The organism is Faecalicatena orotica, assembly GCF_003149245.1.
GTDB classification, from domain to species: Bacteria; Bacillota; Clostridia; order Lachnospirales; family Lachnospiraceae; genus Faecalicatena_A; species Faecalicatena_A orotica.
This window is the reverse complement of sequence record NZ_QGDL01000015.1, coordinates 1-115,343: the sequence shown is the minus strand read 5'-3', so window position 1 is coordinate 115,343 and position 115,343 is coordinate 1. Positions and strand designations below refer to the sequence as shown.

Annotated in this window: 108 protein-coding genes and 2 pseudogenes (1 of these 110 running past the window's edge); 32 read left to right on the top strand and 78 right to left on the bottom strand. The window is 45.4% G+C overall.

The window, feature by feature from the left end; translation table 11 throughout:
- The 4 genes from A8806_RS21160 to glyA form a co-directional block, all read right to left on the bottom strand.
- Nucleotides 1-403, bottom strand: the start of a protein-coding gene (locus tag A8806_RS21160) for an MFS transporter (RefSeq protein ID WP_109733164.1). It extends 971 nt beyond the left edge of the window; only the first 403 of its 1,374 coding nucleotides appear in the window; its start codon is at nt 401-403; the stop codon falls past the left edge of the window.
- A gap of 51 nt (nt 404-454) precedes the next feature.
- Nucleotides 455-1,138, bottom strand: a complete 684-nt coding sequence (locus A8806_RS21155; protein ID WP_109733163.1) for a beta/alpha barrel domain-containing protein — start codon at nt 1,136-1,138, stop codon at nt 455-457.
- Nucleotides 1,139-1,149: 11 nt separating this feature from the next.
- Nucleotides 1,150-2,223 (bottom strand): zinc-binding dehydrogenase, encoded by a 1,074-nt coding sequence (locus A8806_RS21150; RefSeq protein ID WP_109733162.1) that lies wholly within the window; start codon nt 2,221-2,223, stop codon nt 1,150-1,152.
- 387 nt (nt 2,224-2,610) lie between these two features.
- Nucleotides 2,611-3,846 (bottom strand): serine hydroxymethyltransferase, encoded by a 1,236-nt coding sequence (glyA, locus tag A8806_RS21145; RefSeq protein WP_109733161.1) that lies wholly within the window; start codon nt 3,844-3,846, stop codon nt 2,611-2,613.
- 219 nt (nt 3,847-4,065) lie between these two features.
- Here glyA and A8806_RS21140 point away from each other — a divergent pair, with 219 nt between their 5' ends.
- The 4 genes from A8806_RS21140 to A8806_RS21125 are packed head-to-tail and all read left to right on the top strand — an operon-like array spanning nt 4,066 to nt 6,257.
- Entirely contained in the window at nt 4,066-4,995 is a 930-nt protein-coding gene (locus A8806_RS21140; RefSeq protein WP_109733160.1) for a CobW family GTP-binding protein, read from the top strand.
- A 10-nt stretch (nt 4,996-5,005) separates the two neighbouring features.
- On the top strand, nt 5,006-5,251 hold the full coding sequence (locus A8806_RS21135; protein ID WP_109733159.1) for a thioredoxin family protein: 246 nt from the start codon (nt 5,006-5,008) through the stop codon (nt 5,249-5,251).
- A 37-nt stretch (nt 5,252-5,288) separates the two neighbouring features.
- Complete coding sequence (locus A8806_RS21130; RefSeq protein ID WP_109733158.1) at nt 5,289-5,561, top strand: ArsR/SmtB family transcription factor; 273 nt, start codon at nt 5,289-5,291, stop codon at nt 5,559-5,561.
- Nucleotides 5,562-5,585: 24 nt separating this feature from the next.
- The gene (locus A8806_RS21125) at nt 5,586-6,257 is read left to right on the top strand and encodes a SanA/YdcF family protein (protein ID WP_109733157.1); all 672 of its coding nucleotides are present in this window, start codon (nt 5,586-5,588) and stop codon (nt 6,255-6,257) included.
- Between the two features lie 147 nt (nt 6,258-6,404).
- On the opposite strand, the gene A8806_RS21120 is transcribed toward A8806_RS21125, so the two are convergent.
- From A8806_RS21120 to A8806_RS21110, 3 genes are all read right to left on the bottom strand, one after another.
- Nucleotides 6,405-10,901, bottom strand: a complete 4,497-nt coding sequence (locus tag A8806_RS21120) for a PolC-type DNA polymerase III (RefSeq protein WP_109733156.1) — start codon at nt 10,899-10,901, stop codon at nt 6,405-6,407.
- Nucleotides 10,889-11,950, bottom strand: a complete 1,062-nt coding sequence (gene ispG, locus A8806_RS21115; protein ID WP_109733155.1) for a flavodoxin-dependent (E)-4-hydroxy-3-methylbut-2-enyl-diphosphate synthase — start codon at nt 11,948-11,950, stop codon at nt 10,889-10,891. The genes A8806_RS21120 and ispG overlap by 13 nt, the downstream gene beginning before the upstream one ends.
- A gap of 67 nt (nt 11,951-12,017) precedes the next feature.
- Nucleotides 12,018-12,476, bottom strand: a complete 459-nt coding sequence (locus A8806_RS21110; protein ID WP_109733154.1) for a hypothetical protein — start codon at nt 12,474-12,476, stop codon at nt 12,018-12,020.
- 243 nt (nt 12,477-12,719) lie between these two features.
- Between A8806_RS21110 and A8806_RS21105 the strand changes: the two genes are divergently transcribed.
- Nucleotides 12,720-13,049 (top strand): helix-turn-helix domain-containing protein, encoded by a 330-nt coding sequence (locus A8806_RS21105; protein ID WP_242996217.1) that lies wholly within the window; start codon nt 12,720-12,722, stop codon nt 13,047-13,049.
- Nucleotides 13,050-13,110: 61 nt separating this feature from the next.
- On the opposite strand, the gene A8806_RS21100 is transcribed toward A8806_RS21105, so the two are convergent.
- From A8806_RS21100 to A8806_RS21080, 5 genes are all read right to left on the bottom strand, one after another.
- Complete coding sequence (locus A8806_RS21100) at nt 13,111-13,620, bottom strand: COG2426 family protein (RefSeq protein WP_109733152.1); 510 nt, start codon at nt 13,618-13,620, stop codon at nt 13,111-13,113.
- A 13-nt stretch (nt 13,621-13,633) separates the two neighbouring features.
- The gene (gene hisC, locus A8806_RS21095) at nt 13,634-14,692 is read right to left on the bottom strand and encodes a histidinol-phosphate transaminase (RefSeq protein WP_109733151.1); all 1,059 of its coding nucleotides are present in this window, start codon (nt 14,690-14,692) and stop codon (nt 13,634-13,636) included.
- Nucleotides 14,693-14,702: 10 nt separating this feature from the next.
- A complete protein-coding gene (locus A8806_RS21090; protein ID WP_109733150.1) occupies nt 14,703-15,890 on the bottom strand; it encodes a pyridoxal phosphate-dependent aminotransferase in 1,188 nt (395 codons plus the stop codon).
- 33 nt (nt 15,891-15,923) lie between these two features.
- A complete protein-coding gene (locus A8806_RS21085) occupies nt 15,924-16,823 on the bottom strand; it encodes a DUF2156 domain-containing protein (RefSeq protein WP_109733149.1) in 900 nt (299 codons plus the stop codon).
- A 181-nt stretch (nt 16,824-17,004) separates the two neighbouring features.
- Nucleotides 17,005-18,747: an ABC transporter ATP-binding protein gene (locus tag A8806_RS21080; RefSeq protein ID WP_109733148.1), complete on the bottom strand. Its 1,743-nt coding sequence runs from the start codon at nt 18,745-18,747 to the stop codon at nt 17,005-17,007.
- 169 nt (nt 18,748-18,916) lie between these two features.
- On the opposite strand from A8806_RS21080, the gene A8806_RS21075 reads away from it, so the two are divergent.
- The gene (locus A8806_RS21075; protein WP_109733147.1) at nt 18,917-19,459 is read left to right on the top strand and encodes a Uma2 family endonuclease; all 543 of its coding nucleotides are present in this window, start codon (nt 18,917-18,919) and stop codon (nt 19,457-19,459) included.
- Nucleotides 19,460-19,691: 232 nt separating this feature from the next.
- On the top strand, nt 19,692-20,309 hold the full coding sequence (locus A8806_RS21070; RefSeq protein ID WP_109733146.1) for a VanZ family protein: 618 nt from the start codon (nt 19,692-19,694) through the stop codon (nt 20,307-20,309).
- 146 nt (nt 20,310-20,455) lie between these two features.
- Here the strand turns inward: A8806_RS21070 and prfA are convergent, their stop codons facing one another.
- The 4 genes from prfA to rpmE form a co-directional block, all read right to left on the bottom strand.
- Nucleotides 20,456-21,529 carry a peptide chain release factor 1 gene (prfA, locus tag A8806_RS21065; RefSeq protein WP_109733145.1) on the bottom strand — a complete coding sequence of 358 codons (1,074 nt, stop codon included), beginning with the start codon at nt 21,527-21,529 and terminating at the stop codon, nt 20,456-20,458.
- A 31-nt stretch (nt 21,530-21,560) separates the two neighbouring features.
- Entirely contained in the window at nt 21,561-22,469 is a 909-nt protein-coding gene (gene prmC, locus A8806_RS21060; RefSeq protein WP_109733144.1) for a peptide chain release factor N(5)-glutamine methyltransferase, read from the bottom strand.
- Nucleotides 22,466-23,398, bottom strand: a complete 933-nt coding sequence (locus tag A8806_RS21055) for a DUF1385 domain-containing protein (protein ID WP_109733143.1) — start codon at nt 23,396-23,398, stop codon at nt 22,466-22,468. Before A8806_RS21055 ends, prmC begins: the two co-directional genes overlap by 4 nt.
- Nucleotides 23,399-23,533: 135 nt before the next feature.
- Nucleotides 23,534-23,734 (bottom strand): 50S ribosomal protein L31, encoded by a 201-nt coding sequence (gene rpmE, locus A8806_RS21050; protein ID WP_109733142.1) that lies wholly within the window; start codon nt 23,732-23,734, stop codon nt 23,534-23,536.
- Nucleotides 23,735-23,969: 235 nt separating this feature from the next.
- On the opposite strand from rpmE, the gene A8806_RS21045 reads away from it, so the two are divergent.
- Nucleotides 23,970-24,731 carry a sulfite exporter TauE/SafE family protein gene (locus A8806_RS21045; protein WP_109733141.1) on the top strand — a complete coding sequence of 254 codons (762 nt, stop codon included), beginning with the start codon at nt 23,970-23,972 and terminating at the stop codon, nt 24,729-24,731.
- A gap of 12 nt (nt 24,732-24,743) precedes the next feature.
- Here the strand turns inward: A8806_RS21045 and rho are convergent, their stop codons facing one another.
- Nucleotides 24,744-26,093: a transcription termination factor Rho gene (gene rho, locus A8806_RS21040; protein WP_109733140.1), complete on the bottom strand. Its 1,350-nt coding sequence runs from the start codon at nt 26,091-26,093 to the stop codon at nt 24,744-24,746.
- Between the two features lie 303 nt (nt 26,094-26,396).
- Here rho and A8806_RS21035 point away from each other — a divergent pair, with 303 nt between their 5' ends.
- From A8806_RS21035 to A8806_RS21025, 3 genes are read left to right on the top strand one after another with little or no spacing between them, the layout of a single operon-like run.
- A complete protein-coding gene (locus tag A8806_RS21035) occupies nt 26,397-27,545 on the top strand; it encodes an NAD(P)-dependent malic enzyme (protein WP_109733214.1) in 1,149 nt (382 codons plus the stop codon).
- Complete coding sequence (gene mnmL, locus A8806_RS21030; protein ID WP_109733139.1) at nt 27,546-28,472, top strand: tRNA modification radical SAM protein MnmL/YtqA; 927 nt, start codon at nt 27,546-27,548, stop codon at nt 28,470-28,472.
- Nucleotides 28,465-28,977, top strand: coding sequence for a DUF4364 family protein (locus tag A8806_RS21025; protein ID WP_109733138.1), 513 nt, complete (start codon nt 28,465-28,467; stop codon nt 28,975-28,977). The genes mnmL and A8806_RS21025 overlap by 8 nt, the downstream gene beginning before the upstream one ends.
- Here A8806_RS21025 and A8806_RS21020 read toward each other — a convergent pair.
- On the bottom strand, nt 28,954-30,270 hold the full coding sequence (locus A8806_RS21020; protein ID WP_109733137.1) for a replication-associated recombination protein A: 1,317 nt from the start codon (nt 30,268-30,270) through the stop codon (nt 28,954-28,956). The genes A8806_RS21025 and A8806_RS21020 overlap by 24 nt on opposite strands.
- Nucleotides 30,271-30,555: 285 nt before the next feature.
- Here A8806_RS21020 and A8806_RS21015 point away from each other — a divergent pair, with 285 nt between their 5' ends.
- On the top strand, nt 30,556-32,154 hold the full coding sequence (locus A8806_RS21015; protein WP_109733136.1) for a pentapeptide repeat-containing protein: 1,599 nt from the start codon (nt 30,556-30,558) through the stop codon (nt 32,152-32,154).
- An 11-nt stretch (nt 32,155-32,165) separates the two neighbouring features.
- On the opposite strand, the gene A8806_RS21010 is transcribed toward A8806_RS21015, so the two are convergent.
- The 3 genes from A8806_RS21010 to A8806_RS21000 all read right to left on the bottom strand — a co-directional run bounded on the left by A8806_RS21010 (nt 32,166) and on the right by A8806_RS21000 (nt 36,601).
- The gene (locus A8806_RS21010; RefSeq protein ID WP_181368816.1) at nt 32,166-34,418 is read right to left on the bottom strand and encodes a radical SAM protein; all 2,253 of its coding nucleotides are present in this window, start codon (nt 34,416-34,418) and stop codon (nt 32,166-32,168) included.
- Between the two features lie 331 nt (nt 34,419-34,749).
- Nucleotides 34,750-35,667 (bottom strand): tyrosine-type recombinase/integrase, encoded by a 918-nt coding sequence (locus A8806_RS21005; protein WP_109733134.1) that lies wholly within the window; start codon nt 35,665-35,667, stop codon nt 34,750-34,752.
- A gap of 121 nt (nt 35,668-35,788) precedes the next feature.
- On the bottom strand, nt 35,789-36,601 hold the full coding sequence (locus A8806_RS21000) for a MerR family transcriptional regulator (protein WP_109733133.1): 813 nt from the start codon (nt 36,599-36,601) through the stop codon (nt 35,789-35,791).
- Between the two features lie 91 nt (nt 36,602-36,692).
- On the opposite strand from A8806_RS21000, the gene A8806_RS20995 reads away from it, so the two are divergent.
- Entirely contained in the window at nt 36,693-37,316 is a 624-nt protein-coding gene (locus A8806_RS20995) for a GNAT family N-acetyltransferase (protein WP_109733132.1), read from the top strand.
- Between the two features lie 104 nt (nt 37,317-37,420).
- On the opposite strand, the gene A8806_RS20990 is transcribed toward A8806_RS20995, so the two are convergent.
- From A8806_RS20990 to A8806_RS20975, 4 genes are all read right to left on the bottom strand, one after another.
- Nucleotides 37,421-38,209, bottom strand: a complete 789-nt coding sequence (locus tag A8806_RS20990; protein ID WP_109733131.1) for a MarR family winged helix-turn-helix transcriptional regulator — start codon at nt 38,207-38,209, stop codon at nt 37,421-37,423.
- Nucleotides 38,210-38,434: 225 nt separating this feature from the next.
- A complete protein-coding gene (locus tag A8806_RS20985; protein WP_109733130.1) occupies nt 38,435-39,286 on the bottom strand; it encodes a YitT family protein in 852 nt (283 codons plus the stop codon).
- 92 nt (nt 39,287-39,378) lie between these two features.
- The gene (locus A8806_RS20980; RefSeq protein ID WP_109733129.1) at nt 39,379-40,101 is read right to left on the bottom strand and encodes a tRNA threonylcarbamoyladenosine dehydratase; all 723 of its coding nucleotides are present in this window, start codon (nt 40,099-40,101) and stop codon (nt 39,379-39,381) included.
- Nucleotides 40,102-40,129: 28 nt separating this feature from the next.
- Nucleotides 40,130-40,825 (bottom strand): polysaccharide deacetylase family protein, encoded by a 696-nt coding sequence (locus A8806_RS20975; RefSeq protein WP_242996216.1) that lies wholly within the window; start codon nt 40,823-40,825, stop codon nt 40,130-40,132.
- Nucleotides 40,826-40,960: 135 nt separating this feature from the next.
- Between A8806_RS20975 and A8806_RS20970 the strand changes: the two genes are divergently transcribed.
- Nucleotides 40,961-42,340 (top strand): MATE family efflux transporter, encoded by a 1,380-nt coding sequence (locus tag A8806_RS20970; RefSeq protein WP_109733128.1) that lies wholly within the window; start codon nt 40,961-40,963, stop codon nt 42,338-42,340.
- Between the two features lie 64 nt (nt 42,341-42,404).
- Nucleotides 42,405-45,002, top strand: a complete 2,598-nt coding sequence (locus tag A8806_RS20965) for an FtsX-like permease family protein (protein WP_181368815.1) — start codon at nt 42,405-42,407, stop codon at nt 45,000-45,002.
- Between the two features lie 15 nt (nt 45,003-45,017).
- On the opposite strand, the gene A8806_RS20960 is transcribed toward A8806_RS20965, so the two are convergent.
- Nucleotides 45,018-45,845, bottom strand: coding sequence for an AraC family transcriptional regulator (locus A8806_RS20960; RefSeq protein WP_109733126.1), 828 nt, complete (start codon nt 45,843-45,845; stop codon nt 45,018-45,020).
- Between the two features lie 176 nt (nt 45,846-46,021).
- Here A8806_RS20960 and A8806_RS20955 point away from each other — a divergent pair, with 176 nt between their 5' ends.
- The 3 genes from A8806_RS20955 to galT are packed head-to-tail and all read left to right on the top strand — an operon-like array spanning nt 46,022 to nt 49,723.
- Nucleotides 46,022-47,191, top strand: a complete 1,170-nt coding sequence (locus tag A8806_RS20955) for a galactokinase (protein WP_109733125.1) — start codon at nt 46,022-46,024, stop codon at nt 47,189-47,191.
- 38 nt (nt 47,192-47,229) lie between these two features.
- Nucleotides 47,230-48,228, top strand: a complete 999-nt coding sequence (gene galE, locus A8806_RS20950) for a UDP-glucose 4-epimerase GalE (protein ID WP_109733124.1) — start codon at nt 47,230-47,232, stop codon at nt 48,226-48,228.
- 4 nt (nt 48,229-48,232) lie between these two features.
- Nucleotides 48,233-49,723: a UDP-glucose--hexose-1-phosphate uridylyltransferase gene (gene galT, locus A8806_RS20945; RefSeq protein WP_109733123.1), complete on the top strand. Its 1,491-nt coding sequence runs from the start codon at nt 48,233-48,235 to the stop codon at nt 49,721-49,723.
- Nucleotides 49,724-49,813: 90 nt separating this feature from the next.
- On the opposite strand, the gene A8806_RS20940 is transcribed toward galT, so the two are convergent.
- Both A8806_RS20940 and A8806_RS20935 read right to left on the bottom strand, forming a co-directional pair.
- Nucleotides 49,814-50,389 carry a flavin reductase family protein gene (locus A8806_RS20940; protein WP_109733122.1) on the bottom strand — a complete coding sequence of 192 codons (576 nt, stop codon included), beginning with the start codon at nt 50,387-50,389 and terminating at the stop codon, nt 49,814-49,816.
- An 81-nt stretch (nt 50,390-50,470) separates the two neighbouring features.
- Nucleotides 50,471-52,123, bottom strand: coding sequence for a putative manganese-dependent inorganic diphosphatase (locus tag A8806_RS20935; RefSeq protein WP_109733121.1), 1,653 nt, complete (start codon nt 52,121-52,123; stop codon nt 50,471-50,473).
- 337 nt (nt 52,124-52,460) lie between these two features.
- On the opposite strand from A8806_RS20935, the gene A8806_RS20930 reads away from it, so the two are divergent.
- The gene (locus A8806_RS20930) at nt 52,461-53,156 is read left to right on the top strand and encodes a S1 RNA-binding domain-containing protein (protein WP_109733120.1); all 696 of its coding nucleotides are present in this window, start codon (nt 52,461-52,463) and stop codon (nt 53,154-53,156) included.
- A 129-nt stretch (nt 53,157-53,285) separates the two neighbouring features.
- Here the strand turns inward: A8806_RS20930 and A8806_RS20925 are convergent, their stop codons facing one another.
- From A8806_RS20925 to A8806_RS20900, 6 genes are all read right to left on the bottom strand, one after another.
- Nucleotides 53,286-54,113: an Mrp/NBP35 family ATP-binding protein gene (locus A8806_RS20925; RefSeq protein ID WP_109733119.1), complete on the bottom strand. Its 828-nt coding sequence runs from the start codon at nt 54,111-54,113 to the stop codon at nt 53,286-53,288.
- Between the two features lie 225 nt (nt 54,114-54,338).
- Nucleotides 54,339-54,968 carry a CatB-related O-acetyltransferase gene (locus A8806_RS20920; protein WP_109733118.1) on the bottom strand — a complete coding sequence of 210 codons (630 nt, stop codon included), beginning with the start codon at nt 54,966-54,968 and terminating at the stop codon, nt 54,339-54,341.
- Nucleotides 54,969-55,123: 155 nt separating this feature from the next.
- Nucleotides 55,124-56,518, bottom strand: coding sequence for an MATE family efflux transporter (locus tag A8806_RS20915; RefSeq protein WP_109733117.1), 1,395 nt, complete (start codon nt 56,516-56,518; stop codon nt 55,124-55,126).
- Between the two features lie 213 nt (nt 56,519-56,731).
- The gene (locus tag A8806_RS20910) at nt 56,732-57,883 is read right to left on the bottom strand and encodes an ABC transporter permease (RefSeq protein ID WP_109733116.1); all 1,152 of its coding nucleotides are present in this window, start codon (nt 57,881-57,883) and stop codon (nt 56,732-56,734) included.
- A complete protein-coding gene (locus A8806_RS20905) occupies nt 57,870-59,000 on the bottom strand; it encodes an ABC transporter permease (RefSeq protein WP_109733115.1) in 1,131 nt (376 codons plus the stop codon). The genes A8806_RS20910 and A8806_RS20905 overlap by 14 nt, the downstream gene beginning before the upstream one ends.
- 10 nt (nt 59,001-59,010) lie before the next feature.
- Nucleotides 59,011-59,940 carry an ABC transporter ATP-binding protein gene (locus A8806_RS20900; RefSeq protein ID WP_109733114.1) on the bottom strand — a complete coding sequence of 310 codons (930 nt, stop codon included), beginning with the start codon at nt 59,938-59,940 and terminating at the stop codon, nt 59,011-59,013.
- Nucleotides 59,941-60,284: 344 nt separating this feature from the next.
- On the opposite strand from A8806_RS20900, the gene A8806_RS20895 reads away from it, so the two are divergent.
- From A8806_RS20895 to glgX, 3 genes are read left to right on the top strand one after another with little or no spacing between them, the layout of a single operon-like run.
- A complete protein-coding gene (locus A8806_RS20895) occupies nt 60,285-61,355 on the top strand; it encodes a sensor histidine kinase (protein ID WP_109733113.1) in 1,071 nt (356 codons plus the stop codon).
- Nucleotides 61,355-61,978: a response regulator gene (locus A8806_RS20890; RefSeq protein ID WP_109733112.1), complete on the top strand. Its 624-nt coding sequence runs from the start codon at nt 61,355-61,357 to the stop codon at nt 61,976-61,978. Before A8806_RS20895 ends, A8806_RS20890 begins: the two co-directional genes overlap by 1 nt.
- Before the next feature lie 39 nt (nt 61,979-62,017).
- Nucleotides 62,018-64,123, top strand: a complete 2,106-nt coding sequence (gene glgX / locus A8806_RS20885) for a glycogen debranching protein GlgX (protein WP_109733111.1) — start codon at nt 62,018-62,020, stop codon at nt 64,121-64,123.
- A 306-nt stretch (nt 64,124-64,429) separates the two neighbouring features.
- On the opposite strand, the gene dnaJ is transcribed toward glgX, so the two are convergent.
- The 8 genes from dnaJ to A8806_RS20845 all read right to left on the bottom strand — a co-directional run bounded on the left by dnaJ (nt 64,430) and on the right by A8806_RS20845 (nt 74,933).
- Complete coding sequence (dnaJ, locus tag A8806_RS20880) at nt 64,430-65,623, bottom strand: molecular chaperone DnaJ (protein WP_109733110.1); 1,194 nt, start codon at nt 65,621-65,623, stop codon at nt 64,430-64,432.
- A gap of 130 nt (nt 65,624-65,753) precedes the next feature.
- Entirely contained in the window at nt 65,754-67,622 is a 1,869-nt protein-coding gene (dnaK, locus tag A8806_RS20875) for a molecular chaperone DnaK (RefSeq protein WP_109733109.1), read from the bottom strand.
- A 29-nt stretch (nt 67,623-67,651) separates the two neighbouring features.
- Nucleotides 67,652-68,359: a nucleotide exchange factor GrpE gene (grpE, locus tag A8806_RS20870; RefSeq protein WP_109733212.1), complete on the bottom strand. Its 708-nt coding sequence runs from the start codon at nt 68,357-68,359 to the stop codon at nt 67,652-67,654.
- Nucleotides 68,360-68,386: 27 nt separating this feature from the next.
- Nucleotides 68,387-69,436: a heat-inducible transcriptional repressor HrcA gene (hrcA, locus tag A8806_RS20865; RefSeq protein WP_109733108.1), complete on the bottom strand. Its 1,050-nt coding sequence runs from the start codon at nt 69,434-69,436 to the stop codon at nt 68,387-68,389.
- Nucleotides 69,437-69,767: 331 nt separating this feature from the next.
- A complete protein-coding gene (gene hemW / locus A8806_RS20860) occupies nt 69,768-70,967 on the bottom strand; it encodes a radical SAM family heme chaperone HemW (RefSeq protein WP_109733211.1) in 1,200 nt (399 codons plus the stop codon).
- Between the two features lie 2 nt (nt 70,968-70,969).
- Entirely contained in the window at nt 70,970-72,784 is a 1,815-nt protein-coding gene (gene lepA / locus A8806_RS20855) for a translation elongation factor 4 (protein WP_109733107.1), read from the bottom strand.
- Nucleotides 72,785-72,806: 22 nt separating this feature from the next.
- On the bottom strand, nt 72,807-73,793 hold the full coding sequence (gene holA, locus A8806_RS20850) for a DNA polymerase III subunit delta (protein ID WP_109733106.1): 987 nt from the start codon (nt 73,791-73,793) through the stop codon (nt 72,807-72,809).
- Nucleotides 73,794-73,901: 108 nt separating this feature from the next.
- Nucleotides 73,902-74,933 carry an NAD-dependent epimerase/dehydratase family protein gene (locus A8806_RS20845; protein ID WP_109733105.1) on the bottom strand — a complete coding sequence of 344 codons (1,032 nt, stop codon included), beginning with the start codon at nt 74,931-74,933 and terminating at the stop codon, nt 73,902-73,904.
- A 213-nt stretch (nt 74,934-75,146) separates the two neighbouring features.
- Between A8806_RS20845 and A8806_RS20840 the strand changes: the two genes are divergently transcribed.
- The 3 genes from A8806_RS20840 to A8806_RS20830 are packed head-to-tail and all read left to right on the top strand — an operon-like array spanning nt 75,147 to nt 77,111.
- A complete protein-coding gene (locus tag A8806_RS20840; RefSeq protein ID WP_181368814.1) occupies nt 75,147-75,323 on the top strand; it encodes a hypothetical protein in 177 nt (58 codons plus the stop codon).
- A 29-nt stretch (nt 75,324-75,352) separates the two neighbouring features.
- Nucleotides 75,353-76,393, top strand: coding sequence for a HAMP domain-containing sensor histidine kinase (locus A8806_RS20835; RefSeq protein ID WP_109733104.1), 1,041 nt, complete (start codon nt 75,353-75,355; stop codon nt 76,391-76,393).
- Between the two features lie 28 nt (nt 76,394-76,421).
- Nucleotides 76,422-77,111, top strand: a complete 690-nt coding sequence (locus tag A8806_RS20830) for a response regulator transcription factor (protein ID WP_109733103.1) — start codon at nt 76,422-76,424, stop codon at nt 77,109-77,111.
- Here the strand turns inward: A8806_RS20830 and A8806_RS20825 are convergent.
- From A8806_RS20825 to A8806_RS20690, 29 genes and pseudogenes are all read right to left on the bottom strand, one after another.
- Nucleotides 77,083-79,335 carry a DNA internalization-related competence protein ComEC/Rec2 gene (locus tag A8806_RS20825; RefSeq protein ID WP_109733102.1) on the bottom strand — a complete coding sequence of 751 codons (2,253 nt, stop codon included), beginning with the start codon at nt 79,333-79,335 and terminating at the stop codon, nt 77,083-77,085. The two genes, A8806_RS20830 and A8806_RS20825, sit on opposite strands and share 29 nt — an antisense overlap.
- Nucleotides 79,332-80,270: a GerMN domain-containing protein gene (locus A8806_RS20820; RefSeq protein WP_109733101.1), complete on the bottom strand. Its 939-nt coding sequence runs from the start codon at nt 80,268-80,270 to the stop codon at nt 79,332-79,334. Before A8806_RS20820 ends, A8806_RS20825 begins: the two co-directional genes overlap by 4 nt.
- Nucleotides 80,271-80,284: 14 nt before the next feature.
- Complete coding sequence (locus A8806_RS20815; RefSeq protein WP_109733100.1) at nt 80,285-81,757, bottom strand: sensor histidine kinase; 1,473 nt, start codon at nt 81,755-81,757, stop codon at nt 80,285-80,287.
- A complete protein-coding gene (locus A8806_RS20810; protein WP_109733099.1) occupies nt 81,714-82,403 on the bottom strand; it encodes a response regulator transcription factor in 690 nt (229 codons plus the stop codon). Before A8806_RS20810 ends, A8806_RS20815 begins: the two co-directional genes overlap by 44 nt.
- 92 nt (nt 82,404-82,495) lie before the next feature.
- The gene (locus A8806_RS20805) at nt 82,496-83,149 is read right to left on the bottom strand and encodes a helix-hairpin-helix domain-containing protein (protein WP_109733098.1); all 654 of its coding nucleotides are present in this window, start codon (nt 83,147-83,149) and stop codon (nt 82,496-82,498) included.
- A gap of 130 nt (nt 83,150-83,279) precedes the next feature.
- On the bottom strand, nt 83,280-83,711 hold the full coding sequence (locus A8806_RS20800) for a DMT family transporter (protein ID WP_109733097.1): 432 nt from the start codon (nt 83,709-83,711) through the stop codon (nt 83,280-83,282).
- Nucleotides 83,712-83,801: 90 nt separating this feature from the next.
- Nucleotides 83,802-84,986, bottom strand: coding sequence for an aspartate aminotransferase family protein (locus tag A8806_RS20795; RefSeq protein ID WP_181368813.1), 1,185 nt, complete (start codon nt 84,984-84,986; stop codon nt 83,802-83,804).
- Nucleotides 84,976-85,875, bottom strand: a complete 900-nt coding sequence (gene argB, locus A8806_RS20790; protein WP_109733096.1) for an acetylglutamate kinase — start codon at nt 85,873-85,875, stop codon at nt 84,976-84,978. The genes A8806_RS20795 and argB overlap by 11 nt, the downstream gene beginning before the upstream one ends.
- 98 nt (nt 85,876-85,973) lie before the next feature.
- Complete coding sequence (gene argJ / locus A8806_RS20785; RefSeq protein WP_109733095.1) at nt 85,974-87,197, bottom strand: bifunctional glutamate N-acetyltransferase/amino-acid acetyltransferase ArgJ; 1,224 nt, start codon at nt 87,195-87,197, stop codon at nt 85,974-85,976.
- A gap of 69 nt (nt 87,198-87,266) precedes the next feature.
- Entirely contained in the window at nt 87,267-87,716 is a 450-nt protein-coding gene (locus tag A8806_RS20780) for a GNAT family N-acetyltransferase (protein WP_109733209.1), read from the bottom strand.
- Between the two features lie 125 nt (nt 87,717-87,841).
- A complete protein-coding gene (gene argC, locus A8806_RS20775) occupies nt 87,842-88,882 on the bottom strand; it encodes an N-acetyl-gamma-glutamyl-phosphate reductase (protein WP_109733094.1) in 1,041 nt (346 codons plus the stop codon).
- A gap of 273 nt (nt 88,883-89,155) precedes the next feature.
- Complete coding sequence (locus A8806_RS20770) at nt 89,156-90,406, bottom strand: glutamate-5-semialdehyde dehydrogenase (protein WP_109733093.1); 1,251 nt, start codon at nt 90,404-90,406, stop codon at nt 89,156-89,158.
- A gap of 154 nt (nt 90,407-90,560) precedes the next feature.
- Nucleotides 90,561-91,442, bottom strand: a pseudogene (gene proB / locus A8806_RS20765) (glutamate 5-kinase); the annotation flags it as partial.
- A 243-nt stretch (nt 91,443-91,685) separates the two neighbouring features.
- Nucleotides 91,686-91,820, bottom strand: a complete 135-nt coding sequence (locus tag A8806_RS26790; RefSeq protein ID WP_278321136.1) for a hypothetical protein — start codon at nt 91,818-91,820, stop codon at nt 91,686-91,688.
- 260 nt (nt 91,821-92,080) lie between these two features.
- Nucleotides 92,081-92,422, bottom strand: coding sequence for a TfoX/Sxy family protein (locus tag A8806_RS20760; protein ID WP_109733091.1), 342 nt, complete (start codon nt 92,420-92,422; stop codon nt 92,081-92,083).
- Between the two features lie 58 nt (nt 92,423-92,480).
- On the bottom strand, nt 92,481-92,933 hold the full coding sequence (locus tag A8806_RS20755) for a GyrI-like domain-containing protein (protein WP_109733090.1): 453 nt from the start codon (nt 92,931-92,933) through the stop codon (nt 92,481-92,483).
- Between the two features lie 70 nt (nt 92,934-93,003).
- Nucleotides 93,004-93,918, bottom strand: coding sequence for a helix-turn-helix transcriptional regulator (locus tag A8806_RS20750; protein ID WP_109733089.1), 915 nt, complete (start codon nt 93,916-93,918; stop codon nt 93,004-93,006).
- Nucleotides 93,919-93,921: 3 nt separating this feature from the next.
- Nucleotides 93,922-94,998: a helix-turn-helix domain-containing protein gene (locus A8806_RS20745; RefSeq protein WP_109733088.1), complete on the bottom strand. Its 1,077-nt coding sequence runs from the start codon at nt 94,996-94,998 to the stop codon at nt 93,922-93,924.
- A gap of 154 nt (nt 94,999-95,152) precedes the next feature.
- Entirely contained in the window at nt 95,153-95,755 is a 603-nt protein-coding gene (locus A8806_RS20740) for a pentapeptide repeat-containing protein (RefSeq protein WP_109733087.1), read from the bottom strand.
- Between the two features lie 3 nt (nt 95,756-95,758).
- Nucleotides 95,759-95,992, bottom strand: coding sequence for a DUF6019 family protein (locus A8806_RS20735; RefSeq protein ID WP_109733086.1), 234 nt, complete (start codon nt 95,990-95,992; stop codon nt 95,759-95,761).
- 22 nt (nt 95,993-96,014) lie between these two features.
- Nucleotides 96,015-97,196 (bottom strand): iron-containing alcohol dehydrogenase, encoded by a 1,182-nt coding sequence (locus A8806_RS20730; protein WP_109733085.1) that lies wholly within the window; start codon nt 97,194-97,196, stop codon nt 96,015-96,017.
- 51 nt (nt 97,197-97,247) lie between these two features.
- Nucleotides 97,248-97,772 carry a cysteine hydrolase family protein gene (locus tag A8806_RS20725; protein ID WP_109733084.1) on the bottom strand — a complete coding sequence of 175 codons (525 nt, stop codon included), beginning with the start codon at nt 97,770-97,772 and terminating at the stop codon, nt 97,248-97,250.
- 16 nt (nt 97,773-97,788) lie between these two features.
- Complete coding sequence (locus A8806_RS20720; RefSeq protein WP_109733083.1) at nt 97,789-98,826, bottom strand: hypothetical protein; 1,038 nt, start codon at nt 98,824-98,826, stop codon at nt 97,789-97,791.
- A gap of 31 nt (nt 98,827-98,857) precedes the next feature.
- Nucleotides 98,858-99,391, bottom strand: coding sequence for a signal peptidase I (gene lepB / locus A8806_RS20715; RefSeq protein WP_109733082.1), 534 nt, complete (start codon nt 99,389-99,391; stop codon nt 98,858-98,860).
- Nucleotides 99,392-99,398: 7 nt separating this feature from the next.
- Entirely contained in the window at nt 99,399-100,430 is a 1,032-nt protein-coding gene (locus A8806_RS20710; RefSeq protein ID WP_109733081.1) for a threonine aldolase family protein, read from the bottom strand.
- Between the two features lie 181 nt (nt 100,431-100,611).
- Nucleotides 100,612-101,379, bottom strand: coding sequence for an ABC transporter permease (locus A8806_RS20705; RefSeq protein WP_109733080.1), 768 nt, complete (start codon nt 101,377-101,379; stop codon nt 100,612-100,614).
- Nucleotides 101,376-102,293, bottom strand: a complete 918-nt coding sequence (locus tag A8806_RS20700) for an ABC transporter ATP-binding protein (protein WP_109733079.1) — start codon at nt 102,291-102,293, stop codon at nt 101,376-101,378. The genes A8806_RS20705 and A8806_RS20700 overlap by 4 nt, the downstream gene beginning before the upstream one ends.
- A complete protein-coding gene (locus tag A8806_RS20695) occupies nt 102,290-102,493 on the bottom strand; it encodes a PLDc N-terminal domain-containing protein (protein ID WP_109733078.1) in 204 nt (67 codons plus the stop codon). The genes A8806_RS20700 and A8806_RS20695 overlap by 4 nt, the downstream gene beginning before the upstream one ends.
- A 74-nt stretch (nt 102,494-102,567) precedes the next feature.
- Nucleotides 102,568-103,668, bottom strand: a complete 1,101-nt coding sequence (locus tag A8806_RS20690; RefSeq protein ID WP_181368812.1) for a helix-turn-helix domain-containing protein — start codon at nt 103,666-103,668, stop codon at nt 102,568-102,570.
- Between the two features lie 344 nt (nt 103,669-104,012).
- On the opposite strand from A8806_RS20690, the gene A8806_RS20685 reads away from it, so the two are divergent.
- Both A8806_RS20685 and A8806_RS20680 read left to right on the top strand, forming a co-directional pair.
- The gene (locus tag A8806_RS20685) at nt 104,013-104,339 is read left to right on the top strand and encodes a hypothetical protein (protein WP_109733076.1); all 327 of its coding nucleotides are present in this window, start codon (nt 104,013-104,015) and stop codon (nt 104,337-104,339) included.
- A gap of 485 nt (nt 104,340-104,824) precedes the next feature.
- Entirely contained in the window at nt 104,825-106,048 is a 1,224-nt protein-coding gene (locus tag A8806_RS20680) for an argininosuccinate synthase (protein WP_109733075.1), read from the top strand.
- A gap of 85 nt (nt 106,049-106,133) precedes the next feature.
- Here A8806_RS20680 and uraA read toward each other — a convergent pair whose 3' ends face one another.
- The gene (gene uraA / locus A8806_RS20675) at nt 106,134-107,390 is read right to left on the bottom strand and encodes a uracil permease (protein WP_109733074.1); all 1,257 of its coding nucleotides are present in this window, start codon (nt 107,388-107,390) and stop codon (nt 106,134-106,136) included.
- A gap of 94 nt (nt 107,391-107,484) precedes the next feature.
- Nucleotides 107,485-108,501, bottom strand: coding sequence for a dipeptidase (locus A8806_RS20670; RefSeq protein WP_109733073.1), 1,017 nt, complete (start codon nt 108,499-108,501; stop codon nt 107,485-107,487).
- 134 nt (nt 108,502-108,635) lie between these two features.
- Between A8806_RS20670 and A8806_RS20665 the strand changes: the two genes are divergently transcribed.
- The 3 genes from A8806_RS20665 to A8806_RS20655 all read left to right on the top strand — a co-directional run bounded on the left by A8806_RS20665 (nt 108,636) and on the right by A8806_RS20655 (nt 109,916).
- Nucleotides 108,636-109,361: a gamma-glutamyl-gamma-aminobutyrate hydrolase family protein gene (locus A8806_RS20665; RefSeq protein WP_109733072.1), complete on the top strand. Its 726-nt coding sequence runs from the start codon at nt 108,636-108,638 to the stop codon at nt 109,359-109,361.
- Between the two features lie 102 nt (nt 109,362-109,463).
- Nucleotides 109,464-109,646: a hypothetical protein gene (locus A8806_RS20660; RefSeq protein ID WP_109733071.1), complete on the top strand. Its 183-nt coding sequence runs from the start codon at nt 109,464-109,466 to the stop codon at nt 109,644-109,646.
- 12 nt (nt 109,647-109,658) lie between these two features.
- Nucleotides 109,659-109,916 carry a spore coat protein gene (locus A8806_RS20655; RefSeq protein WP_109733070.1) on the top strand — a complete coding sequence of 86 codons (258 nt, stop codon included), beginning with the start codon at nt 109,659-109,661 and terminating at the stop codon, nt 109,914-109,916.
- Between the two features lie 103 nt (nt 109,917-110,019).
- Here the strand turns inward: A8806_RS20655 and A8806_RS20650 are convergent, their stop codons facing one another.
- A complete protein-coding gene (locus tag A8806_RS20650; RefSeq protein ID WP_109733069.1) occupies nt 110,020-111,375 on the bottom strand; it encodes a radical SAM/SPASM domain-containing protein in 1,356 nt (451 codons plus the stop codon).
- A 42-nt stretch (nt 111,376-111,417) separates the two neighbouring features.
- A complete protein-coding gene (locus tag A8806_RS20645; RefSeq protein WP_109733068.1) occupies nt 111,418-111,993 on the bottom strand; it encodes a manganese efflux pump MntP in 576 nt (191 codons plus the stop codon).
- A gap of 394 nt (nt 111,994-112,387) precedes the next feature.
- Between A8806_RS20645 and A8806_RS20640 the strand changes: the two genes are divergently transcribed.
- On the top strand, nt 112,388-112,963 hold the full coding sequence (locus A8806_RS20640; protein WP_109733067.1) for a TetR/AcrR family transcriptional regulator C-terminal domain-containing protein: 576 nt from the start codon (nt 112,388-112,390) through the stop codon (nt 112,961-112,963).
- 12 nt (nt 112,964-112,975) lie between these two features.
- On the opposite strand, the gene A8806_RS20635 is transcribed toward A8806_RS20640, so the two are convergent.
- From A8806_RS20635 to A8806_RS20625, 3 genes are all read right to left on the bottom strand, one after another.
- The gene (locus tag A8806_RS20635; RefSeq protein WP_109733066.1) at nt 112,976-113,782 is read right to left on the bottom strand and encodes a DUF6179 domain-containing protein; all 807 of its coding nucleotides are present in this window, start codon (nt 113,780-113,782) and stop codon (nt 112,976-112,978) included.
- A gap of 39 nt (nt 113,783-113,821) precedes the next feature.
- Complete coding sequence (locus A8806_RS20630; RefSeq protein WP_109733208.1) at nt 113,822-114,364, bottom strand: DUF6323 family protein; 543 nt, start codon at nt 114,362-114,364, stop codon at nt 113,822-113,824.
- A gap of 191 nt (nt 114,365-114,555) precedes the next feature.
- Nucleotides 114,556-114,798 (bottom strand): putative signal transducing protein, encoded by a 243-nt coding sequence (locus A8806_RS20625; protein WP_109733065.1) that lies wholly within the window; start codon nt 114,796-114,798, stop codon nt 114,556-114,558.
- A gap of 331 nt (nt 114,799-115,129) precedes the next feature.
- Between A8806_RS20625 and A8806_RS20620 the strand changes: the two are divergent.
- Nucleotides 115,130-115,343: pseudogene (locus tag A8806_RS20620) on the top strand (IS4 family transposase); the annotation flags it as partial.

Genomic DNA, 115,343 nt, shown 5'->3' with positions numbered 1-115,343 from the left:
GAACGACTAAAAGTGCCCCGAGTCCGAGTCCCTGTATCAGTCTGAATACATAAAGTACATAGATATTCGGTGAAACCGCACCGCCGATCATGGCGATGATATGTATTACTTCATATAAAAGAATACTTTTCTTACGGCCGATCTTATCGCCGATCGGTCCCCCGATCAAAGCTCCGAACAGCTGCCCTGCGGTATACGTGGTACTCCACATAGCCAGCAGTTTAGACCCCGGCTCCAGCCAGTGGATCTCATTGAGCAGAATGTTCTGCACCGCACCGCCGATACCATTAGACCAGCAGACTAAAAGCGCGAAGGCCGTAACAAGCCACATTTTGATGTGCCATGAAGAGTTTGGCAGGCGGTCAAGCCTTGCGCCAATGTTTACATTTCGTTTTTTATCCATTTTCACACCCTCCTGATATCTCCTTCGATACCATTTCTCATTTTTGTTGTCTTATATCTTCTTCTCTACTTTGATCTCCGCTTCCATAATCTCCCATGCTTTCCGGATATCTTTACTCTTGTTCCATAATGCCGGAGGCCCTAACACAACAACGTCCGCGCCTGCATCATATAGTAACTGGTATACGTCCCAGTTCATAGACCCGTCTGCTTCAATCAGGAACTTCAGTCCCATCTCCTCACGCCACTTAACAAGGGTGCGGATCTTATCATACATTTGTTCAATCACCTTCTGGCCCGCATATCCGGCATCCACGATCATAATTGTCACCTTACTAAGAAGCGGCAGATAATAACGGATGGCTTCCAGCGGAGCCGCCGGATTCAAAGCGATTCCGGCTTTGCACCCCAAGGACCTGATCTTGTTGATTGTCACAAATGCGTCGCTTTCGATACAGTCTGTGTGAGGTGTAATGTAGGCTGCCCCTGCCTCTGCACAAGCCTCAATATAATCCTGCGGGTGCTTTACCATAAGGTGTGCATCCATCGGCGTCTTCACATGCGGTTTCAAATATGCCATAAAGTCCGGTCCGATTCCAAATGTCTTAACATAATTCCCGTCTTTGATATCCATATGTAAAAAGTCAGCCCTTGAATCGATGAACTTTACCTGCTCCTCCATACGGAACAGGTCACAGCACCCCATCGATGGCGCAACTAAAAGTCTATCTCTCATCGTGTCCTCCATTAGTCAAAATCATATGTCATGATTACCTTGATTGCTTCTTTAGATACCATTGCATCGAATCCTTTTTCCCATTCGGAAAGTCCGATGCGGTGTGTGATCATCGGCTGAACCTTGATCTCACCTTTCTGAAGCAGGCGGATTGCATTTCTCCATGATGTGGAGTCATAAGCCATATGTCCGATGATGCTCTTGTTCCATGATGTAATATCGTTGATGGAAAATTCCAGAGGCTTGAATCCCATTCCGACGCGGACGATCTCTGCATTAGGCCTTGTCATTTCAAGTGCCTGTTTCAATGCAATGTTTGCTCCTGAGCACTCGATTACCAGTCCGAGATTGTCTCTTCCGCAGATCTCCTGGCATCTTGCAACAACATCTTCCGTTGACCCGTTCACACAATGGGTTGCCCCTAGTTCTTCTGCTACTTTAAAGCGTACTTTTGTATCATCCTGAAGACCAACCATTACGATGTTAACCGCTCCCATGATACGTGCCATCTGTACGGAGAATAAACCAAGCGGGCCTGTTCCAAATACCACTACATCCTGTCCCGGAAGCAGATGGGCCTGCTGCGCGATTGCTTTATAGGCATTACAGATTGGATCAAGGACAGCCGCTTCTTCGTATTTAATCCCCTCCGGGATTTCCCAGATTGCATGTTTATGGATTCTCAGGATCTCTCCCGGTATCTTGCAGTACTTCGTGAATCCGCCGCCCCAGCGGTTATTGTCCAGACCAAGGTTTACCTTTTCTTCACAGCAGAGGAAATCTCCCTGTTCACATGCCGGGCAGACGCCGCATACATGCCCGCTGTTGTCTGATACGATTCTTTGTCCGACCTTCCAGTCAGTAACCTTTTCACCAACCTTGACAATCTCTCCTGCAAATTCATGACCACGTACTGAGTTGAACTCATCTGACCCGTTGTCAACTTTATAGTGCTTCATGTCTGCCCCGCAGATTGCAGCGGCCTTCACTTCGATAATAATATCTTCCGGTCCGCATTCCGGCTCTGGAACATCAATCATTCTGTAACCGCCAAATTCTTTTCCATATCTTGCTAATGCTTTCATTCTAATGCCTCCATACTTTCATAGGTTTTTGGTTTATAGGTTTTACATTTCGGCCGAAATGTTAAGTGATTTGTTCACTTGTTTTATGAGTACATATTACATCAATATTTTTTGTAAGTCAAACATTTTATGTTGTTTTCACAGATTTTTATTACTGTTTCACAAATATAAAGTCTTCTTTTTGTCTATATTCACCATTAATATTTCTGTTTTACAGATTTTATCTTGTTTTTACACTTTTATTGCTTTGTTTTCCAAGAAATCAAAAGACGCAGGATAAATTGCATCCTGCGTCTTCTGATTTCTTCTTTATTATATTTTTCGAACATTTAAAATCTGCCGCTTATATCTCTGTAACATAATTGCGGGCGTATTTCCCCTATTTGGTTAAATAAGCGGGTACTTAGCTGTAAGTTCGGCCACCATTGATTTTGCTTTTTCAACATTCGCTTCGTCAGCGATTACCATTGCAACGATCTCGGCAATCTTATCCATGTCTTCTTCTTTCATTCCGCGGGTTGTTACAGCGGGTGTACCAAGTCTGACGCCACTTGTTACAAAAGGAGATCTTGGATCATTCGGGATCGTGTTCTTGTTACAGGTTACATGCGCCTCGTCCAGACGTTTTTCCAGTTCTTTTCCACTGACATTGTTCTCTGTCAAATCCACGAGCATCAGATGGTTATCTGTTCCGCCTGAAACAATCTTGATTCCGCGGCTCTGAAGTCCTTTACACAATGCCTGGGCATTTTTCACGATCTGCTCCTGATATGTCTTGAATTCCGGCTGGAGTGCTTCTTTGAAACAGATCGCTTTTGCCGCGATCACGTGCATCAGAGGGCCTCCCTGCGTTCCCGGGAATACTGCCTTATTGAAGTTAAACTTCTCGTTCATCTCGTTGCTGGAGAGGATCATTCCGCCCCGCGGTCCTCTTAAAGTCTTGTGTGTAGTCGTTGTCGTAACATGGGCATAAGGGATTGGACTCGGATGTACGCCTGCTGCCACCAGCCCGGCGATATGTGCCATATCTACCATCAGATATGCGCCGACCTCATCCGCGATCTCACGGAATCTCTTGAAATCAATGGTTCTTGCATAGGCGCTCGCTCCTGCGATGATCAGCTTTGGCTTGTGTTCCTTTGCGACTTCGAGCACTTTGTCATAATCTATCACGCCTTCATCATTTACGCCATAAGCTGCAAAATCAAAGTATTTTCCTGAGATGTTGACCGGTGAACCGTGGGTCAGGTGTCCGCCGTGATCCAGATTCATGCCAAGGATCTTGTCTCCCGGCTCCACCATTGCAAACATCGCTGCAAGATTCGCCTGGGCCCCGGAGTGCGGCTGTACGTTTGCATACTCACAATCGAAAAGCTTTTCCGCCCTCTCTCTTGCAAGGTTCTCAACCACGTCAACGCACTGGCATCCGCCGTAGTATCTTCTTCCCGGATAACCCTCTGCATATTTATTCGTCATCGGGCTTCCCATAGCTGCCATGACAGCTTTGCTGACCCAGTTCTCAGAAGCAATCAGCTCGATGTGTGAATTCTGTCTTTCCATCTCTGCCTGTATTGCATTTGCAACTTCAACATCTTCATTCTTGATTTCCTCGAAATCGTACATAGTCCTTTCCCTCCATGAATCAATTAGCATTTTCCCGGCAGTATAAGCCGCCGGATAAGTCATTGGGGACATTATAGCACAGAGACCGGCAGAAATCCATATGTAATTAAAGGAGGCGGGATTTTCATATTGATATTTTTCGATTTAAGAAATATAATAAGGAAAAGAAATAAGCCTGAACGACTGCAAAAATACATTTCTGAACGGAGGTTTCATATTATGACACAAAAAAAATTATATGTCCTTACAGGTTTTTTGGGGGCCGGAAAAACTTCACTTCTGCTGCACTTACTAAATAATATCTCTAATGAAAAAATCGGCATTATTCAAAATGAGTTTGGGAAGCTGGGAATCGATGGTGAGATTATTCATCGCAATGGAATTGAAATGACCGAAATAAACAGAGGTTCCATTTTTTGCTCCTGTCTTAAGCTCTCTTTTGTACAGGCTCTGGCGGAAATGGGGAAGCTTGATTTAGATACTGTGTTTGTTGAAAGTTCGGGACTTGCCGATCCTTCAAATATCGAAGAAATTCTTGAAGCCACACGTTTGCTTGCAGGTGATGTCTATCGCTTTCAAGGAGTTGTATGTCTTATCGACAGTGTTAATTTTCTTGGCCAGATGGATGATATTGAAACAGTTGACCGGCAGCTGGCTCACTGTAATATGGCAGTAATTAACAAGGTTGACTTAGTTGACGCAACACAGCTGGAAAAAGTAATAACTGCTGTTCGTAAAGTGAACCCTATTTGCAGAATAACCACCTGTAAGAATGGAATGATCGACTTGTCACTATTAGAAGAAGATTTAACTTCTCTCCAGTGGGCTTCGTGTGAAGATTCTTTAAATTCAGAAGAAAACAAACCAAAAACCATTTCTTTAGAATGTAATGAAACGATTAATCAAGAGGTTTTTACAACATTTTTGCAGCGCGTTTTGCCCGACTGTTATCGGATCAAGGGCTTTTTTAAACTAGACAGCGGCTGGAATCAGGTGGACGTCGTCGAAAAACTCATTGACTATAAGACTTGTTCTCCGCATGAGTTCTCACAGATTGTCTTCCTGTCTAAAATAGGTCCAAAAGTAATTAGAAGTATCGATAATGCCTGGAAAGAGATTGTCTCTCTCCCAATGAAGCTAAAGAATTGAGGTCGTAATTATGGAAATTAAAGTAATCGGAACAGGATGCGAAAAATGCAACAGACTATATCAAAATGTTCAGCAGGCAGTTAATGAACTTGGAATAACAGCTAATATCGAAAAAGTAGAAGAGTTAATGGACATCGTCAGGTTAGGCGTGATGTTAACTCCGGCATTGATGGTAGACGGGAAGATTGTTATCACCGGACGGGTTCCTGATGTCAAAAGCCTTTTAAGCATACTTAGCGGAAACACTGACAAATGAGAACTTTTATATTGCTATCTTGAAAGGGGGGTCCGCATTGACAGAAAACGAAAAAAGGGCAAGGGTATTTAAGGCCTTCTGCGACGCAAACCGGCTTACTATTTTAGGACTGCTTCAAAATGGCGAGAAGTGTGCCTGCAAATTGTTGGAGGAATTGAATATAGGCCAGTCCACTCTATCACACCACATGAAGATATTATGCGATTCCGGAATTGTAACAGGCCGCAGAGAGGGAAAGTGGACACATTACTCGATAAGCCCGGACGGGGTCGAATACGCAAAAACACTGTTAAACCAAATTAAGATATAAAGCTTTTCGTACGGAGGTATTTGAATGAAGAGATGGAGTATGAGTATACTGAAGATTCTTGTAGTAATTTTTTTAGTTGGTACGGCTATTATGCTGGGAATTAATTTTTATGTTGTGAGGTCTGCAAAGGACAGGCTGGTTACGAAGGGACATACGGATTCCACGATTCATGCCGACTGTATTTTAGTTCTAGGAGCGGGTATCCGTGCTGACGGTTCGCCCACGCCTATGCTCAAAGACCGTCTTGATACCGCAATTGAAGTCTATAAATCAGGAGCGGCCCCCAAGCTTTTAATGAGCGGGGACCACAGCCGCGAAGACTACGATGAAGTACAGACCATGAAGGACTATGCCATTGACAAAGGAGTTCCCTCGGAAGACATCTTCATGGACCACGCCGGCTTCTCGACTTACGAGAGCCTTTACCGCGCCCGTGACATCTTTCAGGCCCAAAACATCGTAATCGTCACCCAGAAGTACCACCTTTACAGGGCGCTCTACACAGCCGAAGCACTCAGCCTCCAGGCCCTGGGAGTCCCCGCCGACACAAAAACCTACGGCGGCCAGACCTACCGTGACCTCCGCGAAATCCTCGCCCGCAACAAAGACTTCCTAACCTCCATCTACAAACCCAAACCAACCTACCTGGGCGACACTATCCCCGTAAACGGAAACGGCAACATAACAAATGATTAAAAACAGACGGATTATACGGTAAATGCGTTCGGTGCCCTATAATCCGCCTGTTTTTCTCTTACGGCTGCTTAGCGAAGCGCCCTGTATCCGCAGCAGCATGTACCGTCCAACGGCCGCCGCGGTGTTCAGTACGCGAAGCGCCCCCATCTACCCGAAATCAAACAGCGATAATTGATTGCTCTGCGGCAGGTCCCCGAATAATCCGAGGTCAGCCATGAGGTCGATAACCGTTTTACTGACTTTTGTCCTCTGCCGGAAGTCATCCAGTGACAGGTATGGTCCGTCCTTTGCTGCGTCTTCCACGGCCTCGGCCGCTTTATCTCCCATCCCTTCTATACTGGACAGCGGCGGCATCAGCTTACCGTCCACAATCTGGAACTTCGTTGCCTTCGCCTTGTAAATATCCAGAGGAGTAAATTCATACCCTCTTGCATACATTTCCTGCACGATCTTCATATCCTTGAGAACATCCTGTTCCTTATTGGTTAGGGAATCGATCCTCTTTTTATAATCCTTCATGTAATAATTCAGCTTTTCTTTCCCCTGACACATGATTTCATAAGAAAACGCATTTGCGCGGATGCCGAAATACGCCCCGTAATATGCAAGCGGGTAGTTGATCTTACAGTAGGCAATCCGGTATGCCATCATGACATATGCGGCAGCATGTGCCTTCGGAAACATGTAGCTGATCTTCTTACAGGACCATGCATACCAGTCATGGACGTTTTTCTCCGCCATTGCCTCTTCCCATTCCGGCTTCAGGCCCTTTCCTTTACGCACACTTTCCATAATTGTAAAGGAAAGCGCACTGTCCACGCCCTGGTTGATCAAATAGATCATAATATCATCACGGGTACAGATACAGGTTGAAATCGTCGCCTTTCCGGACTTTACAAGTTCCTGTGCATTGCCGAGCCATACATTCGTCCCGTGGGACAGACCGGAAATCCGGATCAGGTCGGAAAGGGACTGTGGTTTTGCATCCTGAACCATCTGGATTACGAAGTCCGTACCGAACTCCGGTATTCCAAGACAGCCAAGCTTACAGTCATCAATATCCTCTGGCTTTATCCCGAGCGCACTCGTATCGTGGAACAGAGAAAGCACCTTCTTATCATCCAGTGGAATATTCGTTGCAACAAATGGGTGTTCCTCATTGTATTCATTCTCCATTGCATCGGATGTAATATACTCCTCCAGCGTCTTAATCATGGTCGGATCATCATGGCCGAGAATATCGAGCTTCAGCAGGTTATGGTCAATAGAATGGTAGTCAAAGTGTGTCGTAATAATGTCCGTTGTCATATCATTGGCCGGGTGCTGGACCGGTGTAAACTCATTGATGTCATGACCATGAGGCAGTACGACGATACCGCCGGGATGCTGTCCCGTACTTCGCCGGATTCCAGTGCACCCGACTGAAATCCTCTCAATCTCGCACCGGCGTTTCCTCATCTCGCGCTCTTCGTAGTAGTTCTTGACATAACCATAGGCTGTCTTATCGGCCAGTGTTCCGATCGTTCCTGCCTTGAAGGTATGCCCCTCCCCAAAGATAACCTCTGTATACTTATGAGCCTTCGACTGATAGTCTCCCGAGAAATTCAGGTCAATATCAGGCTCCTTATCTCCCTTGAATCCAAGGAATGTTTCGAAAGGAATATCAAAACCATCCTTATGCAGCTTTTCCCCGCAGTTCGGACAGTTTTTATCCGGCATGTCGAAGCCGCAGCCTCCCGCATAGGCCCTTACTTCTTCTGATTCAAAATCGCTGTAATGGCAGTTAGAACAGTAATAGTGCGGACTCAGCGGATTTACTTCCGTGATTCCTGACATTGTTGCTACGAATGAAGACCCTACTGATCCACGGGAACCTACCAGATATCCATCGGCATTGGACTTCCATACCAGTTTCTGCGCAATGATATACATAACGGAATATCCATTGGATATGATGGAGTTCAGCTCTTTCTCCAAACGGGACGATACCTGTACCGGCAGGTCCTCCCCGTAAATCTCATGTGCCTTGTTATAGCAGATATCCCTCAGGTCCTGCTCCGAGTTCGGAATAACAGGCGGGCATTTGCTCGGATTAACCGGGGATATCTTTTCAATCATATCGCAGATCTTATTCGGGTTGTCGATGACGATTTCTCTTGCCTTGGCCGACCCCAGATATTCAAACTCACTCAGCATTTCTTCCGTCGTTCTCAGGTAGAGCGGTGCCTGGTTATCTGCATCGCTGAAGCCTTTGCCCGCCATGATGATACGGCGGTACACTTCATCCGCCGGGTCCAGGAAATGTACGTCACAGGTTCCTACCACCGGCTTTTTAAATTTCTCACCCAGTTCTACGATCTCCCTGTTGATCTCCTGTAGGTCCACGATAGTTTCAATGTCCGGATATTTCTCGCTCTCCACCATGAACTGGTTGTTTCCAAGGGGCTGGATTTCATAGTAATCATAGAAATCAGCCAGCCTTGCAATCGACTCGGAAGACTTTTTATTCAAAATCGCCTGATACAGCTCTCCCGCCTCACAGGCACTCCCGATAATCAGGCCTTCTCTGTGCTGGTTTAAGACACTCTTCGGAATTCTGGGGCGTCTCGCATAATAAACAAGATGCGAATCTGATATCAGTTTATACAGATTATAACGTCCGATATCATTTTCAATCAGTATGATGATATGATAGGTCGGCATCTTGCGGATCGCATTTGGATTCATGTCTCCGAATTGGTTCATTTCCTTTAAGGTGGTGATATTCTGTTCCTTAAGCATCTCCACGAATTTCACGAAAATCTCCGCCGTTGCCGCTGCATCATCCACGGCCCTGTGGTGGTTCTCCAGTGATATTCCCAGAGCCTTCGCTACCACATTCAGTTTATACTTGGACAGTGTCGGCAAAAGCACACGCGCCAGAGCCACTGTATCCACATATGTAAAATCAAACTCGATATCCTGATACCGGCAGTTTTGTTCGATAAAACCGACATCAAATCCGGCATTGTGGGCAACGAGCACGCCGCCTTTTGCAAACGCGAGAAATTCCGGCAGGATTGTTTCAATATCCGGGCTGCCAATGACCATCTCATCTGTAATACTTGTCAGCTGTGTGATTTCAAAAGGGATCGGTCTCTTTGGATTGACAAATGTGCTGAAACGGTCCACGATCTCACCGCCGGTCACTTTCACTGCACCGATCTCGATAATCTTGTCTTTGATGGCGCTAAACCCGGTCGTCTCAATATCAAACACGATATACGTGTCATCCAGTCTTTCGTCTCCCGCTCCCACGGCAATCTCCGTCAGGTCATCCACAACATACCCTTCCACGCCGTAGATCACTTTAAATGGATCATCTTTGGGCAGTGTCTCGATAAAATGATTCGCATCCGGGAAAGACTGTACAATTCCGTGGTCGGTAATCGCAATGGCCGGGTGCCCCCAGTCATGCGCCCTTTTTACAATATCCTTAACCTCAGAAACGCCGTCCATGTCGCTCATCTTTGTATGGCAGTGCAGTTCCACTCTTTTCTGCGGGCTTAAGTCCTGTCTGGAAACAGTAAAGTCACCGCTCTTCTTGATCCCTGTCACAGAACCGATTGTCAGCTCCCCGTCAAACTTATCGATCGTGGTGACTCCCTTGATCTTGACAAAAACCCCCTTCTTCAGATCTCCGAGCAGATCCGGCAGCTGGTCATTCCTCGTAAACATCTTGACCATAATCGTATCGGTAAAATCTGTGACTGCAAACATGAGAATCGTCTTTTCATTTCTGATCTCACGGGTATCAAAGTTGATAATCTTGCCGTGGATCGTGATCTCACCCATCTCTGTCACTACCTGATCCAGGGTAATCGGCTCGTCATCAAAATTCTTACCGTAAATCAGGCTCGGGTCATCCCCCTGCTTCAGCGGCCTGTAGAAGTCTTTCTTCTTGAAATCCTTCTTGAAATCCCCCTTCTTCTCATTGGAGCTGTCCTGCTTCTTCTCCTGCTTCTCTTTGGATTTCCCGTCATCTGCAGGCTCCTCGCCTTTTTGCTTCGCACGCCGTTCAAAGATAGCATTGATCTCCTGCTGGATCCGCTGTTCGTCATACTTACGGGTGTCATCTCCCTTTTCTGCCTTGCAGTATGTAACCCTGATATCTGCTTTTATATGGAACCGGTTGTCATAAATATCGTGGAGCAGGTCAACGATATAGTCCTTCCTGCCTTCTGAGACGATCGTATCCAGCATTTCCAGATACATGATCTCCCGGCCTTCAAAACTCATCTTTGCCTGCTCAAACATATTCGAAGCGAGTACACTCTGCTGCTTTAATTCCTGTACAATACTATCCCTGTACTCTATCATCAGCGTTTTCACCGTATACTGTTCTGACAAGGAATACTTCTCTGCAATTCCAATTTTGATTTTAGTATCTCCAAAGAGCTGTTCCTTGATCTTCTGCTCCATCTGCCAGATGTGTTTCTTCTGGATCAGATGGCGGCTGAAAATGTGGACGCGAAGAAAATCACGCTTCGAATTCGTCGTAATCTTCTCTACCTCCACATCTTCAAACAGCAGCTGGATGTCCTCTTCCACCTTCAGTGTAGGGAACACTACAAAGAAACTCTTTGCATTTCCTATCTTTTCCAATTTAACAACTCCTGTCGTAATGTTTCCAAAAGTTCTTCTTCCTTCACTTTTTTGACGATCTCACCCTTTTTAATCAGGAGACCTTCTCCCTGACCGCCGGCAATCCCAATATCCGCTTCCTTTGCTTCTCCGGGCCCGTTCACGACACAGCCCATAACCGCAACTTTGATATCCAGCGGGATATCTGCAACCATCGTTTCTACCTGATTGGCAAGCCCGATCAGATCAATCTTTGTTCTGCCGCAGGTCGGACAGGATACGACTTCAATGCCGCCCTTTCTCAGCCCCAGAGTCTTCAGAATCAGCTTCGCTGTCTTGACCTCCTCCAGAGGATCCCCGGTAAGGGATACACGGATCGTATTGCCGATGCCTTCATACAGTATAATTCCCAGCCCTGCCGAAGACTTTACATTTCCCGAATATACGGTTCCCGCCTCTGTAATACCGACATGCAGAGGATACGGACATTCTTTTGCAATCAGTTCATGTGCCTTGACACACATCATGACATCGGAAGACTTGATGCTCACAACCAGATTGTCATACCCCATATCCTCAATCATTCTGACCTTATCCAGGGCACTTTCTACAATCCCTTCTGCCGTAACACCGCCATACTTTTCAAGCAGCGGTTTTTCCAGAGAACCGCTGTTAACGCCGACACGGATCGGGATATTACGTTCTTTTGCCTTATCAACCACTGCCCGTAAGCGCTCTTCACTCCCGATATTCCCCGGATTAATACGGATCTTGTCCGCACCGTTTTCAATGGCTGCAATAGCCAGCCTGTAATCAAAATGTATATCTGCGACCAGAGGGATGTGGATCTGCTTTTTGATCTCCTTTAACGCCTCTGCGGCCTCCATCGTAGGAACTGCACAACGGATAATCTCACATCCGGCTGCCTCCAGTTTTAAGATCTGTGCCACTGTTGAAGCCGCGTCCTCTGTCTTCGTATTCGTCATGGACTGAATCGCGACTGGATGTATGCCTCCGATTATGACATCACCAATTCTGACTTCTTTTGTCTTCTTTCTTAATTCCTCCATACGCCTGCTCCTTTTCTCATGGAAACTAATAACATAATAAACAGGGAATACATTCCCTGTTTATCTGCTATTCCTTATCAAATACCATCGGATTCCCATATTCCCTGTCCGTCAGGGTCAGTTCCTTATTCTCAATATTATAATCATAGGTGGCCTCCAGTGTATTCACTGCTGAACTCAGGCCCTCTGCCGTCACAGCGCCGTCTGAAGCATCTGCCGCTTTCTGTATGGCTTCATCTGTTACACGTAAGGTGAAGGTCTTGGTTTCTTTATCAATGCTGTACTCCATATTGACTGCCACGCCCGCTCCTTCGAATTCACCCGGCCATGCGGCAACGGCTGTTCCGCCGCTCTTCACAGTCAGCACAAGACTGCTGTCCTGATGGCTCCATTTACCTTCGAGTGGATTCGCTGTAAACAGCTTCACTACAAAAAAAGCTGCAATAATGATAATCAGCACTGTAGAAACCGCCATTATAGCCCTCCAGATTTGATTTCTCTTCTCTTCGTTATTCTTTGCAATCATGCATTATCTTCCCTTCTATTTCCTCTATTTCATTATACGAATTTTCAGGAGCCATGTCAACGGGTATCACTTACACAGCAATGTGTGTTACCGTCCCTGGAAAACCTGTAAACAGTATTCAATATGTGGCGATCTGACACATAAATGTTTATTTTGTTGATTTTCAACACAAAACGTCAATTAATTATAACTAACTGGTAAAATATTCCAAAATCAGGGAGGTGCCATATGAGGTTCGCAGCCATGTTAAAAAAATTAAGAGAAGAAAAAGCTATCACACAGGAAGCTCTGGCCAAAGAGCTTGGTGTAACACGTTCCACGATAGCAGGATATGAAACCAAGGGGAAGCAGCCCGATTATGAGCGCTTATTGCAGATCGCCGGTTTCTTCCACGTTTCTGTGGATTACCTGCTGACCGGTTCGGAATTCAGCGGGGATCCCTTGCAGTATATACCTACGGAATCAGAAAAAAGGCTTTTAACAAGTTACTCCCGGCTCTCTCCGGATCTCAGGAAATTCTGTTGTGATTCTCTGGAACATCTGGTGTCCATTTTTGTAAATGATGAAGCATAAAAAGGCACTGTACATCGGGTGTGATGTACAATGCCTTTCGCAATACCAGTCAAAATACCATCTAGCCCAGAATTCCACCGATTACCGTATAGGACAGTATCGTCATGATAAATGCCGCTATCAGCACGCCAAGTACAATAGCCGGGAAAGCTTTCCGGAAACGGATTCCCAGAAGTGCCGCTATCAGCGAACCTGTCCATGCCCCGGTGCCCGGGAGCGGGATTCCCACGAAGAGCACGAGTCCCCAGAATTCATACTTCTCAATCCTGCCACTTTTGCTCATAGCTTTTGCTTCCAGTTTTTCTACCATAGGCCGCAGCTTCTTCGTGCCTTTCATCCAGTCAAAAATCTTCGTAATTAACAGCAGTATGAATGGAATCGGAATCAGGTTTCCTATGATACATATCGGTATTGCCTGCCATTTTGCAACATCCAATATAGCCGGTCCGGCTGCCAGCAAGCCTCCGCGGAGTTCCAGAATCGGAACCATAGAAATGAGGAATACAATAAATTCTTTGCTTACTTTTCCCCCCAGATTCACTACAAACCAATCAATTAAAGCTTCTTTCATATATTATACTCTCCTATTTATATCTTTTCAAAAAGCTGAAAAGCTCTTCCATTTCTTCTCTTGTGCCTATCGTGATACGCAGGTATTGTTCTATCCTCCTGCTGCCCCAGTATCTGACATAGATATTTTCTTTCTTCAGGGCTTCAAACAGCTCTTTCGCATCATATTCGGGGTGGGTCGCAAAGATAAAGTTCGCTTTTGCATCCGGGAATACAAATCCCAGTTCTTTGAGTTCTTTCTTGGCCCACTCTCTTGTCTCAATAATTCTGCCCACTGTCTCTTCAAAATATGCCTTATCCTTCACGGCTTCCACACCATAGACAAGCGACGGCTGGTTCATGGTGTAAGAATTGAATGAATATTTCACATCATTCAGGTATTTGATCAATTCCGGCGCACCAATCGCATAGCCGATGCGCATCCCGGCCATAGACCTTGCCTTGGAAAATGTCTGTACGACCAGAAGGTTCTTGTATTTGTCCAGAAGCTCCAGTGCAGACCTGCCCGCAAAATCAATATATGCCTCATCTACAATGACAATGACATCCTGATTGCGGCTGACGATATCCTCCACAAAATCTAGTTCCTCATAAATCGCTGTAGGTGCATTCGGGTTCGGGAAAATGATCCCCCCGTTCTCCCTGTAATAATCCTCTCTCCTGATGCGAAATCCCTCATCTACTTCAGGGCATACATAAGGAATCCTGTATAATTCCGCCCAGACCTTGTAGAAAGAGTATGTAATATCCGGAAACAGGACCGGTTTATCTGAGTTAAAGAAGGTCAGGAAGCACATAGACAGTACGTCGTCAGAACCTACTCCGACAAACACCTGGTCTTCTCCTACTCCATAGTACTCAGAGAGTGCATTCACGAGAGAAGAGGCAGTCGGGTCGGGATACAGCCTAAAGCGGTCCACATCCATATTCCTTACTGCTTCAACGACTCCGGGCGCCGGTGGATACGGGTTTTCATTGGTATTTAATTTGATGACTCTGTTCTGCGGCTGTTCTCCGGGAACATATGGCTCGACTTTGCGGATATTTTCTAAAATCTTTGGGTTTAATTCCATTTTCTGACTCCTATTTATACTCCGCTGCCAGTTCTGCAAACTTCGGCAGAGAGTTTACAATCGTTTCGTAAGATACACAGTATGCAAGCCGCACATATCCAGGGCACGCAAAGGAGCTTCCCGGTACAATCAGAATATTGTATTTTTTCGCTGCCGCACAGAATTCCTTTTCGTCAGCTACCGGTGATTTTACGAATAAGTAAAAAGCGCCTTCCGGCTTGATGCATTCAAATCCAAGGTCTTTCAGGCCATTGTAAAGTGTCTCACGGTTTCTGTTATAATAAGAAATATCAGTCTTCTCTCCCAGACACTTCTTTACGACCTTCTGCTGAAGGGTCGGGGCATTTACAAAACCAAGAATCCTGGTTGCTACATTTGCTGCGCTGATAAGCTTCTCACTGTCAGCGGCCTCATCCGGGATAACAAGGTATCCGATCCGTTCTCCCGGGAGGGAAAGTGACTTGCTGTAAGAATAGCCAACTATCGTATTCGCATAATATTTCGTCAGATACGGAACCTCCACGCCGTCATAAGCCAGTTCTCTGTAAGGCTCATCAGAGATCAGATAGATTTCTGTGCCAAACTCCTTCTGCTTTGCTTCCATAATGGCTGCCATCCTTTTGATTGTTTCCTCAGAATAGACAACACCTGTCGGATTGTTCGGTGTATTCACAATAACTGCCTTTGTTTTCGCTGTGATCTTTTCTTCGAACTCCTCCAGCTTTGGCTGGAATGTCCCGGTATTTGGGGAAATCTCCACAAGCACTCCGTCATAATTGTTTGTGTAGCTTCTGTATTCGCCGAAATATGGTGCAAAAGCGATCACTTCGTCCCCGGGATTCAGCAGTGATTTCAGAATCACATTCAGCCCGCCTGCCGCACCGACTGTCATCGTAATATTTTTGGAACCAAAATTCGTTCCAAATTTTTCGTTTACAGAATCTGCAACAGCCTGCCTCACATCCTCATACCCTGCATTGCTGTTTGTATATCCGTGTAGTACAACCGGGTTCTCTTCATCCAGAAGTTCTCTGATTGCAGTCTTCACAGCCTCAGGTGCCGGTACGTTCGGATTGCCGAGACTAAAATCATATACATTCTCTGCACCATAAATCCCTGCCAGGCGGTTGCCTTCTTCGAACATTGCACGGATTGCTGAACTGTTTGCGACCATATTTTCCATTTTTTTTGAAATCATTGCTTTCTCTCCGTTTCTTAATTTATTTTGCTTTTACTGTTTCCTTGTTACAATGCCTTTTTCCACCATAAACGCCGGTTTATAAGACAGCTTTGCCTTTCTCAGGCCTTCTGACCCGGCATCGTCTTCCCGGTTCACATACTTGTAGTCCATACACTCATGCAGCACAAACTGCTGGTTAATCATCGTATAAGCGCCGTCGATCTCAGGAAATGCCTTCTCAATGTGTACGACAAAGGTATCGTCACAGATCGGTTCACCGATTGCAAATGCGGCAATTTTTCCGTCTATCCTGATAATGCCCCCCGTCTGCCCTAATTCCTTATATAATCTGATGGAATTAAGCGTCACGCACATCTCTGCATTTTTATCGGGATCATCATTACATCCGTTCTGATTTCTCCATTTCAATGCCATCTGGAAACATTCTTCCTGATTTTCATCTGTCAGCTTTTCATAGCTCCAGTTTGGGTAGATTGACTTAAACTTATTGATATGGTTCCTCTTACTATGCAGCTTCTTGCCTGCCAGCGTCGCCAGCTTCTCAGATTCGTAGACATAGTCAGCCACATCCCGCACGTATTCGACCTGATATTCACCGGGATACCAGGATTCCAGCTGTGCGAAGTTCTCTTCGGTCACATTATATAGTTTTAACGGATATCCCTTCTCCTGGCTATATTTATCAAGGAATTCTAGCGCATTCTTAACACACTCAGGCTCCCCTGCCGGATAAGCAAAGGCGAGTCCAGCCTCGTCATCCTGAAAAATCAATGCATCCTTTACAACTGCGTACTTCACATGGTAATGCCGGGACCAGAGATATACATTATCAAATGTTCTCTCGCAGCTCCTGCTTGGCGCTTTTGCAAAATAAGAATCTATGATCTCCTTATCTTCCAGCTCCGGCCTCTTAAATATTATATCTTCCATTCCTGTCCTTCTCTTTCTGAATGTTAGTTTTTCTGAATCAGATACGTCTCTGCATATCGATTATTATCTTATCTTTTTTCAAGATAAAAATTACATACTTTGATAGTATAACACATTTTCTCTTTATCTGACAATATCCCTGCCGGTCTGAAGTAATTATTCTCCCGTAAAAAGTGCTATTTTACGCTGACGCTCCCGGCATCATCTGATACAGACCCGCATAGATCCCTTTCTTTTCAATCAGTTCTTCATGTGTTCCTTCTTCCGCAATCCCGGTTTCCGTCATCACGAGGATCCGCTGTGCATTGCGGATTGTTGAAAGCCTGTGGGCAATTACGAACGTAGTCCTGTTTTCCGCCAGATTTTCCATTGACTGCTGGACCACCTTCTCACTCTCGTTATCCAGTGCAGAAGTCGCCTCGTCAAAAATCAATACTTCCGGGTTCTTCAGGAATACGCGCGCGATCGACAGCCGCTGTTTCTGTCCGCCCGAAAGCTTCACGCCACGCTGTCCGATATCTGTATCATACCCCTCCGGGAAACTTATGATAAATTCATGTGCATTGGCATTCTTAGCGGCCCGGACTACCTCTTCATCTGTCGCATCCGGCCTGCCATAGCGGATATTATCCATAATACTTCCCGCAAACAGATACACATCCTGCTGTACAATTCCGATATGATTCCTCAGTTCCTCCAGTTTGATATGCCTGATATCCGTCCCATCCAGATAGATTCCACCTTCCTTCACCTCATAGAACCTTGGTATCAGGCTGCAGAGCGTCGTCTTTCCAACACCAGAGGGGCCGACCAGCGCAATATAGTCCCCTGCTGCCACTTTCAGGTTCAGGTTATCGAGAACCCTATCCGCTTCATTTTCATAATAAAACGAAACGCCTTTGAACTCGATCTCCCCTTTCACCTCATCGAGTGACACTGCGTCCGGCTCGTCTGCGATATCCGGTGCAATAGAAAGTACTTCCAGAAATCTTTCAAATCCTGAATACCCGTTCTGGAACTGCTCTGTAAATGTTACCAGTTTCTTCACAGGTTCAGTGAAGTTATTGATATAGAGAAGAAACGTGATCAAATCGGTCACGGCGATGCTCTCCGTGAGCATCATCCCGACTCCCGAGAGCAGTACGATTACCGTAATCAGGGTGCTCATTGCACCAAGGCCGGAGTTATAGATTCCCATATATTTATAACTCGTCTTTTTTGCCGCTACAAAGTTATCATTCCCTACTTTGAACTTTTTCATCTCTACATTTTCATTCGCGAAAGATTTTACAACCCGGATTCCGGAAAGGCTGTCTTCGATCTGGCTGTTAATATCTGCAATTTTCTCACGATTACGTTTGAACGCCTTCTTCATCTTACCGTTATAATAGAAAGCATATACGGCCATAACCGGGATAAATGCGAATGCGATCAGGGCCAGTTTTACGTTTACGGTCAGTAAAATGATAAATGAACCGACAATTTTAATGATAGAAATAACGAGATCTTCCGGTCCGTGATGCAGAAGTTCGCTAATATCAAACAGATCACTTGTAATTCTGGACAGCAGGTGCCCCACCTTCTGATTGTCGTAGAAAGCAAATGTCAGCTTTTGATAATGTCCGAAAATATCGCTCCGCATATTGGCTTCCATCTTCGCACCCATAATATGTCCGAAATAGGCGATATAGAAGTTACAGAAGACTTCCAGCAGGACGAGGCCGATCATCACTGCGCCGAGTACAAAAATCGCATGTTTTGCCTCATCCGCATCAAAATATATAACTTCATTCGTAATATACCTGACAAGCAGGGGTATCACAAGCGTCACGGCCGCCCCCAGGACAGCGAAAAACATGTCACTGTAAAATAACCCCATATAGGGCTTATAATATGCAAATAATTTTTTTAGTTTCTCTTTCATCTTCATTCCCTCTCTGACTGTTCACAATTTATGAATACCATATTACTCCAGTTGAAGGGCGTTTGTAAACCTCTCTTTCTTTTTATTGACTTTTTTAACTTGTCACGTTATCCTTTCTTTAAAGAAGACGAAAAAAGGCAATACTTTATCGAATAAGGAGGTATGTATTATGGCACTGGCACAGCAGCGGGCTTATACTATTGATGATATCTACTCCCTGCCAGACGGGCAGCGGGCAGAGTTAATTGATGGCAAACTATATATGATGTCACCGCCCAACAGACAGCATCAGAAACTTGTTTCTGAATTAAATTATCAAATTCGCGACTATCTCAAACGCAGGGAAGGCTGCTGTGAGGTATATCCCGCCCCATTTGCAGTCTTTCTCAATAAAGACGATAAAAATTACGTGGAGCCTGACATCTCCGTTATATGTGACAAAAGCAAGCTCACAGACAGTGGATGCAGCGGCGCTCCGGACTGGGTGATTGAAATAACCTCCCCTTCCAATCCGCAGATGGATTATGGTGTAAAGCTGTTTAAGTACCGCACTGCCGGGGTACGTGAATACTGGATTGTAGATCCTCAGAAGCATACGGTAATGGTATATGATTTCGAGAAAGAGAAAGAATCCAACCTATATACTTTTGATGAAGATATCAACGTCTGCATTTATGATGACCTCGTTATCAAAATGGCGCAATTAGTCTAATAACAGACAGTGAAAAAATATTCAGATGTAGTAAAAACAATCCTGATCTACTGTAAAATATATAAGAAACATCGTAAAATCAAGGGTTAGCAGTTATCGCCCTTGATTTTTCTATACTTCATAAACTCCTCCCCAAATTAAATAATTCTTAATAAAATAATACGTGAATTTTAAAATGGACCTGTAAAAATAAGGATAACCAATAAAAGATGAAACAGAGGGAGGAGATACTATGACAATTCTGATTTCAACACTTTACCCGCTTTTATGTATGATGCTGCCGTGTATTTTTTATATATTCCTGCAAAAAAGAAAACCCGGCGTCTGCCTGAGCGGGCCCCATTTTATCTGGGTTCTGATTTTCTTACTGTACCTGTATATGGTTCTGGAGGCAACCGGCATCGGCACTATCTGGGATATTGGGAAATATGACGGCATCATCTCCGTTGACAAAATCAACCTGATTCCGTTCACTGATATAACGGGCTTTTCCCAGTCCCTGAATATCATCATGTTCATGCCGCTTGGATTCCTGCTTCCGTTCATCTGGAAAGAATTCCGCTCCCCGCTCAAAGTACTTCTGGCAGGAGCAGGATATTCCTTCGGTATCGAATTCTGCCAGCTGTTCAACAACCGTGTGACAGATATAGATGATCTTATCATGAATACGCTCGGAGCCGTCGCCGGGTATGTCATCTGGATTATCTTCGTATGTCTGTTCCACCCTAAAGGCGGGAAAAGAGAAATTTCACTCTCCGGCAAAGAGGCTGCAGTCTATCTCGTACTCAGCATGGCCGGTGAATTTTTCCTCTTTAACTGGCGCTGGATGGTGCGGACGTTCTTCATGTGACCCCAAAAGTAAGAACATACTTTTAACCCGCAGAATAGATGCACATCTGTGCTATTGTTTCCGGGTTTTATGCAAAAAAGCACACAGGGTGGCGGCTGATTCTACGGAATCAATCGTTATCCCTGTATGCTTCTTTTTTCTATTCATTACTCATTATTCATATTTGCAAGTTTTGCACTCTGGTCTGCCGCAATCAGGCTGTCAATAATCTCATCCAGATCTCCGTTTAATACTGTATCCAGCTTATGGAGTGTCAGCTTAATTCTATGGTCAGTGACCCTTCCCTGCGGGAAGTTGTAAGTCCTGATCTTTTCAGATCTGTCGCCGGTACCAATCTGGCTTCTTCTTGCCTCCGCCTCTGACGCCTGCTGCTTCTCCATCTCCAGGTCATACAGCTTGGAACGGAGCAGCCTGAACGCTTTTTCCTTGTTCTGGAGCTGTGACTTCTCTGTCTGGCTATAGATAACAATTCCGGTCGGGTAATGCGTCAGACGTACGGCAGAGTCTGTCGTATTGACGCACTGTCCGCCGTTTCCGGATGCACGCATAACATCAATACGGATATCTTTGTCCTCAATCACAACATCGACATCCTCCGCCTCAGGCATAATCGCAACCGTGATCGTTGATGTATGGATTCTTCCACCGCTTTCCGTTTCCGGCACACGCTGTACACGGTGTACACCGCTCTCATATTTTAAACGGGAATACGCTCCCTGTCCTGTGATCATGAATACACATTCCTTGAATCCGCCGATCCCATTCTCGTTCAGAGAGATCATCTCTATCTTCCAGCGGCGTCCTTCCGCATAATGGACATACATACGGTAAATCTCTGCCGCGAATAAAGCCGCCTCGTCTCCGCCGGCACCCGCACGGATCTCCACCATAACGTTCTTGTCATCGTTCGGGTCTTTTGGAAGAAGCAGGATCTTCAGTTCCTGTTCCAATTCTTCTACACGTGCTTTTGACTCATTTAATTCTTCCTTCGCCATCTCACGCATCTCGTCATCGGACTCCTCGTCCAGCATGATGAGGCTGTCCTCTATGTTTTGTTTACACTGCTTGTATTCTCTATATGCTTCCACGATCGGACCCAGATCACTCTGTTCCTTCATCAGTCTGCGAAAACGTTCCGGGTCATTCGCCACGTCCGGCTCCTGTAATTCCCCCATCACTTCCTCGTAACGGATCAGCAAATCTTCTAATCTGTCAAACATTTTTCTCTATCCTTTCTCACTTAACACTACTTTACCTATCATACACGCCAATCACTGCACGGTCAAGACCTGCAAGGTCCTTTTTTACCATGATATCTCTGAATCCGGCATCCCTCATCAGGGTACTGACCGCATCAGCCTGGTCAAAACCGATTTCAAATACAAGGTGTCCTCCATCACTCAGGTAACCACCCGCCCCTGAGATAATCTTCCTGTAAAAGTAAAGACCGTCCTCTTTTCCATCCAATGCAATCCACGGGTCATGGCCCTGGACTTCATCCTGAAGCTTACTGATCTCATCTGTACGGATATAAGGCGGGTTCGATACAATCAGCTCAAACCTTCCTTCTGCCGCATCGAATAAATCACTGTGTATGAACTCTGCTTCTATATTAAGTAATTCTGCATTTATCCGTGCAGCTTCCAGTGCCTCTTCCGAAATATCCGCGCCGGTCCCGGCCATCTTTAGATTCCCGCACTTTTTATCCTTTCCGGCATGATACAACACGCTAAGAAGAATGCATCCGGAACCCGTGCACATATCCAGCACCCTGAAATCCTGTTTCTTACTGTCGTCCGCTTTACCTGCCGGATATTCTGCCTCAGAACAGCTTTCCATGATTTTCAGTGCTTCTTCCACTACAAGTTCTGTATCCTGTCTCGGGATTAAAACATGCTCGTTTACCCGGAAGGTAAGCCCCATGAATTCCTGTTCCCCCGTCAGGTGCTGCAACGGGATATGTGCCGCCCTCCTGCTGATAAAATCCGAATACTGATCCGCCTGTTCTTCCGAAAGTTCCTTGTCCGGCATGGCATAATACATGGCCCGGCTCACCCCGGTCACATGTTCCAGCAGATACCATGCATCCAGACGGGCATCCGGTATTTGTGCCTGCACCAGCAGTTTTTCCCCCTGCTGATATGCTTCCTGCATCGTCATAACTCTCTACCGAAGTTCTCGGCCTCATATGCCTTCCAGTCGAACACTGCTTCCACCGCACAGATTGCCACTTCAATCATGCTGTCGTCCGGTTCTTTTGTCGTCAGATTCTGTACCCAGAGTCCCGGCCTGCTCAGCAGGTTAACGATCACATTATCACTGTTTCCCGCCAGCTTGATAATCTCATAAGATACCCCTGCAATCAGCGGGAAAAGGGCGATACGCAGAAGCACCCTCATAATCTGGGATTCCGTGGTAATAAAGAAACAGAATATGATACTTACAATCATGACAAAGAACAAGAAACTTGTCCCACAGCGTTTATGCTGCTTGGAACTTGCCCGGACATTCTCTACATTCAGAGTCAGTCCGTGTTCGATGCAGTTAATACACTTGTGTTCCGCCCCATGATACATAAAGGTTCTCTGGATATCCTCCATTCTCGACACAAGCAGAATGTATGCCAGAAATATCCCCACACGGATCACACCTTCCAGAATCGTGATTACAGCCCTTGATTCTATATGTTTTCTAAGAATGTTGCTGAGGAAGTAAGGGAGTACCATAAAAATCCCCACCGCCAGAACGACAGAAAAGGCAACGGTCAGGTTCATGATCATCTTATCCCTTTTCTCCCGCTTTGCTAAGGCCTCTTCCGTAAGAACTTCCGGAGTCCCCTCTTCATCTTCAAAAAAGCTGGCAGAAAACATCAGTGTCTTCATCCCCAGTACCATCGAATCAATAAAATTGAAAATCCCCCTGATAAAAGGAACCTTTGTCACCGATTTCCAGGGAATGACACTCTTATATTCGTCTACACTTACTTCAATCTCTTTGTCAGGCTTCCTGACTGCTACAGCATACTTATCCCGGTTCTTCATCATGATGCCTTCCAGCACCGCCTGACCGCCTATATTAGATGACTTCATCTATCCTCCTGTCTGTAGGACCGTAAAAAGGGTCAGTTCCTTCTCTTTGAAGTTGCTGACCTTTTGATGATCTTCTACAATGCTATAATTTAACAACAGGCTGAGATTTTCACCTCAGCCTGCAATAAATCATTCCTATTTCATACCATATTTCTTATTGAACTTGTCTACACGTCCGCGAGCCTGGTTAGCTTTCTGCTGGCCTGTGTAGAATGGATGGCATTTGGAGCAGATTTCTACGTGGATATCTTTGTTTGTAGAACCTGTTACGAATGTGTTCCCACAGTTGCAAGTTACTGTTGCCTGATGGTACTCTGGATGGATTCCTTCTCTCATGATTTTCACCTCTCTATTTCAAAATATAGTTATTATAATCTCTAAACAGCTTTGTTATTGTATCATAAGATTTTTTGTTTTGCAAGTGATTTCTCTGAATAATCTGTGAAACGGCTTATTTTTTTGAACCAGACCTGCCGGGCAACATAAAATAGAAGTAATACAGTAGTTGTGTAATGTTATTTTGTCATGTTATACTGCTCTTACTAAGTTTAATTACAAAGGAGTACTTCTAATGGAAATTACAGCATCCACATTTTTTATTGTCTGTCCCTTTCTGTTCCTTGCCGGAATGGTAGATGCCATCGGCGGAGGAGGCGGACTAATCTCACTTCCTGCCTATCTGATTGCAGGGCTGCCCCCTCACACGGCTGTTGCCACGAACAAGATGTCTTCCACTTGCGGAACAGCACTTGCAACTTACCGCTTTATCAAAAACGGACTGGTAAATTTTAAGCTCGCTGTCCCGTCTGTCATTGCCGCGATCATTGGTTCTTCCATCGGTGCCCATATCTCCATGATCGTGCCGGAAAAAATCATGCTGTATGTTCTGGTCGGGATTCTGCCTGTATCTGCATTCCTTGTACTGAACAAAAAACTGTTCCATGACAAGGGAAGTGATACGGTTACCCTCGATAAAAGAACCTACCTCACCGCCACGATCGCCGCCCTGATCATCGGTATGTACGACGGCTTTTACGGTCCGGGGACCGGAACCTTTCTGATCATCGCATTCACCGTATTTGCAAAGCTGAGCATTAAGACATCCAACGGGCAGGCAAAGGTCATTAATTTAACGACAAATATTACATCCTTAGTCATATTCCTTATAAACGGGCAGGTTCTGATCCCTGTCGGAATCGCCGCCGCTTTATGCAACATGGCCGGCGGTTATCTGGGAGCCGGGATGGTTATGAAGAACGGGGCAAAGATTGTAAAACCGAGTATCCTGCTCGTCCTTTTCCTTCTGCTCTTAAAAGTACTGAATGTATATTAAGGTACATCAGATTTATATAAATTTCTTCTTAATTACCGTCTGTACAAGATCTGCGTTGTTCTTTGTCTGGGCGAACATATTAAGAAGATTGTCCACAGCCTCATCTGCTTTCATACCATTCATTGCCCTGCGGATAATGTAAACAGCATCCTGCTCTTCTCTTGTCAGCAGAAGGTCTTCTCTTCTTGTTCCTGACTTCGGAATATCAATTGCAGGGAATACTCTCTTCTCCTGCAGTTTCCTGTCCAGAACAAGTTCCATGTTGCCGGTACCTTTGAACTCCTCGTATACGACATCATCCATCTTACTTCCCGTCTCAACAAGTGCGGTTGCAAGAATGGTCAGGCTTCCGCCCTCTCTCATATTTCTCGCCGCACCAAAGAAACGCTTCGGCATATGCAGCGCCGCCGGGTCGAGACCGCCGGAAAGTGTTCTTCCTGACGGTGGAACGGTCAGGTTGTATGCACGTGCAAGCCTCGTGATACTGTCCAGAAGGATCATGACATCCTTGCCGTGCTCAACAAGACGTTTTGCACGCTCGATCACCATCTCAGACACTCTTTTGTGATGCTCCGGAAGTTCATCAAACGTAGAATAAATAACCTCTACATTCGGTCCCCCGATTGCTTCTTTAATATCGGTAACTTCCTCCGGACGCTCATCGATCAGGAGGATCAGAAGATGCATGTTCGGCTCTCTCTTCTGCACAGATAGTGCCGCCTCTTTTAACAAGGTTGTCTTACCTGCCTTCGGAGGAGACACAATCATACCACGCTGTCCCTTTCCGATTGGTGAAAGCAGGTCTACGATTCTCATTGCAGTAGAGCATCCCGGTGTCTCCAGACGCAGGCGCTGGTTCGGGAAAATCGGAGTCAGGTCTTCGAAATTGGTGCGCTTCATCGCTTCTGCCGGCCTCAGTCCGTTAATTGTTGAAACATACAAAAGAGCGCTGAACTTTTCAGACTGTGTCTTAATTCTTTTGTTTCCCGTAATAATATCTCCTGTTTTCAAATTAAATCTGCGGATCTGGGAAGGTGAAACATATACGTCCTTCTCCCCCGGCAGATAATTCTCACAGCGGATAAACCCATATCCGTCAGGCAGTACCTCCAGAATACCGTTCGCTGTTTCCCCGCTGTCCAGCTGCTCGATATCAGTAGTCTCCTTCTTATCTTTTAATTCTTCTTTAATTTCTTCCTTCGCTTCTGCCTTTGCCTCCTCCATTTCTTCTTTCTTGTCCTGTGAAAGCATAGCCTCTATCAGATCACTTTTTTTCATCGTGGAAACGCCTTTCATTTTTCTGGCCTTTGCAAGCTCCTTAAGTGTAGCAAGAGGCAGAGATTCATACTTTTCTCTCGTCATAAATTCAACTATTCCTTTCTTTAAAATTAATGTTATTAAGTTCATGTATTCATTTTATAAAAAATGTCGCGGGAACCTTAGTCTGAAGTGACTTGTCCGAATTCAGGGATGTATGCCATACCTGTCTCCATAGATGTATTAAATCTGTACCCATTATACATCATCTTTCGTAAAAAGGAAAGTTTTTTTTGCAAAACTATCACAAACCATTTTGTTTCCTGCTTGCGTTGCATTTCCAAGAGTGATATGATAATGAACAGATATAACAATAAGAAGATCATTATAAAACAGCGAGGTAACAAAATGACAAACAGTGAAAAAGCATTGCAGATGCATGAACAATGGAACGGAAAAATCGAGACCACAGCAAAAGCCCATGTGAATTCAAGGGAAGACCTTGCTATCGCTTATACCCCGGGTGTTGCAGAACCGTGTAAGGTCATTGCTAAAGATCCGGATACGGCGTATAAATATACAATCAAAGCGAATACGATCGCGGTCGTATCTGACGGGAGCGCAGTCCTTGGGCTCGGTAACATCGGTGCACGTGCGGCGATGCCCGTTATGGAAGGGAAGGCCGTCCTGTTCAAAGAATTTGGCGGTGTCAATGCCGTGCCGATCTGTCTGGACACCCAGGATACAGAAGAGATCATTAAAACAATTGTAAATATAGCCCCTGCCTTCGGCGGGATCAATCTGGAAGATATTTCGGCACCGCGCTGTTTCGAAATTGAGGAGCGCCTGAAGGAACTTCTGGATATTCCTGTTTTCCACGATGACCAGCATGGTACGGCCATTGTTGTACTGGCTGGTGTAATCAATGCCCTGAAAGTGACGGGAAAAGCAAAAGAAAGCTGTAAAGTCGTGGTTAACGGCGCGGGTTCTGCAGGGGTGGCCATCACGAAGCTGCTTCTCACATACGGTTTTCAGAATGTTACAATGTGTGACATCAATGGCATCATCAGCAAGGCTTCCCCTAATCTGAACTGGATGCAGGAAAAGATGACTGAAGTCACAAACCTTGAAGGAAATACAGGCACACTGGCAGACGCCCTGAAAGGTGCTGACATTTTTGTAGGTGTCTCGGCTCCTAACATCGTCACAAAAGAGATGGTCGCTTCCATGAACCAGGATGCCATCCTCTTTGCTATGGCGAATCCTGTTCCGGAGATCATGCCTGACCTTGCGAAAGAAGCGGGGGCAAAAGTAGTCGGAACAGGGCGTTCTGATTTCCCGAACCAGGTCAATAATGTCGTTGCATTCCCAGGGATCTTCAAAGGGGCTCTGGAAGGACGTGCAGCACAGATTACAGAAGAAATGAAGCTGGCGACCGCAAAGGCGATTGCAGGTCTTGTACCTGACGAAGAATTGAATGAAAACAATATTCTTCCGGAAGCATTCGATCCGCGTGTGGCTGATGCAGTAAGCAAAGCAGTAAAGGAATTGATATAGATGAACCGCTGGGGGGAAAAGCGCTACCACTCTCTGGATTATGATTTAAAGCAGATTTACCACGAAAAAGTTTATAAGATTACACTGAACGGGGGCATGACATGCCCGAACCGTGACGGGACCGTCGGAACAGGCGGCTGCATCTTCTGCAGTGCCAGTGGTTCCGGTGATTTTGCCGGTCCGAAAACGCTGTCCATCTCGGAACAGATTGCACGCGGCAAGCAGGAACTGAACGGAAAAAGGCCGGTCCACTCTTATATTGCTTATTTTCAGGCATTTACTAACACCTATGCCCCGTTAAGCCGTCTGGAACAGCTCTTTACAGAAGCTGTTCAGGACGAGGATGTAAAGATTCTTTCCGTTGCAACAAGGCCTGACTGTCTCGGTGATGACGTGTTGGAACTGTTGGGACGGTTAAACCGGATAAAGCCTGTCTGGATCGAGCTTGGCCTGCAGACCATACACGCAGATACTGCTAAGTTCATCCGCAGGGGTTATGAACTGCCTGTTTTTGAAAAAGCAGTGAAGGATCTGAGGGCACTTGGAATTACCGTCATAGTCCATACAATCCTCTTCCTTCCCGGAGAGACGAAAGAAATGATGATGGAAACACTTGATTATCTGAATCATATGGATATTCAGGGAATAAAGCTCCAGCTTCTGCATATTTTAAAAGATACAGACCTTGCAGAAGTATATGAGGCGCATCCCTTCCCGGTTCCGGATATGGATGAATATATCCGTTTTCTGGGGACCTGTATCTCACACCTGAATCCGCAGATCACAATCCACCGCCTGACAGGCGACGGACCGGGCAGTCTTCTGACCGCCCCTCTGTGGACAAGCAATAAAAGAACTGTGCTGAATACACTGCACCGCTATTTAAAGGAGCAGGATATCTGGCAGGGAAAGGAGTATTATGGCTGAATCATTCACACTCTATAAACTAATTGTATTGTACATGCTCGAGAAAGTAGACTTTCCGCTGACGACCTCACAAATCTCAGAATTTATACTGGACAAAGGCTACACAACGTACTTTAAGCTTCAGGAGACCTTGTCAGAAATGATGGAGTCAGGATTACTCAGGGTCGAGACAACCCATAACAGGACATTATATCACCTGACCGAGAACGGGGAAGAAACCATTCAATTTTTCAAAAATAAAATCTCCCCTGCAATCCAGAAAGATATTGATGAATTTCTGAAGGAAAAGCAGTATGACCTGAAAGAAGAAGTTGCCATAAAGTCTGATTACTATCTGAATACAAGGCATGAATACGATGTGCAGTGCCAGATCGTAGAAAATGGTTTCAGCCTCATCGACCTGAAACTTACCGTTCCTACAGAGGTCGAGGCCGAAACCATCGCAAATAACTGGACCGGACAATGCCAGGATATCTATGCATTACTCCTGTCTAAGCTTCTCTAAATGTTCTTTGATTGTTTTTTCATAACCCATGACGCCCGGTTCGTAGAATCTGGCGTCTTTTATTTCATCCGGGAGATACTGCTGGTCAACATAGTGGTTCGGATAATCATGGGCATATTTATAGCCGATGCCATGCCCCAGCTTCTGTGATCCCTTATAATGCGCGTCCTGAAGATGTGACGGGACAGTCGTCTTCTGGTTCTTTACTCTCTCCATTGCGGAAAAAATAGCATTCGTGGCTGAGTTGCTCTTCGGAGCGGATGCCACATAAGTGACTGCCTGGGACAGAATAATCTGGGATTCCGGCATACCGATCCGCTCCACCGCCTGAGCCGCGGACACTGCAACCGTCAGTGCCATCGGATCGGCATTGCCCACATCCTCGGAGGCACAGATCATGATCCTTCTGGCAATGAACTTAATATCTTCGCCCGCATAGAGCATCTTCGCCAGATAATAAACGGCCGCATCCGGGTCTGACCCGCGCATACTCTTAATGAACGCAGAAATGGTATCGTAATGGTTATCTCCTGTCTTATCATACCGCACTACCCTCTTCTGGATACATTCGGAAGCCACATCCAGCGTAATATGTATTTTCCCATCCGCACTTCGCTCCGTCGTGAGGATTCCGAGCTCAACAGCATTCAAGGCATTTCTCGCATCCCCGCCGGAAACATCAGCGAGAAAATCCAGCGCATCGTCTTCGATCTCAGCCGAAAAGCTCCCCATCCCCTTCTTCTCATCATAGACTGCCCGTTTTATCAGAGTCTTCACCTCGTCTTTGCTCAGTGACCGCAGTTCAAACACACTGGAACGTGATATCAGGGCCCCGTTCACTTCAAAATAAGGATTCTCCGTGGTGGCGCCAATCAGCGTGATCGTGCCGTCTTCCACGTAAGGCAGAAGGTAATCCTGCTGTCCCTTATTGAAACGGTGAATCTCATCGACAAACAGAATCGTCTTCTTCTGGTACATCCCCAGAAGCTCCTTCGCTCCTTTCACCACTTCCTCCATGTCCTTCTTCCCTGCAATCGTCGCATTGATCTGCTTGAATTCAGAACTCGTCGTATTGGCAATCACCTTCGCCAGTGTCGTCTTACCCGTCCCCGGCGGGCCGTAAAAAATCAGGGAGCCAAGCTTGTCAGCCTTAATTGCCCGGTACAGCAGCTTGTCCTTTCCGATAATGTGCTGCTGGCCCACCACCTCATCCAGAGTCGTAGGACGCATCCTTGACGCAAGAGGTGACTCCTTCTCCTGCTTTGTTTCTCTCATATAGTCAAATAAATCCATGATGACAACTTCCTTTCCATAGAATTATACATTGCTGTTCATACAGTCTACTTTAAAAATAGAGCCTGATACTTATATTATTCCAAAAGGACGGAAAATTCAATACCTCTTTCTCTTGTTGGCATATAATCAATCCGAGCAATCTCCGAACAAAAGTAAGTCATAAAACTAAAATCATATACGGACAATTTATCTATAATGGGTTATTTACTTTAATAATTCTTTCGTATTGGATAATACATAGTTATCTATTATTGATTTATATACATAGAAAGAGGATTGAATATGGACTATTCTATAATTTCTAAAGAATTATCTTTTCCTTCGAAAAAGGAATTGGATCATGCTGTTGAAAGTCTTTTAAAACACTGCAAAAATAAAACAAAATTTAAAGCAGCGCCTTTTATCGTAGCTGTCGGCGGTAACGACAATGGGGATTATACTGGAGAAAGTCTTAAACGTTCCAAGTTTAACCAAAAGAGATTTCAAGGCAGTATATTTAGAAATACTGCTGCTGCAGGTTCCATATTCCAGTCATGTACTTTTGATAACTGTGTCATTGCAAATGCAAATTTTCAAGAATGCTTCTTTCCAGGGGCGCAGATCATGAATCATGAGGAAGATCATGCAGTCACGAATACTAATTTTAATCAAAGTTTATTTGATGGCGATTTTCTGATTGATCATGTTAAATTTCAACATAGTGTGTTTCAGAAAACAGCATTTATTAATGGGAATATCTCCAATACAAACTTCTACTCTTGCACTCTGGAAGATACTTTGTTTGACAATGTTAACATGAATCGGATTCGTTTTAGTGACTTAAATATAGATTATGCAGAATTTAATGATATTCATATGGATGATGTTGTCTTGCCATTTTCACAGATCTGTTTTACATACGGGCTTCTCTCATACCTTATGACAACCAATGATTCTGTATATATTACTTCTTTCTGTTCGTCAGAAGGAAGAATAAGGAAAGAAGAATATTTGGATTTACTAGATATACTAATAGTCTATTATACAGGTACCTATGATTTATTTCCGTTGGCTAACATATACTTGGCACAAGGGGAATATCAATTGGCACAAACAGCTATTTTGAGTGGGATTTTATCGGCCTCCAATGAAGGGAATTTTAGGCTTATTAAGTATTTTAGTAAGTTAATAAATAAATACGAAGTTTTCGATTTCCATGACAGGCAGAAGATATATGATTATATCAACACCCACATATCATTCCCAGATTTAACAAAAGGAGATTTGTTTAACTATTTATCTTACAAATATGAGATCGAGACTTTTTTACTTGATAACAACAAAAGCGGAATCGCTACTGCTGAATTATCTATTTTTACCAATATTAATCACAGAGAAACACTAAAATTAGGTTTTCTATTAACTACTTTAGAAAAAATAATCGAATTCGGCTCCACTGAGAAGGAGGAACATCATATTACATGTCGGCACAATTCGAACGTTGAATTTTTACTAAAAATACAGGACGTTTATGAGGCTCTAAAAATTATTATACCATCTGTCTATTCCATCCTGCTCGGAAGCTTTATCTTACAAGAGAAAGTTACAAAACGGAAGTTGGATAAGATTGACTTACAGTATAAAAAGACACAACGAGAGTATGAATTGGAAAAGGCAAAGATTGACCTAAAGCGTTCACAGATCGCTTTAGAAAATGAAGAACTTGAACTAAACAAGAAAAAACAGCTACAGGAATTAGAAAAACAAAAAGTGCAGCAGGAAATTTTAAGGAAAGATATTACCAAAAATGATATTCAAGTTACTAAAGTACATCATATCATTTATGGTAATATCCCTTCCGATGCACCACCTGAGATAATACAGTATTCCAAGTTCAAATAAAGTACACTTGCTTATAAAGCCAACATATTATTTTTACAAGCATCACATGAAGGGCCCAATGTTAGCTGATGGGAATGGCATATTTTTTGTGCCTTATTATAAACATCCATCAATACCTGATTAGAAGGGGGAACCATCCATTCCAATCTAGTGTTAGGTAATGGACGAAAGACCGAAAGCATCGGTTGTATCCCCTTTTGACACAAAAGTTCTATTCCGTCTAACAGAGATGCCGTATCATTTAAGCCTACAATCAAAGCTGTGCGTACGTTTCCCGTTTTTCCCCATAATCTGGCCCCATATTCCAGTGCTTCTAAATATCTTTCTAACGGTATGTTCCCCTTGCCCGGCATGATTCTCTTGGCTGTCTGACGGTTGAATACTTCAATATTAAAAGATATTTCAGAAATTCCTACCTGATAATATAAATCAAGAATCTGAAGATTATTAGGTGGAAGGCTCATTAAATAAATAGGAATTTGTGAATTGACTTGCCTGATAGTTTGGGCAATAAATTCTATTTGTTTATACTCTGTTTCAGGGTTACCAGAACCGCCACCGATCAAAATATGTCGAAAAGAAGGGGCATACACTAGATTTTTAATTACTTCTTCTAAATCAGAGTTCTTGATTACTATATTTGATTTTGGTATATTACAAAAATAGCAGCCTTTTTCTTGGAGTTTAAAATAACAAACCCCCTCGTGTTTTAATCTCAAACGGTCTGTCGATAAATACGCTATACGCTCATACGCAATTCCTGAACTGGTTATATATTCTGACCAGTCAGGCTTTAATTCAATATCAATGTTTGAGATAACACTACCATAATATTGAAGTTGCAGGTTATCGCTTTCATCAGAACAAACAGTAAATGGTGAAAAGTCTGTAAATTTCAAATTTACAGGAGAATTTACAGGAATACCATGAAAACAGTAAAAATCAATGGCATGAAAAACGGCATGTTTTATTGTACCTTTTTCCTGTAATACCTTTAAAGCGTTAGGTGATATAGAGCACCCCTGATTTAGTAATGCAATCTTATAAGAAAATATCCTTTCATTCTGATTTTTATCTATAAATTCTTTATCCCCCGGAATATTCGAGTAGATATCAAACGAAGCGTCAGAATTCAGGGAAGTTATATTGGTATTGAAAATCAAACTATAACAGTAAGCCTTAGGCTCTGCAGGCGTTTCAATATTCCATCCATCAGTACATATTTTCTCAACATAGGGGTTTGCATTTGCTCGTTCATAAACATGTATATTGTGTTTGCTATTTGGAGTATACAGGTATTTGTAAAAACTGTATGGTATACTCATATTATTAACGGATGGTATAATTGAGTTATCATCTTGTTTAAAAAAAGACGCAAGATTCATTTCAGCTAAAGAAGGATAATTACATTCTTTTAAGGCCTTATCAATGAGAAATCCGGAAGCTTGAAATCTAGGGTTAATCTCTAGAAAATATACTTCTTCTGTCATTAAATAATCAATCCCTAAAATCCCTAAAAATCCCAACCCTCTAAGTTTCTGCACAATTTTCATCGAATATTCTACTATTTTAGCTTTTCTTTTAGGAGACATTTTTTGTAATGCGATAAAATCTGCCCCATGATATAATAGTTGTGCTTCATCATGTAATACAATTTGTAGAGACGGTTCAAATATAGCTTCTGTTTCTTTAAAAATAATAACATTTACATTCACAGAAATAGATTTTTCTTTGTAAGGAGATACAATAAATACTTCTTTAGTTTTATTTTTCAATTCACTTAATACAGTATTTTCCTTACTTACATAATATGTACCGAATCCTCCAGAATTTTTGTTTTGCTGTACTACATAATGTTCTGATGGACATACTTTTTCTTCTAGTGTCTGAAACGTAAGACTTTGTGATTCGAGAAGTCTGGATGGAAGAACTGGAACATGACCTGCCAACCAAAAGCGCGTATAGATTTTATCACTTAAAAGTTCTAGTAGATACTTAGTATTGAGACATTTTACCTTTGACCTAAGTTCCGCAGGAATATTATAAGCAATTTTGGGATTGTAAAAAATAAAAGCCGCATCAGAATGGTCTTTTAATATACGATTCATCTCCTTAATGATAAACTGCTTATAACTTGGATCATATATATGCAGCATACGGATGGCTTGCGGGTTTTTATCTGTAAAATAGCATATAGAATCAGAAAATAGATCAGAAAAAATACAATCAGACTCACGAGGTCCGACCCATACATAATAACTCATTTGCATTGCTCCTTTCTAAATTAATTGTGTTAAGACTTTATACATTTGCAGCATTTAAATCAATAATAGATAACTATGTATTATCCAATACCCTGATTATAAAAATTCTCTTGCTATCCACCCGAAAATAAAATAATAAAAAAGGCGATAGTTCTCCCTTGTACTTATTTCGAGAAAACTGTTCACCACACAGCAATAATACCATATTTCCCTATTTTCGACAACCTGAATCTTTTCTTTTTCTCCTCTGAACCTACTTTTCAATTTTTCTATACCACAAATAGACCACCCTCTTAAGCCGGCCTAATCCCCCACTTTTTGTACATTTAATCTATGCAGCGCTTATGATTTTCATTTGATTCCGGGGATGCATGCTCCGCAATATCTCCGCCTGTCGTCTCGCCGCCACATGAATATATATCTGTGTTGTTTTTATTGAACTGTGACCAAGTATCTGCTGCACACAACTGATGTCAACACCTTCTTCAATCAGATATGTGGCAAATGAATGCCGGAACATGTGAGGTGTGATGTTTCTGTCTATTCCGGCCTGTTTGGTATGCTTTTTCAGCATCAGTCTGACAGACTGCTCTGTAAATCGTTCTCCCCGCTGATTTATAAAGAAGTATCCGCTCTTTCTGATTTCTCTCCTATTTTCGTCAGAGTACTCTCTTAACAACCTTATCACGGAAGGCTCTCCGATCTGAACATATCGCTCTTTTCCGCCCTTCCCCATGAATCTAATTGTTCCAGAACCCAGATCGACACAGTCTGCCCTAATGTTTGATATCTCGTAAACCCTTGCGCCTGTAGCAAAAAACATTTCTATCACGGCCAGATCACGCAGCCAGTATTTATTGCCTTTTTTACGTTCCTCCCGAAGATGTGAATGCATATAATTCAATAGCCGCTCTATCTCATCTCTCGGAATAATTCTGGGCAAAATGATATTTTCTTTGAATTTAACCTTAATGTTCCGAAACGGATTTTCTTCTATGATTTCCTCCTCTTCCAGATAATTGTAAAAAGCCTTTACGCTTGCCAGTTTTCGTTTTACTGTTTTCTGCTTGTACTTTTTATGCAGATCTGTTATATAAAGCTCCAACTGCTCTTTGCTCGGCTCTTTCTGGTCCATAAAAGTCAAATATTGCCTTAAATCAATCCTGTATGCCTTTAACGTTTTACCGTCAAGCTGTTTTCTAAATTCACAATACTCCAGATAAGATTTTACTCTTTGTTGTATCTCCATTCTTTCATCCTCCAGCATTAAAAATATACCATACAGTGTAGCATACATTTCGTAACTAAACAGTTGTAATATATTTAGCATTTGTTTTCGGATGACTTATTTTCGTAATTTATCCTGTAAATCAATGTATCTGCTCAATTTTTATCATGATCTGTGTAATATACTCATTTTCACTATCAATCATAAATTCATTGAGACCTGATTCATAAGCATACCCAGCCAGCTTGAAATCATGATCTTTTGCAAATGAAATCATCTTATGATAAATCTGAGGTAATTTGTCCCATGTTCCTTTTTGATAACCGCATAAATATTTTCCTTTTGGCCTTACTAGCTTTTTCGCGGACGACGGGCCCTTTGCCGCAGGAGAATAGATACCGTCATATATATCAAATTCCCCTCTCATGATTTTATCTGCGGATATAAATCCCCCGATCCCCATACGGATCTGCTCGATGCTCCAGGATTCTTTTACATATGAAAATAAATCTGTTAAATCATCATTTAAGAAATCATAAGGAAGGATAAAATATTCTTCAGCATCGCATTCTGTAATTCTGATTTCTTGTTCACCTAATGTCCTGCAAAAAACTGCCTGCTCCCTTTTCGTATGTAATACCTGTTTTACCTTCTTTAAGTTCTGTATTTGTGTTTCAATTTCTTTTTCTTTTATTTCAGCCATTTTAATAAAGCTCTCTGAATCAGGATGCTGCAGATAAGTTTGTATTTCTTCAATGCTCATGTTCAAATCTTTCAGCATCCGGATATATTCAAAATCTATACTTTGTGAAATGTCATAGTATCTATAGCCGTTATCTCCTTTCATATCTGGTGAAAAAAGACCGATCATATCATAGTAATGCAGTGTCCGTTTATTTACCTTGTGCAGTTTGGCAAATTGTGCCGTAGTCAGTTTTGCCAGATTTCTTTTCATTTTTAACCTCTTTTCATTCCATTGTTGACTTTACAGTAACTGTATACTTTATTATAAATGCTGTAAAGATTACAGACAAGGAGAAATTAGTATGCAGATTACATTAAGAGAATTTCAGAAACAGGATTTTAAGGCATTGGAAAACATAATCAGAGAGACATGGCAATATGATGAATTCAGCAGCCCAAAGACTGCTTCAAAATTAGCACGGGTGTTTTTGAGCAGCTGCCTGACGAACTACACCTTTTCCCGTGCTGCCCTTGATAATGGAGTACCTGTCGGCATCATTTTAGCCAAAAACAGGGCAATACATAGATGTCCGTTTAGCCGGAAAATCAGACAGTTAACCGCAGTAATTTCCCTGTTTCTTTCCAAAGAAGGTAGAAACGTATCGAAAATCTTCGGGAATGTAAATGGAATAGATCAGCAGCTTTTACAGGACTGCGGCAGAACTTATCCTGCGGAGATTGCATTATTTGCAGTTGATTCCTCCTGCCGTGGAAAAGGGATCGGGAAGGTACTGTTTCAATCTGCCCTTGATTATATGAAGGAGCAGAAGCTGGATGCCTTTTACTTGTTTACCGATACAAGCTGCAATTATGGATTTTATGAACACCAGGGAATGACGCGGCGCTGCGAGAAAGAACATACCTTTATGATAAACGGGCAGACTGCAAAAATGAATTTCTTTATCTACGATTATTACTGTAAATAATCTCAGGGAATTTTATAAAAGGCATATGAAAACCAGACTTCTATTGTTTTCATATGCCTTTATGCAGCTATTTTTATAAGCTTTCATCTCTGACAGCACTGCCCTTATTCCTTCCCGGACCGGGAATGCTGATGATCTCCTCCATGCCTGTGCCCATTTTGTCTGCCGTGCCCTTCTTTTGCAAAGTCTTCTTTCCACTGCTTCAGTAATTTCACGAGTATTTCTTTTAACTGCTGCTGTTCTTCCTCACTCAGTACCTGAAACATATCCTTCCCGGTATTTGTATCCTTCATAGATTCCAATGCAGCTTTCCGGCCGGCCTCTGTAAGCTGGACAAGCATTCTTCTGCGGTCATTGTCGTCTTTCTTTCGCTCAAGTATACCCTTCGCTTCCATTTTACCCATGATTTCGCTCAGCGAACCTGCCTCGACCTGCATGGCTTCCTGAAGTTCTTTCTGGCTCATTTCCTGTTGTTGGGAGAGGATGTGCAGGATGCGTCCCTGTCCCCTGAAACGTCTGTCGGCGTGTCCTGCAATATGACCGCAGCTGCTTAACAGCTGGGAAAGCGGCATCTCCTCTTCGGACTGTCCGTGCCATCCTCCATGACCGTGATGCCTGCCTTCGCTGTCCCTGTGGAGCTCCGCCATGCGCTCTTTGCGCAGTCTTTCGCGGGCAGCTCTGTATCCACGCTTTCTTTCAGGGTCCCCGTTAAAATCTCTGTGATCCCCGGACCGGCTGTCTCCTGACTCTGAGCCTCTTTCGTCCCCGTTATCTCCGATGCCGAAATAAGCCCTGCCCCTTCCGCACAAAAGATCGTCCTTTGGGCACTGCCGGTTACACTGGTTACAAAATTCCTGATTCTGTTTTTGGTTATTAACTTCTTGATTATTCATAAATAAATTCCTCTCTTTCTTAAAAATCGGTTGAAATCCGCAATTAGTTAGGTACCTTGTATAAATAATATCACTCGTCCTCTCATTTGTCAAGGTACCTAATTAATTTATTTTAAAAAGATATGTATTAGATCAATCCCCAGCCTATCACTCCACTAACATGTATTACAAAAAGGCGCAATCCAATATCTGGATTTACGCCCTTTAACAGTCTGCCATTTCTTCTTATTGTTTTTTATTCCATTGTCCCACTACTTCATTCACCGTGGACACTGTTACGAATATATTGGTTTGGGTCGTGTGCAGGTAGTTCAGGAGCAGCTTATATTCCTGCTGGGTCAGGATTGTCACCAGTTCTGTCCGCTTCTTTTTGTCATAGGCACCCTGTGCCTCATATAGTGTCACTCCCCTGTTTAATTCCTTCATAATATAATCCTGAATCTCCTGATAGTTATCAGAAAGAATGCAGACCCTCTTCCTCTTGTTAAATCCGTCTATGAAGTAATCTACCGCGATGCCATTCGCATATGTCCCAAGGATGCTGACAACCAGTGTTGAAAAGTCGTAGACAAAGATAGAGGTCATCGCCGTTACCATCCCCGCCGCGGTCACTGCTTTTCCGATCTCCATATGGGTAAACTTGCTGATGATTTTTGCCACAATATCAATTCCGCCGGAAGAAGCATTGACATGAAACAGCATTGCCTGTCCCAACGCTACGATCAGGATGTAAGTTACAAGGTCGAATACCGGATTCCCTGTCACGGACTTAGTTACTGGGAATATCCGCTCATAAAGCCATAGAAAAACAGGAAGAAGCATGGATGTATAAATTGTCTTTGCACCAAATTCTTTCCCGATAAAAATAAATCCCACTACTAAGAGTACTGCGTTCAATATAAATGTAATAACAGAGAGCTGGATTCCGATAAGCTGTGACAGGACAAGGGCCAGACCGGAAATACTTCCTACCACGATATTACTCGGAACCATGAAAAAATAGACTGCCGCCGCCACGAGCATCATTCCGAATGTAATGATTAAAAACTCACGGACCGAATTTTTCTTTGAGTTCATTATTAATTTCTCCTATTCCCACTATGTTTTTTAATCCTAACAACCGCATATTGCCTATAGTATACTATAAGTCTGTCCAATTTGCACTTCATTTATTGGAAAACGATCTCTCTGATGACTTCCCCGGCAATCAGGAGGCCTGCTACGGGAGGGACGAATGAAATACTTCCCGGAAGACTGCGCCTCGCACCCTTTTCCTCTCCTGTATCCCTTTTTGATGTATCAATCGGTTTTTCTTTTGAATACAGCACTTTTAAGTGGTATATCCCCCTGTTTTTCAATTCCCTGCGCATGACCTTGCATAAGGGGCATACGCTTGTCTTTGATATATCCTCTATTTCAAACAGTTCCGGATGAAGCTTGTTTCCTGTTCCCATGCTGCTGATGAGAGGGATATCCAGTTCCCGGGCCAGCTTGGCAAGCGCAAGTTTGGCAGTAACCGTGTCTATTGCATCTATGATATAATCCGGCTTCTCTTCGAACAGAGACTGGAGATTATCCGGGAGTACGAATGTTTCATATGTCTTCACCCGGATTGCCGGATTGATATCATGGATACGTTCTTCCATTACTTTCGTCTTGTACTTTCCTATCGTGCTGTGGTACGCAATGGACTGGCGGTTAATATTTGTGAGTGATACCGTATCATTATCTACCAGTACCAGATTTCCCACCCCGCTTCTGGCAAGTGCCTCGATACAGTGCGAACCTACGCCGCCGACACCGAATACCATCACTGACGCATCCTTAAGCCGGTTTATCCCTTCTGCTCCTATCAGTAATTCTGTTCTTGAATATTCATTTAGTGTATTCATCTTTTTCTCCTGTTTTATGTCCTGTCATTTAATCCATCATCAATTCATCGACTGTTACAAACTCATATCCTTCAGCGGTCAGCCGGTCAATGATTTTCAGAGCCGCTTTTACAGAGCTGTCATAACAGTCATGCAACAGAATAATATCATTTTCTTCCGCTTCCGTCACTACCTTATTTACAATTTCGTCTACATTTTCCGTGGCCCAGTCGAGAGGGTCGATGCTCCACATCACGGGGAGTACATGGATCTTCTGTTCAAGCTCTTTCTGCCACAGTCCGAACGGGGGCCTCATGAACTGTACCTCTTCCCCTGTAATGCTGCTGATTAGTTCATTCGTCATAACAATTTCCTGATAAGCCTCCTCATTACTCACCTTCGTAATCTCCACATGATGGTATGTATGATTTCCAATCAGGTGGCCTTCCTCATACATCCGTTTCACAATTTCTCTGTTTCCATTTTTTTCTATATTTTGCCCGATCAGGAAAAATGTAGCCTTCACGCCTCGTTCTTTCAGGCCATCCAGCAGTTTCGGGGTGTAGGTGGCATTCGGCCCGTCGTCGAAAGTAATTGCAATTCTTGGTTTCTCCGTCATTGACTCTGCCACATATGCAATCGCATTGGGACTCGACACTTCCCGCTTCTCATTTTCCACCGTATTTTCCCTGAAGAAAGACGGATAGACCACTCCCATCAGAAGCAGAACATAGACCAGGCCCATGCCCTGCATCATCCTTTTAAAACGCAAACCGTCACGACCCTTTTTTAACGCTTCCTTTAAATATATGCATTGTAACTATATTTTATTGATGTTATAATAAGCATTGTGCCACAAATGAGGAGGAATTATAAAAATATGGAAAAACCATTACAACAAGAAAACAAAATGGGCGTTATGCCCGTTCCGAAACTTTTAATTACAATGTCTCTGCCTATGGTCATTTCGATGCTCGTACAGGCGCTTTATAATGTCGTGGACAGTGTCTTTGTCGCAAAGATTAATGAAGCCGCCCTGACTGCAGTTTCGCTTGCCTTTCCCGTACAGAACCTGATGATTGCCATTTCCGCGGGCACCGGTGTCGGCATCAATGCGCTCCTTTCCAGACATCTCGGGGAGAAGAAGTTCGAGGAGGCGAATAACGTTGCCAGAAACGGGATTTTTCTCGGCATGGCCAGCTATATTGTGATGGCACTGATTGGTCTGTTTGGTTCGCATCTTTTCTTTACCGTCCAGACAAAAGATCCCGTCATCATCCGTTATGGTACACAATACATGCTGATCATCACGATTGTATCCGTCGGCATCTTCATGCAGATTACCTTTGAACGTCTGATGCAGTCCACCGGAAGAACAATTTATAACATGATCACACAGGGAACCGGGGCCGTCATCAACATTGTCCTTGACCCGATCCTGATCTTCGGCCTGTTTGGCCTGCCGAGAATGGAAGTCGCAGGGGCAGCACTTGCAACCGTTATCGGCCAGCTTGTAGCCGTATGTATGTCTTTATACTTTAACTGCCGGAAAAATCCGGAACTGAATATTAATATGAAAGGATTCCGCCCTGACCGGACGATTATCGCCAACATTTATAAAGTCGGCGTGCCTTCTATTATTATGCAGTCCATCGGATCTGTCATGGTATTTGGAATGAATAAGATCCTTCTGATCTTCTCATCTACCGCCGCAGCCGTGTTCGGTGTGTATTTTAAACTGCAGAGCTTTATTTTTATGCCGGTGTTCGGCCTCAACAATGGTATGATTCCGATTGTCGCCTACAATTACGGTGCACGTGATAAGAAAAGAATCATGAAGACCATTAATCTAAGTGTCATGATTGCTGTCGGCATTATGATACTTGGGCTTGCCATATTCCAGATCTTCCCGGCACAGCTGCTGAGACTGTTCGATGCTTCTGAACATATGCTGGAGATCGGGGTGCCGGCGCTGCGCATCATCAGCCTGAGTTTTATATTTGCAGGCTACTGTATTATCGTAGGTTCTGCTTTCCAGGCACTCGGGAACGGGGTATACAGCCTGATCGTGTCTGTTGCAAGACAGTTATTTGTGATCCTTCCGGTAGCTTATCTTTTTGCTGAGCTGTTTGGGCTTCACATGGTTTGGTGGGCGATTCCAATCGCGGAGATTGTTTCTGTGGTACTGTCATCTCTGCTGTTTAAGCGCATCATACGCCAGAAGGTGAAACCGCTGGGAGCGGAAACGAGTGTTTCTTAAGAATTGACAGGAGGCCCGCCGAGAAGGGATGTGCACCGCGGGCCGTCCGGGAACGGAGGCTTTTATGAAGCGTATTGCAAACCGGTTTTGCGCCGTGGTGGGAATTGTGATTTCCTGCCTGATTTTTTTTGCTAAATGGCTCTCTTTTCAGGGGGTCTCTTATACGATTCTGGAATTTTACGCTGAGGTCCGGCGCTATGGCGGGATTTCGGCTTTTTCTAATGCTCTGGAGGATCCCGCGGTGGTGGCCGCAACGGGTGTCAGTATTGTTCCTGCCTACCTGTTTCTTTTCCTGCCCCTCCTGCTTACAGCGATTTTACTCCTGCGGTCCGTTCTTTTCCTGGCCGGGAAAAATGCGAATGTACTCAGCAGCATCAGCTACTGGACCGGTTTCGTATACCTTCTGACCGTATTTCTGGGCGTTTATACCGTACGGCCCGCCGTAGCTGTTTCTATGATCCTTATGGTCGCGGATTATATCGGCGCAAGGCTGATTATGGAACACGACGAGATGAACCGTAAAGCGCGGGAACTGAAGCGTAAAGAGGAGGCTGCCCGTCTGGACAAACTCCGCCGGATGCGTTTTCCTGGACGGTACTCCAAAGATTTTTTTGAGGTGATCTTTGCGAATTTCCGCAGCAACCTGAAGAGCTATCTTTTATTTATTCTGGCTGCTTCGGCCTCTGTTGCGCTTATTTACGTCATGTTCGGGGCACTGGCTGCTTACCATACGCTTAGTCCGGGACAGGATGTGCCTTCGGCTTCAGGCGCCCAGATTACCTCCATTTTTATTGAGGCCGCCGTGATCGTTGTTGTCCTGTCAGTCCTGCTGTTCGTTCTGATTATTTCGAACTATATAAAGACACGCATGAAAAACTACGGGATTTTTATAAGCCTGGGGATCCGCAGAAAGACTCTGGGGCTGGTCATTGCGCTTGAATATATCGTATGTATCCTTGCTTCACTGGCTGCGGGACTGCTTGCCGGGAACCTGTTTCTTCCGCTCACAAAAATTCTTTTTCTGCGCGCTATCGGGGTACATACATCCGTTCCTACTGACTATGGGCTGCTCATTCTCATTACCGCCATTGCATTTTTACTTATGGCAGGACTCGCAACCCTGATCAATTATCATTTATTTGAATATACGGATATTACGTCCTCGGCAGTCAGCGAAACCAAAAAGGAAAAGCTGCCAAAACGACTTCTGCTTGTCGGACTCATTTACGGAATTTACTGTATCATAACAGGAATCAGCGGCTATCTGTATGGATACTGGATGGAAGGTCTTTCGAGGCTGGCAGTCATGCTGTTTGGTTTCCTGCTCCTGATCTACTGTGGGGGCAGCAGGCTGTACCGCTGGTTTATTAAGAATAGGGACCGCCGCCTGAACCATATCTTCCTGACACTGCCCTGGAAATACCGGTTTCGTACAAATGCAAAGTACCTCTTTCTTCTGTTTATGATTCATATATTTGCACTCTCCGTCTACCTGCCGCGGTTAAGTTCGGTTCTGACTGCCTCTGCGGAGAAGAATCTCTATCCATATGATTTTGTATGTATGGCACATGAAGGGGATGAGGAATTCTTTCAAGATCTGAGTGCAGACTATGATGTACAGATGGAGACTTATCCGATGGTCCGAATTGACACGCTGCTTGCAGAACCGTTTTCATTTAATACACTGAAGGGTTCCACAAATAACGGTATGTTTTTCCCACTCGGACAGCATATTGGAATTTCGGAAAGTACATACCGGACGTTGAAAAAGATTATACGGCCGGATGAAAAAAGCAGTCTGAACCTGAACGGCCGGGAGATTCATGTCGTGTTCCAGCAGGATACCTCACAGCGTGCCCGTCTTCTGGACTGGTACTATTCTCCGATGGAGGACCTTGGATATGATCCGCACTTAAGGGCGGGGGTGATCTGCAATTATACCCTGAACAACCGCGATGAGCTGTATCCCCCATACCGGATTAAAAGTCAGGAAAAGACAATTCTGACAGGAATGTTCCATGAAGGGGACCAGGAAAATATCGTAGTCTTCTCTGATTCGTATTTTGAAGAACTGCGCCAGTCCGTATTGGACAGGATTGAAGAAGAACCTTCCCCGACACAGCTTGTAACGTTAAAAACATCTGTCAGGGAATATCAGAATGTTTCTGAGCACCTGAAGGTTTTCACAGAGAAGCATGCAGCGGACACTTATGTGGACCCGACCATCCTGCCATGCTACGGAAAACAGGCTTCACAGTCTTTTGCCGAAGGCGGGCGCTTCTTTAAGGCAATTGCATTCTCTGTTACGGCACTTATCCTGCTGATTAGCAGCCTGTTCGTCTTCTATCTGAAGTACAGTCTGGAGATCGGGGAACTCAGGCGCAGGAACCAGCTTCTCGAGGCCGTTGGAATGAACCGCAGAGAACGGGTCCATCTCCTGCGCAGCGATATGTCTGTGCACTCCCGGTTCGCCTTTCTGGCTGGTGTGGCCGTCTCCGCCATCTTCTTCATCGGAATGCCTGTGAAGAGACTGTTTACCGGGGCGGAAACTGCCAGGTACCTGATTCTGCTTGCCGTTTTACTGGCAGTATATGTTGTGGTCTATTGTGCCGGAATACATTTTCTGGAAAAGGGCTTTATCAAAAAGGTGGAGGAGCCATAGCTTTATCCCTTCCTCTCAGTTCTGTCTGTATTCTGACGGGCTGACATGCATCACTTTCTTAAATGCCTTCGAAAAATATAGGTTGTTCTCGAACCCAACCGAATAAGCAATTGACGCGATAGACAGGCTTGTTTCCTTTAAAAGGCGGCAGGCCTGTTTTATGCGGAAATTGCTCAGGTATTCCTTCGGGGACTGCTGTTCATATGCCTGAAACGAACGGTACAGATGGCTCCGGCTGATGCCCGCATAGGCTGCAACATCTTCCACCGTGATAGGATAAGAGTAGCTCGTGGATATATAGTTTTTTGCCTTCTCGACGTAAGCAAGCTGGATATCGCTGGACGGCTCCCTATGGCCTGCATAGTGCATGAATACAGCCAGCAGTGTATAGAGTGCCCCGGTCATTGCCACGGAAGCCTCATGACTGTTTCCCTTTACTTCGTATATCTTATCCAGATGATTCTTCAGGACTCTTTTCGGTGTTTTCCCATTCTCAATATATGGTTTTTCCCTCGTAAAGTCTGTGGATCGTATGATGGACGACGCGTCGGTCCCCATGAATCCTACCCATGCATACTCCCACGGTTTTTCCGTATCTGCATAATATTTCACTTCCGTATCCGGATAAAGAATAAAAGTATCCCCCGCCGACAGCTTATAGGTATCTCCATGTACACTATAATACCCCGTCCCGGAAATGATATGGTGGATGCAGTAATGGTTCCTGATACCGGGACCCCACTGGTAGCCGGGCCCACATTTCTGATGTCCCACATTATAAACAGACAGTGAGGTCAGCAGGCTCTCTCCAACCTTGTATGAGTATTTATAAGTTCCTTCCATATTTTACTCTCCCTTCTTCCTTACATCTCTTTCATCATTATATCGGCTGCTTTTTCCACATGCAACATAATTACATATCTTTGCACGGATTTTTTATATACATCCTCCCTCTGTTCCGTTATAATAAAAGCATAGGAAAGAACGACTCTGACACCATATGGAAGTGAGGATTTAACATGAAAGAAAAATTATCTGCAAAATTTGAAGAACTGTTTGGAAGCGCAGACGGCGCGGGATTTTATTTTTCACCGGGGCGCGTGAACCTGATCGGTGAACATACCGATTACAACGGAGGGCATGTTTTCCCATGTGCCCTGACTCTTGGTACATACGGGATGGCAAGGAAACGTTCCGATAGGGCAATGCACTTTTATTCCATGAACCTGAATAGCTTCGGTGTCGTGGAAGCCTCTCTGGACGACCTGACGAACAAAGAAGCCTATGGCTGGGCGAACTACCCGTTAGGTGTTGTCTGGGCTTTTGCCGAAAAGGGTGTGAAGCTGGACAGTGGTTTTGACATGGTAATCTGGGGCAATATCCCGAATGGATCCGGCCTCTCCTCTTCTGCCTCTCTGGAGGTTCTGACAGGAGTGATCTTAAGTGACCTGTTTGGCATTGATAAGTTCAGTATGATTGACTTAGCTTTGATCGGACAATATTCCGAGAACAACTTCAACGGCTGTAACTGCGGGATTATGGACCAGTTTGCCGTTGCAATGGGCAAAAAAGACCATGCCATTTTCCTTGATACCGCGACACTGCATTATGAATATGCCCCGGTCGTCCTTAAAGACGCCAAGATCATTATTACGAACAGCAAGGTAAAGCACAGCCTCGTTGATTCAAAATACAACGAAAGACGTCAGGAGTGTTCTGAGGCTCTTGCCGCACTTCAGAAAGAACTGGACATCAACGCACTCGGTGATCTGGATATGGATACGTTTGAGAAGTTTAAAGAAGTCATCCCGAATCCGGTTCAGGTAAGACGTGCAAAGCATGCAGTTGCCGAGAACCAGCGCACGATCGAGGCTGTAGCGGCACTGAAAGCCGGCAATATTGAACGGTTCGGCGAACTGATGAACCAGTCCCATATTTCCTTAAGGGATGATTACGAGGTTTCCTGTGATGAGATTGATGTCTTAGTTGACCTGGCATGGGAAGTTCCCGGCGTGATCGGCTCCAGAATCACAGGAGGCGGCTTCGGCGGCTGTACGGTCAGCATTGTAAAAAATGACGCCGTGGATGCCTTCATCAGTACCGTCGGCAGCAGCTATAAGGAGAAAGTCGGCCACGAGGCAGAATTCTATACCGTTGATATCGGCGGCGGGGCATGTAAGTTAAATTAAGAAACAGGGAATAAAAGATTCAGAAAGGTGGAGTTCAAATGTCTATTTTAGTATTAGGAGGAGCCGGATACATCGGCTCACACACAGTTTATGAACTTATTGACAAAGGAGCCGATGTTGTCATCGCGGATAATCTGGAGACAGGGCATATAGAGGCGGTTCATCCGAAAGCCCGTTTTTACAAAGGGGATATCCGCAGCCGTGGTTTCGTGGATAACATTTTCGAAAACGAAGAAATCCATGCTGTCATTCATTTTGCCGCAAACTCCCTTGTAGGTGAGAGTATGGTCGACCCGCTGAAATATTACGACAACAATGTCTGCGGCACGAAAGTCCTTCTGGAATCTATGATTGCCCATGATGTAAAGAAAATCGTCTTCTCTTCCACCGCCGCGACCTACGGGGAGCCTGAGAATATCCCGATCATGGAGGATGACAGGACCTGTCCGACCAATACATACGGGGAAACAAAGCTTGCGATGGAAAAGATGATGAAATGGACTGATGCCGCACACGGCCTGAAATATGTCGCCCTGCGCTACTTCAACGCCTGTGGTGCCCATGAAAGCGGCAGCATCGGTGAAGCACACAGTCCTGAGACGCACCTGATTCCACTGATCCTCCAGGTTCCGCTGAACCAGCGTGAATACATCAGTATTTTCGGGGATGATTATGACACGAAAGATGGCACATGCATCCGTGATTACATTCATGTAACGGACCTTGCACAGGCTCATATCCTTGCCCTGAAATATCTTCTGGACGGCGGTGACAGCAATATTTTCAATCTCGGAAACGGGATCGGCTTCACTGTCAAGGAAGTGATTGAGACGGCCAAAAAAGTAACCGGCCTAGAAATCAATGCAAAGATAGCACCAAGGCGTGCAGGAGACCCTGCAAGGCTGATTGCATCCAGTGATAAGGCAAGAGAAGTCCTCGGCTGGAATCCGCAGCATGCCGATCTGGAAGAGATCATCGCTTCTGCTTGGAAATGGCACAGCACCCATCCGCACGGATTCAGAAAACAGGAGGCATAACGTTATGTTGAATGAAGCAATCAAGAAGCTGGTACAGTATGGAATCCAGACAGGGCTTACGCCGGAAAGTGAACGTATTTATACGACCAACCTGCTGCTCGATCTGTTCCATGAGGATGAATATCAAGACACAGATTGCGATCTCTCCCTGATTGTTCTGGAGGATGTTTTGAAAGAACTGCTGGATGAGGCATGCAGCCGCGGAATCATTGAGGACAGCATCGTATACAGGGATTTGTTTGATACGAAGTTGATGAACTGTCTCATGCCGCGTCCCTCCCAGGTGCAGTCTGAATTCTGGAAAAGGTACAAGGAGTCACCAAAGACCGCTACCGAATATTATTACAAGTTAAGCCAGGACAGCGATTATATACGCCGCTACCGTGTCTGTAAGGATATGAAGTGGACCGTTGACACGGATTACGGCACACTGGACATTACAATCAATCTTTCCAAACCGGAGAAGGACCCCAAGGCCATCGCGGCCGCAAGAAATGCGAAGGCATCTTCTTATCCGAAGTGTCTGCTCTGCATGGAGAACGAAGGCTATGCCGGCCGTACAAACCACCCGGCGCGTGAAAACCACAGGATTATCCCGATCACAGTCAATGACAGCGGCTGGGGGTTCCAGTACTCTCCTTATGTTTATTATAATGAGCACTGTATCGTACTTAACGGTGAGCATGTGCCCATGAAGATTGAGAAGAATACCTTCCGTAAACTATTTGATTTTGTAAAGTTGTTCCCCCACTACTTCCTCGGCTCTAATGCGGACCTGCCGATCGTAGGAGGCTCTATCTTAAGCCATGATCACTTTCAGGGCGGCCACTATACGTTCGCTATGGCCAAGGCCCCTGTTGTCAGGAACTTTGTGGTTGACGGCTTTGAAGATGTCACTGCAGGGATTGTAAAATGGCCGCTCTCCGTCATCCGCCTCCAGGGCAGTGATGAGAACCGGATTATCGAGCTGGCAGACCATATCCTAAAGACATGGAGGGGATATACCGATGAAGATGCATTTATTTATGCAGAGACCGATGGACAGCCTCACAACACGATCACGCCGATCGCCAGAATGCACGGTGACCTGTATGAGCTTGACCTGACACTGCGCAATAATATCACGACCGGAGAACATCCCCTCGGAGTATATCACCCTCACGCAGAACTGCACCATATCAAGAAAGAAAATATCGGCCTGATTGAAGTCATGGGACTCGCAGTCCTGCCGTCACGTCTGAAAGATGAGTTGGAACTGCTGACAGAATTTATTTTGGAAAAGAAAGATATCAGGAGCAATGAGACACTGCAAAAACATGCCGACTGGGTAGAAGGATTCCTTCCTGATTATCCGGACCTGAATCCGGATAATATCGACGGGATTCTGAAACAGGAGGTCGGGAAAGTCTTCTGCCAGGTGCTCGAAGATGCAGGTGTTTATAAATGCACAGAAGAAGGAATGAACGCATTCGGCAGGTTTATTGCTGCCCTGTAAGAAAGTTTTAATAAGCCAGACGGGTGTGGGACCAAATTGTCAGTTACTCTGATCATTTGACCCCACACCCGTTTTTGTTTCTCTCTATTTTTACTTTCTTTTTTTCTTGCGTACACTGTATCCGAATGTGCCCAGCTTTTTCCCGAGTCCAAGATATTCCCCGTGGGAATAAGCAAGCAGGCCTGTTTTGTTGAGTTCAAACTTATTCTTCTCGTTCATATAGGATTCATCCACCTGAACTGCCGTCACTTCGGCAAGGAACATATGGTGGCTCCCCAATTCTTTTATCTCAGTCACCCTGCACTCAATGCTGACAGGACTCTCTTCTATAGCCGGTGCATAAGACAGCGTTTCCGCCTTTAACGGCGTCAGACCGGTTTCTTTCCATTTGTCAACGTCTCTTCCCGAGCGGACCCCACAGTAATCTGTTGCCCTGATCAGGCTTTCTGTTGTCAGATTTATTACAAATTCCCCTGACTCCTTTATCATCTGGTAGGAATAACGCTCCGGCCTGACGGAAATATAGACCATCGGCGGATTTGTGCAGATCGTTCCTGTCCACGCAACCGTCAGAATATTCGTTTTTCCTGATCGATCCGCGGTGCTTACCATGACAGCAGGGAGCGGGTACAGCATATTCCCGGGTTTCCATACTTGTTTGCTCATCTTCTTACTATCTTCCTTTCCCTTAAATTCAGAATATTCTGAATATGGAGTGCAAAAGGGTCTGACCCCTTTGCGGCACGCTTATTGCTGGAGGGCACCTACGAGTGTCGGCACGAGCTGTTTCTTTCTGGATACAACACCCTTTAAGAGCAGATCGTCCGTATCTTCACGCAAGTCGTAGGCAGCGATTACCTTGGAACGCGCATCCAGACCACAGCAAATCAGTTCCGAGGATTCTGTAACGATGTTCGTCAGCATGAAGAAAATCATATCCAGACGGTGTGATTTTCTTGCCTTCTCCAAATGAGGCAGGACCGTTGCCTTGATTTCTTTGAGTTCGTCCCCGCTCATGGAGTTGACCTGGCCTACTCCGATGACGGTTTCGTTGACTGTAAACTGCTTGAAGTCCAGGAAAATGATTTCTTCTGCACTCTTTCCCTTCAGGTTGCTTCCGGCATTAAACATTTCCAGTGCCAGTTCTTCTATATTGATATCTGCTATCTGCGCCAGTTTTCTGGCAGATGCCTCATCCAGCGGCGTACAGGTTGGTGAACGGAACATCAGTGTATCGGAAATGATCGCGGAACAAAGAAGCGCCGCAATTTCCTTTTCCACCTCAATGCACTCTTCCTGATACATCTGGTAGATGATGGTTGCCGTACATCCAACGGGCTGGTTCCTGAAAAATACAGGTCCCATTGTCTCTATGCTGCTCAGCCTGTGATGGTCTATGATTTCCAGCACATCGGCCTCCTCTATCCCGTCTACAGCCTGATTCTTCTCATTATGGTCTACAAGAATGACCTGTTTCTTTCTGCTGTTAAGCAGCCGCCTTCTGGAAATGAAGCCGAGGAAATTGCCTTTATTATCTACGATCGGGAAATCACGGAAACGCTTATGTGCCATGACATCCTTTACATCATCGACGTAATCACGCAATTTAAACGTAATGAGCCCTTCCTTTGTCATAAAATGTCTGACAGGGATACTCTGGTTGATCTGTCTTGCCACCGTAAATGTATCGTGGGGCGTGCTGATAATCACGATTTCTTTTTGTCTCGCTTGTTCTATGATGTCAGCCGGTATCTCCGCACCATGACAAACGACCATTGCGCCTACATTCAGGTCGATCGCACACTGCTGTGCTTCTCTTCTGTTTCCAAGGATTACGAGGTCATCCTCCTCAATGAAATCAGACATCAGGTCACGGCTGGACGCCGCAATCCCCACTTTTCCTTTCAGAAGAAAACTGTGGTCATTTCCAATTACTACCCGGCCGCCGATCGTCGTTGCGATATTGCGGTATTGTGTTCGGGCAGTGGAAAGGATCGTACTGTCATACACATCCATATAAGATGTAGCAATGTCACCAATGGTGATCAGCCCCTCGAGCTTGCCGCCTCTTGTGACCGGCAGTGTCTTGATGTTGAGTTCCTTCATTCTGGCCCACGCCGTCTTAATGGACACGCTGCCATTGAGCCCTTCCACCTTCCTTAACTCTACGTCCTTCACCTGGACACGCAGGTCAGAAAGAAGTCCGGGAACTTTTATGCCAAACCGCTCCAGAACATACTGTGTCTCTTCATTGAGCTGCCCTGCCCTGCGCGGGGTATACTCCTCCCCTGTCAGCCTCGTCTTAAGCCTTGCATAGGCAATTGCAGAACAGATCGAATCCGTATCCGGGTTCTTGTGGCCTACTACATATACTTTTCGCTTATTTACTCCATTATCCATATCATTTCACCCTCTATTCCCGCAGGCGGCAGGACGGGATCAGGTATCCCATCCCTTTTTGTCACCGTGGGAGAAAACCTCTGCCCGGGCCCCGCCGCACTGCAAATTTAATGCCCTGCAGCCCGCCGCAGGGTCTTTGGTTTTTCAATTCATTAATAGTAGCTTGCCATTTTTTCAGGAATTCGTCAACCCAATTTTCAAGATTGGTTGTTTTTTTGGTAAAACATATGCTATACTAAGTCTGTACTATTTTTCACACAGACACACGGGTTTTCAGTAATGGGCCGCGGTGCAAGTGTGATTTACACGAATTTTAAAGATAAGTTGAGGTGCAATGATGAGCGAAGAATTGAAAACAGAAGAAGTACAGACAAATGAAGAACCTGTTGAGACAATGGCTGATTACGAGGGACATTTTGATGATGCAAATCCCTGGAACAGAGTTCTTGACTACATGGAGAACAAGACAGTCCTGCCTGTTAAAGTAGAAGGGATCGTAAATGGCGGCGCTATCGCAATGGTCGAGGGCTTACGCGGATTCATCCCTGCATCCAAGCTTTCTCTTTCATATATTGAGGATTTGGAAACCTATTTATTGAAGGACATCGAAGTACGCGTCATTGATGTTGATCAGGCAAATAACCGTCTCGTTTTATCCGCCCGCGAGATTTTAAGGGAAAAAGAGAAAAAAGCACGTGAAGACCAGATCGCAAGCATTAAGATCGGTACTGTTATGGAAGGAACTGTTGAGACTCTGCAGAATTATGGGGCATTTATTAAACTCGAGAACGGACTGTCCGGCCTCGTGCATATCTCCCAGATCTCCCAGAAGCGCATCAAGACTCCGGGTGAAGTTCTGAAAACCGGCGACACTGTAAAGGTAAAAGTGATCGGGATTAAGGACGGCAAGATCAGCCTGAGTATGAAAGCACTCGAGGAATCTGCAGAAGAAGTTGTTGAAAAAGTAGAGATTCCTAAGAGCGAGAACATCGGGACAAACCTTGGTGACCTCTTTAAGAACATTAAGCTTTAGGATTTCCTTTTTGAAAGTTTCCGGAAAAAGCTATGAAATGAACAAACCCTTCAGACTGGAGCAGGATATATTTTTCCTGCCCGGACTGAAGGGTTTCATTATATGCTTTGTTCGGCTGTCCTGCCATTTTTATAGTTTAATATCCTGCAGATATGGATTCTCGGCCTCATAGAATTTTTCTGCATCAACCGCTTCTGCAATCTTCATATCGATCGGCATCTTACCGAGTACAGGCATGTTCAGTTCCGCCGCAATCTCGTCTATGTGGCTCTCGCCGAATACTTTGATCTCTTTCCCGCAGTCAGGACATTTTACATAACTGTAGTTTTCCACCACGCCAAGCACAGGGATATTCATCTGTTTTGCCATGTTGTATGCTTTCTTCACGATCATCTGTACAAGGTCCTGAGGAGATGTTACAATGACAACCCCGTCTACCGGCAGTGACTGGAATACGGTTAACGGCACATCTCCGGTTCCCGGAGGCATGTCCACGAACAGATAATCAATGTCTCCCCACATAACGTCAGTCCAGAACTGTGTTACGACTCCTGCAATAACAGGCCCCCTCCAGATAACCGGGGTATCCTCATCCTCCAGCAGAAGGTTGACGGACATGATTCTGGTCTCATCCTTTGCGATACAAGGGAACATCCCCTCATCACTGCCCTTCGCCGTCTCATGCACACCATACATCTTTGGAATGGACGGTCCTGTAATGTCTGCATCCAGAATGCCGACGGTGTATCCTTTCTCACGCATCATTCTGGCCAGAGATGCAGTCACGAGTGATTTGCCTACGCCTCCCTTTCCACTGATAACGCCGATTACCTTTTTAATCTGTGAATATTTATTTGCCGGAACTCTGAAATCCTCCTTTTTGCTCTCACATGATCCTGCATGTGCGCAGCCTGCACAGGACTCTTCGCTGCAGCCATTGCTGTATTCATCTGCCATATTGCTCTACCTTCTCTTTCTATAATAGTATCGTACTGTTTCAAAAAGCAAGCCTGCCTGTAACGGCAAGGCCCGCTTTTTGTATTATACCATAAATACTAAACTCGTGAAATACCTCGTTAAGTATTTAGGTATATGTCTTACTAAGCGTGATAAAACCACGCTAAGTGCGAGCATTATACCATAAATGCAATTTACTAAAAACCCTCGGAATGATGCATACCCCTATACCAGTTTTTCTATGGCACCGGACTGTATCGCTGTAATGTTTTGTGTAATGCGCTCTTTCGGCCAGTCCCACCATTTCAGCTCCAGAAGGGTCTTAATCGTACCTTCTGAAAACCGTTTTCTGATAGGATTTGCCGGTATTCCGCCGACGATTGTATATGGTGCAACGTCTTTTGTCACAAGCGCACGGCTGCCTATGACTGCACCGTCACCGATGGTAACCCCGGCCAGAATAACTGCCTCATAGCCGATCCACACATCATTTCCTATGACGATATCACCCTTGTTGTCCCAGGAATCTGCAACATTTTTCATGTCAAGCCCCCACTCCTCAAAGAAAAGTGGAAACGGATACGTAGACAGGGATGACATCCTGTGATTTGCACTGTTAAACAGGAACTTTGCTCCGCAGGCAATAGAACAGAACCTGCCGATCACAAGATGGTCATGGTTGACCGGATAATGATACAGCACATTACTTTTTTCAAACAATACCGGGTCATTGACAAAATCATTATACATCGTATAATCGCCGACCATAATGTTTGGATCGCTGATTACGTTCTTTAAATAAACTGTCTGATTGTCTCCCGTTCTGGGATATATTTGTTTCTCTGGAATAGCCATTTTAAGTCCTCCTCTTAATTGTTAACCACTTATTTCAACCATTCCAGCTAATGCAATGCAAAGCTTCACAAACGCTCACCTCTTTTTAATTTGATACAATATTTATCATAACATAGAGATGCTTTAAAGTAAACTTTCCCATCCGTCCTTCGTTTCTACAATTCATCCCGGGTGACGTCTTTCAGCCACTTGAAGCTTTTGTAGCGTATCCATGTGATCGGTACTTTAATCAGCTCGTCGCACATCAATATCATGTATACAACCGGGACGCTGCATTTAAACACAAATGCGGCCAGCCATCCAAACAGGATAGAACCTCCCCACATGGTAGAAACATCCATAATCAGGCCGAACCTCGTGTCCCCGCCTGAACGGAATGTTCCTACTACCATCGTTGTGTTGAATGATTGGGCAACTACGAAATAAGACATAATAAAGAACATGAATTTCAGATAGCCCTTAGCCTCCACAGACAGTGACAGCGCCGCCGCTGCGACCGGTGATGCCGCCAGAATCAGCCCCCCGCCTAATGCCCCCATAATGACGCTCAGCCAAAGAAACCTGTTGGCATATGCCTTTGCATGTTCAAATTTTTTCTCCCCTATTGTTTTACCTAAATAAATCGCAGTGGCGCTCGACAGGCCAAATGCCACAACAGTTGCCAGCTGTCTGGCCACCTGCGCGACAGAATTTGCAGCCACGGCCGCGCTTCCCATATGTCCTAAAATAGCCGTGTTCGCAGCCGTGCCAAGCCCCCACATCACCTCATTCATAACAACAGGCAGTGCATAACGCAGGAAATCCTGCACAAGTATTTTATCTGTCCTTAAAAAATAGTTTATCCGGAATTTTATGTCCTTATTAAAGAACCTGGCATATCCAAATACGAGTACCAGCTCCGTAATCCTTGCAATCAGCGTTCCAAGCGCCGCACCCTGAATTCCCATCGCCGGACAGCCCAGAAGGCCAAAAATAAAAATGGCATTCAGGACCACATTCACGATAAGCGAAATGAGGTAGACGACAGTTGCCACAACCACCCGCTCCACACTGCGCATCACATAAAGGTAAACCTGGGTAATCCCCATTATCACATATGAAAATGCTACAATCCGCAGGTATTGTATCCCCTGTGCTGTCACCTCCGGATCATTCGTAAATATCTTCATCAGTATCCCCGGAATCACAAGGGCCGCAATCATAAACACCGCAGTAACCACCACCGCCGCCTTCATTCCAAGAGCCAGTATCTTCTCAATCGTCTTCTTATCGCCCTTCCCCCAGTACTGTGCCGTCAGCACCGTTGCTCCGGACGTCAGGCCAAACAGAAAAAGAACCATGATGTACTGCACCTGCCCGGCCAGAGACGCCCCTGAAAGGGCCTTTTCCCCCACCTTGCCCAGCATAATAACATCCGCCGCAGTAACCCCCACATTTATCAGATTCTGCAGCGCCATCGGAATCACAAGGGCAAACACACTTTTATAAAACTTACCCCAGTCAATCCCCAGCTGATTCTCTATATGTAACCTGCCTTTCTCCACACTCATCTTCTTCGCCGCCCTCTCTTATACTTTATATTTTTCACCTGTCTGGAAAACATCTATCCACACACCGGCCTAACCTTAGAAAAGATGCCCTCCGCTGACGCAAAGAACATCTTAGTATAAAAATATTAGCATAAAATTCCAAAAAGGTACAGGGCAAACTTCAAATTGGTACACCACAAACCTTAATTTGGGACGTAGTAAACCTGAACTATATTACGTCCCTAATCTCTTTCTTTTTGATATTACCATTGCGATGCATAAGATTGCCGCTGCGAATACGAGTTGTATTCCGAATGCCTGCAGTATTTCTGTCCTTACATTTCCGGTGATGCTTCCGTATTCGGCCAGCAGGTCGTTGCCTTTTACGTACCAGTAGACCGGCAGGAACTGTGCAACTGTTTTTACGCCTTTCCCCAGTAATTCCAATGGGACGAAGACGCCGCAGAGGAAGCCCATCCCAAGGGAGAGTATATTAACGATTCCGTTCAGTGCATTCGTGTTATTTGTAATCATTCCGACCATGTATGCGAGTGATAATGCCACCACCAGCATGATTAGGGAGTTTATGATGTAGTATGGAACGTTTTTGCTTTGCAGGAATTCTTTTCCATACAGGATTAGATTCCCGGCCATGCTGATTCCCCACAATACCAGGCCGAATACAGATGCCGCCAATAGTGCCTCCATATTTTGTCTGCGTGCGGAAACCGCACTTGCCTGCATTCTTTTCTGGATGTCTGGCTTATGGAAAACGGACAGGATGTTTCCAAGGACATAGCAGAGTATGCTCAGCAGGAGATAAGGGATGTATTGAAAATAGTAACTGTATACCGGTGCCTCTCCTGCGTTTCCGTTACTGGCCAGCATTGTTACTGATGGTTCCTTTGCCTCATTTACTGCTTTGACTGCCTCTCCAACTGTATACCCTGCTGCGTTGTATGTTTTCATGTTATTCAGAAAGCTGTTGATCTGCTGGTCTACATAGAAGCTTGTGTATGAACCCGGAATTTTGGTCACAGACAGTTTTTCATCGCCGTCCAGACATTTTTCCTCGAATCCGGCAGGAATCTTTACAATATATTCGATGTTCGAATAGAACATGTTTTCCTGTAATTCTTCTTTATTGTTCTCTGTCAATGTTACCTGATGGTACTTTTCAAGATACTGCATAAGCCCTTTTGCCATTTCTCCGCCATCTTCATCCACAAATGCTAGCTTTACGCTATGTGCTGTATAGCTGTCATTCATCGTTGATTTGACAGAACTTTGTATCATTAGAGTGATTCCGAAGAAAACCACCAGATAGAGAATGATGATGGCTGCATTTTGTTTTGTGATTTTCATATATCCTTTAAATATTGTCATAACGTTCCCTCCTGATCACTAAGAATGAGCCAATTGTCAGTACCGCAGACATTATGACCAGTGTCATCAGGCTGCGTCTGAACCGAAGCGGGTCATCATAGACATTAATGCAGTAAAAGGCATCTGATATCAGTGCGGCCGGGTTGATCCGGTTTATGATCGGGCAGTTTCTTTCTACTACATCCTTCATCCCTGAATTCATCAGCCCTGCCAGGAAACTGCATACCATAGAAATCCCCAGCAATATGGCAATCTTGATTCCTTCTCCCCGTTTACTGGAACTGCTGATAAAGATTCCCATTGATACCCCGATCATGCAGCCGACAAAAGACACAAGCAGCATCTGCGGCATCTGCCCGTCAAATTCCAGTTTCAGTACAAACTTCAGGTACAATAGCAGTATTATTACATTAATGAAGTGAATCCCAAAAGAAGTCAGCATCTCTGAGAGAATCAGTTTCAGCTTATGGGTCGGTGTTACACATCTTCTTGCCGCCAGAGCGGTCAGGTTTGCCTGCAGGGTCAGTGCAGATCCAAAACCGATAAAACAGCCATACATACATGCCATCGCTATCAATGCATAGAAAAACTGTGCATTGCCATTTGTCGTCCTGCCGCCCAGAGATACCTGAGAAACTAATTCCTCGTAATTCTCCATCTGTTTTACAGCGTTCTGGATGCCTTCTGGATGACTTGCCGCAATATTTTCCATTGTCTGCCTTCCATTCTCATAGCTTTCCAGCAGGGACTGAAGAATACTCTCCTCCAGACCGACTCCCCTGACAGTAAGTGACGGCTCATCACCGGCGTAAAAAATACCGGCTGCTTTCTTTTCTTCCAATGCTTTTTGTGCTTCTTTTTCATCCATTTTCTTTACTGTAATCAGTTTTGTATCGTCCGCCTCGATGCTCTTCAGAAACTCTGTAAATGCATCCGCCTCTGCGCTGTCTGCCTCTTCCACAATAACCACTGGCACTGTTTCAAAATCTGCTTCTTCCATGCGCCCAAAGGCAAAGTAAAAAAACGTTGCCAGAACAAGAGGAAAAACCAGCGGCCAGAAAAGCATATTAAAATTATGCAGTTTTACTTTCACATCGTATTTCATTAAATGCAGCATATCTTCCCTCCTAATCTCTCAGTTCTGTTCCTGTGATTTCCAGAAAAACATCGTTTAAAGTCGGCAGTTCTGAAAAAACTCTCCCGAAAGAAACTGCGTTCTCCTGCAGATAATTCAGAATGCGGATCAGGTTATGTTTTGCGCCCGTACATCTCACAGTCAATACCTGTTCATCGTACCGGACATCAAACACATGAGGCAGCTGTCTGATTTCCCTGATCTGTGCCTCTTCTATTGCAACGGCTTCTATTGTTACAGTCTCACCTGTTTTGATCATACTCTTGAGCTCTTCCTTCGTCCCCGATGCTATGCTCCTGCCGTGGTCCATGATCGCAATCCTTGTGCAAATTTGTTCCACCTCTTCCATATAATGGGATGTGTATATGATCGTCGAGCCCTGCCTGTTCAGTTCCTTAATCCCTTCCAGAATCCGGTTCCTGCTCTGCGGGTCCACCGCGACTGTCGGCTCATCCATAATAATCAGCCTCGGCCTGTGTGCGATTCCGCATGCAATGTTCAGCCGTCTTAAAAGGCCTCCTGAAAGCTTTTTCGGACGCATCTTTATATATTCTTCCAGTCCCACAAACTGGACGGCTTCCTCTACAAGTTTTTTCCGTTTCGCCTTCTCCTTCACATACAGCCCACAAAAATAATCAATGTTTTCATAGACTGTCAGCTCATCGAAAACCGCCACATTCTGAAGAACGATTCCGATCTGCTGCTTGATCTTGTAGCTGTCAGGCTTCATCTCTTCACCAAAAATCGTGACCTTTCCTTTGTCATATTTCAGCAGTGCCAGCATACAGCTGATCGCCGTCGTTTTTCCCGAACCGTTCGGACCAAGCAGCCCGAAAATTTCCCCTTCCTCTATTTCCAGATTCAAATGATCCAGCGCCACCAGATTTCCATATCGTTTTACGAGATTTTCTATCTTTATCATAACATTTCCTCCTTCATACATGCCTGTTTAAGACATTACCGTATTCCTTCCTTTCATTCTATGTCTATACTATAATGGTTTTGGGTGAGATATGGTAGTGTCATCCGTCACTGCATATACATGACAAATGTCATAAAATATATGGAAACACCTAAATACTCAACGAGGTATTTCACGAGTTTAGTATTTATGGTATATTGCTCGCACTTAGCGTGGTTTTTTCACGCTTAGTAAGACATACACCTAAATACTTAACGAGGTATTTCACGAGTTTAGTATTTATGGTAAAATAGATGTAGATTATTTTTTTCTGAAACTTTAAATCACCTAAAAGGGAGCCTGCGATGAAATACATGAAAGATTCCGTGCTAATCCTGCTTTACTGCTTTTTTACACTATTTCACACCCGCCCGGACTTTTACTATGTCCTGGCTTTATTAGCAGCCCTGATCATATGCTGCATGGACTGTTTCATGGATTTAAATTTATACATCATCCCCATTTCCCTTGTATTTCTTTTGATATCATGGTTCTGCCCTGCCTTTCTCTATTTTTTCCCGGCCGTGGCCTATGTTCTTTTCCGCCGCAGGTGCTATATACCTCTTATCGCAGGGGCGGTGTTTTATGTATGGACTTTCCTCATTCATACAACGGATTATTTCCTATTCCTTCTCGGTGCATTCGGCATCCTCCTTGCTTTTCTGTTGGAGCGGCAGACTACAGGTTACAATCAGCTGGAAGACTTATACAAACATACTCGTGATGACAGCCGTGAATTAAACCTGCTCCTGACGGAGAAAAACCATACACTGCTGGAAAAACAGGATTATGAGATTTACACGGCAACCTTGAAGGAGCGCAACCGGATTGCCCGGGAAATCCACGACAATGTCGGTCATCTGCTCTCCCGCTCCATTCTGATGGTCGGTGCCATGAAGGCAGTGAATACGTCCCCGGGACTATCAGAGCCTCTAAATACACTGGATTCTACTTTGAATTCTGCAATGGACAGTATCCGCAGCAGTGTGCATGACCTCCATGATGAGGCCATAAACTTAGAAGAGGCCACGCAAAGTCTCTTAAATGATTTTACGTTTTGTCCCGTCAGCTTTGAATTTGATATGGGCAGAGATATTCCAAGAGAGATTAAGTTTAGTTTTATCAGCATAACAAAAGAAGCCCTCTCCAATGTCATGAAGCACAGCAGTGCCACGCAGGTCCATGTAACCATGCGGGAGCATCCGGCCCTCTACCAGCTCTGTATAGAAGATAACGGGACAGCCGGACCCATTTCGGATGAGGGGATCGGCCTGATCAATATGAAAGAACGGATTCATACCCTGAAAGGCAATATACAGATTAGAAATGACAAAGGGTTTAAAATATTTATTACTATACCAAAGGAGATTTCATAATGAATATATTAATAATAGATGATGACTGCCTTGTTGCAGGCGCCTTAAAGACGATTCTGGAAGCAGAAAAGGATTTTCATGTCCCTGCATGCGGGCATGACGGGACAGACGCCGTGTCCCTGTACCGGGAGCACAGGCCGGATGTCCTGCTTATGGATATCCGTATGAAAGAAATGAGCGGGCTGGATGCCTCGGCAGAGATACTGAAAGAATTCCCGGATGCGCGTATTCTCCTGCTTACCACCTTTTCTGATGACGAATATATTATCAAGTCATTAAAACTGGGAGCAAAGGGCTACCTTCTGAAACAGGATTATCAGAATATCGTCCCTGCAATCCGCGCTATTTTCTCAGGCCAGACGGTATTCGGCAATGAAATTGTCTCCAAAATCCCATCCCTGCTCCAGCAGACGCCATCCTTTCACTACGAAGATTTTGACATCCATGACAGGGAACTGGAGATCATTGAGCTGATCGCAGAAGGACTGAGTAACAAAGAAATCGCTTCCCGCCTGTATTTAAGTGAAGGAACAGTCAGAAACTATTTGAGTTCCATACTTGATAAACTGGAACTGCGTGACAGAACCCAGGTTGCCGTATTCTATTACCAGCACAAAGCATAACCCGTCAACACCGCTCAAACGAAAAGGAGAGAATCTATTATGGCTGTACATACATCCGATATCACCCTCGTCCCTAATGACCAGCTCAAGCCTCTGGATACGATAGACGGCTTTCAGGTCCGCCCCGGCTTCTTCCACTCCTTCGGGGCCACTATCATCCCCGGCGGAGTCAGTTTCACTATCCAGTCCCACGGCGCTTCTTCCTGCGAACTGCTCCTCTTCCACCGCATGGCAGAGGAACCTTTTGCGGCCCTCAGGTTTCCTGATAACTACAGGATCGGATTCGTTTATTCTATGATCGTGTTTGGTCTGGATATCGAAGAATTTGAGTACGCCTTCCGTCTGGACGGCCCATATGACGAAAAAAAAGGACTGCGTTTTGACAAGACAAAGATTCTTCTTGACCCTTATGCAAGGGCCGTCACAGGGCAGAGCCGCTGGGGTGTCACGAACTGCTGTGAGCATGGCTACCGTGCCCGCGTCGTGAGAAATAATTTTGACTGGGGGCTGGAAAAACAGCCTCAGATTCCGATGGAGGACCTCGTCATCTATGAAGCCCATGTGCGTGGTTTTACACGGGATTCCTCCTCCGATGTCTGCTGTCCGGGAACCTTTCAGGGACTACGCGATAAGATTCCGTATCTGAAGGATCTGGGGATCAATGCGGTCGAACTGATGCCCGTCTTCGAATTCGATGAAATGAGAGATGCCCGTCTGATCGACAACAACCAGCTTCTGGACTACTGGGGGTATAACTCCGTCTGTTTCTTTGCCCCCAATACCAGCTATGCCTCCTCTATTGAATACAATCAGGAGGGCCGTGAGTTAAAGCAGCTGATCAAGGCCCTCCATGACAACGGCATTGACGTCATACTAGACGTTGTATTCAATCACACTGCCGAGGGAAATGAATACGGCCCCAGTTTTTGCTTCAAAGGATTTGATAATAATATTTACTATATGCTCACCCCCGACGGATATTATTACAATTTCAGCGGCTGCGGCAACACACTGAACTGCAACCACCCGGTTGTCCAGCAGCTCATTCTGGACTGCCTGCGCTACTGGGTTACCGATTACCGCGTGGACGGGTTTCGTTTTGACCTCGCCTCCATACTCGGAAGAAACGAGGACGGTTCCCCGATGAACCAGCCGCCGCTTTTAAGAAGTCTGGCATTTGACCCGATCCTCGGCACGGTAAAACTGATTGCGGAAGCATGGGATGCGGGGGGCCTCTATCAGGTCGGTTCTTTCCCCTCCTGGCGCCGCTGGGCAGAATGGAACGGAAAATACCGGGACGACATGAGAAGGTTCTTAAAAGGTGACGCCGGCCTTGCCGAAACCGCAGCCCAGCGTATCTTAGGTTCCCCTGACCTGTATGATCCGGCATCAAGGGGGTTAAGCGCCTCCGTCAATTTCCTGACATGCCACGACGGTTTTACTCTCAATGATTTATATTCTTATAATGAAAAACATAATGAAGCCAATGGCTGGAACAACACGGACGGCTCCAATGACAACAACAGCTGGAACTGTGGTGTAGAAGGAGAAACCGACAACCCCGAGGTCCTGAAACTAAGAAAGCGTATGATGATGAACGCCTGTGCCGTCCTCATGACAAGCCGTGGAACCCCCATGTTCCTCTCTGGAGATGAATTCGGGGATACACGCTTCGGCAATAACAATCCTTACTGCCAGGACAACGAAATCTCCTGGCTGGACTGGACCCTGTTAGAAACAAACCGGGACCTCTTTGATTTCTTCCGGTACATGATTGCCTTCCGTCAAAAACACACCGTGATCCGCAAAGACCTTAAGCCGGCCCCGGGCGGGTTCCCATGCACCAGCATTCACGGCCTGACCCCGTGGCTCCCCGACTACACACCAGAGTCACGGACCATCTGCATCATGTATGCCGGATATGATCCGGAAAAACAAACAGAAGACATCGTTTACCTTGCCGTCAATCCTTACTGGAGGACACTCGAACTCACACTCCCCAGCCTCCCGGCCGGAAAATCCTGGCACATCGCAGTAAACACCGGCGACCCTGCCCACTTAACCTTTCCGGACGAAAACATGCCCGAAATAAAAAACACCGTACTGCTCGGCGGCCGCTCCGTCATCATCTTTACGGTACAGTAAAAGAGGAGGGGGTAAAATATCCTCCAGTAACTGGTGTGCAACTTCCGATTGAGCTAAACAGCTGGGGCGGGGGAAAGTATGCAGCCTGCTCACGGCTAGGTCGTTTCAGAATCCTTTTAACGAGCGAGTAGAAGTTCTTATTGAAAAAGAGATGCTCAGAAGGGATGAAAATTGATTTTCCAAAATCAATTTTCAAGCCGGCCTAAGGCGGAAAAATATCTATTTTTCCGCTGCATGCCTGCTGCGCCCTTCTGAGCATCTCTTTTTCTATTAGAACTTCTTCGTTGAGTGGACTGGATTCACTTCCTACTCATCGAATGCTTCTTTCATTTTATCCATAAACCCTTTTTTCTTCCCTTTTCCGGATTTCCCGCTGCTCTCGCCTGTGTCAAGATTCAGTGAATTTCCTGACAGCCTGTCGAATTCACGCAGTGCCTCTTTTGCTTCCGGGCTTAACTTCTCCGGTGTCTGGATGACCAGTGTTACATAATGGTCTCCACGTACCTGGGCGTTTCTCAGGGAAGGCACACCTTTTCCTTTCAGGCGCACTTTTGTATCTGTTTTTGTTCCTGCCTTTACGGTATAGATCACATCTCCGTCCACAGTCGGGATCTTTACATCCCCGCCCAGTGCCGCCTGTGCAAAGCTGATCGGCACGGTTGAGAAGATATGCATATCCTGTCTCTGGAAGATCGGGTGCCTCGATACGTTTACTTCCACGAGCAGGTCGCCCCTCGGGCCGCCGTTTGTTCCCGGCTCGCCTTTTTCACGGATTCTGACACTCTGTCCGTTGTCGATGCCTGCCGGAATGGAAACCTGGATTCTTTTCTTGCTGGATGTATATCCGGTACCTGAACAGGAAGAACATTTCTCTTTAATCACTTTTCCTGAACCACCGCAGTTCGGACAAGTCTGAACATTCTGTACAGTTCCGAAGAAGGACTGTGATGTATAAACTACCTGTCCCTTACCTCCGCACTTCGGACAGGTCTCCGGGGATGTGCCCGGCTTTGCGCCTGTTCCGTTACATGCTGTACATGGGTCTTTTAAAATGACCTCTAATTCTTTTTCACATCCGAAAACTGCTTCCTCAAATGTGATTCTTATACTTTTGCGTATATTCGCACCCTTCATCGGGCCATTATTTCCACGGCCGCCTCTTCTTCCGCCTCCGCCGAATAAATCCCCGAAGATATCTCCAAATATATCGCTGAAATCAGCACCGCTGAAGTCAAAACCACCGAAGCCTCCAGCTCCGCCGGCCCCGCCTTCAAATGCTGCGTGTCCAAACTGGTCATACTGGCGGCGTTTTTCAGGGTCGCTGAGCACTGCATACGCTTCAGATGCCTCTTTGAACTTCTTCTCGGCTTCGGCATCTCCCGGATTCATGTCCGGATGGTACTTTTTTGCTAAAACACGGTATGCTTTTTTGATTGCTGCATCATCAGCATCCCTGCCTATGCCAAGCACCTCGTAATAATCTCTTTTTGACTCTGCCATAACACTCTACCCTTTCATCTGTCTGATTATGATTTTGTACAAAGAAATTCTACGAAGCCGCTTCTTGCAGCTTCGTAGAACCCTTTTTCAAGAATAAACCTGTCTGTTACAGGCCTATTCCAGCGGACATTTAGACTTCTTTATAATCTCCGTCTACTACGTCATCTCCTGTGAAACCTTCCGGTGCCGGACCTGCTTCGGGTGCCGGTCCCGGCTGTGGGCCTGCTCCTGCCGCACCAGCCTGCTCATACATCTTTGTGAACAGCTTCTGGGCGCTTTCCATCAGTTTCTCTTTCGCTGCCTTAATCTCTGCAACCTGAGCCTCTGTAGCGTCTTCCGGACTGGATTTTGCAAGGATATCTTTCAATGCCTGGCAGTCTGCCTCCACTGCAGCTTTATCTGTTGCATCTAGCTTGTCACCAACCTCTTTGATTGCCTTCTCTGTCTGGAATACCATAGCATCTGCTTCGTTTCTTGTATCAATTGCTTCTTTACGCTTCTTATCCTGAGCTTCGAATTCAGCCGCTTCTTTTACAGCCTTGTCGATATCGCTGTCAGACATGTTGGAACCTGCTGTAATCGTGATGTGCTGCTCTTTGCCTGTTCCAAGGTCTTTTGCAGAAACATTAACAATACCGTTTGCATCAATATCGAATGTAACTTCGATCTGCGGGATTCCGCGTGGAGCCGGAGGAATTCCATCCAGTCTGAACTGGCCGAGTGATTTGTTGTCCCTTGCAAACTGTCTCTCACCCTGTACAACATTGATGTCTACAGCTGTCTGGTTGTCTGCTGCTGTAGAGAAGATCTGGCTCTTCTTTGTCGGGATGGTTGTATTTCTCTCAATCAGTCTTGTCGCAACTCCGCCCATTGTCTCAATAGACAGTGACAGTGGGGTAACGTCCAGAAGAAGGATATCGCCTGCGCCGGCATCTCCTGCTAACTTACCGCCCTGAACGGAAGCACCGAGTGCAACACATTCGTCCGGGTTAAGGGATTTACTAGGTTCTTTTCCTGTCAGGCGTTTTACTTCTTCCTGAACTGCCGGAATACGTGTGGATCCACCTACCAACAATACCTGGCCGAGTTCTGATGCTGCGATTCCTGCATCAGAAAGCGCACGTCTTACAGGTTCTGCTGTCTTCTCAACAAGATCATGAGTTAACTCATCAAATTTTGCTCTTGTCAGGTTCATATCGAAATGCTTCGGTCCCTCAGCTGTTGCTGTAATGAACGGAAGGTTGATGTTTGTTGTTGTTGCGGATGAAAGCTCTTTCTTTGCTTTCTCAGCTGCTTCTTTCAGTCTCTGGAGAGCCATCTTGTCACCTGACAGGTCAACACCCTCTTTTGCCTTGAAATCTGCAAGCATGTAGTCTGTAATCTTCTGGTCAAAGTCATCTCCACCGAGTCTGTTGTTTCCGGCTGTGGATAATACTTCGATGACTCCGTCACCGATCTCGATAATAGATACGTCGAATGTACCGCCTCCGAGGTCATATACCATGATCTTCTGCTCTTTTTCGTTGTCCAGACCATATGCCAGAGCTGCTGCTGTAGGCTCGTTGATGATACGTTTTACATCCAGACCTGCAATCTTACCTGCATCTTTTGTAGCCTGACGCTGTGCATCGTTGAAATATGCAGGAACAGTGATTACTGCCTCTGTTACTTTCTCTCCCAGATATCCTTCTGCATCTGCTTTTAATTTCTGAAGGATCATAGCGGAAATCTCCTGCGGAGAATACTTCTTGTCATCAATCGTTACTTTATAATCTGTACCCATCTCTCTTTTAATAGAAGAGATTGTCTTGTCTGCATTTGTAACTGCCTGACGTTTTGCAGGCTCACCTACCAGACGTTCTCCCGTCTTTGTAAATGCCACTACTGACGGTGTTGTCCTTGCTCCTTCTGTATTAGCGATAACGGTTGGCTGTCCACCTTCCATAACAGCTACACAGCTGTTTGTTGTACCTAAGTCAATACCAATTATTTTGCCCATAATCAAATCCTCCTAAATTATTCATTAAATTAATTTGCAACTTTTACCATACTATGTCTCACTACACTTTCACGGTATGTGTAGCCCTTCTGGAATTCTTCGGCCACCGTGTTCTCTCCGAATTCTTCATCCTCAACATGCATCACAGCGTTGTGGTAATCCGGGTTGAACTCATTTCCGACCGCCTCGATCGGCTTTACACCAATCTCTTCCAGTGTAGTCATCAGCTGTTTATAAATCTTCTCCATTCCTTCCGCAAAAGGATTGGCCTTGTCTTCCTCTGGCACAGCTGCCAGGCCGCGTTCAAAATTATCAACGACCGGAAGAATCTTTTCTATGATATCTTTCGCACCTATCTCATACATCTGGGATTTCTCCTTTTCTGTACGTTTGCGGAAGTTATCAAACTCAGCCATCTGACGAGTGAGCCGGTCAGTCAGCTCTTCAATCTTCTCGTCTTTTTTATCTTTCTTATTCTTTCTGCCAAACAGTTTCTTTTCTTTGCCGGATTTTTCTTTATCATCATCCGCTGCTTCTTCCTCAGCCGCAGGTTCTTCTGCGTCCTCTGATGCATCTGCTTCGTCATCCTCTGAAGCGTCTTCCATTTCTTCGGCCTCTTCTGTCTGTTCTTCGGCCTCAGACTGTTCGTCCGTCCGGGCTGCCTGTTCCTCAGCCTCTTTCGCGGCCTTTGCTTTCGCCTCTTCCACCGCTTCTTTTATCATATCTTCTTTGCTCATATTTTCTTCCACCAGCTATTCACCTTCCTATTCTTTTGGATCTTTGTAATAAATTGCATCCAACTCGTTCTGCAGAGTCTTCAGCGTCTTCATGACATGTTCATAATCCATACGTTTTGGACCGATGATACCGATCGTACCCTTCATGCCCTCGCCCAATTCGTAGGTCGCTGTCACAACACTGCAGTCCTTCATGGTCTTCACCGGTGCTTCATCTCCGATGTATACCTGAATTCCATGACTGTCTTCACTGGCAAGGGTCTCTGTAACAAGTTCCGCCAGCTGCTGCTTTTCTTCAAATGCACTGATAATCTCCTGTGCACTCTCTTTATCACTCAGTTCCGGATACTTAAAAATGTTGGTAGCCCCGCTCGTGTAGATCTCCATATCTTCGTCCACATGTATGACTTCCGCTACCGCATCCAGAACATCGCTGATGACCTGGCTGTGAATACCTGCCTGCTCTTTCAGCTTTGCAATCAGCCCCAGGTTGATCTCTTCTATAGACATTCCATTCAATGTCGTGTTCAGCAGCATATTCAGCTTAAACAAATGTTCATTACTTAAGGTTTCACCGACTTCGATGATCTTATTCTTGATGACATTCCCGTTCATCACGATCACAGCTACAATCTGTTCCTCATCCACCTGTGAAAGCTGGATGAACTTCAGCTTATTCCGGCTGTTAACCGGTGCGGATACCATCGTTGCATAGTTAGTATTCGCCGCCAGAACCTTCGCCGCCTGCTTCAGAACTTTATCTACCTTATCCGTCTTCTCCAGCATCACATTGCGAAGCTCCAGAATCTCCTGCTCCTTCTCTTCCATCAGCATATCCACATAAAAGCGGTATCCTTTATCAGAAGGAATACGTCCTGCGGACGTGTGGGGCTGGAAAATATATCCCAGATCCTCCAGATCTGCCATCTCGTTACGGATCGTAGCTGAACTTAAATTCAAGTCCGTGTATTTGGAAAGAGTTCTTGAACCAACCGGCTCTCCTGTCTCCAGATAGTTCTGAATGATCGCTTTTAAAATAACCATCTTTCTCTCACTCAGTTCTGTGATTCCTGCCATAGGCCCTCCTTTCCGCCGCAGAGTACTGTTTTCTCTGCTTATTAGCACTCTTTAGTTTTGAGTGCTAACACCTTACGTATATTAAGATAGCACCCTGATTTCTTTTTGTCAACACTCTTTATATATTTTTCATACTTTTTATATTTTATATAAAATGATAGGCATTTCTGTAGAGTTTCGCTTGCGAAACTCGCGCCTGCGGCGCTCGCTCTGCGACATCCACCTTATACGCCGCAGGGCGCATCCCCCGGAGGGCTTTTTATTTCATAGGACGTACGTCCTATGAAATAAAAAGAGCATCCGGCCGGCACTTCTGCCGGCAGAACACTCTCTAATCTGTGACTGGATCAAGAAATTCTACAAAGACAGTGTTGCTAACGTCAATCCCCCGTTCTGTCAGCCTTACTGCATCGGCTGTAACTTCCAGTAATCCCTCGCTTTTCAGTTTTTCCAGTTCTTTCCCATATATGTCGAATATACTTTTTCCGAACGTTTCCAGAACCCCCTGTACGGAAATACCTTCCGTCTTACGCAGGCCGAGAAACATATGTTCTTCAATCTCATCTGAAAGAGATAACTCCTCTATATCTTCTCTTATCTCTTCTTTTTTCTGTACCTTATATATATATGTTTCCAGATCCGCTGTATTGTGATACCTCTGATGCCCGATCAGGGAGGAAGCCCCCAGACCGATTCCGAGATACTGCTTTCTTTCCCAGTACCCCAGATTATGGCGGCATGCAAAACCTTCTTTTGCATAATTAGAGATTTCATATCTCTTGTATCCATATCCGGCTAACAGATCTGCTGTCATTTCATATATCTTTCTTTCTGTATCCTCATCCGGGAGGCCCGGCATATCCGCGGATGCACAATCCCGGGCCGTCCCGGAACCATCTTTACGGCATTCGCCGTAATAATCATAGAAAGGGGTGCCCTCTTCTATGATCAGGCTGTAAGCGGATATATGCTCCGGCCCCAGCCCGGCGATGCTGGTCAGTGTATGGCTCCAGCTTTCCACTGTCTGTCCCGGAACCGCCGAGATCAGGTCAATATTAATATTCTCGAATCCCTGAGCCCTTGCGGTCCTGTATGTCTCCAGAAATTCCTCATATGTGTGGATTCTTCCCAGCAGTTTCAACTCCGCATCATTTACGGACTGGAGTCCGATACTGAGACGATTAATCCCCAAAGACTTCCAGGCCGCAAGCTTTTCTTCCGTTACAGTTCCCGGATTCGCCTCGATTGTAATCTCTGCATCCTGCTCAATCTGAAACGTCTGCTGCAGGGCATGAAAGAGGTCCGCGATCTGGTTTTCCTCCAGTAAGGAAGGGGTCCCCCCGCCGATAAAGATCGTCGTTACCCGGTAATCATCATGATATTTTTTTCTATATCCGCCGATTTCCTTTACCAGTGCATCCATGTACCTTATGCGCTGCACTTCATCCGACGGTGCGGAAAGGAAATCGCAGTATGCACATTTCTGTACACAGAACGGAATATGAAGATAAAGCTCCAGTTCTTTTTCCATCATTATTTATCGTCCAGCTTCAGTACGCTCATGAAGGCTTTCTGCGGAATCTCCACGTTACCTACCTGACGCATACGCTTCTTTCCTTCCTTCTGCTTTTCCAGAAGCTTTTTCTTACGCGAAATATCACCGCCGTAGCACTTCGCAAGTACATCCTTTCGCATCGCTTTCACCGTTTCGCGTGCAATGATCTTACTGCCGACGGCTGCCTGAATCGGAATCTCAAATAGCTGGCGCGGGATCTCCTCTTTCAGTTTCTCACACATCTTCCTTCCCCGCTCATATGCAGTACCGCTGTGTACGATGAAGGAAAGTGCATCCACTTCTTCTTTATTAATAAGGATATCCAGCTTCACAAGTTCTGACTGTACATATCCAAGCATCTCATAATCAAAGGATGCATATCCCCGTGACCTTGATTTCAGTGCATCGAAGAAATCGTAAATGATCTCGTTGAGCGGCAGATGGTAATTCAGTACGGCACGGTTCTCCTCGATATATTCCATACCCTGATACTCCCCGCGGCGCTCCTGACACAGGTCCATGATAGCCCCGATAAATTCGGATGTCACCATGATCTCCGCCTTCACGATCGGCTCCTCCATAAACTCGATCTCTGCCGGGTCCGGAAGATTCGTCGGGTTCGTCAGTTCAATGATATCCCCGTTTGTCTTGTGCACCTTATAGATAACACTCGGCGCCGTCGTGACAAGGTCCAGATTGTACTCCCGCTCCAAACGCTCCTGAATGATCTCGAGGTGGAGCAGTCCTAAGAATCCGCAGCGGAAACCGAATCCGAGTGCTACAGATGTCTCTGCTTCGAACTGAAGCGCCGCATCATTGAGCTGGAGTTTTTCCAGAGCATCACGCAGGTCCGGATATTTTGCCCCGTCAGCAGGGTACATGCCGCAGTATACCATCGGATTTACCTTCTTATATCCGGGCAGCGGTTCCGCACACGGGCGCTGTGCGTTTGTCACTGTATCACCCACACGGGTATCTTTCACGTTTTTCAGGCTGGCCGTAATATAACCAACCATTCCGGCACTCAGCTCCTCGCATGGGATAAACTGGCCGGCGCCGAAATATCCGACTTCCACGACATCCGCCGTAGCCCCTGTCGCCATCATGAGAAGCGGTGTGCCCTTCTTAACGCTCCCCTCCTTGATTCTGCAAAAGACAATGACACCTTTATAGGAATCATACAGAGAATCAAAAATCAGCGCCTGCAGAGGTGCAGAAGGGTCCCCTCCCGGGGCGGGAATCTTTTCTACAATCTGTTCCAGTACGTCATCCACATTCAATCCCGTTTTTGCAGAAATTAAGGGGGCATCATCGGCCTCAATGCCGATCACATCCTCGATCTCTTCCTTTACCCTGCCCGCATCCGCGCTCGGCAGGTCGATTTTATTGATAACCGGCATCACGTCCAGATCATGGTCGAGCGCAAGGTATACATTCGCTAATGTCTGCGCCTCCACTCCCTGTGCCGCGTCCACAACAAGGATCGCACCGTCACATGCGGCAAGGCTTCGGGACACCTCATAGTTAAAATCCACATGCCCGGGGGTGTCAATCAGGTTGAAGATATACTCCTCCCCGTCCTTTGCCTTATACACGGTCCTTACGGCCTGTGCCTTGATTGTAATTCCGCGTTCTCTCTCCAGATCCATATTATCCAGCACCTGTGACTGCATCTCCCTGCTCGTCAAAAGCCCGGTCTTCTCGATGATCCTGTCTGCGAGAGTTGATTTTCCGTGGTCTATATGGGCAATAATACAAAAATTCCGTATTTTACTTTGATCTATTCCTGACACTTTTACATTTCCTCCAATCCTATTACTTAGATACGGATGAATACTTCACAATGAATAATTCAACCGCCATGACATCCGTCAGTCTTCCTGTCTTCACCCGTTCCTCGATGTCCGCACTGTCCTCCATGATCGCCCTTAGTTCACTGGAGCCAAAGTGCTTCGCCTGATCCATGTACTTTCCGGCGGCAAACGGGTGCAGTCCTGCTTTGGAAGCGATTTCTTTCCTTCCGTACCCCTTTTTCAGAAGGTCCCTGACCTGATGGAGAATCCGGTACTGCCTTGTCATCAGATAAAGAATCCGCATCGGCGGCTCCTTCAGGGCCAGAAGTTCATAGTACAGCTCCAACGCATGTTCCTGCTTCTTCTCCGCAACTGCATTGACCATGTCAAAGATGTGGTTGGATATCTGTGTGACACATACTGCATCCACATCCTCCGCCGCAATACTGTCTTTCTCCAGTGTATAACAGAACAGTTTCTCCAGTTCCTTCTGTATGTTCTCCATGTCCGTACCGATCTTATTCAGGAGGTACGTGACTGTAGATTCGGATATCTGCTTGTTTTCCTTGCGTACCTGGCCGAGTATCCACTTTTTCAGCGTCACCTCATCCTGAAACGGCAGTTCCACAATATGCCCTTTCGCCTTCACAGCCTTAAAAAGCTTACTCCGCTTGTCCACTTCATTTTCGATAAAAATGAAATACGTTGTATCCGGCATCTCCTTGATATAATCCGCCAGGTCCGCCCCCGCATTCTTAAAGAAACCGGTGTTCTCGAATACAATCAAACGGCGCTCGGCAAAAAAAGGCAGAGTCTCCGCCAGATCAATGACCTCCCGGACATCTACGCCCTTCCCTTCATAGTAAGCGTAATTCATCGTATCCCCGTCCGGAAGCATCGCCTTCGTAAACCGGTCTTTGTACTGCTTCTTCAGATAATTCTCTTCCCCGTAGAGAAGATATACCTGCTTAAATTGTCCCGTTTTTAAATCTTCATTCAAACTCTTCATAACGTATCTATTATATAGGAAAGTTCTCTATTTTGCAAAATATTTCACTACAGATAATGAAATTCATCGTGTCCTGCATAAAAAAGAATGATTTAGCAGTCTATACCTTTATATCCGTATCAACTCCCCCTCCCACGAAATCATTTTTTCATCCCTCATCCACACCATCTCATCCCGGATGGTGTCCGCAAAGGGGCGTACCCTGTACCCCAGCTCCTTTGCCGCTTTTTCATAGGAGAAGTTATTGTTTCTGGCGAGATTATACACGGCGAATGAAGTCATGCGCCCCGGTTTCCCGGTGATTTTTCCCATCAGGTCGCACAATTTTCCCATCATCCTGCCGATACCGATTGGCAGAATCAATTTCACATTTTTACACCCGCTGATGTCGGAAAGCAGGTCAAACATCTCCCGCATCGTCACGAGTTGGTTCCCCATAATGTATCCTTCTCCCATGCGGCCCTTTTCTGCACAGGAGATGCAGCCCTTTGCAAGGTCACGTACATCTACGGCATTAAAGTACCCTTCGATGCCCGCTGGCATTTTTCCATCCACATAGTCTTTAATAAAGGAACTCACCGGACCGTTTGCAAAATCATTCGGCCCGCAGATTCCGGTCGGAAATACAATGGACGCATCCAACTGATATTGTCTGACAGCATCCAGAACAATCTGCGTCGCTTCTGCCTTTGTCTGCCCGTAAAATCCGATGATTCCTTCCGGTGAGAAATGATCTGTCTCCCGGATGATCTGATTTCCCGGCAATTCCGGTATTGCACTTGTCGAACTGATATAGACCAGCTTTTTTACCTGGTGTTTTCTGCACATCTCTATGACGTTCCTTGTCCCATTTACATTCACATCATATACTTTCTTACTGTATTCATCCACTACCGTCACGATACTGGCACAATGGATGACAATGACTTCCCTGTTTTCAGTCGTAAAAAATCTTTCCAATGATACATTATCCGTGATATCACCAAACATGACCTCCGCCTGATTCGGCACGTGTTTCACCGCGGGGTCGCCTTCCAGTACCAGTGCTCTTACCTCTTCACCTGCTTCGATCAGCTGTTTAGTAATATTGCTTCCTAATAATCCTGCTGCCCCGGTTACTAAATACATTCTGTTTTTCATTTCATTGTTCTCCTTTTATTTTGATTTTTTACTATTCTTAAGGAAACAGCATGACGGAAAAAGTCTTTCCCGCCTGCCGTTCTTTCAACGATGCCATCATAATAAGAGAATGTAAACTGAACGTAAACCGGAAGAAATATTTTTCTGTTTACATTCAGTTTACCTTGTGTCATTAAAGTAGTACCCACAATATAAAAAAACAGGAGGATTATCATGAAAAACATATGTGTTATTACCGGGGGCGGAAGTGGGATGGGTCTGGAAACCGCCCGGATTATGGCCTCTACCCACTATATTATTATCTGTGGAAGGACCGTGCAGAAATTAGAATCTGCTGTAAAAGTATTTAGAGTTGCGCCCTGTCTTCCGATTCGTTATAATACACGTTAAGACAATGCCAAACACAGGAGGTAAAGAATTTGAAAAGAAATAAAAGGCTGGATGATGCCAGTAAACTGCCTAATTATTTTGCAATTATCGCGATCGCCCCCGCCTTTCTGTCTGTTATGGCATACGAGCTGGTCGAATATTTTGTGAACTACAACAATACTGACTATCGTCCCGTGGTTGGGCTTGGCATGATTATCCCTATGGCCCTCCTTATGGAACTGTACACGTTTTTCCTTTCACGCCATCTGAACCGCAAGGTTAACACTCTTGCAAATGCGATCAATCAGGTTGCAGGGGGAAATTATGATGTTACACTTGATGTAAAAAAAGCGGCGCCTATGCCTGATGTGGCTGAGAACTTCAACAAAATGACGGCTGAATTGAAAAGTGTCCATACACTGCGCAATGATTTTATCAATGATTTTTCGCATGAATTCAAGACCCCGATTACCTCGATCAATGGATTCGCCAATCTGCTTCTGGAGACAGAAGTCACAGAAGAGGAGCGCAGACAGTATCTGACCATCATCGCCGAAGAATCTTCACGCCTTTCAAAACTTGCCGAGGAAACGCTGATGATGTCCCGGCTGGACAGCCAGCAGAATATCATCGATCAGGAATGGTATGCCCTTGATGAGCAGATCCGGCAGAACTTAATCCTGCTTTCCAAAGACTGGGGCGCAAAATTAATAGAGATAGATACCGATTTAAACCCTGTCTCTTATCTGGGAAATCCCGCCCTCATGTCACATATCTGGCTGAACCTGATCAGCAATGCCATCAAATTCACCCCCGGACACGGCAGGATTACAGTCAACTTGAAGGAATCCGGCGGAAAGATATATGTCTCTGTCGCAGATAATGGGAAAGGCATGACAAAAGAGGAGACATCCCGTATTTTTAATAAATATTATCAGGCCGATGCTTCGCACGCCACAAAGGGGCTGGGTCTGGGACTCTCCATCGCGCACCGGATTGTGGAATTGTGCGGCGGGGAGATTCAGGTTGCCAGTACGCCGGGGGAAGGGAGTACATTTACTGTAATCCTCCCCACTAATGTGTCACGATAAACATGGCTTTAACGGAAAGGAGCTTACTATGGCTACTGTTTTAATTGTTGAAGATGATAAAAATACACGGCTTCTCACTGCTGCCCGGCTTAAGCCCTATTATACCGTCCTCACTGCCTGCGACGGGGAGGAGGCTCTGGATCTTTTTTATAAACAGCATGTGGATCTTATTGTGGCAGATATAATGATGCCTAACATGGATGGCTATGAGCTTGTACGGACACTGCGCAGTTATCACCAGGATGTCCCGGTAATCATGCTCACGGCCAAAGATGCCTTCGAAGACAAGCGGCTGGGCTTTTCCACTGGCACGGACGATTATATGACAAAGCCTGTGAACCATGAAGAACTCCTCTGGCGTATCGAGGCGCTTCTTCGGCGTGCAAAGATTCATGCAGACAAAAGAATCATAATCGGAGCCGTGACTGCGGATTCCTCGAATTACACAGTGTCGCGTGCTGACACTGCCGATTCCATCGAACTTCCAAGAAAGGAGTTTGACCTCCTGTTCAAACTCCTTTCTTATCCTGATGTGATATTTACGAAAAACCAGCTGCTGGAGGATATCTGGGGCTACGAGACTGACAGTGATGAAAATACAATCAAGACACATATCAGCCGCCTCCGGAATAAATTCGACAGCTGGAAGGAATTTCAGATTGTTACGGTGCGAGGACTCGGATACAAGGTCACTTTGTCTGTTTCAGATAAGTCGTAATTTCCAGTCTGTCCCCGTCTGTTACCAGTGTCACGGCACCCTGTTCCTGTGTCCCGTATATCCGGCCGCCTATCCCCTGAAGTTTCTTTATCGTTTCTTCATGGGGATGCCCGTAACGGTTATGCAGTCCGGACGATATCCATGCAATTTTGGGGGCTGTGAGCCTTAGAAATTCTTCTGAAGTAGAATTCTTTGAACCGTGGTGTGCCACCTTCAGTACAGTGTACTGTTCCAGCGTGCCGCTTTGCTCGAGCAGTTTTTCCCCTTCGCCTTCCACATCTCCAGTAAACAGCATATGGAACGCACCATAGGAAACCTCCAGTATCATGGACGCAGCATTTCCCGGTTCCCCCTGATAATCCTTCAGCGGTCCCTTACAGACCAGCTTAAGCCCCGATTCCCCAAGTGTTTCTCCACTTTCCATGACAACGACACGGGTACCGTTCTGTTCTGCCTTCTGCGCCAGTTTCATGAGTGTCTCATCCTGCACTTCGGCGGGCGGCAGGACGAGGCAGCGGATGGAGATTCCCAAATTCTGATGTTCTAACATTTCCCCGATTCCATTCATGTGGTCTGCATCCCCGTGGGAGATAAAGACATAGTCCAAAGACTGCACCCCCTGCGATTTCAGGAACGGCTCTATCCGGTATTTCCCGACCAAGGATACATCACTGCTGCCCCCGTCTATAAAATAGTTCATCCCGTCCGGCCCCTTCATGTACAGGCCATCCCCCTGTCCCACGTCAACCATCGTAACACGTAGTTCCCCCTTTCTGCCGTAGTTCATCGTACAATTCACATATAATACCAGACACAGACCAAATATAGTAATGCATCCAATCACGGCTTTGCTTCTGCCCTTTCGCTTTATCCCGTGCTTTCTGCCGCGGTTTCTTATAAGATACACAGCTATGCAAAACATCAGCAGAATGAGGTAATAGATGGCCATGCCGCCCTTTCCCGGCTTTCCCGTCACAATCCGGCTCATGGGCAGAGACAGACTGGTCCGGCACGCTTCTTCGTACAGCATGAGTATCCATTTACAGAGCGTAAGGATTCCCCCTCCTGCCTGTGGAAGAACAGTTAAAATGAGTGAGCCGGCTGCCCCTGCACCAAGCACAAGGGACATCAGCGGTATCACAAGGAGATTTAACAGAATAGAATATAGGGGAAATTCAAAATAAAAATAGAGCATGACTGGAAGCAGTACTAAGTTAATAGACAGGCTTGCGCAGATACTTTTCGCAAGAGCATTCTGTTTTGTTTTTTGAAGAAAACAAGATTCAAGACATGGATTCACGGACGTGATCCCGAGTAATGCACCAAAGGATAGCAAAAACCCCGCATCCTTAAGGTAAAGGGGCTGCCATATAACGATTACCGCGGCCGCGAGTGCAAGGCTGGTAGGCATATCGTAATCCCTCCCCGTAATGTCCGCCCCCATTCTGACGATAAACATGACCAACGCCCTGATACTGGAAACCCCGCATCCAATCATGAGTGTGTATGCCAATAGAAAACAAATTCCGATTCCGCCTGACACCGCGAAGTTAAGTCCGATTTTCCTTAGTATTTTATATAACCCGATACCAAGGAATGACATATGAAGTCCCGATATGGCCAAAATATGCCCGATTCCACTTTTTTGATACAAGTCCTTTAATTCGCTGTCCAGTTCACTTTTGTCACCCAGAAGAATTGCACTCATACTGTTTCCGTAATAGTCTCCCAGATGTTCTGTCAGCTTTTTCTTCCATTCCGCCCTTAATACTGCCAGCTTTTCTCTCAGTAAAAAAATATGCTGATTTTGTACTTCCACGGTGTCTGCCCATACAAATGCATGGATTCCCTGTTTCTGGTAATAAAACTTCTGATTAAAATTCCCGGGATTTCTGGCGGCCTCAAAAGCTTCTGCCTGACCCGTTACTTTGATTTTGTTTCCGATTGAAATATGATTTGTTGTTTCGATATAAACAAGAATTTTAGATTCCTGAAAGATTCGTTTTTTCATAAGGACACGATTGTCCTTTAGATATAATATTGTATAATCCGGCTTTTCCTCTCTCCGGCAGACGGTGCCCGTAAGGACAACCCCGCTTTTGTATTCCAGATTTTTTTCAAAAGCGGCGGGCTTCTGATCTGGTGCATGAAAAAGCCCGCCGGTGAAAACTGCCTGAATACAAAGAAAGAGGACAGCCGCAGCGCAAAGCGGCCGTTTTATCATTCTTCCTCCGTTTTCTCCACCCACTCCATATCCCTCTGGAGCGGCTGGGTTAAATCTACGGTATCCATGTAGGATACATTTTTCTCTCCATTAATCGTTATCTGTACTTTACTTGCCGTTGTCCCTTCCACGATGGAATTGACAATAGAATAAATAGTAAGTTCCGGTTTTACGTCTACGCCGCCTGTCAGGAATTCATCGTCGAAATTCACATAACAGATCCCATCCTTAATTGTCACTCCTAACACACTCACATTTGGATTCAATGTAGGCTTTCCAGTGTTTTTCTTAGGCCCCTTCATCAACTTCTCAACGATCAGCTTTTCTTTGGACATATTGCTGCTGTATCTTACATCCAGCTCCTGTTCGACCAGCCTGTCCCCTGCCTCGTTTGCAAAATACAAAGTCAGTGTCCCTGTCTGGTAGGAGCTCAGGGAAGAATCCGTATTCTGGACAAAATCATCTTCATTTAAGAAACCGGCAAGTGTCCCATCCCCGTTATGCAGGTCTTCTCCGTCAATTGTAAACCAAAGGGCACTGATCCCGTCTATCCTCACGATCGACTGCACAATCGCCGCACGCACCAGTTTTTCCTCCAACGGCGGCATTTCCAGATATTTCCCGTTAAAGTCCAGATACAGGACCTGACCCTCCAGTTCGCTTTCCTGTACCTTGACATCTTTCGGGATGGGGGTTGTAATTTCTATATCTTCTGTCGGCTTCTTCAATTCCTTCAGCATGGCCCGTGCCGCCTTAAGCGGATCTTTCTCCGTATTCTCATAGGCTGCCTTGACAAGCCCTGTCCTGTCTGAATTGAGACAGTAAATGTACGGATCACCGGCTTTCACTTCTGTTTTTTTTGAACATGCAGATATGAACATACTAAGAAACAATATACAGATCACCATATAGGCGCCGCTTTTTCTTTTTCCCATCTTTCGCGCCCTCCTTAAGCTACATAGGTCAGAGGTATCCGTACAGTAAATGTCGTCCCCTCCCCCTCATTGCTGTAGATTTTGACAGAACCCCTGTGTATGATAACCGCGTTTCTTGCAATGGCCAGTCCCAGGCCAGTCCCGCCCATTTCCCTTGAATGAGACTTGTCCACCCGGTAAAAACGTTCGAAAATATGAACCTGGTCCTCTTCCGGTATCCCGATTCCGGAATCTGCTACTTTTACATAAAAATACTTATGGTCTGCGTTCAGCGAGACGTGGACCCATCCGCCCTCATGGTTGTACTTGATTGCATTCTCTACAAGATTGGAGAAGGCGAGCGTCAGCTTCACCTCGTCAATCTCAGCCGTTACCGGCCGGAAACTTTCCAGCACCACTTCCACATTCTTCGTCTCTGCGATCGGCTTCAGCCTCTTCAGAATCAGTTCCAGCAATTCATTGATATTTACTGATTTGATATGAAGGTCCTTTGCAGTCTTGTCCATCTTAACAAGAGATAAAAGGTCCGTTATGATGTCATTTTCTCTGTCGATTTCTTTTGCAATATCCCCCATGAATTCCTGATAAAGCTCGATTGGTACATCTTCCTGCGCAAGCAGGGAATCTGCAAGTACTTTCATGGATGTCAGCGGTGTCTTCAACTCGTGTGAGACGTTGGATACAAACTCTTCTCTGGACTGGTCCAGCTGCTTCAGACGTCCCAGCATCTTATTAAATGCCTCTGAAAGCTGTTTCGTCTCCGTAAATGTATTAACATGCAGTACTTCATCGTCATACCCTTCTGACACATCTGCAATGGATTCTGTAATTCTGCGCAGGGGTCTGACAATCCGTCCTGCAATAAAGAGACTTATGCCCAGCATCAGTATAATTACAATCCCGATAATGGCGCTGCCCTTCGTCCTGAGAATTTCCAGGCTGTCCTCGATCGTATCTGTCGATACGCTGGCAAGTATGACTCCCGATATCCGCTCTGAGTCTCCCTCCATGACAGGGGAGGTCACTGCTATGTACCGGTTTTCCTTGTCGTAAAAATTAGTACTGTGCCCTTTCATACAGCGGATGACGTCCTCAGACACGATCGTCTTCCCTTCATCCAGCGAATACGTGTCTTTTACGACCTGCAGATCATTATCTACGATCATCACACGCCCATTATAAATATTCGTTAACTGCGTTAAACTTGCATTGATAACTTCGGAAGACGTATCCGCCAGATAATTATAGCTGTTCAGCTGATTGCTTAGAATTGTACATTGATTCTGTATCTCTGCGGTCCTTAATGATACGGCTCTCGATTCATAGGATTTAATGATCCCGTTGTACGCGGCGAAACACGGTACAATGGATACTACGAGCAGCAGCTCAATGATACAGAACCGCAGACTTTTTAAGAATTTACTGTTAAACCTGAAATGAAAACTACCCCTGGAAATAATAACCAACTCCCCACTTTGTATGTACATATTTCGGCTCGCTCGGATTCAGCTCGATCTTCTCACGCAGCCTCCTGATGTGTACATCCACTGTTCTTGCATCTCCGGGATAATCATAGCCCCAGATCAGATTCAGCAGGTTCTCCCTGCTGTATACCTTATTTGGATTCATTGCCAGCAGCTCCAGTACATCGAATTCTTTCGCTGTCAGATTGATCTCCCGCTCCCCGATAAATACCCTGCGGCTTTCGCAGTCGATCCTCATGGTGCCCTTCACGATTACTGTACTGTTGGCCGGTTCTTCTCTCTTTGCAGTTCTTCTCATGATTGCCTTGATGCGGGCTTTTACCTCCAGAATGTTGAATGGCTTTGTAATATAGTCGTCTGCACCGTATTCCAGTCCCAGAATCTTATCCATATCCTCACTTTTTGCCGTCAGCATTACAACCGGCATATCCGAAAATTCCCTGATCTGCTGGCAGACCTGAAATCCGTCCAGCTTTGGAAGCATTACGTCAAGAAGTACCAGATCGTACTCACAGTTCTTCGCATACTCTAGCGCCTCTTCGCCGTCATAGGCACAATCTACTTCCATGCCGTCCTGCTCAAGGCTGAAACGAATCCCTTTTACAATTAATTTTTCGTCATCTACTACTAAGATTTTCTTCTTGCCCATACTCCTCTTTCCCTTAACTCTTACATTGAGCGTGTTTGATCAATCATATGTACTGCTGTTTCCTGATTATACACTGAATACTCAAACACATTCTAGCCTGTAACTGTAATTTTGTCTTTTATTTTATTAAACACGCCGTCTTTGATTCCCTCAACATTCATCAGGTCCTCAATGGCCTGAAACCCTCCGTTCATTTCCCGGTAAGAAATGATGCTGTCTGCCTTGGCATCACCTATACCGGGCAGGGTCTTTAAGTCCTCTTTTCCAGCCGTATTAATATTTATCTTTCCCTCATCTTTCTGATCCGATCCCGTTACTTCCGGCACTTCGCCGTCTACAATCCCTTTTTCCAGTTCTTCCAGCGTTGGTATATAAATGCGCTCCCCATCCGTTACTGCCCTTGCCTGATTTAGTGATTCAGATGCAGCGTCAGCTCTTGTGCCGCCTGCCCGTGCAATGGCCTCATATACCCTGGCTTTGCCGGATAATTCATATACTCCCGGAGTGTTCACCGCGCCGCAGACATAAACAAAAACTGTGTCTTCATCCTTCTGTTCCTCTGTACCGCCGTTCACAGCCCCTTCTGTTTCTTTTCCCTTCGTCTCTGCCTGACCCTGCCCGGTCTGTTCTAACTCAAGCTCCGTCAGATCATCTGCCTTTTCCTTCGCACACCCCGCCGTCAGGACTGCTGCGGCAGTGAATATACACAGAAATGTACAGATTCGTTTTAATCTCTTGCCCTTCATCTTATCCTCCCGTCTGAACCAGACGTTTAGAAATCCCCCAATGCCGGACATTAATATTGTAACGAATTATAGATTAAATTACAATACATATTTTTACGTTTTTGTTACATCTTTATTACAGCCTGCCCCGTCATTCCCACTGGAATATGGCGATCCCAATCAGTGCAAGTGCAAGTCCCCCGATTTTTCTCCAGTCCAGAGGTGCCTTATCCACTCCGAAAATACCGAGCAGTTCAATGACATATGCCACAATTAACTGTGCGATCACGATCAGAAGCGCGGCCTTCGCCGGTCCGAGTGCAGACATACTTTTGATGACTGTCCAAGTGATCCCCGCGCCGATCACCCCGCCCAGAAGCATATATTTCGGCTCTACTTTTGCAATTGCCGTTATGCTGTCCCGCCCTGTGATAAACCAGGCCACCAGACAGACCGCAAATGCAGACAGCTGCACCCATGCGTTGCCGACCCACATGCCGGTTGTTTTTGTCACCTGTGTGTTAAATACACCCTGCACACTCATCAATGCTCCTGAGAGCAGGGCAATAAAAAAACCAATCATTTTCTCATACCTCCTGCAGTTTTTATTCTGCGTGTCATAAGTAGTATGTCCCAATGAATGGTTTTTATAAGTATTTTTATCTTGAAGTATTTATCTTGTAAGAGCGCGTTTTAGGCGTTCAATCATCTCATCAACATGTTTTTCTTCCATGATTAACGGAGGGAGGAAACGGATTACATTGCCCTGCGCCTGTATCACAAGCAGTCCCTCCGCGATTGTTTTTTGATTGATTTCAGCAACAGGTATATTGAATTCCAGCCCCTGCATCAGTCCTTTTCCTTTTCTTCTGACAACACAGTCCAGTTCATCAACAAGCTCATCCAGCCGCTTCTCCAGATATGGCGCCACCTGCCTTACATGCTCTACAATGTGGTCCCTCTCGAAGATTTCAATGACCTTTTTCACGGCTGTGCAGGCCAGCGGATTTCCTCCGTAGGTCGCCCCGTGGTCTCCCGGTCTTAAAGAATATTCTGCAACATCGTTTGTCATTGCAAAAGCTCCTACCGGGATGCCGTTCCCGATCGCCTTTGCCATCGTAACAATATCCGGTTTTACGCCGAATCCCTGATAGGTGAAATAATCACCGGTACGTCCCATCCCGCACTGAATCTCATCGCAGATCATTAAAATACCGTTTTCATCACACAGTTCCCGGATGCCGTTCATGAATTCCCAAGAAGCCAGATTGATGCCGCCTTCCCCCTGAAGAGCCTCCAGAATAATGGCACACGTCTTATCATTTATAAGTTCCTTTACACTGTCCAGATCATTAAACTTTGCAAAACGTACGCCCGGCACAACCGGCTCGAATGGTTCCCGGTATGAGTCGTGTCCTGTAACCGACACGGCGCCGAAGCTCCTTCCGTGAAATGAATTTTCCATCGCGATAAACTCATATCTTCCCGTCTGCTTTGTATATGCGTATCTTCTCGCCGCCTTCAGCGCGCCTTCATTTGCCTCGCTTCCACTGTTCGTAAAGAACACTCTGTCCATTCCTGAAATCCGGTTCAGCTCTTTGGCCGCCTCTCCGCAGTTCTCATGATAGTAAAGATTGGAGATATGGTAGATCTTGTCAATCTGTTCCTTCAGGGTATCATTCAGCTCTTTGTGATTATATCCGAGCCCGGTCACTGCAAACCCGGCGGCAAAGTCCAGATATTCCCTGCCGTCTGTATCATATACATACATGCCGTCTCCGCGCTCCAGTGCAACCGGAAAACGGTTGTACACATGGATCAGATTCTCTTCTGAGGCCTGAATCTTTTTATTCACCATGATAATACCTGCTTTCTTCTCCATTTAAAATTGCGGTGCCGATCCCTCTGTTTGTGAAGATTTCCAGAAGCAGGCAGTGCGGAATCCGCCCGTCCAGAATATGCACCCTGGAAACCCCGTTCTCTATGGCATCTATACAGTTCTGCAGTTTCGGCAGCATGCCGCCTCCAATATATCCGTCAGCCATCAGTTTCTGGGCTTCATCAACCCTTAGTTCAGAGATTAACGTCTTCGGATCCTCCGGGTCCTTATAGACCCCCTCAATATCCGTCAGAAAAGCAAGCTTCTCCGCTTTCACGGCACGCGCAATCGCACAGGCCGCATCATCTGCATTGATATTGTATGTATTAAAATCATCGTCCATTCCTACCGGGCATACGATCGGGAGGAAATCCTTTTCCAGAAGATCATATAAAATGTCTGCATTGACTTTCTTTACCTCACCGACAAAACCAATGTCCTCTCCGCCTGAAAGCTTCTTATCCACCCTGAGAAGTCCGCCGTCCTTGCCACTGATACCAATAGCACGGACACCCAGTTCCTCCACGTGCTGCACCAGACTCTTATTTACCTTGCCCAGCACCATCTCTGCGACTTCCATCGTATCTGCATCCGTCACACGCAGCCCGTTAATAAACTGCGGCTCCATGCCTACCTTGCCTACCCATTTGCTGATCTCCTTGCCGCCGCCATGCACAATAATTGGCTTAAAGCCAACCAACTTCAGCAAAGTCACATCTTCAATAACCTGCTTTTTCAGGTCCTCATCAACCATAGCACTTCCGCCATATTTCACAACGATAATCTTACGATTAAAACGCTGGATGTACGGAAGCGCTTCAATCAAAACCTGCGCCTTGTCGAGGTATTGCTGCATATTCTCGTTCATAAAACCCTCCTTGCGGACGTAATATTTCTCATGTTTACTACGTCCCAAATTAACTTTTGTGGTGTACCAAAACGTCAAAAGTGGTGTACCAAAATGACTTAACTACGGTAATCTGCATTGATGTCGATGTATCCGTGGGTTAAGTCGCATCCCCATGCAGTTGCTGTTTCTGCACCTTCTTTGATATCGGCAATTGCTGTTACTTCGGACTGAGAGAGTATTTCTGTTGCTTTTTCTTCGCTGTAATCAATTGCAGTACCATTTTCTATGATCTGTATTTTCCCTGCTTTGCTTTCAAAGAACAAGTCTACTTTTTCTGGTTCGAACTGTGCACCAGAATATCCCATTGCACACAAGATTCGCCCCCAGTTTGCATCATGTCCTGCGATCGCGGTTTTCGTGAGATTGGAACAAACAATTGATTTCGCGAGAGTTTTTGCCTGAGTCTTGTCTGATGCACCCACTACTTTCACTTCAAACAATGCTGTCGCACCTTCACCGTCACCTGCTATTTTTTTTGCAAGATATTCGTTTACTATGTGAAGGGCTTCCGCAAATTTTTCATAATCTTTTGTTCCGTATTTGATTTTTTCGTTCTTAGCAAGCCCATTTGCGAGCAGCAGAACTGTATCATTTGTGGATGTATCACCATCTACAGAAATCATATTATAAGTCTCACTGACGTCTTCACTTAATGCACTCTGCAGTGCTTTCTTTGAAATAACCGCATCGGTAGTAATAAAGGAAAGCATCGTACACATATTTGGATGAATCATCCCAGAGCCCTTTGCCATCCCGCCGATTGTTACTGTTTTACCGCCCACTTCAATTGTTACAGCAATTTCTTTTTCTGCTGTATCTGTAGTCATAATCGCTTTCGCAGCCTGCGTTCCGCTTTCAATATCTTTATTTTTGTTAACAGCAAGTTTTGCTATACCATTTTTTAATTTATCAATTGGAAGCTGCATGCCGATCACACCTGTTGAGCCGATCAGGACACCTTCTGCCTCTATGCCAAGTTCTTTTGCTGCGGCTTTTGCAGTTTCTTCGCAATAGCCATAACCCTCTTCACCTGTACAGGCATTGGCAATACCCGAATTTACAACGATTGCCTGTGATTTAATACCGTTTTCCACTACATTTTTGTCCCACTTAACAGGTGCTGCTTTTACAACATTTGTCGTAAATGTTCCTGCTGTCTTGCACGGTTTCTTACTATATATAAGTGCCATATCCGTACGGTCTTTATACTTAATCCCTGCTGCCACCGATGCTGCCTCAAATCCTTTTGCTGCGGTTACTCCGCCTTTAATAATTTTCATACTTTCCATTCCTTTCTTTACCCATTCAATTCGTACGTATTCAATAGTTAAAATAAAAACTTTCAAAAATTATTCGCTTTGATTAAAAGCTGTAATATTTTCCGTATTCAAAACAAAATCATAATAATTCAAATCCAGCCGCTCTGTCCATCCTATCGTATTCCAGAATGCATTTCCCACATCATTTTTTGTAAATGCAATCAGAGAAACCTTGCTGATTTCTTCCTTTTTTAATGCCTCCATAGCCATGACAACCATGCCTTTGCCAATACCGCGTCTTCGATATTCCCGATCCACACACACATGATACATACAACCCCTTCTGCCATCATGTCCGCATAAAATGCTGCCGACAATCTTCCCGTCCTCCTCTGCAACCACACTCGTTGCCGGATTTCTCTTAAGAAAGCGTCTCACTCCCTCTCTGGAATCATCAATACTGCGAATGCCAAAACCCTTGATTGTCATCCACAGGGCATATACACCGTCATAGTCTTCTATTGTCATTACACGAATCATATTTATCCTCTCAATTCCAATCGGGTACACCACAATTTTCATTCCGGTACACCACTTCATTCATTTAGGTACACCACTTAACTCAATTGGGGACGTAGTAAACCTTAAAAAGATTACGTCCCCAATTAAGGGAACATTGGTACTAGTTCCAGTCCTTCTGTTTCTTTAAAGCCAAACATTAGGTTCATGTTCTGCACTGCCTGACCTGCCGCGCCTTTTACGAGGTTGTCGATAGCCCCCATCATGATGATGCGTCCGGTTCTTTCGTCTATTTTGAAGTTTATGTCTACGTAATTGCTGCCTTCGACCCATTTTGTCTCGGGGCAGATATCTTTGTCGAGTACCCGGATAAATTTTTCGTCGGCATAGTATTTATCGTATATGGCCTTTACTTCTTCGTAGGTGACTTCTTTTTTTAGTTTTGCATATTCTGTTGCGAGGATTCCTCTGTTCATTGGGACCAGATGGGGGGTAAAATTCACAAGGATTTTTTCTCCTGCAGCATATCCCAGCTGTTCTTCTATCTCAGGGGTATGCCGGTGTGTTGCCACGCCATATGCCTTTATGTTTTCATTGACTTCACAGTAGAGGTTAGGAAGCTTTGCGCCTCTTCCGGCCCCTGAGGTTCCGGATTTCGCGTCTATGATCAGTGTACTCATATCGATCAGGCCTTCTTTTGCCAGCGGATATGCAGTTAAGATCGAGCAGGTCGTATAGCATCCCGGATTGGCGACCAGCCGCGCTTTTTTTACATCTTCTCTGTTGATTTCACACAAACCGTATACAGCTTCTTCTATAAATTCCGGACTCTTGTGTTCAATCCCATACCACTTTTCATATACAGACACATCTTTGATTCTGAAATCTGCACTCAAATCTATAATCTTAACTTTTGAAAGAATTTCTTCATTTACAAGTGACGCACACAGTCCCTGGGGAGTTGCCGTAAAAATCACGTCTACCTGGCCAGCCAGTTCCTCCATATTATCGTCCATGCACACTGCGTCTACAATTTGAAACATGTTCTGATACACCTGTGCATATTTCTTGTCTATGTAACTTCTGGATCCATACCAGACGATCTCCACTTCTTTATGTGCTGTCAGGATCCTGACAAGTTCGCCGCCTGCATATCCTGTGGACCCGATAATCCCTGCTTTAATCATAAGTACTACTTCCTTTCCTTTTCTAACTTATTATCATATACCACTTTTTGCATGAAGTAAAGAGTTTCCGGACTTCCCCTTGTTGCTGTGCACGCCCTTAGGGTGTAAACGGTAACATGGAAGAAAGACGTGTACAGTCCCCCTCTTCTGCATAATAGTTGTAATCACTCTGCATAAACATAAATAACACTTGCATAATTATACATCCGTATTGTATATTATGCAAGTGTTATTCGAAAAATTTTAATTTTAGTCAAATATTCGTTAAAAATTTTATCTGCGGATCTGGCCGCTGCCAAAAATGATATATTTTGTAGTCGTCAGTGCCTCCAGCCCCATAGGACCCCTTGCGTGCAGTTTTTGGGTGCTGATCCCGATCTCTGCCCCGAAGCCGAACTCAAAACCGTCTGTAAAGCGTGTGGAGGCATTTACATAGACTGCCGCTGCATCAATCTCATCCTGAAATCGCAGTGCATTGGCATAGCTCTCTGTAATAATCGACTCGGAGTGCCCTGTGTTGTAAGTGTTGATGTGTTTAATCGCTGCATCCAGTGATTCTACAACCTTAATTGAGATTACAGCGTCCAGATATTCTGTTCCCCAGTCCTCCTCAGATGCGGGTACAATTTCCCCACTCAGTGCGCAGGCAGTCTCATCCCCGCGGATTTCCACTGAGTGCAGTTTCAGCCTGCTTACAATCATCGGGATCACCTGCGCGGCCGCATGTTCGTGAATCACCAGCGATTCGCAGGCGTTGCATACTCCCATTCTCTGCGTCTTCGCATTCTCGATAATATCCACTGCCATGTTTAAATCAGCACCTTCATCTACATAAATATGGCAGTTTCCGGTTCCGGTCTCGATTACCGGTACTGTGCTGTTCTGGACCACGCTGGCAATCAGGCCCGCTCCACCCCTTGGAATGAGTACATCGATGAATCCGTGCAGTTTCATCATTTCATTGACGGTCTCCCGGCTTGTGTCCTCAACAAGCAAAATCAGATCCTGGGGCAGTTTCGCCTTCCTGAGCCCCTCCTTTACCGCATGGACGATTGCCTTATTCGAATGGATCGCATCGCTCCCGCCTCTTAATATCACGGCATTCCCGGTTTTAAAGCAAAGCCCGAATGCATCAGCCGTGACATTTGGCCTGGACTCATAAATAATTCCCACGACCCCGAGCGGCACTCTTCTTTTCCCGATCCGTAGTCCGTTCGGCCGGTTCTTCATGGAAAGGACTTCCCCAGTCGGATCATCCAGAGCCGCTATCTGCCGCAGCCCTTCTGCCATATCCTGTACGCGGATTTCCGTGAGCCTGAGCCGGTCTACAAGCGAAGCCTTCATCCCACGCGCTTCTGCCTCGCTGACATCCTTTTCATTTTCCTGCAGAATGGCTTCCATCTCCAGAAGCAGTTCTTCTGCAACAGATAACAGTCCCTTATTCTTTTCATTCGTACTCAGCTTCCCTGCCTCTCTGGATGCCGTCTTTGCCCTACTGCCCAATGTTTCCATATAACTGCCCATAACTGCCTCCTGTCATAATCATCGAAAACTCCGTGGTATCCTGTTTCATCGTTACTGCCTGCCCCTTTGCAGACTCCCTGTCAGAAGGAAATCCCGGCTTCACAAAACCTTCTTTTTGCATTTCATTCCGGTATGCTTCATCCTTTGGCCCTTCCTTCTTCTGTTTTTTAGCCTGTCTGCGGTACGTTGCACGTTCCGGAGCAAGTTCATTTTCTAATTCCCTGCCATGCTCTCTGGATAAAAACAGCGTGCCGATCTTCTTTCCTGCCATGATGTCATTGATTGAATAAATATTAGCCCCGTTTGCAATCACCATATCTGCACCCGATGCCGTCGCAATCTTTGCAGCATCAATCTTGGTAGACATCCCGCCCGTGCCTGTGTCATTCGAAGCCCCTTTCGCCATCTGCTCCAGCTTGTCGTCGATCCCGACTACCGTATGGATAAACCTCGCATTCGGATTCTTCTTCGGATCATCCGTATACAGGCCTTCAATGTCAGACATGAGGATCAGCAGGTCCGCATCTACCAGTTTTGCCACATATGCCGCAAGTGTGTCATTATCCCCGAAATTACCATATGACAGTTCATCCACAGATATTGCATCATTTTCGTTCACGATAGGCACGACATTCATCCTGAAGAGCTCGTCAAAGGTCTGTCTTGCATTCTTCCTGCATTCCTCGTTCGTTATGGATTCCTTCGTCAGCAGTACCTGTGCTGTCAGCTGGCTGTATTCGTTAAAAAGCTTTTCGTAGATCATCATAAGCCGCCCCTGGCCGACCGCGGCGCATGCCTGCTTAGCCGCCTCTGTCTCCGGACGGCCGGAAAGCCCCAGTACATTTCTTCCAATACCGACCGCACCGGAGGAAACTACAATGACTTCCCTGCCCTTGTTTCTTAAGTTAATCAGAATCCTCACGAACTTCTCCAGTTTATCCAGATTGATATTTCCTGTCTCGTCATAGGTAACTGTCGTAGTTCCTACTTTTATCACAATTCTTTTTTTATTCCCTAAAATCTCTTTTCTATCCATAATGTTTAACCTTCCTCTTTTTCATTTCACTTATACTGATAAACCGCTGTATGCAAAAAGAGAGCCGGATATGCAGTCCGCCTCTCTTCTAAAGCCTGCCTTTTAAGACCTCCCAGAAACTGTAGGGAGATTCCAAAAAGAAAAAGGATAGAAGCATATAGTCATCCTCCTATCCTTTGTATATGATCCATACAAGCATTCAGCACAACGATATCCTCTTTACTGCCAATATTCATTTTTATACTATGCGCATACCCCAAGGGGACTCGGAACGCACGGCACAAAAACAACACTGTCGCAAAGTGGCAGAGTCTGATTAAACCGGTTCATGATGTCAAGGCTGTTACTTTTTGCTTTCATCACTACAACTCCAATCATTCGTGTGGTCTTCTTGTTTCAAATTCATTTTGTGACAGTTAACTGTCAGACTGTATGCAGATGCATATTCAGCGCATCCTTTTGCATCAGTTGTTTTTATTTTACCCGCATTTCATGATTTGTCAAGCGATTTCCTGCATTTTTTCAGTCATTCAAAACTAGACGTCAGTCTAAATGAACTTCGGTCTATCTGCGTATTTCCGCTGTTTAAGATATATACGGAAAAATCGTTTTTATTTAATACACCACAAATTTTCTTTTTATGAATTAGAAACCTGTTTTCTTTTCCCGGACTTTACTTTTGGTTCCGGCAGTTCCATCAATGTCCGCTCTGTCAGTTCTTTTAAGAATGCAGTATCCTCGAGTTCTTCCACCAGATACATCCCCGGTCTGCCTCCATGCGGTGCCGCCGGAACTGCCTCCGGCATCATCTCATGTCCTGCCTGCGTCATTTTTACATAAAACTGATTCCCCTCCACTGTTCCAAAAAACTTCCCGTCACACCAGAGTCCATATTCACCAAACAGCTTCTTATAGCTGATATTTCCGGCTTCATGCAGCTGTTCTGCAACATATTCCACGAATTCTAATGTTGATGCCATACATATCCCCTTTCTAAAGCAGGTATTATCTTCCCGCAAAACTGATGCCTGTCCTATATTATTTAATCCCGATATAGACGTGTATCACCGCATTTTCTACATCTTTATTCTGATACTCTTCAAAATCGCATACGAACGTGCGGTCAAGGTCCATTGCCCAGAGGTTCTTCCAGAATTTTGCAATTTCTGCGTGCAGGTCCCCTGTTACAACGAACTTCGCATATTTTCCGGCCGGAATCATAAACAGGCTGGTTCCCTCTGGCAGTGCTCCGGATCCATCCACCTCACAGGCAACGGTTATATCATAGTCGGACTTTTCGTCTCCTTCATATCCGGAATAAATGCCAAGTGACTTTCCATTGACCATCCCCGTAATGTGCGGATAGGCTTCCTGATAAAAACGCTGCCACAGCCCGCCGATCACCTGCGTCATATCCGGTGCAAAGTTATTCGTTCTGGCACGCAGTCCCGCTACCTTTTTCTCCTCTAATTCTACAATTTCGTATTCCATTTATTTAACCTTACCTTTCTGTTTGATAGATTCAGGATAACATGGGAAACACGACAACTGCATGTCATCATTATTCTCTGGATTCATATTTTTTCTGCATACTGCTAAGCAGTTTCTTCAATTCTTCTCTCAGCCCCACCGGCTCCAGCAGTTCCGCGTGATCCGCGAAACTTAAAATCCAGCCGAAAATGCTCTCTTTATCCATAAATCCAAACTGAAACAGCAGTCTTTCATCCTCCTGTACCTGAAAGCTCTCCGGCCCGTATTCTTCCATCAGCCTCCATTTAAACGATGGCTCGAACAGTGCTTTCACAGAGATCACTGCCGGAAAAACCGTTTCTTTTTCTATTTTGAACTCCGGAAGTTCCCTCGCTTCAAACTTCTCACCGGTACTTTTCACTTCCGGCATCCGGTTCAGTTTAAACATTCTGTAATCCCGTCTCTTCGGACAATACCCCCACACATACCAGGATGCCCATTGAAACACAAGAAGATAAGGCTCTATTTTTCGTTTTCCTTCCGTGCCGGGTGCATAATATTCGAACTCGATCAGCTCTTTTCTCTCAATTGCCGCCTGAATCAGCTCTATCTTTGGAGCAAGCGAGCTCTTGTACCAGGAGGACAGGTCGATCAGAATATGCTGGCTGGATGTAAGGATTTCTGAATGCTCCGGGGAAAGCTTGTCCATAAGCTGCTGGTAACGGCTGCTTCCGGCCACACTGTCCAGACTTCTCAGCCCGGCCAGAATTGCCTGCATGTCAGAGGATGTCAGAAGCGTTTTGTCGATACTGTAACCGTCCATGATGGAAATCCCGCCGCCGGCCCCCTGTGTCGTAACAAGTGGTATCCCCGCCCTGCAAAGTGCCTCGATGTCCCTGTTTATAGTTCTTCTGGATACTTCAAACTTCCCGGCAAGATAAGGCGCCGTCACCTTTTTCTGCTGGAGCAGGATGGATAGAATCCCGATCAAACGGTCAATCTTCATAGGTTATTCTTCTCCTTTATACCTCTTCAGGAACTTTTGAAAAGCCTCATCTTCTTTGATAAACTCCATATCTTTATCCTCCTGAAGTTCTGCCGCCAGATTCTTCAGAAACCTGCGGCCAAACTCCTGACGTCTTTCGCCCCCTTCTTTCTCGCTGATATGGCTGTACAGCAGGGAATCACAGGGCTTCCATTTCTTTTCCAGCGCCGGGAACATTTTCTTCAGGACACGCATGACTTCTTCTTTGTCTTGTTTTTTTACTGCCAGTGTAAATTCCGCCGCACAGGCAGAATAGTCCCACATTTCAAATACGTTAACTGTCTGTACCATTTTCCCGGCAAAATATTCCGCATCCGAAATCCGCTCTTCCTCCAGCGCGATATCCATCAGCATAAACAGGCTGGAATAGATATCATTCGCCGCCGCAAGAATTTTATTCTCAGTAAGCCGGGCCGCCTCTGCATAATTTCCCTGCCGGAAATACAGCCTTGCCAGCAGCTGGTTTTTATCCGGGAAATTCCGTTCCGGCAAAAGTTCTAATTTTCCCCGCGCTTCCTCATACTCCCCGCGGTTCATCAGTTTTGAGGCGAGCATTGAGACTGCCTGCATGCGGGCAGCTTCATTTTTCCCACGAGCAGCGCGCTCATAGAGACCTTCAATTTCATCCAGATACCTCTGCCTTTCTCCCTCATCCCCGGCGCCGTCTGCAAACATCGTCAGGCCGCCCTCAAGAGTAGCTGCCATCGTGTAAAGCAGCATACCGCTGTTCGGGAATCTTCGTATTTTCTCCATTGCCGCCGTATATCCCGCAGAAAAACCTTCTTTCATGATGCAGTCGGATATCTGGCTGCACCATACACCGATTTCCTGATCTGTGAGATCCTCCTCAAAAGAAAGCAGCGTATTTAAATCCACCTCCAGAAGCCTTGCCAGCGCCGGCAGTATCATGATATCCGGGCAGGTCATCCCGCGCTCCCATTTATTGAATGCAGAGGCCGAAATCCCAAGCCTCCCGGCCGCCTGTTCCTGTGTGAGTCCCTGTTCCTTCCTTTTTTCCCTGATAATTTCATGTATCCTCATGATGATTCCTCCTGTTGTTTTTTACGTTTTTGTCGAAACATTCAGATCTATCCTGTCCCTGTCATCATCATATCAGACTGTTAAGCCTCAAAACAACGGAGGATCATTCATATTTATGCCGCAAATATTAACGTGCATTCAGGTATCTCTGTATTTATACGATCTTTACCCCGAGTAATTTCGCAATCTCGGCAGCCTGAAACATATTAATCTTCATCCCGGCCAGTTCCTTATAGCTGTCCGATACCATAATACTCTCTATTACACTGTCGGAAAAATCCATACCTTTTAAAATCGTCCTGAAGAAATCTACTTTCGTGAAATCCGATTTGATAAACTGTGATTTCTTCAGCTTCACTTCCGAAAAAAAAGCCTCCTGAAAGCTGCAAAGCTCTGCCCTGCTTGCCTCCCAGAGGCTGCCCCCGAAATTCGCCAGCGGCATCTGGCATTCCAGCAGCTTCACATGTTTCAGCACCGCATGGTCAAACATGCTGCCATTCCCTTTACATCCTGACACTTCGCAGTTTTTCCAGTAACTCCCCGTAAAACGGCAGTTGGAAAAATCACATTTATCAAAACAGGACTGGTAAAAACCTGCACCTGTAAAATCACAATCGACAAACCTGCAACGCTCAAATCTGACCGATACAAACTCCACTTTACTGGCATTGACCCCCGTCAGTACTTCTTCTGTAAATTCCCGGTTTTCAACAGGCATCTCATCCATACCGGCATATTGTATTTCTTCTGTCAGCATCCTCTACAATCCTTCTCTTTTTTGTTCTGCCGCCTTCTCCTTTGCGGTCCTGTAATCTGTATTCCGTTCATTGGCGCTCTGCTGCGGGCCCTTATGAAGTTCGGCATTCGCTTCCATCATACCGTCCCTGACTGCCTTTTTGACGACAAAATACAGCAGTACGAAAAGTCCTCCAACGATAACCACGACAAACGCAAATGCTAATATATGGTACAGCATTCCAAACATATACATCATTTATTTTCTCCTATCCGGCATATTAATTACAAGCTTTTTTGTAAATCTGGTACATATCTTCCTCCTCCAGAACTTTTACACAGCCTATCGTCCTTCTGCCCCAGAAACTGCACTTGCGGGCCAGCTCTTTCATCTGCTCTTCTGTCGGTTCAATCCCAAGTTCTTTCATTGATACCGGCATGTGAATAAAACGGTAGAAATCCTCCATTGCCTCGATCCCCAGCAAAGCCGTCTGCATACCATCCCCGGCAGCTTTCACACCCATAACATTGACTGCGAATTGTGCAAAACGTTCCGCTCCTGCATCCACCACGTATCTTGCCCAGCTTCCCCATATAGCTGCCAGTCCGGCTCCGTGCGCCACATCGAACATTCCACCCAGCTCATGCTCCAGCTGGTGGCTGGCCCAGTCGCCTCCATCCGTCCCGCAGCCGGTCAGTCCGTTGTGGGACAAACTTCCCGCCCACATCACTTCCGCCCTTGCGTCATAATTTTCCGGGTCGTTCAGCAGAATTTTGGCATTTTTCATCACCGTGCGAAGCAGATGCTCACTGATACCGTCCGTCAGTTCCATATTGTCTGCATGATTCAGATAGCGTTCCATTGTATGCATCATAATATCCACACAGCCGCTCATGGTCTGGTATTGTGGAAGCGTCATCGTCAGTTCCGGGTTCATGATGGCGAACTTCGGCCTGCAGTAATTACTGCTGTACCCCCTTTTTACCCAGCCGTTTTCATTGGTAATCACGGAGGAATCACTCATCTCCGATCCTGCTGCCGCAATCGTAAGGATGACACCTACTGGAAGGCAGGCCGATGCATTCCTCTTTTTCTCATAGAAATCCCATACATCGCCCTCATTCGTCACACCATACCCGATCGCTTTTGCAGAGTCAATCACACTGCCGCCGCCCACCGCGAGGATAAAGTCAACCCCTTCTCTTTTGCACAGTTCAATCCCTTCATATACAAGGGATAAATGCGGGTTCGGTACGACTTTGCCAAGTGAAACATATGCAATTCCCGCTACATCCAGTGACTGGTAAATGCGGTCAAGCAGTCCACTTCTTTTTACACTTCCGCCGCCATAATGTACCAGCACTTTTTTACAACCATATTCCTGAACCAGAGCCCCCATGTTTTCCTCTGTTCCTTTTCCAAATATGACCTTTGTCGGTGTATAATACTGAAATTGATTCATAATTCATCCCTCCTGATGTCCGTCCTGCGTTCCTGTAAACAGGAACCTGTCTTACTCGTTTACGATCTCAATCTGGCACACTTTCATCGCCTCCAGTGCCTGTTTATGTGTCTCTGGGGTAACTCCCGCACAGCAGGAAGCATCTACGATTACCGGGACATCCGGCAGATATGCCTTTATCAGCAGGGCATTGGAAATCACACAGATATCTGTGCAGAGTCCGACCAACGTAACGCTTTCAACCGGTTCTCCGCTGATATCACACGCCCGCAGCACCTGCCCCAGCCTGGTACTGCCAAAAGACGGCTTGTCGATCGGCTCTTCTTTTATGAGTGCCGCAATCTGCGGATGTAACTGCCAGCCTTCTGTCCCCCTGACGCAGTGTACAACCGGAAGGTGCTTTCCTTCCTCACTGTCCAGATAATCTGCCTCATGGGTATCACGCGTAGCCAGAATCCTGCCGTCAAACGTACGGATCTTTTCTATCACTCCCGGCACAATCTGCTGTGCTTCCTTTGTCCCGAGCGCCCCATCTATAAAATCCTTCTGCATATCAACTACTACTAATATTTTCATCACTGCCACCTTCCAATCATCGCATCTGGTAAACCTGTATCAACTCTTCCTGCGCAGTAACACGCTCCAGTCCTATTATACGAAAAACAATGTGTTCCTCCACACCGGGCCGGACAGGTCTTGAAAAACAGCATACCGGCTGGCTGCCATTTTCTGATTCTCCCACCTTCGTTTTCCCTGCCAGAAAGACAGATACCGGCCCGTCCCCGCCTCTTTTGGCCGCAATAAAAACAGCGGCCGGTCCTTCGGAGCCTCCGATGACAGACAGGTCACCCTCTTCTTTGCAGCCGTCCGGACCGGAATCTTCAAACCGGAGATTACTGTCGAATAAAATGTGTTCCTCTCCTGACAATTCCGGGACAACATAAGCCTTTCCTGCATAAAACGGACGGATTCCGGGAAGCTCTGCCAGCTCTATATCGTAAATAACCACTTCGTGCCGCGCCCCTGTCAACGGATGGACAAATGTCCCCCGGCCTTCCCCGCCCGGCTTCACTTCCATCTCCAGATCCAGAACCTCTGTCCGCCTTAGCTCCCTCGTCTGTATCCTGATCTCTGTCAGAACGTGTTTCGTCCAGTCTTCCTGCGTTTTCAGCGAAACACGCTGGCAGAAAAAACAGTTTTCATTTTCCAGATATTCAGGGTAGGCTTCTTTTATCCTCAGGACCACACGTTTTTCCATCTCTCCTGTATATTCCGGGTCATATCCCGTACTGCTGTATGCTATCTCTTCCTTTTCACAGCAGCCATTCAGCCAGATACACGCAATGTCTACATTATGGTATGGGTTATTCTGGGTAATTTCAAGAATCCGGGCATCCGAAAGTTCTTCGGGCTTCTCTTCACATTCCGCATATCTGTCCCGGTACTCCTTCATAACGCGTTCATCCATCACGGTCAGAATGTCAAACACAATTCCCTCTTCAAAGCAGTAAACGGCCGGAATAACCCGGTCAAGGCCACCGGCTCTGAATCTTGCATTTACAGGCTGGATGCAGCTGCATTCCTCTTCTCCCTGTTCCATCCATAACGAACAATCAAAAAATACCTGCATGTTTCCTCCCTCTTTGATGTCTGCCGCTTCTCTAAAAGAACTTTTTAATTTCCGGAAAGTACTCGAATTCCGCCTTTCCGATAATATCCGACTTCTTCACATACTTGTTCAGCCAGAACCGGGAATCCCATGAGTTATTCCTGTTATCCCCCATCATAAAATAAGAATCTGCCGGAACCTGAAACGGCCCGAAATCATGTTCAAACCGTATCTTAATATATGGTTCTTCCAGCTTCTTCCCGTCGATATAGACCATACCGTCTTTCCCTTCAATGGTTTCCCCGGGAAGTGCGAGAATCCGCTTCATATATTCTTTCCCCAGATCGTCCGGGCAGTTAAATGTGACAATATCCCCCCGTTCCGGATCATGGAATAAATATGCCTGCCGGTTTACGAGCACACGGCTGCCTGTCATGACCGTACTTTCCATTGAGCCGGAAGTGACCTGTGCATTTACGATCAGTGTCCTATTTACAACGAAAACAAATGCCACGGCTATCGCTATCACCTTCAGATACTCCAGCAGTTCATGCAGAATCTCATCTCTTTTTATATCTTTCTTCATAAATCCCCTAACCTTCAATGTCCTTTATCAGTTTCTCCACACTTTCCCTGCTCGTTGCCCAGCTCGTGCAGATACGGACGGCACTGTGGGCTTCATCCACGCGCTCCTGATAACAGAAACTATAGTTTTTCCCTAGTTCTGCAAGCTTTACATCCGGCAGGATCACGAATATCTGGTTTGTCGGATTCTCAACCAGAAACAGATAACCGGCTTTTTTGCAGGCATCGCGGATCTCCTCTGCCAGTTCATTCGCATGTCTGGAAATCTCGAAATAGAGTCCGTCTTCCAAAAGGGCCAGAAACTGTACCCCGAGAAGCCTTCCCTTGGCAAGCATCCCGCCTTTCTGCTTGATCATATAGCGGAAATCCTCTTTCAGCGCCGGATTCGAAATGACAACCGCTTCCCCGAACAGCGCGCCAACCTTTGTCCCCCCTATATAAAATACATCACACAGCTTCGCAATCTGTTCCAGATCCAGATCATTCTCTTTCGAAGTCAGGCCATATCCAAGCCTTGCGCCATCCATAAACAGATAAAGCCCGTTCTTCCTGCACACCTGTGAAAGAGCCTCCAGCTCTGCCTTACTGTAGATGGTCCCGAGTTCTGTCGGGTTGGATATGTATACCATCTTCGGCTGGACCATATGTTCAAAACTGTCTTCCTCCACATGGCTTCTGTATGCATCTTCCACCTGTTTTGCCGTAATCTTCCCATCCACAGACGGAAGTGAGAGCACCTTATGTCCGGTAGATTCAACCGCACCTGTCTCATGGACATTGATATGCCCTGTATCAGCCGATAATACCCCCTGATGCGGGCGCAGCGCCGCGGAGATTACCGTCATATTAGCCTGTGTGCCGCCTACCAGGAACTGTACCATCAGGCTGTCATCCTTACAAAGCCTGCAAATCAGCTTCCTGGCCTGCCCGCAGTATTCATCCTCCCCATATCCGGCAGTCTGTTCCATATTCGTTTTGCTCAGTCTTTCCAGCACTTTCTCATGAGCGCCCTCGTTATAATCACAATTGAAATAAATCATCTGCGTTCTCCTCTCGGTAGTAATAACCTGATTATACTACTCACGCAGGAAGTTTTCCATAAGAAATTAACAGAACCGGGGAAGTCCCCGCTTATGTCTCTTTGACATAGAAGCGGGAGACTTCCCCGGTCCGGTTAAAACACGGAAAATGGCTGCGTAATCATTCCACGTGTCCTGTTCCCTATAGTTTTTTCTTATTGAAAGCTGCACATGCCGCGATGATGCATATGGCAATTCCCGCTGCCGCCACAATCATCGGTTTAATCAGGCTTCCACTTTCCAACTGGCCCTGCATCAGTGGCGTCCCTCCATTTGCCAGCTGTATCGGGTTGTAATCCTGTACGTCAGGCAGCATATTCAGAAGGATCTGGATGACGACCAAAGCCCCGGTAAAGAGCAGTGTTCCGTAAGATGACCGGACCAGAACCCCGCCCAGTACGGTTATCGCCGTAAGCAGGATGCCGAATACCCACAACGCCGTAATTGCCTCAGCAAGTCCGGGCGTATTCACGGTCTTCCTCCAGAAATACCATGTGTAGCCATAAGCCACACCAAAACATAACAGATATGCGCCCGTCCATAACAGTGCGGCAGCCGTAAACTTAGAAAGGATGACGGTCTTCCTTGAAAGTCCTTTTGTCAGAATGTGGATCAATGTTCCTCTGGAGTACTCTCCTGCCATGATTCCACTCAGCAGAATGACCAGAACAAAGGCACCGATCTGGGAAATATTTTTTAGAAACTGCATCCAGGAATCCAGTGCCGCAGGTTCTGTAATTGTAATCTCAATTCCCGCCGGCATGAACTGGCTAATGATCTCCGGCATAAATTTGGCCGCCAGCGGGCTTGAAATTCCAAACAGAAGGAATACCAGTCCGATTACCAGCAGTTTGTATGTTCTTGTATATTCGGTAAATTCTTTTGCTGTAAATGCTGCATATGCCCTCATTGTATCGCCTCCATAAATAATCCCTCTAATGATGGTTCCAGTATCTCCAGACGGGAAGGCATGAGCCGGGTCTCGTTAAGTCCGCGGATGATTTCCGCCTCTGCCTGCTCTATATCTTTTGTATGGATGATGATCTGGCTCCCTTCACGCTTCGACTGCTTCAGTAGTTGTCTGAACAAAGGTTCCTCCATGAACCGGTCCATGCTTTCTTTCCTTGTAAATTCTATAAGCAGGCTGTTTTTCCTGTGTCTTTCTTTAATTTCACCGAGAGTCCCTTCCATAACCGTCTTCCCGTCATTCAATACAGCCACCCTGTCGCAGATCCTCTCTACATCTGAAAGTACATGTGTTGAAAAGATCACCGTTGTCTTTTCCCTGACTTGTTCCATAATATCCAGCACTTCGCGGCGCCCGACAGGGTCAAGTGCCGAAGTAGGTTCATCACAGATCAAAAGCTTTGGCTCGTTAAACAGCGCCTGTGCAATTCCGAGACGCTGTTTCATCCCTCTGGAGAAACCGCCAATTCTCTTTTTTACACCTTTTAGTCCCGTGAGTTCTAAAAGTTCCTCACTCTTCCTCATAATCTGTTTGTCTGTCATTCCTGTGATGCGGCCGCAGAGTCTTAAATACTCTTTTGGTGTCATGTAACTGTAGAACTCCGGCACATCCGGCAGATAACCGACAAACCTGTTTGTACTGGTCTGGCCGTATTCCACTTTTTCACCCAGCACACGGACCTCCCCGGCATCTGCCTTCAGAAGTCCCAGTACGATTTTCATAGTAGTCGTTTTTCCTGCACCGTTTTTTCCGAGAAATCCAAAAACGGAATGCTCCGGTACCACTATGTTTAACCCGTCCAGAACCTGATGGGCACCAAACTTTTTTCTCAGGCCTTCTATTTCAAGTATGTTCATTCCTCTTCCCCTCTTCCGATTACAAAATAAATGATGGGTCCGATCATCTGTCCGAATGCGATCACAAGAACCCATATGATTCTGTTTCCGAAACGGTAATGCGGATGGCGCAGTGCATGGACAAGCGCCGTCAGCATTAAAACTAATTGTATGATAATCACCGGTAAAAGGACCGGTAAATATTCCATAAGTGTACTCATAATTTCTACCTCCTGATTTTCCTTCTGAAGCCTGTTAGATGAATCATGTATACGGCTGATTTATCAAACACGCCCTAATTCGTTCTGCCGCAATATTCCTCAAGACGCTTTACAAGATGCCGGTATCTGGCATTGTCTTTTAAACATGCAAATACCGGGTTTTCCGCAACGGTCCCAAGAACACTCTGCCTCACGACTGCCTCACTGCGGGGCGGCTCTTTTCCAAGAGTCAGGTTCGACAGCCAGTTGTCAATCTTGTCAAAATATTCATCCCCATGCAGCTCGAGTGCATGTTCCTGATTTAGAAAAACATTTACATACCTCTCTAGTATATCCACCGCATCTTCCGGCCTTTTTACAATGCAGTAATGCTGTGCAAATGACAGATATACCTGCGCCATGACATTGAAATGCAGTTTGTCAATCTGGTAGATTTCCATAACCTTAAGAGTTCGCCGGATCACTTCATCTGCCTTCGCAGGTGATTCTGTTTCCCAGGAAACCAGCAGTGCCGAATCTCCCACAAACATCAGAAGATGCTGGTACATGCTGACCTGAAGCGCCTCCCTTGCCTTCTCCATGTCACCTTTCATCTGGAAAGCCTGAGCCTGCATCTCCGCATCCTGCATAATCGCATGAACCTCACCTCCTAGCAGGTCCAGAACCTCCTGCGGATTTTCCATCATAAGGTAACACCCTCCTTTTGTGATGACTGCCTCTTTTACAAGCTGGACTTCGCCGCAGTCTTCGATGACACAGTCCAAAAGTGTGATGGCTTCCTCCAGAATCTCCTTTGGGGCCGGCGCCAGTGGAACGTGGTTGACGTATAGTACCGCCATCTGTAGAAGCAATTGGAAACAGGAATGATATTTTTTGACATATTCATCGCATTCCGCCTTTACCACTTCAAATGGTTCACTGCTGAACCTTTTCGCAAGCCTGTGATATAGCTTTTCAATATCCTGCTTTATCATCTGCGGCTCGTAGCCGAGAAGTTCATCTACGCTCATATTGAAATAAGCAGCCATTACCGGAAGCAGCGTAATATCCGGATAGCTCTGCCCTTTCTCCCACTTGTTGACCGCCGGTGCAGAGACACCGAGATACCTTGCAAGTTCCTCCTGCGTCAGCCCTCTTTCCTTTCTCTGTTTCCGGATAATTTCGTGTATTTTCATAATCATGCCTCCCAAAACGGTTTAAAATTATGCCGCTTTTCTTTTTGTATTTTCTTCCTTTCTGGTTACAGAATAGCAGACACCGGGATAACCCACAATGGATTAATCGTTAAATTCCATTAACAAAATTAACCAATGGTTAATCCCAAGATTATGATGCCGCCAAAAAGGTCTTATAATTTCTATCAAACCCGCGTAAGTTTTATTTTTTTGAGGTGTTTACTTAATATGAAAGGAGCTAATCTCCTCACCACCTTTAGCTTTTTCCATCACTAAAGAGAGCTCAGAATCATCCGATTCCGGGCTTGTTTTATTTCACTACATTTTAAGCAGAGGTGTTTTTTATGAAGAAGAGAGGCTGCATAATCATACTCATTGGGATTTTCCTTATTATCATTACGAAGCTCACACCGGATTACATCATTGTAACCGACCGGAGTACATTATCCGACACAGGAAAAGACGTAGAACTGAATGTGGTTGAATATAAAATCTGGCTGACAGAGGACGCTGCCCGGAAAATCGCAGTGGAGCATGCGAGAATCAATGGCGTACCCGACTCACTTGTAATCAATATGTACCATTCCCGTATGTGCCTGAAAAATGGCCATAAATATAAAACAATTAAGGTGCATTATACCGATACCGACTCCCGGCAGAAACAGTTATAATAAAAGAAAGAGTGTTATAAAATGACCATATCCGGTCATTTTATAACACTCCGCCCACATGTATGTGGTGTCTATTCATCGAAATTTATCTCAATTTCATATACCGAAATCCCCTTTAAATATTCCTCCAGTCCCTCATTACCTGAATGAACACGTTTCTGAACCGTGATATCTTCCTTATCTTCGGGCAATGGATATACTTTTTGCTGATGCCTGCCACATGTTCTCTTTCTATATTTATGACGTGATTTACGGTATCTGGCCCGCAGTATATTATATTATGCATAAACATTGCATAATATCTCTTGGTTTTTGCATATTTATTTGTATTTTATGTATATAATGAATTTTTTCACATTTTCTATTGCATAAATATAAAAAGTGGTGTATAGTATGTGTTAGCTCAACGGGGCATACACAAGGCAGCAATCACTGCCGGACCAAATATATAATTAAAAATGAAATACATTTAGGAGGCAAATGAAATGAGTAAAGAGAAAGTTGTATTGGCGTATTCAGGCGGACTTGACACGACCGCAATTATCCCCTGGTTAAAGGAAAATTTCGACTATGAAGTAATCTGCTGCTGCATCGACTGCGGACAGGGAGAAGAACTGGACGGTCTGGAAGAAAGAGCAAAATTATCAGGCGCTTCCAAGTTATACATAGAGAATATTATCGACGAATTCTGTGACGAATATATCGTGCCATGTGTAAAGGCAGGCGCTGTTTATGAGAACAAGTATTTACTCGGAACTTCTATGGCTCGTCCTGTCATCGCAAAAAGGCTTGTTGAGATCGCCCGTAAAGAAGGCGCTACTGCAATCTGCCACGGTGCAACAGGAAAAGGAAATGACCAGATTCGTTTTGAACTCGGAATCAAGGCTCTCGCACCGGACATTAAGATCATCGCACCTTGGAGAATGACAGATGTTTGGACCATGCAGTCACGTGAAGACGAGATCGAGTACTGCCACCAGCATGGAATCGACCTCCCGTTTGATGCAAAGCACAGCTACAGCCGTGACCGTAACCTGTGGCACATCAGCCATGAAGGACTGGAACTGGAAGATCCGGCAAATGAGCCGAACTATGATGATTTATTGGTATTAGGTGTGTCTCCTGAAAAAGCACCGGATGAAGGCGAATATGTAACAATGACATTCGAGGCTGGTGTACCGAAGAGCCTGAATGGAAAAGAAATGAAAGTTTCCGAAATCATCACTGAATTAAACTCTCTCGGCGGAAAGCACGGAATCGGCATCGTCGATATCGTTGAGAACCGTGTTGTAGGCATGAAATCACGTGGCGTGTATGAGACTCCCGGCGGAACCATCCTGATGGAAGCACACGACCAGTTAGAAGAGCTTGTTCTGGACCGTGCTACCTATGAAGTAAAGAAAGATATGGGCAACAAGTTTGCACAGATCGTATATGAAGGAAAATGGTTCACACCACTTCGCGAAGCAATTCAGGCATTTGTAGATGTGACACAGCAGTATGTAACAGGTGAAGTTAAATTCAAACTGTATAAAGGTAATATCATCAAAGCCGGAACTACTTCCCCATATTCACTGTACAGCGAATCTCTGGCAAGCTTTACAACCGGTGAACTTTACGATCACCATGATGCAGAAGGATTTATCAACCTGTTCGGACTGCCGTTAAAAGTACGCGCAATGAAAATGGCGGAGCTGAACAAAAAATAAGCTGGATATTGTAAAGAAACTTTTAATATGAATGAATGTAGGACGCTTGCCGTGGCAAGCGTCCTATTTATCTTCGAATATGAAACTATTCTCTATCGTTCGTCAGTTTCAGCTTGTCCAGGATGAAGAACATCAGTCCCATCAGCATTCCGACTACACATGCGAGTACCATTCCAGAAAGCTGGATGCTTCCGAACTGTACGGATATGCCGGAAAGCCCAGTCACAAAAATAATGGAGGTCATTGCCATGTTTCTGGATTTCCCGTAATCTACCTGTGCCTCTACAAGGATGCGGATACCGGATGCACCGATCATTCCGTACAGGAGGAAGGAAATACCACCGATAACCGGCCCCGGGATCGTACTGATCAGGGTCGTCATTTTCCCGATAAATGAGCATATTATAGACAGTACTGCCGCCCCGCCGATGACATAGACACTGTAAACTTTCGTCACGGCCATGACACCAATATTTTCACCGTATGTGGTTGTCGGGACCGAACCGATGAATCCGGAGATCATTGTTGAAAAATTATCTGCAAACAAAGAGCGGTGCAGACCCGGGTCTTTCAGCAGGTCCCTTCCCACTACCTTGCTTGTAACAATCTGGTGCCCGATATGTTCAGATGCAATGACCAGAAGTACGGGCAGTATAATAACGATAGCCTCCCATTTGAACTTCGGTGTCGCGAAGTTTGGCAGTGAAAACCATGCCGCTGACCCGACCGCTGCAAAATCCACGATCCCGCAAAGCAGTGCCGCCACATATCCTGCAATAATAGCAATCAGTATCGGTATGACCGATAAAAACTTGCGGAATACAACAGAACCGATCACGGCCGTCAGAAGGGTCACCAGAAATACGATGACATTCTTATAATCAATCACCTCATCCTTCAGACCTGCATTAGAAGCAGCCGTTCCGGCAAGTTCCAGTCCGATCAATGCGACAACAGGCCCCATCGCTGCCGGGGGAAGCACAATATCAATCCAGTCTGAGCCAAATTTGTAGATAATCAGAGCCAGGATGCACCCGAAGAATCCAACCACTACGAAACCGCCCAGTGCATAATTATAGCCCCATTTGCTGATAACGATCCCCGCCGGTGCAAGGAATGCAAAACTGGAGCCAAGATATGCCGGTGCTTTTCCCTTTGTAATCAGAATAAATAACATTGTTCCGATACCATTCATAAATAATACAATCGCCGGGTTAATTCCGAATACAAACGGAACCAGAACCGATGCCCCGAACATCGCAAACATATGCTGGATGCTCAAGGGCACCAGCATTTTGAACGGTACTTTTTCTTCCACCTGAATAATTTTTCGACTTTCCATATAGCCCTCCATTTCTCTCTTGTTCACTTTATCTTTACTATTGTATCATAAAGAGCCAAGATAGAAAATTTATTTTTATATGGAAATGTTACAATTATTTCATAGCCTCTCTAATCACCCGCAGGGCATTTAGAGACATGACCTTGTCAAGCTGCCTCGGTGTGATTCCTCTTTTTCTCATAGCTTCCCAGACAAGTTCCATCTCTGAGACATGACTGATCCAGCCTTCATGCGGCTCACTGTCAAATCCGTCGAAATCTGTTCCAACTGCAGCCACATCTTCCCCGCCGGTTTTGATCATATGTACTGCATGGCGGGCAATATCATCCACAACTGCCACACCGTTTTCGCACAGGAATGCCGGATAAAAATTCAGACCCGCCACACCGCCTTTTTCTCCCAGAGCCTTCAGCATCTCATCCGTCAGGTTTCTCGGATGTGGACAGAGTGCACGTGCATTAGAATGGGAAGCGCAGACTGGCACACAGCTCGCTTTAATGCAGTCCCAGAATCCGCCGTCGGAAAGATGTGATACGTCCACAATCATCCCCAGCTCATTCATCCGTTCAACCGCTTGAAATCCAAACTCCGTCAGCCCGCTTTCCATAATATCACCTGTTCTGCTGTTTGGAAATCCAAGGCAGTTCGGGTAATTCCATGTAAGTGTTATCAGTCTGATCCCTGCATCATACAATTCTTCCAGCCTCTCCAGCCTTCCGTTTAGGATACCGCCCTCCTCCGCCGCCTTTACAGCAGAAATCATTCCCTGCTCCTGGTTCTTCCTGATTTCCCCATAAGAATGTGCTGTCCTGATTCTGTCATTTTGTTCGCCGTCGATTCGCCCTGCCATCTCAAGAACCGCCTGATAAGCCCTGTCCCATGCCTTAGGACTAATCTGGGCAGGCATATGTCTTCCTGTACTGCCGTCTGTCAGGCCGGCGTCTTCATAGGATACTGCATGCACGAAACATGCGAAAAACTGGACAAGCGTTCCCGCCTTCTGCATTCCCCCCAGATCAATACTCAGATCGTTGTCCGCCAGATTATGGCTCCCGCCAGCCGTCATAAGCCTGCTGATTGTATCACAGTGCAGGTCAATTAAATTCATCATTTCATAACCATCCTTTCGAAAAAATCCCCTGCACGGCAAGGTATATTTTCCCAGTTTTTTACATACGCTATACACACATAATAGTGTATTGTTCTTTTACTATCAAACTATCTTATGCCAAAAAAGGAGTGCTTATGAAACCGAAAATCGGAATTGTTGTCTGTGGGCTTATGAACGACAGGCAGTTTGTTACCAATACTTATATCCAGTCCATCCGTTACTCCGGGGGGCTTCCTTTTATCCTGCCCCTCATCCGTTCTGATTCTGCCATACGGGAGTATATCTCCTTCTGTGACGGATTCCTGTTCTGCGGGGGTGATGACATTACACCGCTTTTATTTGGTGAGGAACCAAAAAACGGAATCGGTAAAACGAATATTACGCTGGATCTGTTTCAAATCCGCCTGATGAAGTCAGTCCTCACTACCAAAAAACCAGTTTTTTCCATATGCCGCGGTATGCAGGTATACAATGTAGCCTGCGGCGGTACGATTTATCAGGACATGTCGCTGCAGCCCGGAAAGCCAATGAACCATATGCAGCAGTCTTATTCCCGGTCAGAAGTCAGTCACAGGATCAATATCGAAAAAGGTTCCCAGCTCCAGAGATATATTGGTTCCAGACTGGATGTGAACAGTTTTCACCACCAGAGCGTAGGCATGCTTGGAAAGGATCTCATCGCCTGTGCGCGTGCCGCCGACCAGACGATTGAAGCCATTGAAATGAAAGACCATCCCTTCGCGATCGGAGTGCAGTGGCATCCGGAATGCATGTACCGCAGTTCCCCCGAAATGAGGGAGCTTTTTTCCGAATTTGTCTTGCATGCGCGGCTGCGTCCTGCTAAAACCGCCGAGGCTTAATCACATTTAATAACAAATTTTTCATTCGAATAATTCTTATATTTTGCATGGATACGGGCATAATAAACCTCGTAATTATTATTTCTTTAAGGAGGTCCAATTATGTCTGAAATATCAATACTTGATTTACAGAACTTACGTCATCTCATTGGCGGCTATGACACAACACATTGCAAAATGACCGATTATGCATCCCAGGCCGAAGATCCTGAAGTAAAGAAACTTTTCCAGGATGCAGCTGATTCTGCTATGAAAAACAAACAGGAACTGATGAAATTCTTATAAGGGGTGACGCATATGAATGAAAAAACAATGGTATCCGACGCATTAGTCGGAGTAAACGGCGAACTGAAAATGTTCGGGGATATGATCCCGCAGACTGAAAACAAAGAATTAAAGCAATGCCTGAAGCAGATCCGCAACGAATGTGAAATGTCTCAGGAAAAACTCTATCATGTGGCCAGAGAAAAAAGCTATTATGTTCCTGCTGCCAAAGCAACTTCTGAGGAAGTAGAGCATGTAAAAAATATCCTGACCCAGCCGAAAACTTTCTAAAGAAATCATATTTACGCAATGAAACCAACTCTCTGATGTAAACGAAAAAAGGAGTCCGAAATGATCCATTCCGGATTCCTTTTTTCGTTTTAATAAAAGCTTCCTACTTATTCCAAAGCTCTTCCGCCTTTTCCTTCCAGTTTTCAGCATATTCCAGACATTTCCCGCAGAGATGCTCTACGGATTCCGGAGACTGCATATCCGTCGATTTGGCCCCCGTTTTCCTCACCATTTCCATCAGCTTTTCCGGATTCTCGAGCATGGGGCACGGCCTTAAATGGTTTTCGTTAAACGGCTGTCCTTCTCTGTATGCCATAAACAACGGCTGTTTAAGCGCCTCGAGAAGACTGACATTACGGATATTTGCACCCGAATAGTGAATGAACACACACGGTTCCACATCGCCGTTGGGATTAATATGACAGTAATTACGTCCGCCCGCAATACATCCGCCTACATATTCGCCATCGTTTTGAAAATCAAAGGCAAAGATTGGTTTGCCTCCTTCCATTGCACGGATTTCACGGATCCTGTGATAAATGTACTCCCTCTGCTCTTTTGTCGGGAGAAGTTCAACTGCGGCGTCATTACCGACCGGCATGTAATGGAAGTACCATGCATAACGGCATCCCTTTTCAATAATCATATCCAGAAATTCATCGGACGTAACGGTATCGATATTTGCACTGGTGTAGCAGATAGATGTTCCGAATATCTGCCCGTGCGCTTTCAGTATATCCATCGCTTTCATAACCTGATTGAAAACGCCCGGCCCCCTTCTTCCGTCATTGACTTCCTCATATCCTTCCAGACTGATTGACAATGAGAGATTTCCTACCTCTTCCATCTCTTCACAGAATGCGTCATCTACCAGAGTTCCATTTGTAAACGCATGGAACGCACAGTCATCATGCTTTCTGCACAGCCTGATGATGTCCGCCTTTCTGACAAGTGGTTCACCGCCTGTGTACATATAGAAATAGATCCCAAGCTCTTTCCCCTGTGTTATGATACTGTCGAGCTCTTCATAAGTCAGGGATAATGTATGTCCATACTCTGCCGCCCAGCAGCCGGTGCACTTTAAGTTGCATGCACTTGTCGGGTCCAAAAGAATCAGCCAGGGAATATTGCACTGGTATTTCTCACGGCTTTCGTGCATGATCTTAGTGCCGCTGAGCATTGCCTCGAATCCCAGATTCATCGCGGTTTTCTTAATCACGTTCGGGCTCACCTCGTCCAGTATCCTGTTTACATAGGTCATCCATTTCCCATCCTCATCCCGGATCATCTGCCTTGCCGCCTCGTAGCTTTCCGGCTGGAACCGGTCCTTCGCAAAATTCTCGGTCAAATCTACCATTTTCAGGAAACTCTTTTCCCTGTCTTTGCTGATGTGCTTCATAGAAGTATCAATCAATTTTCCGAAAGCGGCCCTCTCAGCCTGATGTCTTAATTTTCCCATATCTCATATCCTCCTTCACCTTACAGTACATGAAACTTTTCTTTAGTTTATTCCCCGGATTAAAAGTTCAATGCCCCCGATCAGCAGTATACCCCCTCCCAGAATCACGATTTTATTCTTAAACTGGCATCCCAGCCAGTACCCCGCATATAACCCGGCAACTACACTGACAGCCGTAACCATACCTACGGTTATTATTGTAATTAAAAAATCTGTCTGGAAAAATCCAAACCCGATTCCTGCGAGAAAGGCATCAATACTTGTAATGCATGCCCATATGGCAATCTGTTTAAGTTCTACATGCTCCTCCATCTTCTCTATGACTACCTTCTGTCTTCCGGCCTTGCATATCATATAAAGGCCCAGACCCAGAAAAATAATAACCGAGAGATACCGCCAGTGAACAGCCGCCCTGCCAGCCGGAGCCTTTATCATTGGAATATTCGTGATCATATTTCCAAGCAGAAGGCTTGCCATCTGCCACACCGTAAAGACACCGCCAATTTTAATGAGAGAAGACTTCCGTATTTCCGGCAGCATAGCGCCTTTATACAATGCATACGCAAACACATCCAGAGATAACCCGACCGAAATCATAAGGATTTCAAATAATACCAATTTCCTCCTCCCCTTCCCTATCTATCTGCCTGTTATTATTGTAACATTCCATCCCCCGTGCCATAATATTCAATCTCTCCCCCCTGTATCCGAAACCCGACAATTTCCCCGATCTGTTCCCACCCGGCTACAAAATCCCGTTTTTGTAGCCGGGTGGGTTTTCATGAGTTTAGTATTTATGATATAATGCTCGCACTTAGCGTGGTTTTTTCACGCTTAGTAAGACATATACCTAAATACTTAACGAAGTATTTCACGAGTTTGGTTTTATGGTATAATGCTCGCACTTAGCGTGGTTTTTTCACGCTTAGTAAGACATATACCTAAATACTTAACGAGGTATTTCACGAGTTTAGTATTTATGGTACAATACTCGTAAAAGGGGATGATTTTTATGGAAGATAAAAGGGAACTGACTAAGGATTTGCTTACGATGTCTTTCAAAGAGCTTGTCATGCAGATGCCATTTGAGAAGATAACGATTAAGATGATCACGGATGGCGCCGGTGTCATCCGCCCGACTTTTTATAAACATTTTCAGGATAAGTATGAAGTGATTGAATGGATCCTGAAGAAGGATATTGCAGATAAGATTCAGGTACTGACAGATAATAATATGGAGGAAGATATCTTCCGCCTCCTGTGCAGCTGTCTGGAAAAAGACCGGGAATTCTACAAGAGGCTGTATCTGATAGAAGGGCCAAATTCCTTTGAAGCTTTACTGAGCCGCTACATTTTTGATATGTTTCTATCGCTGCTAAATAAATACCCGCTTAAGTCCCCTGACAAGGTTGCAATCCTGTCAAAGGACTCGATGGCGAGATTCTATACGTTCGGTCTGGCCGATTCGCTGAAATACTGGATCACCCATGATATTCCCTATTCTTCGGATCAGCTTTACGAGGCATATTCTTATATCATCCGCAATTCCATCCTGAATCTGATAGAATTTCCGGGCAGCAGAATCTGATGCGGGATAACTTTAAAACTGCAGGCCATGTCTCACTCTATAGGTGAATTCATGGGCACAGTTTTTGAATCTGCCCCTGTACGCCCTTCCCATAATATTTTTTTCCAAAGTATCAAGAAAAACACTCATGTGGATTTCTGCACGTTTGTCCGTGTCCTCCATAAAGTATTCCTCCGCAGCTTTATGGTCACTTACGTCCAGTCTCAGATTCCCGATCTCCTGATCCGTGGCCAGGCAGGCTGCTGCCCTGATCAGAACAGGTTCACAGATATTGTCTAAATAAAGCTCCTGGTAATCGGTGCAGCGGTATTCCAGCAGATCCGTAACCGCTTTTCTTTTGAAGTATTTTAAAAAATGCTGTTCATATTCGATTTCCTCAAGATAATCCATGATCAAATCGATGCCCCTTTTGCCGGGGGCCATCCCAAGTGCCGGATAATCCAGTGACAGGATATGATTCTGCGGCTCAAAACGCACATCATATTTTGTAAAAAACATGGGCATTCCTTCTATGATTGTTTCCCTGTAATTCCGGCAGCCATAATCCTCGAAATCAGAAGTAATCCTATGATAAACTTCTTTTGCCCTCATGACCTTGTCCATCGTGAACCTGTAATCCTGCTCGTAGGCAGTCATACAGTCCACTGAAGCACCTCCCAGCAGATCCTTATTCTCATCCCCGCACTCCTGTATACAGTAAAGAATGGCCTCCATTAGCTGCTGGGCTGTCTCGTAAGAAACAGAAGCACTGTCCTTTGACGTGTACTTATCTGACAGTTTTGCCATAACAGGTAATAATTCTTCTATTTTATAAACCATGACATTCCCTCCCTGACATGTTGTCTGTATTCATCCTTTTTATTCCCAGCACAATTCTTTTAGAACCTGCTGATATAGTTCACTGTCCCACCGCCGGGCTTCGTCAAATTCGGAGTACTCTCCCCTTCCGCCGCTGGCGGTATATCCTTTGTGGCCTTTTCGTACAGCTTCTGCGTATACCTCCAGACAGGTGTCTTCCAGATAGTCAAGACTGCCGAAGCAGACCGTCTCATACTGCTCCTTCATAAAAGTGAGCACCTCATCATCTGTCATGCGGTCTAAGGTGGCATTCTTAAACTTGTAAAAAATATCCTGCAGCCTTTCCAGGCTCTCCAGATAATTCTGCTGATTGATATACTGTGAATCACAGAATGTATAAATCAGCTTTTCCAGCATCCCGGTCCCCCACTCAAAGCGCCGGAACTGCTTCAGGCTGTCATTCCGGTATGTGACCAGTTCATTTATCTCTTCTTCCTTAAGCAATAAGCCAAATCGCTCGGTCTTTTGATTCATACCCGAAATGACTGCCAGTTCCTCCTTCCTTCGTGCTGACTGCATAAGTTCAAAAACATGACTATCCATAACAAATACCCCTTTCAATGAATCTGCAGGTTTCCTGTAAACAGTGATATTCATTATATGTCCGTCCCCTATTCTTTACAAGACTTGAAAAAAAGTGCATTTTGTGGTATTATAATGTTAAGAAAAGAGGCAGGAAATGAAATTCCCGCCTCTTTTTCTATACCTATTTTATATTTCCTGCCACTTTTGGATTAAGCCTCTTCTACACCTTCAATAATATTTCTAATCAGGTCCTGTGCCCTCTCTACATCTCTTTCATCGGCAAATATATCCTCGCCATAGATTGAATTTCCTGTATAGATGTCCATGATACCGCCGCTGCCGATTCCCTGTCTGAATGCAGTGATCCCGTTCTGGCTTAGAATATCCAGAATCATCTCCGCTTCAATCTTGTCTCTGGCCGTGCATACTTTTGTTACTTTCATGCCTTCCATAATGGCACCTCCTTTGGCTGAATCACCATACAGCTGTGCTGGTTACCCGCAAAGCCTGGAATAATAAATGTCGTTTATCTTTAATTTTATTGTGCACGTTTTATTTAAAGATGTCAAGCAGAATAAATGTTACTGTTCACAGGCAATGTCAGTTAGTTAAGTTACGAGGTTAAATCCTGAATAAGGGTCTAACCTAAATTTAAAAAAATCACCTCTAAAGGTTGACACAGAGCCCAAAATGTGCGGCCGCTCTCGTTGCTGGTGTGACAGCAACAAGAGCGGCCCCTGTAATCAGAACTATATCTTTTGTCTGACTACAAGGAGGTCTCATATGTCATTTGCAAAACAGGTTAAAAACAATCTCTTAGAAATTATTTCAGGAATGGCGCTCCATCCCGAGAACTTTTCAAAACACCCTGAAACTGACTTCACCAGAAACAGAAAACTGGATTTCCCCTCTTTGCTGTATCTCATCATCTCTATGGAAACCGGCACTGTAAAGGATGAACTGCTCAAATTCTTCTCTTACGATAAAGATACCGCTT

What these genes read in the sequence shown, in the direction of transcription:
- A8806_RS21155 (WP_109733163.1), bottom strand. Translation starts at nt 1,138, where the DNA reads ATGAGAGATAGACTTTTAGTTGCGCCATCGATGGGGTGCTGTGACCTG.
- A8806_RS21150 (WP_109733162.1), bottom strand. Translation starts at nt 2,223, where the DNA reads ATGAAAGCATTAGCAAGATATGGAAAAGAATTTGGCGGTTACAGAATG.
- glyA (WP_109733161.1), bottom strand. Translation starts at nt 3,846, where the DNA reads ATGTACGATTTCGAGGAAATCAAGAATGAAGATGTTGAAGTTGCAAAT.
- A8806_RS21140 (WP_109733160.1), top strand. Translation starts at nt 4,066, where the DNA reads ATGACACAAAAAAAATTATATGTCCTTACAGGTTTTTTGGGGGCCGGA.
- A8806_RS21135 (WP_109733159.1), top strand. Translation starts at nt 5,006, where the DNA reads ATGGAAATTAAAGTAATCGGAACAGGATGCGAAAAATGCAACAGACTA.
- A8806_RS21125 (WP_109733157.1), top strand. Translation starts at nt 5,586, where the DNA reads ATGAAGAGATGGAGTATGAGTATACTGAAGATTCTTGTAGTAATTTTT.
- ispG (WP_109733155.1), bottom strand. Translation starts at nt 11,950, where the DNA reads ATGGAGGAATTAAGAAAGAAGACAAAAGAAGTCAGAATTGGTGATGTC.
- A8806_RS21110 (WP_109733154.1), bottom strand. Translation starts at nt 12,476, where the DNA reads ATGATTGCAAAGAATAACGAAGAGAAGAGAAATCAAATCTGGAGGGCT.
- A8806_RS21105 (WP_242996217.1), top strand. Translation starts at nt 12,720, where the DNA reads ATGTTAAAAAAATTAAGAGAAGAAAAAGCTATCACACAGGAAGCTCTG.
- A8806_RS21100 (WP_109733152.1), bottom strand. Translation starts at nt 13,620, where the DNA reads ATGAAAGAAGCTTTAATTGATTGGTTTGTAGTGAATCTGGGGGGAAAA.
- hisC (WP_109733151.1), bottom strand. Translation starts at nt 14,692, where the DNA reads ATGGAATTAAACCCAAAGATTTTAGAAAATATCCGCAAAGTCGAGCCA.
- A8806_RS21090 (WP_109733150.1), bottom strand. Translation starts at nt 15,890, where the DNA reads ATGATTTCAAAAAAAATGGAAAATATGGTCGCAAACAGTTCAGCAATC.
- A8806_RS21085 (WP_109733149.1), bottom strand. Translation starts at nt 16,823, where the DNA reads ATGGAAGATATAATATTTAAGAGGCCGGAGCTGGAAGATAAGGAGATC.
- A8806_RS21080 (WP_109733148.1), bottom strand. Translation starts at nt 18,747, where the DNA reads ATGAAAGAGAAACTAAAAAAATTATTTGCATATTATAAGCCCTATATG.
- A8806_RS21075 (WP_109733147.1), top strand. Translation starts at nt 18,917, where the DNA reads ATGGCACTGGCACAGCAGCGGGCTTATACTATTGATGATATCTACTCC.
- A8806_RS21070 (WP_109733146.1), top strand. Translation starts at nt 19,692, where the DNA reads ATGACAATTCTGATTTCAACACTTTACCCGCTTTTATGTATGATGCTG.
- prfA (WP_109733145.1), bottom strand. Translation starts at nt 21,529, where the DNA reads ATGTTTGACAGATTAGAAGATTTGCTGATCCGTTACGAGGAAGTGATG.
- prmC (WP_109733144.1), bottom strand. Translation starts at nt 22,469, where the DNA reads ATGACGATGCAGGAAGCATATCAGCAGGGGGAAAAACTGCTGGTGCAG.
- A8806_RS21055 (WP_109733143.1), bottom strand. Translation starts at nt 23,398, where the DNA reads ATGAAGTCATCTAATATAGGCGGTCAGGCGGTGCTGGAAGGCATCATG.
- rpmE (WP_109733142.1), bottom strand. Translation starts at nt 23,734, where the DNA reads ATGAGAGAAGGAATCCATCCAGAGTACCATCAGGCAACAGTAACTTGC.
- A8806_RS21045 (WP_109733141.1), top strand. Translation starts at nt 23,970, where the DNA reads ATGGAAATTACAGCATCCACATTTTTTATTGTCTGTCCCTTTCTGTTC.
- rho (WP_109733140.1), bottom strand. Translation starts at nt 26,093, where the DNA reads ATGACGAGAGAAAAGTATGAATCTCTGCCTCTTGCTACACTTAAGGAG.
- A8806_RS21035 (WP_109733214.1), top strand. Translation starts at nt 26,397, where the DNA reads ATGACAAACAGTGAAAAAGCATTGCAGATGCATGAACAATGGAACGGA.
- mnmL (WP_109733139.1), top strand. Translation starts at nt 27,546, where the DNA reads ATGAACCGCTGGGGGGAAAAGCGCTACCACTCTCTGGATTATGATTTA.
- A8806_RS21025 (WP_109733138.1), top strand. Translation starts at nt 28,465, where the DNA reads ATGGCTGAATCATTCACACTCTATAAACTAATTGTATTGTACATGCTC.
- A8806_RS21020 (WP_109733137.1), bottom strand. Translation starts at nt 30,270, where the DNA reads ATGGATTTATTTGACTATATGAGAGAAACAAAGCAGGAGAAGGAGTCA.
- A8806_RS21015 (WP_109733136.1), top strand. Translation starts at nt 30,556, where the DNA reads ATGGACTATTCTATAATTTCTAAAGAATTATCTTTTCCTTCGAAAAAG.
- A8806_RS21010 (WP_181368816.1), bottom strand. Translation starts at nt 34,418, where the DNA reads ATGAGTTATTATGTATGGGTCGGACCTCGTGAGTCTGATTGTATTTTT.
- A8806_RS21005 (WP_109733134.1), bottom strand. Translation starts at nt 35,667, where the DNA reads ATGGAGATACAACAAAGAGTAAAATCTTATCTGGAGTATTGTGAATTT.
- A8806_RS21000 (WP_109733133.1), bottom strand. Translation starts at nt 36,601, where the DNA reads ATGAAAAGAAATCTGGCAAAACTGACTACGGCACAATTTGCCAAACTG.
- A8806_RS20995 (WP_109733132.1), top strand. Translation starts at nt 36,693, where the DNA reads ATGCAGATTACATTAAGAGAATTTCAGAAACAGGATTTTAAGGCATTG.
- A8806_RS20990 (WP_109733131.1), bottom strand. Translation starts at nt 38,209, where the DNA reads ATGAATAATCAAGAAGTTAATAACCAAAAACAGAATCAGGAATTTTGT.
- A8806_RS20985 (WP_109733130.1), bottom strand. Translation starts at nt 39,286, where the DNA reads ATGAACTCAAAGAAAAATTCGGTCCGTGAGTTTTTAATCATTACATTC.
- A8806_RS20980 (WP_109733129.1), bottom strand. Translation starts at nt 40,101, where the DNA reads ATGAATACACTAAATGAATATTCAAGAACAGAATTACTGATAGGAGCA.
- A8806_RS20975 (WP_242996216.1), bottom strand. Translation starts at nt 40,825, where the DNA reads ATGGGCCTGGTCTATGTTCTGCTTCTGATGGGAGTGGTCTATCCGTCT.
- A8806_RS20970 (WP_109733128.1), top strand. Translation starts at nt 40,961, where the DNA reads ATGGAAAAACCATTACAACAAGAAAACAAAATGGGCGTTATGCCCGTT.
- A8806_RS20965 (WP_181368815.1), top strand. Translation starts at nt 42,405, where the DNA reads ATGAAGCGTATTGCAAACCGGTTTTGCGCCGTGGTGGGAATTGTGATT.
- A8806_RS20960 (WP_109733126.1), bottom strand. Translation starts at nt 45,845, where the DNA reads ATGGAAGGAACTTATAAATACTCATACAAGGTTGGAGAGAGCCTGCTG.
- A8806_RS20955 (WP_109733125.1), top strand. Translation starts at nt 46,022, where the DNA reads ATGAAAGAAAAATTATCTGCAAAATTTGAAGAACTGTTTGGAAGCGCA.
- galE (WP_109733124.1), top strand. Translation starts at nt 47,230, where the DNA reads ATGTCTATTTTAGTATTAGGAGGAGCCGGATACATCGGCTCACACACA.
- galT (WP_109733123.1), top strand. Translation starts at nt 48,233, where the DNA reads ATGTTGAATGAAGCAATCAAGAAGCTGGTACAGTATGGAATCCAGACA.
- A8806_RS20940 (WP_109733122.1), bottom strand. Translation starts at nt 50,389, where the DNA reads ATGAGCAAACAAGTATGGAAACCCGGGAATATGCTGTACCCGCTCCCT.
- A8806_RS20935 (WP_109733121.1), bottom strand. Translation starts at nt 52,123, where the DNA reads ATGGATAATGGAGTAAATAAGCGAAAAGTATATGTAGTAGGCCACAAG.
- A8806_RS20930 (WP_109733120.1), top strand. Translation starts at nt 52,461, where the DNA reads ATGAGCGAAGAATTGAAAACAGAAGAAGTACAGACAAATGAAGAACCT.
- A8806_RS20925 (WP_109733119.1), bottom strand. Translation starts at nt 54,113, where the DNA reads ATGGCAGATGAATACAGCAATGGCTGCAGCGAAGAGTCCTGTGCAGGC.
- A8806_RS20920 (WP_109733118.1), bottom strand. Translation starts at nt 54,968, where the DNA reads ATGGCTATTCCAGAGAAACAAATATATCCCAGAACGGGAGACAATCAG.
- A8806_RS20915 (WP_109733117.1), bottom strand. Translation starts at nt 56,518, where the DNA reads ATGAGTGTGGAGAAAGGCAGGTTACATATAGAGAATCAGCTGGGGATT.
- A8806_RS20910 (WP_109733116.1), bottom strand. Translation starts at nt 57,883, where the DNA reads ATGACAATATTTAAAGGATATATGAAAATCACAAAACAAAATGCAGCC.
- A8806_RS20905 (WP_109733115.1), bottom strand. Translation starts at nt 59,000, where the DNA reads ATGCTGCATTTAATGAAATACGATGTGAAAGTAAAACTGCATAATTTT.
- A8806_RS20900 (WP_109733114.1), bottom strand. Translation starts at nt 59,940, where the DNA reads ATGATAAAGATAGAAAATCTCGTAAAACGATATGGAAATCTGGTGGCG.
- A8806_RS20895 (WP_109733113.1), top strand. Translation starts at nt 60,285, where the DNA reads ATGAAATACATGAAAGATTCCGTGCTAATCCTGCTTTACTGCTTTTTT.
- A8806_RS20890 (WP_109733112.1), top strand. Translation starts at nt 61,355, where the DNA reads ATGAATATATTAATAATAGATGATGACTGCCTTGTTGCAGGCGCCTTA.
- glgX (WP_109733111.1), top strand. Translation starts at nt 62,018, where the DNA reads ATGGCTGTACATACATCCGATATCACCCTCGTCCCTAATGACCAGCTC.
- dnaJ (WP_109733110.1), bottom strand. Translation starts at nt 65,623, where the DNA reads ATGGCAGAGTCAAAAAGAGATTATTACGAGGTGCTTGGCATAGGCAGG.
- dnaK (WP_109733109.1), bottom strand. Translation starts at nt 67,622, where the DNA reads ATGGGCAAAATAATTGGTATTGACTTAGGTACAACAAACAGCTGTGTA.
- grpE (WP_109733212.1), bottom strand. Translation starts at nt 68,359, where the DNA reads ATGAGCAAAGAAGATATGATAAAAGAAGCGGTGGAAGAGGCGAAAGCA.
- hrcA (WP_109733108.1), bottom strand. Translation starts at nt 69,436, where the DNA reads ATGGCAGGAATCACAGAACTGAGTGAGAGAAAGATGGTTATTTTAAAA.
- hemW (WP_109733211.1), bottom strand. Translation starts at nt 70,967, where the DNA reads ATGGAAAAAGAACTGGAGCTTTATCTTCATATTCCGTTCTGTGTACAG.
- holA (WP_109733106.1), bottom strand. Translation starts at nt 73,793, where the DNA reads ATGAAGAGTTTGAATGAAGATTTAAAAACGGGACAATTTAAGCAGGTA.
- A8806_RS20845 (WP_109733105.1), bottom strand. Translation starts at nt 74,933, where the DNA reads ATGAAAAACAGAATGTATTTAGTAACCGGGGCAGCAGGATTATTAGGA.
- A8806_RS20840 (WP_181368814.1), top strand. Translation starts at nt 75,147, where the DNA reads ATGAAAAACATATGTGTTATTACCGGGGGCGGAAGTGGGATGGGTCTG.
- A8806_RS20830 (WP_109733103.1), top strand. Translation starts at nt 76,422, where the DNA reads ATGGCTACTGTTTTAATTGTTGAAGATGATAAAAATACACGGCTTCTC.
- A8806_RS20825 (WP_109733102.1), bottom strand. Translation starts at nt 79,335, where the DNA reads ATGATAAAACGGCCGCTTTGCGCTGCGGCTGTCCTCTTTCTTTGTATT.
- A8806_RS20820 (WP_109733101.1), bottom strand. Translation starts at nt 80,270, where the DNA reads ATGGGAAAAAGAAAAAGCGGCGCCTATATGGTGATCTGTATATTGTTT.
- A8806_RS20815 (WP_109733100.1), bottom strand. Translation starts at nt 81,757, where the DNA reads ATGTACATACAAAGTGGGGAGTTGGTTATTATTTCCAGGGGTAGTTTT.
- A8806_RS20810 (WP_109733099.1), bottom strand. Translation starts at nt 82,403, where the DNA reads ATGGGCAAGAAGAAAATCTTAGTAGTAGATGACGAAAAATTAATTGTA.
- A8806_RS20805 (WP_109733098.1), bottom strand. Translation starts at nt 83,149, where the DNA reads ATGAAGGGCAAGAGATTAAAACGAATCTGTACATTTCTGTGTATATTC.
- A8806_RS20800 (WP_109733097.1), bottom strand. Translation starts at nt 83,711, where the DNA reads ATGATTGGTTTTTTTATTGCCCTGCTCTCAGGAGCATTGATGAGTGTG.
- A8806_RS20795 (WP_181368813.1), bottom strand. Translation starts at nt 84,986, where the DNA reads ATGGTGAATAAAAAGATTCAGGCCTCAGAAGAGAATCTGATCCATGTG.
- argB (WP_109733096.1), bottom strand. Translation starts at nt 85,875, where the DNA reads ATGAACGAGAATATGCAGCAATACCTCGACAAGGCGCAGGTTTTGATT.
- argJ (WP_109733095.1), bottom strand. Translation starts at nt 87,197, where the DNA reads ATGAAAATTATTAAAGGCGGAGTAACCGCAGCAAAAGGATTTGAGGCA.
- A8806_RS20780 (WP_109733209.1), bottom strand. Translation starts at nt 87,716, where the DNA reads ATGATTCGTGTAATGACAATAGAAGACTATGACGGTGTATATGCCCTG.
- argC (WP_109733094.1), bottom strand. Translation starts at nt 88,882, where the DNA reads ATGATTAAAGCAGGGATTATCGGGTCCACAGGATATGCAGGCGGCGAA.
- A8806_RS20770 (WP_109733093.1), bottom strand. Translation starts at nt 90,406, where the DNA reads ATGGGCAGTTATATGGAAACATTGGGCAGTAGGGCAAAGACGGCATCC.
- A8806_RS26790 (WP_278321136.1), bottom strand. Translation starts at nt 91,820, where the DNA reads ATGATTGGAGTTGTAGTGATGAAAGCAAAAAGTAACAGCCTTGACATC.
- A8806_RS20760 (WP_109733091.1), bottom strand. Translation starts at nt 92,422, where the DNA reads ATGGCATCAACATTAGAATTCGTGGAATATGTTGCAGAACAGCTGCAT.
- A8806_RS20755 (WP_109733090.1), bottom strand. Translation starts at nt 92,933, where the DNA reads ATGGAATACGAAATTGTAGAATTAGAGGAGAAAAAGGTAGCGGGACTG.
- A8806_RS20750 (WP_109733089.1), bottom strand. Translation starts at nt 93,918, where the DNA reads ATGAAGATTGACCGTTTGATCGGGATTCTATCCATCCTGCTCCAGCAG.
- A8806_RS20745 (WP_109733088.1), bottom strand. Translation starts at nt 94,998, where the DNA reads ATGAGGATACATGAAATTATCAGGGAAAAAAGGAAGGAACAGGGACTC.
- A8806_RS20740 (WP_109733087.1), bottom strand. Translation starts at nt 95,755, where the DNA reads ATGCTGACAGAAGAAATACAATATGCCGGTATGGATGAGATGCCTGTT.
- A8806_RS20735 (WP_109733086.1), bottom strand. Translation starts at nt 95,992, where the DNA reads ATGATGTATATGTTTGGAATGCTGTACCATATATTAGCATTTGCGTTT.
- A8806_RS20730 (WP_109733085.1), bottom strand. Translation starts at nt 97,196, where the DNA reads ATGAATCAATTTCAGTATTATACACCGACAAAGGTCATATTTGGAAAA.
- A8806_RS20725 (WP_109733084.1), bottom strand. Translation starts at nt 97,772, where the DNA reads ATGAAAATATTAGTAGTAGTTGATATGCAGAAGGATTTTATAGATGGG.
- A8806_RS20720 (WP_109733083.1), bottom strand. Translation starts at nt 98,826, where the DNA reads ATGCAGGTATTTTTTGATTGTTCGTTATGGATGGAACAGGGAGAAGAG.
- lepB (WP_109733082.1), bottom strand. Translation starts at nt 99,391, where the DNA reads ATGAAGAAAGATATAAAAAGAGATGAGATTCTGCATGAACTGCTGGAG.
- A8806_RS20710 (WP_109733081.1), bottom strand. Translation starts at nt 100,430, where the DNA reads ATGATTTATTTCAATTGTGATTATAACGAGGGCGCTCATGAGAAAGTG.
- A8806_RS20705 (WP_109733080.1), bottom strand. Translation starts at nt 101,379, where the DNA reads ATGAGGGCATATGCAGCATTTACAGCAAAAGAATTTACCGAATATACA.
- A8806_RS20700 (WP_109733079.1), bottom strand. Translation starts at nt 102,293, where the DNA reads ATGAACATACTTGAAATAGAAGGCCTGAGAAAAAAGTTTGGTGCCCAT.
- A8806_RS20695 (WP_109733078.1), bottom strand. Translation starts at nt 102,493, where the DNA reads ATGAGTACACTTATGGAATATTTACCGGTCCTTTTACCGGTGATTATC.
- A8806_RS20690 (WP_181368812.1), bottom strand. Translation starts at nt 103,668, where the DNA reads ATGAAAATACACGAAATTATCCGGAAACAGAGAAAGGAAAGAGGGCTG.
- A8806_RS20685 (WP_109733076.1), top strand. Translation starts at nt 104,013, where the DNA reads ATGAAGAAGAGAGGCTGCATAATCATACTCATTGGGATTTTCCTTATT.
- A8806_RS20680 (WP_109733075.1), top strand. Translation starts at nt 104,825, where the DNA reads ATGAGTAAAGAGAAAGTTGTATTGGCGTATTCAGGCGGACTTGACACG.
- uraA (WP_109733074.1), bottom strand. Translation starts at nt 107,390, where the DNA reads ATGGAAAGTCGAAAAATTATTCAGGTGGAAGAAAAAGTACCGTTCAAA.
- A8806_RS20670 (WP_109733073.1), bottom strand. Translation starts at nt 108,501, where the DNA reads ATGATGAATTTAATTGACCTGCACTGTGATACAATCAGCAGGCTTATG.
- A8806_RS20665 (WP_109733072.1), top strand. Translation starts at nt 108,636, where the DNA reads ATGAAACCGAAAATCGGAATTGTTGTCTGTGGGCTTATGAACGACAGG.
- A8806_RS20660 (WP_109733071.1), top strand. Translation starts at nt 109,464, where the DNA reads ATGTCTGAAATATCAATACTTGATTTACAGAACTTACGTCATCTCATT.
- A8806_RS20655 (WP_109733070.1), top strand. Translation starts at nt 109,659, where the DNA reads ATGAATGAAAAAACAATGGTATCCGACGCATTAGTCGGAGTAAACGGC.
- A8806_RS20650 (WP_109733069.1), bottom strand. Translation starts at nt 111,375, where the DNA reads ATGGGAAAATTAAGACATCAGGCTGAGAGGGCCGCTTTCGGAAAATTG.
- A8806_RS20640 (WP_109733067.1), top strand. Translation starts at nt 112,388, where the DNA reads ATGGAAGATAAAAGGGAACTGACTAAGGATTTGCTTACGATGTCTTTC.
- A8806_RS20635 (WP_109733066.1), bottom strand. Translation starts at nt 113,782, where the DNA reads ATGGTTTATAAAATAGAAGAATTATTACCTGTTATGGCAAAACTGTCA.
- A8806_RS20630 (WP_109733208.1), bottom strand. Translation starts at nt 114,364, where the DNA reads ATGGATAGTCATGTTTTTGAACTTATGCAGTCAGCACGAAGGAAGGAG.
- A8806_RS20625 (WP_109733065.1), bottom strand. Translation starts at nt 114,798, where the DNA reads ATGGAAGGCATGAAAGTAACAAAAGTATGCACGGCCAGAGACAAGATT.